Source organism: Streptomyces sp. NBC_00986 (assembly GCF_045162565.1).
GTDB lineage: Bacteria > Actinomycetota > Actinomycetes > Streptomycetales > Streptomycetaceae > Streptomyces.
Genome location: NZ_CP108733.1, coordinates 1,659,814 through 1,775,156, shown reverse-complemented (window position 1 = coordinate 1,775,156; position 115,343 = coordinate 1,659,814). Strand labels below are relative to the sequence as shown.

The following is a 115,343-nucleotide window of genomic DNA, read 5'->3' as shown; positions in this document are numbered from 1 at the left end:
GGTCGACTGGCATTTCTGAAAGGGACACAGTGCGGGACTACAACACGACCAGAGCGAAGACCTCTGGCCGCCGTTGAGGCAACACGACCTGTGCGGGACACGGTCGGTGCCGCGACTATGGGCAACTCGGTGATCTGCTCGAAGAGTTCGCTGCCGTGGGCGTCGTAGAACCACTTCGGCGGGAGGGTCTTCGGGGTACTGGTGAGGCCCTCCAGGACGTCGGCGCGCAGGGCCGCGTCGGTGGCGTCCTCGGGCAGGGTGCGGGTGAGAAGGAACGGGCTCACGTGCGGGGCTCCTTCGAAGGTGCGGGTGCCAGGTCCTTCAAGGGGGTGAGAAGGACTTCCGTGCGGGTCGCGGTGAGCAAGGTGCGGTCGGGGGCCTCCTGCCAGTGCGGGTCGTCGTCGTAGGGCTCGGAGGCGACGACCGTGCGGCGGCCGGGCTCCGAGAGGTACCAGAGGGTGTCGCCCCAGGCCGTCGCGGCGATCGTCTCGCCATTGGTGAGAAGGAGGTTGAGGCGGGAGCCGGGGGCCGCATGGGCGACCTCCGTCACCGTGTCGGCCAGAGCCTGGCCCTCCTCGTCGCCCGCCCGGAGCCGACTGAGGACCAGCGCCCACACGAGCGCCGAGTCGCAGCGGGCATCGAGCGACAACAGGTCCACCGGCGGCAGGCGTTGGGCCAGCGCCGCCATCGTCTGCGGCCAGCCGGTGACGGCGCCGTTGTGGCTGAACAGCCAGGGACCCGCGGCGAACGGCGCCGCCGCGGCCTCCCCGTCGGCACCCGCGAACGTCGCGTTCCGTACGGCGGCCAGCAGTGCCCCCGAGCGGACCACGCGGGCCAGGTCGGCGAAGGACTGGTCGCCCCAGATGGGCACGGCCCGCCGGTAGCGGCCCGGCACCGGGTCGCCCTCGGCGTACCAACCCACCCCGAAACCATCGGCGTTGACCGTGCCGTGCCGCTGCCGCCGAGGTTCCCAGGACTGGCGGTACAGGCTGTGCCCCGGGTCCACGAGGAGCCGGCCGAGCGGCTCCTCGGGTCCCAGGTAGGCCAGATGACGGCACATCAGACGGCCTCCGAGCGGGCGGTGCGGAAGCCGGAGAAGATCTGCCGCCGGATCGGGTAGTCCCAGTTGCGGAACGTGCCCCGGCAGGCCACTTCGTCCACGGCGAACGAACCACCCCGCAGCACCTTGTACTCGGGGCCGAAGAACACCTCCGAGTACTCCTTGTACGGGAACGCCTTGAAGCCCGGGTAGGGCAGGAAGTCGCTCGACGTCCACTCCCACACGTCACCTATCAACTGGCGTACGCCCAGCGGTGATTCGCCTGCGGGATAGCTGCCTGCGGGTGCCGGGCGCAGGTGGCGTTGGCCGAGGTTGGCGTGCTCGGGGGCCGGGTCGGCGTCGCCCCACGGGTAGCGCATCGAGCGGTCGTTCGTCGGGTCGTGGCGGGCCGCCTTCTCCCACTCGGCCTCGGTGGGCAGCCGTCGTCCGGCCCAGCGGGCGTAGGCGTCGGCCTCGTACCAACAGACGTGCACCACCGGCTCGTTCGGCGGTACGGCCTCCGTGACGCCGAACCGGCGGCGCAGCCACTGGCCCGCCTCCCGACGCCAGAACTCCGGCGCCGCAATGGAGTTGCGGCGGACGTGCGCCCAGCCCTCCTTCGTCCACCAGCGCGGGTCGTCGTAGCCGCCGTCCTCGATGAACGCCAGATACGCGCCGTTCGTGACCGGTGTGGTGTCGATGTAGAAGGGCGCCACCTCCCGCCGGTGCGCGGGCCGTTCGTTGTCCAGCGCCCACGGTTCGGTGGAGGTGCCCATCGTGAACGGGCCGCCGGGGACCAGGACTTCGGACGGACCGGTGAACAGCGGGACCGGCTCCGGGTCCGGGGCCGTCAACGCCTGCGGGCCCGTGCGGAGCTGATGGGTGATCAACATCGTTTCGTCGTGCTGCTGTTCGTGCTGGGCGACCATCCCGAAGGCGAAGCCCAGGTCGGTGAGCCGCGTCCCGCGGAAGGCGTGGCTCTCCAGGATGTCCGTCACCCGGCCGCGCACCTCGGCCGCGTACTGCCGGGCCTCCGCGGGCGGCAGCAGCGGCAGTGAGGGGCGTTCGGAACGCGGGTGCTCGAACGCGTCGTACAGGCCGTCGATGTCGGGCCGCATCGCGTCCCGACCGCCGACGGCCCGCAGCAGCCACAGTTCTTCCTGGTTGCCGATGTGTGCGAGGTCCCAGACCAGCGGGGACATCAACGGCGATACCTGGGCGGTGAGTTCGGGCTCGTCCACACAGCTCGTGAGGAGCGTGGTGCGGTCCCGGGCCGTGGTCAGGGTGGTCAACGCCCGTTGCCTGAGCGCCTCGATATCGATGTCAGCGGAGGTGTCAACAGACGTGTCGGCGGCGGTGTCGGCGTCGGTCATGTGCGGATGTCCTTCCCGTGCGGGCGGCTGTCCGTGCCACGCACGCGGTCGAGCAGGTCGTCGGCGGGGCAGCGGCCCCGGACGACATAGCGGTCGAAGTACGCGCGGACGGCGTCCGTGACCCCGGCGGTGGCGCCAAGCCGGGGCAGGGCCTCCAGGGCCGCCGCGAAGCAGACGAGGGCGACCTCGTGCAGCTCCGGGTCGGACAGCCCGTAGCGGGCCGCGTCGATCCACAGCGGATTGTGCGGCGCGGGCAGCCCCTGGGTCCGTTCGGCCAGCGGCTTCACGGCCCGGTAGGCGGTCTCGGCGGCCTCGGGGTCGTCGAACAGCGCGGTCGTCACGGCCAGCGGCACGATCCAGCCGTCGTCCCCGGGCTGCGCGTCGATCATGCGCAGTTCGAGATGGCCACGCGGTCTGACCGGCGGGAACAGCGTCGAGACGTGGTAGTCGAGATCCTCACGGGTCGGCGGCCTGGGCGACCCCGACCTGATCCACTCCCGGAACGTCAGCTCCTCCGGGACCTCCCACGGGCCGCTGTCCTGCCGTATGCACATCACCGGCGAGTCCAGGACATGGTCGGTCCAGGCGTCGCGCGGCAGGGCGTCCAGGGTCGGACCGCCCGCGCGGCCGGGGCCGATCTCCATCCAGATCAGCTGCCGGGTGGAGCGCCAGCCGGTGGGGCTGCGGCCGACCAGCGGGGAGTTGGCGAACGCGGCCACCAGGACCGCGCCCAGCTGGTGCGCCAGCCACCAGCGCCGCCCGAGACCGAGCGGACCCGGCTCCTCGTAGCCGGCATCCAGACACACCTGCACGGACGCCGAGGTGCACATCATGCGGCGGCCCGCGGGCCCGGTGCGGTCGAGGCAGCGCTCCATGGCGTCGTAGCGCGGCTCGTGCAGGAACCGGCGCGGCGGATGCCAGGGATCGTGGCCGACACCGACCAGCCCCAGGCCGTCGCGGCGCAGCACCGCGCGGACGGCGTCCAGGTCTTCGGAGACGGAACCGATGCACTCCATCAGGGAGGCGGCGGGCGACGAGCTGAGTTCCAGCTGGCCGCCGGGCTCGACAGTGAGCGCCGACCTCAGAGGCACGGTCTTCAAGGCGGCGTAGGCCGCTTCGAGTCGTTCAGTTGTCACGGGGAGCTGCGGCAGCCGCAGCTCGTGGACGAGCCATTCCACTTCGACCCCGAGCGTTCGGGGCGGACCGGTCTTGAAGCAGATGCCCCTGACCAGGGCCTCCACCTCGGGTTCGGTGACCGCGGTACGGGGCTCCGTACAGTCGCTACAGTCACTTGCCGTATCGGACATGTCGGGATCCTCCTGAGATTCCACCATGCCACCGGCCCGGTTTCTGTTGGGCCCGGGTCGGCACACTCGTACCACCCAAGACCCTCGCGGCTGGTCGCACAAGGGTGCGTATTGCCACGTTCGGGATCGGTAATCTCCGGTTCGCCGGCCGTTCGCGGAGCCCCGGAAACTCCGTTGCACCGCACGACCAGCATCGCTCAGGATGTGCGTATGAGCACGACGGGGGAGATCGCGGGGCGCGCGCTCATGGCGTACACGGGGGTTATGCCATGAGCGCGCGCCTTCGCGGCATCGCGCAGCAGACCGAGCAGATCGTCACGGCCGGGGGCTACCGCGCGGCGGACGGGCGCGAGGTGTCCATCGCCGCGGAGACCGAGGCGGCCCGCGCGAGTACGAGCCTTCACGGGCCGGAACCGGTACAGATACCGCCGTTCCCGCCGATGGAGACGGTCTTCGAGGTGACCGGCGAGAGCAGCCTGGAGGCCGCCCGCCGACTGACCGGCCCGGTCGCCGTCCTGAACTTCGCCTCCGCCCGCAATCCGGGCGGCGGTTTCCTCAAGGGCGCACAGGCCCAGGAGGAGGCCGTGTGCCGCGCCTCCGCGCTGTACACCTGCCTGCTCGAAGCCCGCGGTTTCTACGACCATCACCGCGCCCACCGCGACCCGTTCTACACGGACCGGGTCATCCACTCACCGGCCGTCCCCGTCTTCCGCGACGACAAGGGCCGGCTCCTGGACGAGCCGTACACCGCCGGTTTCCTGACCGCCGCCGCGCCGAACGCCGGGGTCGTCCTGCGCACGGCACCCGAGCGCGCGGCCGAGCTGCCGCACCGCATCGCCGTACGGGCGGAGCGGGTGCTGGAGACGGCCGTCGCGCACGGGTACCGGCGTCTGGTGCTGGGCGCCTGGGGCTGCGGGGTGTTCCAGAACGACCCGGCGCAGGTCGCGGGCGCCTTCCACACGCTGCTCGGGCCGGGCGGACGGTTCGCCGCGGCCTTCGAGCACGTGGTGTTCGGCGTCCTGGACCGCACACCGGGTGCGACGGTCCGGGACGCGTTCGTACGGGCCTTTCCGGAGCGCCAGCTCCAGAGCTAGCCCCTCGGCTCAGGCAGCGCCGGCCGCTCAGGTCCAGCCGTAGCGCTCGTGCAGCCGGTGCCGGACGAGGTTGAAGCGCATCTGGTCGATCGCGCAGGCCTCCCGGCGCATGCCGTCCTCGTGCAGGCGCAGGACGCGGTCCACGTCGACCCACGAGTCGCGGCCGGACTTGTCCCACGGGCCGCTGCCGATCGCCACCCACTCGCGGTCGCCGTCGTGGCGCTTGCTGGACAGCTGGACGGCGAGCAGGGTCCCGCCGGGCTCGCGGGCCACGACGAGGACCGGGCGGTCCTTGCCCCGGCCGTCGTTCTCCTCGAACGGCACCCAGGTCCAGACGATCTCGCCGGGGTCCGGGTCGCCGTCGTGCGCGGGGGAGTACTCGGTACGGACCTTGCCGACCTCGCGCGGGTCGGCCTCGGTGGTGGCGGAGGGGCCGAAGCGGCCCGGAACGTTCTCATCGGTAAAGGCGGTCACGGAGGCACCTTAGAACGTGCCTCCGTGACCTCGGACGCCGGGCGTCCGTCAGACGATCACCGCTACTCCTTCTCCACCGGCACCTTCTGCGACGGCGGAGCCGTGACTCCGTTCAGGGCCGAAGTCCCGCTCGGCGTCGGCCCGTTCTGGTTCATCGAGGAGAGCAGCTGGCGGGCCAGACCGAGACCCGTACCGCCCATCGTGAGCGCCTTGGCGAGCATCTCCGCCATGCCGTCGGCCCCGTTGAGGACCACCATGTTGTCGACGCTGCCGAACGCGGACGCGCCCGCCTTCACGATCTCCGGCCAGTTCTCGGCCAGTTGCTGCGCGACCACGGCCTCCTGGTTCTCGGCGAGAGCCGCGGCCCGCGCCTTGATGGCCTCCGCCTCGGCGAGACCCTGGGCCCGGGTCGCCTCGGCGGCGGCGAGCCCCTTCGCCTGGGCGGCGGCGGCCTCGGCCTCACCGGTCGCCCTGGTGGCCGTCGCGGCCGCGGCACCTCGTGCCTGGGTCGCCTCGGCCTCGGCGTTCGCGGCCGTCTTGATCCGGCTCGCCTCGGCCAGGGCCGCCAACTCGGTCTCCTTGGCCTTGGCTTGAGCCGCGGAGATCCGTGCGTCGCGCTCGGCCTCGGCGCGGGCCCGGGTCTCGTACGCCTGGGCGTCCGCGGGCTTGCGGACGTCCGCCTGGAGCTGCTGTTCCCGGCGCAGGGCGTCGAGTTCGGCGATCCGGGTCTCCTGGACGACGACGTCCTGCCGGGCCGCGGCGTCCGCGAGCGGTCCGGCCTGCCGGGCCTTCGCCGCCGCCTTGTCGCGCTCGGCCTGGTAGCCGGCCTGGAGGATCTCGCTGTCCCGGGTGGCCTCCGACATCCGTGCCGCGGCCTTCTGTTCGGCCTCGGTGGCCAGACGGTTGGCCTCGGCCTGCGCGATGCGCGCGTCCCGCTGCACGGCGGCGGCGTGCGGCATCGCGAGGTTCTTGATGTACCCGGTCGGGTCCTCGATCTCGTGGATCTGCAGCGAGTCCACGATCAGACCCAGTTTCTCCATCTCCGTACCGCACGCGGCACGGGTCTGCCCCGTCAGCTTCTCCCGGTCGCGGATCATGTCCTCGACCGTCAACCCGCCCACGATGGACCGGAGATGACCGGCGAACACGTTGTGCACCCGCTCCGACATCATCTTCTGCTGGTCGAGGAAACGCCGTCCCGCGTTGGCGATCGACACGAAGTCGTCGCCGACCTTGAAGATGACCACGCCCCGCACCTTCAGCGGAATGCCCTGCGTGGTCACACAATCCACGTGCAGCTCGGTCTCGTTGAGGTCCAGCGAGATCTTGCGCACCGCCTGCACCCCGGGCAGCACCAGCGTGCCGCGCCCCGTGACGATGCGGAACCCCATGCCCTCTTCAAGGCCTTCGGTGCGGTGCTTGGAGCCCGAGATGATGAGTGCCTCGTTGGGCTCCGCGACCCGCCACATCGACTTGAACAGACCGATCAGTACGAGAACGGCGAGAACCGCCACCCCCGCTACGACGCCGATGACCATCGGCATACGCCCCCTTTTGATGGTGCCCTTTCGGCACCGAACGAAGGGAGTGTGCGCCTGCGCGACACCGGGGTACAGACGCTGACGGATCCTTGTTGCAATCTTGACGCATACGCCCCTGGACAGCTCTCACCTGCGACGGAGGTGGCTCAACTGTCGTATGCCTGCGTGACGTAGACCGTCCTCGGCGGCAGGTACTCCACCACCATCACCACGGTCCCCATCTCGATCCGGTCCGTGCCCGTGGCGGCGTACGCGAGGAAGTGCTCCGCGCCCCCGCGCACCCGGACGATCACCTCGCCGACGAGCCCGGGCCCGACCGTCCCGGTGACCCGCCCCATCAGCCCGACCATCGACGCATCCTGCATGGTCACAGGGTACGGGCCCAACCCGCCTATGCCGCCGGGGAATCAGCGGTGACCGGCTCCGGCCACCGCTCGTGCCAGCGCAGGTCCGCCTCCAACTGTGCGGCGAGCGACAGCAGAAGAGGCTCGCTGTTCGACGGGCCCAACAGCTGGGCACCGACCGGGAGTCCGCCCGCCACGAAGCCGGCGGGGACGTTCACGCCGGGCCAGCCGAGGATGTTCCACGGCCAGGCGTAGGGGCAGGCGGCGACCATCGCCCGGTCGGTGGCCAGACCGCCCAGGTCGAGCATCGCGCCAACAAGGGGCGGGGGAGCGGCGGTTGTCGGCGCGAGGACCAGGTCGTACCTCCCGAAGAACGCCCCGAACCGGTCGTGCAGGACCGCCTCCGCGCGCCGGGCCGCCCGCAGCGCGGCCCCGCCGAGCCGTCGACCCAGGCGCGCGGCCTCCAGGGTGCGCCGGTCGAGGAGTTCGGGGTGCGGCGCCTCGCGGACCCGCTCGGCGATACCGGCGGTGGCGCGGGGGAGGAAACCCAACCCGATCTGCCCGTACGGCGGATCGTCCTCCACGACCGTGTGGCCCAACTGGGCGAGTTTCTCGGCGAGTTCGAGGACCCGGGCCCGGACCTCCGGCTGCAGTCGGGCGGGCAGTCCGCTGAACGGCGGCTTCAGGGAGAGCGCGATGCGCAGTCGGCCGGGGTCGCGGCCCACCGCCTCCGACAGAGTGAGCGCGGGCGGGCGGTGCAGGTCCCCCGCGTGGTTGCCGCTCGCCGCGTCCAGGAGCAGGGCCGCGTCCGCGACCGTACGGGCGAGGGTGCCGTTGACCGTGATGCCCTGGAAGGACTCGCCGCGCGGCCAGGTCGAGATGCGGCCGCGCTGGGGCTTGACGCCGATGAGGTGGGTCCAGGAGGCGGGGATGCGCACCGAACCGGCGCCGTCCGAGCCGAGCGCGGCCGGGACCAGCCCCGCGGCGACCGCCGCCGCCGAACCGCCCGACGAACCCCCGGGCGTGTGACGGGAGTTCCACGGATTGCGGGTCGCGCCGAACGCGGGCCCCTCGGTGAACGGCCACTGACCGAGCTCGCAGGTGTTGGTCTTCCCGACGATGACGGCCCCGGCCGCCCGCAGCCGCCGTACCGCCTCGCCGTCCTCGGTCACCGGCGGGAACTCGCCGCGGCAGCCGAACGCGGTCGGTTCGCCCGCCACGTCCATGTCGTCCTTGACGGCGACCGGCACGCCGAGGAGCGGTGTGCGTACTCCGGCGGCCAGTTCCTTGTCCGCCGCCTCGGCCTCGGCGAGTGCCGCTTCCCGCCGTACGATCCGAAAGGCGTTCAGGGAGGCCTGAGTCGACTCGATCCGGGCCAGGGCCTCCTCGGTCAACGCCCGTGCGGTCACCTCCCCGGCGGCCAGCGCGCGGGCGGACTCGGCCAGGCCTGCGGAACGGTCGGGCGTCATGCGGCACCTCCGGAAGCGCGTGGTCTACCGAACGGTAACGTCCGGGTGGCCGGTGTGGTGCGGATGCGGCAACTTCCCCCGGGGCGCGGGTGGTTCGGCCTTCGCCACAGGCGTCCCACAGAGATCATCCAGCATTGCGCAAACCATTGACGTGCTCCTGACCCACCCCTACCTTCTGACCGAATTCACGAACTGTGTTCGACATGACGAACATCCGAGTCTCCGGGAGAGCCGCCCGTGACCACACGTCCACCCACGCCGTCCCGCCGTACCCTGCTGCGCGCGCTGGCCGTGCTGCCCGCCTCGGCGCTCGTCCTGGGCGAGGCCCCCGGACTGCTCGGCACGGCCCTGGCCGCCGCCCCGTCGAGCGGCTACGCCACTCGCTACACGATCGTCCCGTTCCTCAACAGCGACGACGGCACCGTCAACGTCTACGAGTCCGACGACGCCACCGACTTCCGCCTCGTCCAGGCCTCCGCGTACACCCCGCCGAGCAACCGCATCCGCGACGCCAGCGTGTTCAAGCACGCCGACGGCTACTACTACCTGACGTACACCACCCACACGTGGGAGGACGTCAGCACCACCATCGGCTTCGCGCGCAGCGCCGACCGGGTCGACTGGACGTTCCTGTACGACTACACGGTCCCGATCACCAACCTGTCCCGCGCTTGGGCGCCCGAGTGGTTCGTCGACAGCGACGGCAGTGTCAACGTCATCGTGTCCTGCTCCACCACCGACGACGAGTGGATCTTCACGCCCTACCGGCTGAAAGCGACCAACTCGGCGCTGACGGCGTGGAGTTCACCGGTCGCCCTCTCGGGCATCGGCTCCAACCACATCGACACGTACATCGTGCGGATCGGCTCGACCTACCACGCCTTCACCAAGAACGAGACGGCGAAGTACATCGAGTACGGCACCGCCACCAGCCTCACCGGCCCCTACACGATCTCGAAGACCGGCGACTGGGCCGGCTGGGGCAGTTACCGCGAGGGCCCCTCGGTCGTACAGCTGGACAACGGCGGCTGGCGGATCTTCTTCGACGGCTACGGCGACGGGAACTACTACTACAGCGACAGCTACGACACCTTCGCCACCTGGTCCGCGCCCACCGCGCTGACCGCGCTCTCCGGCACGGCACGCCACTTCACGGTCATCAAGGAGACGGTGACCGGCGGCCCGAGCCTCGCGACCGGCGTCAGCCGCTCCTTCCGGTCCGCCAACTACACGACCCGCTACTGGCAGGAGGTGTCCTCGCTGCTCAACCTGCCGGTGGTGACCAGCTCCAGCACCACCGCGCTGAAGCAGGCGTCCACGTTCACCGTCGTCGCGGGCCTCGCCGACGCGACCGGCTTCTCCTTCCGGGACCCGGCGGGCAACTACCTGCGCCACTACGACTTCCGGGGCCGTTTCGACGCGAACGACGGCACGGCGACCTTCGCCGGGGACGCCACGTTCTACGCCCGGACCGGCGCCACCACGGGTGCGCTGCGCTTCGAGTCGTACAACTACCCCGGCTACTACCTGCGCCACTACAACTACCAACTGCGGGTGGATCCGACGGACGGCACGGACCTCTTCCGGACGGACAGTTCGTTCGTGCCCGTGACGGCCTGGGCCTGAGCACATGACTGTGATCCACCGGAACGGGGCAGTATGCGAACGACATTGATCAGCCATGGCCTGGAGGCGCTGGGCGCATGAGCAGTACGGCAGCGACACGGATCCGCGAGCTGATCGTCACCCCGATCGCCTTCCGCGATCCGCCGCTCCTCAACTCGAACGGCGTCCACGAGCCACTGGCCCTCCGATGCGTTCTCCAACTCCTGCTGGAGGACGGCACCGTGGGCCTTGGCGAGTCCACGGGCGGCACGGTCCGGCTGGAGCGACTTGAGGCGGCGGCGAAGGTCGTCGTAGGGATGGACGTCTTCGACACGACGGCTGTCGTCGCCGCGATCGACGCCGCCCTGCTGCCGACCGTGTCCAGCTCCCACGAACGCGGCTGGACCAGCTCGGCGGTGGAGGTGGCCTGCCTCGACGCCCAGGGCAAGCTGCTCGGACGCCCGGTCAGCGATCTGCTCGGCGGCAAGGTCCGCGACGCCGTGCCCTTCGCCGCGTACCTCTTCTACAAGTGGGCCGAGCATCCCGCCCTGGACGGCAGGCCCGCGGTTGGTGACGACTGGGGCGAGGCGCTGGACCCGGCCGGGATCGTCGAGCAGGCCCGGCAGATGCAACAGCGGTACGGCTTCCGGTCGTTCAAGCTCAAGGGCGGTGTCTTCCCGCCCGACGAGGAGATCGCCGCGATCAGGGCACTGGCCGAGGCCTTCCCGGGGCAGCCGCTGCGGCTGGACCCCAACACTGCCTGGACGCCGGAGACCTCGACCTACGTCGCCCGTCAACTCGACGGTGTACTGGAGTACTTGGAGGACCCGACCGCCACCATCCCCGGGATGGCGCGGGTCGCGAAGGAGTCACCGGTCCCGCTGGCCACCAACATGTGCGTGATCGCCTGGGAGCATCTGCGGCCCGCGATCGAGCAGCGCGCGATCCAGGTCCTCCTCACCGACCACCACTACTGGGGCGGGCTGCGCCGGACCCGCGAACTGGCCGTCGTCTGCGAGGTGTTCGGGCTCGGGCTGTCCATGCACTCCAACTCGCACCTGGGCATCAGCCTCGCCGCCATGACCCACGTCGCGGCGGCCGTCCCCAACCTCGACCACTCCTGCGACACGCACTACCCGTGGAACTCGGCCGACGACGTCATCGTCCCCGGGGTGCTGGAGCTGCGCGACGGCGCGGTCAGGGTTCCGACCGGCCCCGGCCTCGGCGTGGAGCTCGACCACGACGCCCTCGACCGGCTGCACCGGCTCTACGTCGAGTCGGGCGTGGGTGGCCGGGACGACACCGGCTACCTGCGGCGGGTCCGGCCCGACTACGAACTGAGACGCCCGCGCTGGTGAACTCGCCGTGTTCAGACGGTAATCGAGGCGGCGCGGCGCCGGGTCTCCGTGAGGTGGGTGTCGACGTACCGGCACATGACCATCCCGCTCTGCGGGTCGTCGGCCGCGTGGCTGATACGGCGGAGGAGGGTGACCGAGTCCAGGGCGACGCCCTCGCGGGCCAGCACGAAGACGAGGGCGAGGAAGGCGGAGCGGGCGTTGCCGTCGTCGAAGGGATGGAAGAAGCACACGTCGAGACAGACGCGGGCGGCCCGGGCGGTCAGCGGGAGGGGCCGGTCGGCGTCCCGCGTACTGTCGGCCAGGCACGCGTCGAGACGTTCACGGGTGTCGGGGCCGATGCCGTAGCGCTCCCTGCCCTTCTTGGCGAAGGCCGGCAGGGTGCGGAACGACGGTGGTTCGGATGTGCCGAGGACGTGCTGCTGCCAGCAGCGCAGCAGGTCGAAGTCGAGCGTGGCGCCGCGCGCCGCGTCGGCCCGCACCAGGTCCAGGGCGGTGAGCAGGCCCTCGCCGCGAGCGGTCGACAGGGTGCGGTCGAAGGCGCGCATGTCCTCCGCCGCGCCGTCGCGCAGCGGAACGACCGGCTCGTCCCCGCCGCCGTCCGGCGCGTCCTCCCACGCCACGGTCTCGCGCATCGCGAGCCAGCTCCGCAGATGGTCCGGCAGGGGGCCGGGGGCGGGCGGCCGTACGGTGTCGTCGGGCCGTAGCGAGAGTGCGAGGCGCTCCGCGACGTCGTCGAGCAGGACCCGGTCGGGGCCGGTCCAGCTCTTGAACCGGCCGTCGATCGCCTCGTCGACCAACTCCCGTGCCACATCGGGGTCCACGTGCCAGCGGCTGAGGAACCAGGCGAGCACCTGACAGCAGTGCCCGTACCAGGCACTGCCGGAGCCGGTGCGGTCGACCACCTGCACGATGAGGTTCCGGGCGGCGCACTCCCACAGGATCCGCTGGTCCGCCACGTCGGTCAGGTCCAGCGGGTACGCCTCGAAGAGATCGGCGAGCCGCTCCAGCCAGTCGCGCCACTCGCACAGCCCGGAGACCACCCGGTCGAGGGTCTCCTCCGATGTGGTGAGCGAGTACCTCGCACGGGACCAGCTGCCGACCGGCCCGCCGTCGAAGTCCCCTTCGTCGTGCGCCCAGCGCCAGCCCACGGCCCAGTCGCCGTAGTGCTCGGCGAGGGCGTACGACATGGCCTCGGCCCAGGGCGTCGCCACGTGCGAACTCCAGTCGCCCAGCACGGGATCGCCGTGGCCGACGTCGGGGCGGGTCGGTATCCGGCGGGCCGGTCCGAGTGAACGCACCACCTCCGCCGCCGAATCGGGGTCGAAGGGATGACGCGCGGGGTCCACCTCGTCCCAGTCCAGATCACGCGGGTTCAGTTCCATGTGCACCGCGCAAGCCTGCACACCCACCCGGGGTGCGTTCAACCGAATTGCCGTGAGGTCAACGCGGCGTCGTGGACGGCTCGTTGGGGAGCATGGCGTGGGGTGGAGGGGCGGCGGACGCGCGTAGCGTCGGCTCGTGGCGCAGCCGTACGAAGGTGATGGCCAGGGCGATCGCCTGGACGAGGGCGCAGCACAGGACGACCGTGTCGAGGTGGGTCGGCGGGGTGACGGCCACGAGGATGCCCGCCACCGGGAAGGGCAGCAGCAGGAGCAGCATGGTCAGGGAGAGCGTGGTGCCGAAGGCCGTCGCCGGGATGACCAGCGAGCGCAGGGTGCGCAGGACGACGGTGAGGCCGCCGTCACCCGCCATGAACAGCGCGATGAGGACCATGTAGGCGGCGTAGGACGGGGCTTGGGGGAGGGCGAGGCAGGCCGCGGAGGCGAACGTCGCGCAGACGACCCCTACGCCCCACAGGTCGATGCGGCTCAGGGCGAGCCGGCAGCAGGTGACCGCGAGGAGGGTCGCGGCCGCCGCGGCGGACCACAGGGTGCCGACGTCGGCGGAGGAGCGGCCGAAGTTCTCGACCACGATGATGGGGCTCGCGGACTGGAGCAGGCCGAGGGCGAGATTGGAACAGGCCAGGCCCGCCACCAGCCAGCGCAGGGCGGGCAGTTTGCGCAGCATGCGCAGCCCGGTCCGCAGACTGCCGGGGGTGCGCTCGCCGACCGGTCGTCCGGCGCGCAGCGGGGTGGGCGGGGTCTGGAGCCCGAGGACGGCCGCGAGCAGGGACAGCCCGGTGAGGCAGCCGAGCATCCAGCCCGGGCCGACCAGCAGCAGGAAACCCGCGAGCAGGGGGCCGACCAGCATGGCGGTCTGGTCGATGCCGATGAGGACCGACTGCACTCCGTGGGGCCGGTTCTCCGCCCGCCGGGTGACGATCGCGCCCACGGCCTCGTTGGCGACGAAGCTGAACTGGGTGAGGGTGCCGGTCACCGCGGCCAGCACCAGTACGGTCACCGTCTCCGCGGTGCCGCGCGGCAGCATCACCAGCGCCACGGCCGCCCCCGCAAGGACCAGGGACCGCAGCAGCGAGGCGAGGAAACACACGATCGCCGCGCCGCGCCGGTCCACCACATTGCCCGCCAGCACGAACGCGGCGATCCGCGGCGTCCACTCCAGGGCGAACGCCAGGCCCGTCAGCGACGAGGACCGGGTGATCGCCAGGACCAGCAGCGGCATGGCGTACGTCGACATGGAGAACGCCAGGGCGTCGCTGGTGCGCGGTGCGTAGATCCGTCGGAACAGGCTGCCGGACGGAACGGCTGCATGGCGACCGGCGGGCGGCCGGTCCTCGTGCAGGGTGATGGCCACGGAATGGAAAGCTTTCAGTGAGGCGTATCACGGAGGGGGAAACGATGGGTACCGACCAGGGGCGAAAAGAATTCGCGGGGGCGGGGAGAAGGGAAAGCGCCTATGGGCGACGGGAGTTGAGGCTGGAAATATAGCGCAGTCAAATGGGATTCGGCATATCCCGAGCGGACATCTCCGCACGGCGTGCGCCTCACCTCCCCGTACCTGGAAGGAGGAAGGCGAAAAGAAAGCCGCTTTGTCGCAAATAGGGTGCGGTGATGTTAGGCATTCACGGCATTTCCAGCGCCACCTGCCGTTACGGGCGGAAGAAACCGGCTCCGTCGAATCGTCCGGCGTTCAGGAGTTCGTCGGGCCGTAAGTTCTGGGCATGCTGCCGCAACTCCTGCCCGGCCAAGGCGAACGTGGCAAAGGACTGGCGGTCGTCGAAGGCGCCAGTCTGCTCATCGCGCTCGACGCGAATGCCGAAGCGGCGGCCACCGACACGACGTCGGTGGCCGCCGCTCCGCGTCCCTAGTGACCGTGCCCGGCCTTCTTGACCTTGCGGGACACCGTGAACCGGTCGACCTCCGCGCCGGTCGCGGCCAGCGCCCGTACCGTCAGGGTCGTCGTACGGCCCGGCGTGGCCGGTTCGACGTCGACGCGGATGAACGAGTAGCCGGTGTAACGGACCCGGGACCAGTCGACGTTCTCGGTGACCTGGCCGTCCTTGCCCGTCCAGTACGTCGGCACCGAGTCGATCGCGTCCTCGTGGCCCTCGTAGCTGTCGGCGACGGGGAAGCTGTACACGCTCTCGCCGCCCGCGCCCGCCGTCACGTAGACGACACCGCCCCGGGTCGGCTCGTGGGTGCCGCCGATGGGCAGGCTGCGTACGGCCTTGTCCTGGACGACCGGGTCGGTGCGCTCGTAGACGTGGTTGTGGCCGTTGACCACCAGGTCCACCTGGTGCTTCTCGTACAACGGCACCCACTGCTCGCGCACCCCGCCCTCGGAGGCGTGCGAGCTGGTGGTCGAGAAGGCGCAGTGGTGGTGGAAGACGACGATGAAGTCGACGTCCGTACGGGCCCGGAGTTCGGTGAGCCGCTTGTCGAGCCAGGCGGTCTGCTTGCCGCCGGTGTAGCCCTTGTTGGCCGGGATCTCGTACGACACGTCGTTCGCGTCGACCGAGACCACACCCACGTTGCCGTGGACGAAGGAGTAGACGCCGGGAGCTGACGTGACGTCAAAACCGTTGGTGGGCAGGGTGAAACGGGCCTCGTTGCCGCCGTAGCCGTTGGGGGAGTACCAGGACTCCATGTCGTGGTTGCCGAACGCCACCATCCACGGCACCCGGCTCGACAGCGGTTCGATCTGCGCGAGGAACGAATCCCATTGGCGGGCATCGTAGTTGCTCGCGTCCCCGGGCAGCCCGTGGCCGGTCTCCTCGGCGTAGCAGATGTCGCCCGCGTGCAGATGGAACGCCGGATTCTGTGCCTGGACAAGGGCGTTGAGGCCGATCGAGGTGTAACTCGGGTTCTGGTCACCGAAGGCGGTGAACGTGAACGGCCGGGTGCTGTGCGTGCGGGGCGCGGTCCGGAAGGAGTAGACGGTGTGCGCGGCGCCCGCGTCGGCCGGGTCGAAGCCGTCGTGACCGACGCCGTAGTAATAGGTCGTGTCGGGGCTCAGGTTGTCCAACGCGGCGTGCACGTAGTACTGGTCGATGTCGGCGCTCTTGCCGATCCCGGCCGGCGTGAACAGGTCGCGCACCTCCGCCGGTATGCGGTGGCTCAGGTCGAGGGGGCTGCGGCCGATGCGGAGGAAGGGGTTCTTCACCGGCAGCGGCACCTGCCACGACACTCGCATCTGCGTCCGCGGATCGGCGCCGTAGGCGATGTGTCTGCCGAACGGCGCGACCAGCGAACCGTGCACGTTCGCGGTGGCGGAACCCGGCACCAGCGTGGGCGTCGCCGCCGCCGCGGCACCGGCCGTGCCGCCCGCGAGGGCGACTCCGGTCGCGGCGACCGCGCCACCGCGCAGCAGACCGCGCCGGGAGAACGCGCGTCTGAGGTATTCGTGTTGCTCGGGCATGCTCAGGGTGTCGGCGAGCCGGTCGGGAAGGCCCATGCGAGGAGTGTTCATGGGCGCGACGCTGGCAGCGCCGGTTGAACGACCGATTGCCGCATGCCCATGAACTGGCCATATCCCGCCCATTGCCTGGCTCGTTTCCTATGCCCCGGATGTCCCCGGCGGCCGCGTGAAGTGGCGGGCAGCGCTCAGGACGAGCACCGCCAGCGCCGCCGGTGCCGCGTACGCGAGCCGGAACTCCCCGGTGGACCCGAGGAGCCCGCTCACCGCACCGCCGGTGACGACACCCGCGTAGTTGAAGAGGTTCAGCCGGGCCAGCACCGTCTCCGACGCGGCGGGCCGCAACCGCGCGGCGGAGGCCAGACACAGCGGCGCAAGCACCGACGCCCCCAGTCCCACAACTCCCGCCGCCGGCACGGCGAACGGCCAGCTCGGAGCCGTGGCCACACCCACCAGGCCACCCGCCACCACCAGAGCGGCCGTGCGGACGACGGCGCCGGTACCGACCCGCTGCACCAGCCGGTCCACGGTCGCGCGGCCGACGACCGTGCCCGCCTGGTACGCCGCGTACGCCATCGGCGCCACCGCGAGGGACGCGCCGAGGGTCTGCCGCAGATACACCGCCGACCAGGCGGACACGGTCGAGTCCACGACGTAGACGACGAGCAGAACCAGCCCGAAAGGGAGGAGTCGCAGCCACAACCGACGCCCCAACGGCGGTTGCGCGGACGGCACTTGGGCGGAGGGAAGGGTGTGCGTGCGGAGACAGACAGCGACGACCAACAGCAAGCCTGCCTGCACGGCCAGGCCGTCGCCGACGGGCCGGTCCAACCGGGCCACCCCGGCGGTGAGCAGCGCCGCGAGCACGCCACCCACGCTCCACGCCGTGTAGAACGACCCGAAGACGCTACGGCCGTAGGCGCGTTCGATCGTGGCGGCACGGGTGTTGATGCCGACGTCGAGGACGCCGAGCGCGAGGCCGAACAGGACGTACGCGCAGATGACGGACTGCGGGCCGGGAGCCCATCCGATCAGCGGGAGCGCGATCGCGGCCGTCAGCAGAGCGCCGCGCACCGTGGCGACGGGACCGGCGACGCGGACCGCGGCCAGCCCCAGGAAGCTGCCGACCCCGGCGGTCAGGGCCACCCCGACCAGCGTGGCGGTGGTCAGGAGCGGAGACAGCTTCAGGTGTTCGGTGACGGCGGGGACGGTCGTGTACACGGCGGCGACGGACATGCCCTGCGCGGCGAACGCGAGGGTCGTCGCCCGTCGGGCACCGGCCCGGTCGGCGGTGCGCCCGACCCGGGCCCGGCCCGGAGTGCTGACTGACATGCGCAGACCGTAGTCAGCCGTAGCGGGGCGGACGCAGGACGCCGGGGGCCGTTGAGGGGACTTCGGCGGCCAGCGCACGCGACCGGTGCTGTCCGGATGCTTACGGTGGTCGCCCACGAGGAGGTGAGTGCGATGTTCCCAGCCCCGGCCCCGGCGGACCCGCACGGGACCAGCCGCAGCACGTCGGCGACGATCCAGCCGAACATCCTGCGCTATCTCGTCATCGTCGCCGACGCACGCGGAGTCGATCTACGGCCCCTGCTGAGCGAGGTCGGCCTGGACGAGACCCTCATGCGCTCGGCCGCGCTACGGGTGTCGTACCGGCAGGGCAGCGCGGTGATCCGGCGCGCGGTGGAACTCACCGGGGACGAGCGGCTGGGTCTGAGGGTCGGCGCGGCCCAACACCTCACCGCCTGGGGGCTGCTCGGCTTCGCGCTGATGGCCGCCGGCACACTGCGGCACGCCATCGAGACCGGCGTGAACTACCAGAACCTCTCCGGCGCAATGACCGTGTGGTCGACCGGAGTTGGCGAGGACGGCGCCTTCGTCCTGCGCGCCGACCTCCCCGACCCCGCGATCGACCCGAGCGTGGCGTCCTTCCTGATCGAGGAGGGGTTCGCCTCCGTCGTCACCCTCTCCCGGCTCGCCGTCGGCCCGGACTTCGCGCCGCGCGTGGTCGAGTTCTCCGCGCCGCCACCCCGCCGACACGAGCTCTACGGCGCCCTGTTCGGCTGTCCGGTCCGGTTCCGCGCCCCGGCCGACCGCATCGTCGTCGACCCCGCCTGGGCCGCTGCCCGGATGCCCGGCCGGGACCCGGTGACGTATGCCTCGACCCTGGAGACCCTCGACGCCCAACTCGCCTCCCGCACCGACCAGCAGGACCTCCTCGAAGTCCTGGAGGTGTCCGTCGCGCAGAGCCTCCCGGTGATCCCGTCCTTCGGCGAACAGGCACGACGGCACGCGACGAGCGAACGGACGTTGCGCCGCAGACTCGCCGACTGCGGCACGACGTACGAGGCACTGGCGGAGGGCGTACGCAGGGAGCGGGTCGAACAGCTGCTGCTGCGGCCGGAGTTGACGCTGCGCGAGATCGCCAGGCGGGCGGGATTCTCCGACGAGCGTGCCCTTCGTCGCGCGGTACGCCGCTGGCACGGCACCTCCCCGGTCCAGCTGCGGGAGCAACTGCTCCGGGCGGCGGCGCACCGCGAGTGACCCGTCAGCGGGTGGTCAACGGGTGCGTATCCAGACCGTCTTCTCCCGCGTCCACTGGTCGAAGGCGTTCGTCGACTTCTCCACGCCACCGAACCCGGACTGCTTCCAGCCGCCGAACGGAGTGGTGATGTCGCCCTCGCTGTACGCGTTCACGGAGACCACGCCCGCCTCGATGCCCCGGGCCAGCCGCAGCGCGGTGTCGAGGTCGCGGGTCCAGACGGAGGCGGCGAGCCCGTACTCGGTGGCGTTGGCCATCCGCACGGCCTCTTCCTCCGAGGCGAAGGTCTCGACGGTGACCACGGGACCGAACAACTCCCTTGTGAGCACGGCGCTTTCGGCGGGGGCGCGAGTGACGACCGTGGGCGGGTAGTAGGCGCCGCGCGCGGGCAGCCCGTGGGGGAGTCCCGCGGTGTGGATCTGGGCGCCGGCCGCCCGGGCGGCATCCACGGCACCGGCGACCCGGTCGAAGGCGGAGCGGTTGATGAGCGGTCCCTGCTGGGTGCGCGGGTCGGACGGATCGCCGATGACGAGGTCCCTCGCGGCGGCTGTGAACCTCTCCACGACCTCCTCGGCGATGCTGTGGTGCACCAACACCCGCGAGCCAGCAGTGCAGTTCTGGCCCATCGTCAGGAACGCGGCCTCGACCATGTCACCGATGAGCTCGTCGCCGTAGGAGAGCGCGTCGGCCATCAGGACCTGCGGGCTCTTGCCGCCCATCTCCAGGGAGACGCGCTTGAAGTTGCTGTCGGCGGCGGCCTTGAGGATGTGGCGGCCGGTGGTGGTGGAGCCGGTGAAGGAGAGGGCTCGGACGAGGGGGTCGCGGGCGAGGGCCGCTCCGGCTTCGTCGCCGTAGCCGGGGAGGACTGTGAGTACCCCCTCGGGTAGTCCGGCCTCGGTGGCGAGGGAGGCCAGGTGGAGGGCCGAACGCGGGGTTGCCTCGGCGGGTTTGAGCAGGAGGCAGTTGCCTGCGGCCAGGGCCGGGCCGATCTTCCAACTCGCCATCGCCAGGGGGTAGTTCCACGGGAGGATCGCCGCGCCCACGCCTACCGGTTCGCGGGTGATGAGGCCGAGGCCGTCGGGTCCGCTCGGCGCGATCCGGCCGAAGACCTTGTCCGCCGCCTCGGCGAACCAGCGGATCGACTCGATCGCGCCCGGCACGTCCCCCGTACGGCACTCCGTGATGGGCTTGCCCGCGTCCTCGCTGTCCAGCCGGGCGAGGAGTTCGGCGTCCCGTTGCATCAGGTCGGCCAGGCGCAGCAGTACGGCGCCGCGTTCCCGGACCGGAGAGCGCGACCAGACCCCGGAGTCGTGGACGTGGCGGGCCTGTTCGGCGGCCTTGGTGACGTCGTCGGCGCTTGCGGCGGGGAGGGTCGTGATCGGTACGCCGGTGGCGGGGTTGACGACGGTCAGTGTCTCGTTCCTGGTCATGCCTCCTCCACCAACTCCCAGCGCCCGTCGGTCTGTCGGGCCAGTCCGCGGCGGCGGAGTTCCTCCAGATAGCGGGCCATGCCGCGGTCGCCGCGCTTGCGGAAGAGAGGGAAGATTCTGGGCAGCAGGTTCGGTGCGAGCATCGCGCAGCGCACCAGACGGGACTCGCCGGACCGGGGGTAGGCCTCCAGGCGGGGCCGGTTCAGCAGGCTCACGACGGCCGCGACGACGTTCGCGGGCTGTTGCGGCTGGTCCTGGAACTGCATGGAGTTGCCGCCGTCCACGGCCTCCTGGCGCAGCATGCGGGTGTCGGTCGCCGAGGGCAGCACCGACCCGGCCAGGATGCCCTTGCTCCGCAGGTCGAGCCCGATGGCGAGCATCGCGCCGCGCAGCCCGAACTTGGACGCCGTGTAGATCGGGGTCTCGCCCAGCGGGAAGATTCCGCCGAGGGAGACCGTGGTGACCACCCGGGCGTCCCGGGAGGCCTTCAGCAGGGGGATCGCGATCCGGGTCGCGACCAGCGGGGAGGTCAGGTTGAGGGTGATCTCCCGCTCGATGCTCTCGACGCTGCGGACGTCGAAGCGCTCCGAACTGGTCATGCCCACGTTGTTCACCAGCACGTCGATGCGGCCGTAGACATCGGCGACCTGCTCGAACAGCCGCTCCAGATCGGTGCGTCGGAGCAGATCGCAGCCGATGCCGGTGTGTCCGGTGCCGGGCAGTTCGGCGGCCACCTTCTCCGCGCGGACCCCGTCGATGTCGACGACGACACAGCGGGCGCCGGCCGCGGCGAAGCGATGGCACAGTGCGCTGCCGATGCCGCCCGCGCCGCCGGTGACCAGCATGACCTTGTCGGTGAAGTCGAACCTCCCGCTCATGCCGTCGCCTCCACGCGGCGGGCGGCGGACCGCACCGGCGGAGCCTGGCCCTCGGTGCGCCAGCCCATCTGGCGGGCGACCTTGCCGAGGTACTTCACGAACGCCCCGCTGTCGACGTAGCCGGTGTGACGCGGCGAGGCGACGAACTTCAGGCCGCCGGACAGGTCGGGCCGGTCGGCGCGGATCATCTGGGCGAACCGCTCGGCGTTGGGCAGACCGTGACGCGTGTCGTTGAGATACCCGGCGATCAACTGTGCCTGGCTGTCGAAGAGTTGGTAAGCACCGGAGTTGGTCTCCACGAACCCTATCCCGAACAGGCCCCGGTGCTCACGCGAGAACGACGACAGATACAGGTCGGGATGCTGCTCGTCCCCGAAGTACCGCTGGGCGACCGGGACTTTGTGGACGTAGCCCGTGGCCAACAGGACCAGATCGAAGTCGTCGCTCGTGCCGTCCGTGAAGTGCACGGTGCTGCCCTCGGCGCGGGCGATGCCGGGCCTGGCGGTGATGTCGCCGTGCCGGAGGTGGTGGATCAGCATCGAGTTGATGGCCGGGTGGGTCTCGAAGAGCCTGTGGTCCGGCTTCTGCAGGCCCAGGCGCGTCGGATCGCCGTTGACGATCCGCAGGAGTCCGCCGAAGACGCGCTGCGCCAGCCACATCGGCAGATGCGGACCGCTGTTGGCGATGGTGTCCACCGGCCGCCCGAACAGGTGCTTCGGGATGAACCAGTACCCGCGCCGCATGCTGATGACCGCATGGTCCGCCGTGCGGGCCGCGTCGCACGCGATGTCGCAGCCGGAGTTCCCCGCACCCACGACCAGCACACGCTTGCCCCGCAGCTCCTCCGCGCTGCGATAACCGGCGGTGTGCCGGACCTCGCCGCTGAACTGCCCAGGAATCTCAGGGGTGTTGGGGTGCCACTGCGAGCCCGTGCACACCACGACCTGCCCGTGCAGGCTCTCCTGTCCGTCGACCCGGACGACCGTCCAGGTACCGTCCGCGTTCTTCTCGACGCTCTCCACCCCGACGCCGAACCCGATCCGGTCCGTCAGGCCGTAGGCGTCGGCGAAGGAGCGCAGGTACGACAGGATCTGTCGGTGCGGCGGATAGTCCGCGAAGTGGTCCGGCATCGGGAAACCGCCGAAGCCCGACAGGGTCCTGCTGGAGATGAAGTGGGCCGACTCGTACATCGGGCCGCCCAGGTTCTCGATGTCCCAGATACCGCCGAGCCCGGTGTGCCGCTCCAGATGCGTGTACGGCAGGTTCCGCTCGGCCAGGGCCCGGGCGACGGCCAGCCCGGCAGGCCCCGCCCCGATCACACACGTGTCCAACTGGCTTTCCGTCACGAGCCTGCCTCCTCTGTCGTCCCGGCTCTCGTCCCGTCCGCCGGGCGTTGGAGGAAACGTATGCACCCGCCGTCGGGCGCGAACTGACCCGCGCGGCCAGGGACCGGACCTCAGCGGCCGTGGCGCGGTCACGGGCGTCAGGCTGCGCGGATACCGACTTGTTCGGATGACTTGTTCGTGAGACTCAGTCGATATGATGAGGGTATGGCTCACGTTTCCGCGGCCGAGCGCCGCCCCCAGCTCATCAAAGCGGCCATCGACTTCATGACGAGGGAGGGGGTCGCGGCCGGCAGTACGCGTGCCATCGCCGCCGAGCTGGGGGTCGCCCAGGCCACGGTGCACTACACCTTCGGCACGAAGGAAGGGCTGTACCTCGCGGTCATGGAGCAGCTCACGGAGGATCTGGTGGCGCAGGTCGAACGGGCCGCGCCGGCCGACGGGGGGTTCGAGGAGACGGCGAGCGCGTTGGTGGCCGCACTGTGGCGGACGGTGCGTGAGCAGCCCGAGAGCCATCAACTCCTCACGGAACTGACCATGTTCGCGCTCCGCTCGCCCGCTCTGAGCGAGGCCCTCAATGCCCACTACCGGGGGGTGACCGAGGTGACCGCGAAGCTGATCACGCAGGCGGCCGAACGCACCGGCCAACCTCTCGCCCAGCCCGTCGACGCGATCGCGCGGTTCTTCCTCGGCGGATTCGACGGGCTCATGCTGCAACACCTCGCGCTGCCCGACGAGGAGGCCGAGCGCATCTGTCTCCAGGCCTTCGTGTCCGCCGTGGTGGGGATGGCCGGGGGACGGCTGGAGCTGGTGGCGGTACCGGTGAGCTGACGCGCCGCCTCAGGGGGACCACTCAACTTACAAGCGACCTTGTCATTCGACAAGGTCGCTTGTTTTTGTCGCCTGAATATCGCCTCTGAGCTGGTCTTTTGGCGAGGGGGGACATGCGTCACGGTTGATCGACTGGGTCGGTCGACTTGAGCGACTGATAAAGTCGGCTCATCGATCCCCTTCCCCGCCCCCTTCCAGGGAGTTAGTCATGGCTGTCCTGCTTCACCGGCTGGGTCACAGCGCCTACCGGCACCGCAAACTCGTCCTGGGTATATGGCTCTTCGTCCTGGCCGCGCTCATCACGTGCGTCGGCGTCTTCGGCGGCAAGCTCGACGACCGCTTCTCGGTGCCGGGCACCGAGTCGCAGCGGGCGTTGGACAGCCTGAGCAAGACCCTTCCGGAGGCCTCGGGCGCGAGCGCTCAGATCGTCTTCACGGCGCCTTCGGGGCACCGGATCACGGAAGCGCCGTACACGGCGGTCATCACCCGGACCGTGGCGCAGGCCGAGCAGGCACCCCAGGTCAGTGCGGTCGTCGACCCTCAGAGTGCCGGGGCTGTCTCGGCCGACCGGACGACGGCGATCGTCCAGGTCCACTACCGCGTGCAGACCGCCGAGGTCCGTACCTCGTCCGTGGACGCGATCAAGAACACGGCCCGCGCGGCGGAGAAGGACGGGCTACGGACCTCGGTCGGCGGCTCTGTCTTCAACAGCAACGGAGTGCACATCGGGCCGTCGGAGATCATCGGTGTGGCCGTGGCGCTGCTCGTGCTCGTCGTCACGTTCGGTTCGCTGCTCGCCGCCGGCATGGCGCTGCTGCCCGCGCTGATCGGGGTGGCGGCCGGACTCACCGGACTGCTCGCTCTCGCGCCCGCGGTCAGCATCTCCTCCACGGCCGTCACGCTCGCCCTGATGCTGGGCCTGGCCGTCGGCATCGACTACGTCCTGTTCATCCTCTCCCGCCACCGACAGCAACTCGCCCGCGGCGCCGAGCCGAAGGAATCCGTCGCGCTGGCCGTCGGCACGGCCGGCAGTGCCGTGGTCTTCGCCGGTACCACCGTGATCATCGCGCTCGCAGCGCTGAGCGTCATCGGCATCCCGTTCCTGACCACGATGGGTCTCGGGGCGGCTGGGGCGGTCCTCGTCGCGGTGCTGGCCGCGATCACTCTCGTCCCGGCGATCGCCGGTTTCGCCGGTACGCGACTCGCCCCCAAGCACGGGAGCCGTGCCGCGCGGCGGGCCGCCGATGCCGAAGGGGCCACCGGCCGCACCCCGTTGGGTACCCGGTGGACGAAGTGGGTCATCGCAAAGCCACTGCTGACCGTGCTCGCCGTCACGGGCATCCTGGTCACCCTCATGCTGCCCGCCGCCGACCTGCGCCTGGCGCTCCCCGACAACGGTTCCGCCCCGCACGCCTCCACCCAGCGCACGGCCTACGACACGATCGACGCGAAGTTCGGGCCCGGATTCAACGGCCCGCTGCTCGTCCTGGCCGAGACCAACGACCTCACGGGTGCGGCGAGTTCGGATGCGGGCGCCCAAGTGGCCGAGAAACTGCGGACCTTGAAGGACGTCAAGGCCGTCCTGCCCCCCGAGCCCACCACCGACCCGACGCAGCGCGTCATCACCGTGCTGCCCGACTCCGGTCCCGACAGCGCCCGTACGGACCGGCTCGTCCGGGACATCCGCGCGGTCGCGTCCGACGTCCGGGCCACCACCGGCGCCTCGATCGCGGTCACCGGCACCACCGCCGTCAACATCGACGTCTCCAACCGGCTCAGCGACTCCCTGCTGCCCTTCGTCGCCATCGTCGTCGGCCTCAGCCTGCTCCTGCTGATGATGGTCTTCCGGTCCCTGGTGATACCCGTCAAGGCGGCCGTCGGCTTCCTGCTCTCGGTGGGTGCCTCGCTCGGGTTGGTCGTGGCTGTCTTCCAGTGGGGCCGGCTGGCCGACGTGCTCGGTGTGCCGCACAGCGGTCCCGTCGTCAGCTTCCTGCCGATCATCCTGATCGGCGTGCTGTTCGGACTGGCCATGGACTACGAGGTGTTCCTCGTGTCCGGGATGCGCGAGGAGTGGGCCCACACCGGCCGGGCCCGTCAGTCGGTCGTCGACGGCGCCCGGCACAGTGTGCGGGTCGTCACCGCCGCCGCGCTCATCATGTTCACCGTCTTCGCCGGGTTCTTCCCGCTGGACGACTCCCTCATCAAGCCGATCGCGTTCGCGCTGGCGGTCGGCGTGGCCATCGACGCCTTCGCCGTCCGCATGACGCTCGTACCGGCGGTGCTTGCCCTCGCGGGGCGGGGCGCCTGGTGGTTGCCGGGCTGGCTGGACCGGCTCCTGCCCGACCTGGACGTCGAGGGAAGCAGCCTTCAGAAGGTCGTACCGGAGAAGGGCGTACCGGCGGAGCGTGGGGAATCCGAGGCTGAGCCTGCGGGTGCGGGCGGGGCGCGTGGGAACTCCGGGGAGTGATGGGCCGTTACGCAAATACCGGGCCTTGGGGCGGAGTTGAAGAAGATTTCACCCGAGCCCTGAGTCCGGAGCCCCCACCCCCGAATCCGGAGGCCCGAACGATGACCCGGATCCACCCTCACGCACACCCCCGGCCCACCCGGCGCGCCCTGCTCGGCGGCGCCGCCCTGACCGCCTTCACCGTGGCGACCGGCACCGGCACGGCGAGCGCCAACTCGTCCACTGCCCCCGCCGGTTGGCCGACGGAGTTCTCGCTGCCCAACGGCTTCCTTCCCGAGGGCATAGCCATCGGCAGCAGGCCGTACGCCTACCTGGGCTCCCGTGCCGACGGCGCCGTCCACCGCTTCGACCTGCGCACCGGCGAGGGCGAGGTCCTGTCCGAGGGTGCCACCGGCCTGGTGTCGGTCGGCCTGAAGCTGGATCACGACGGCCTGTTGTACGTCGCCGGCAGCACCGGGGGCGCGCGAGTCCTCGACTCCCGCACCGGTGAGGTACTGACGACCTATCAACTCACCCCCTCCACCGGCCACTTCATCAACGACGTCACCCTGCTCGGCGACCGCGCCTGGTTCACCGACTCGCTCGACGCCGTGCTCTACGGCGTGCCCCGCGGCCGTGCGGGCGGGGTCACCGCCCTGCCGCTCACCGGCGACTGGGTACAGACGCCCGGCGTGAACAACGCGAACGGCATCGTCGGCACCCCCGACGGGCACGGCCTGATCGTCGTCAGCAGCACACCCGGCAAGCTCTACAACGTGTCCCTCAAGACCGGCCGCGCCACCGAGATCACCCTGAGCGGCGCGGCCGATGTGGCCAACGGGGACGGGCTGTTCAGGATCGGCCGGACGCTGTACGTCGTCCAGAACCGGCTGAACCGGATCAGCGTGTTCGACCTCGACGCCAAGGTCAGCACCGCGACCCTGCGCCGTACGATCACCGACCCGCGTTTCGACGTCCCGACGACCGCCGCCCGCTTCGGCAACCGGCTCTATCTCGTCAACGCCCGTTTCACCAGCCCGCAGACGCCGGACACGACGTTCACCGCTGTCGCCGTATCGATCTGAGGTGACAGCGGGCGGGGCCCCGAAGCCGCGCAACGGGGTCCCGCCCATGGGTGGTTCGTGCCTCAGCGGTTCGGTGCCGGGTCAACTGCCGCTACCACGGCTGCTGTTGGCGCCCCAGCTGTGGCCTTGCTCGCGCCGGCCACCGGAGCCGCCGTAGACGCAGAAGCCTGTCGCGGGCGGCGCAGCAACAGCACGCACACCAGGGCCGCGAGGAGAGTCAGCGAGCCGGCCACCACCAGGCACAGCCGCATGCCGTCCAGGAAGGAGTCGCTCAGTGCTGCGAGGGCCCGGCCGGTGTTCGGGCCGAGATTCATGTGGGCGACGGCGCCGAGGCCGTCCGCGTCGGCGGTCGCGACGATGTTCTGCCGCGTTGCGCCCGTCACCCCGGCGTCGGCGAGGTGGCCGGGCAGGGTGTCGAGCGCCTTGGTGGAGAGCAGTGCGCCCAGGACGGCCGGGCCGAGCGCGCCACCGACCTGGCGGAACGCGTTGTTGCCGGCCGCGGCCATCCCCGCCTGCTGATACGGCACGGAGGCCACGGCGGTCGCGGTCATCGGCGTCAGGACCGTGCCGATGCCCAGGCCCAGCAGCGCCAGCCGCCAGGCGATGGACGCGAACGAGGTGCCGGCCTCGACGCCGGTCAGCGCGAACAGCGCGCCGGAGATGACCAGCAGACCCCCGGTGATCAGGACGCGCGGCGCGACCCGGTGCATCAGCCGCCCGACCGGTTGGCCGACCACGATCGCCGCCGCGGTGACCATGAGCAGCCGCAACGCCGCCTGAAGCGTGTCGAGTTGCTGCACCATGCCGAAGTAGAGGCTGAGCAGGAAGAAGAAGCCGATGAGCGCGAGGAAGGTGATCATCGCGACCAGCGTGGTGGCGGTGAACGCCGGGCTGCGGAACAGCGTCAGGTCCAGCATCGGGCTGTCGCTGCGCCGCTCGACGAGCACGAACGCGACCCCGCCGACCACCGCGGTGAACAGCGCCACCATGACCTTGACGTCCGTGAAGGAACCGGCGCCGCCCTCGATCACGCCGTAGACCAGCGCGGTGATGGCGAGGGCGGCGGTGAGCTGGCCGGACCAGTCGAGCTTGCGGCCGTGCGGGGCCCGGGAGTCGGGCAGCAGGCGGGCGGCGAAGCCCAGCGCGATCAGCGGGACGGGGACGGAGATGAGGTAGATCCAGCGCCAGGCGGCGTGGTCGAGGATGACTCCGGCGATCAGCGGGCCCACTGCCAGCGCCGCCATCAGCGCGGTCGCCCACAGGCCGATGAACTTGCCGCGTTCCCGGTGGTCGGGCACCGCGTGGCTGATCAGCGCCAGCGTGGTCGGCAGCAGGGTCGCCGCGCCGAGACCGGCGAACGCCTGGCCGATCCACAGCACGTGCACCGACTGCGCGGACAGGGCCACGGCGGCCCCGACGGCGGAGAACAACAGGCCCGCCTGGAACACCTTCTTGCGTCCGTGCACATCGCCGAAGACTCCGGCGGTGAGGATGAACGCGGCCATGGGCAGGACGAACGCGTCCTGGACCCACGACAGTTGGGCGGTCGACGCGTTCAGCGCCGACTGGATGGCGGGCAGGCTCACGGCGACCGTGGTCACCGGCAAGTAGGCGACGAAGACGCCGAGGCAGGCCATGACGAGGGTGGCCGCCCGCCGGTCGGGCCGCCCGCTCGCCGGGGTCGTGACGTTCACGGGGAACTCTCCTTCTCGAATGCGGTGCCCTCGAACTCGAACAGGCACGCGCCTCAGGATCAGCTCCGTCATGGACAATCACCAACGTACGACCGAGAAGCGGACCAAAACCTCTATCCCGCGCCTCTTTGGTGTCACACTTCCCTCATGATTGACGAAGTCGACGGGAAAATCCTCCGTGCGCTGCAGTGTGCGCCGCGCGCCTCGTTCCGGCTGATCGGCGAGGTGGCCGGGGTGTCGGAGCAGACCGCCGCCCGTCGTTTCCACGCCCTGCGCCGTTCCGGGGTGATGCGGGTGGTCGGTCTGGTCGACCCCGCCGTCCACGGTGACGCGCGCTGGGTGGCCCGGATCCGCTGCCGCCCCGACCGGGTCGGCCCGCTCGCCGACGCGCTCGCCCGACGGCCCGACATCGCCTACGCGGGCCTCGCGTCCGGCGGTTCGGAGATCATCTGCGTCATGAGCGCGCCGGTGCACGTGACGCGCGACGACGTCCTGTTGCGTCAACTGCCCAGGTCCGCATCGGTCCTCGACGTGAGCATCGACCTGCTCATCCACCCCTTCGGCACGTCAGGACCGAGCGACTGGACGGGCTACGGCGGCCGGCTCACGCCCGAGCAGATCCGTCAACTCGTGGGCGAGCGACCCGACTTCCCCACCGGACCACCCGTACGCCTCACCGATGAGGACACCCCGCTGCTCGACGCCCTCGCGGAGGACGGCCGTGCCACCCACACCCAACTCGCCGACGCCACCGGCTGGTCCACGGCTCGCGTCGCCCGCCGACTGGACGCCCTGGAGAACTCGGGAGCCCTCGCCTACGACGTCGAACTGCTCTCCGCACGCCTCGGGTTCGCGCTCAACGCCACCCTGTGGCTGCGCGTCGCCCCCGCCCGCCTCGAACGCGTCGGCGAGGAACTAGCGGACCACGACGAGGTGGCCTTCGTCGCCGCCATCAGTGGCGACTCCAATGTCATGGTCGTCGTCATCTGCCGTGACACAGAGGACCTTTACCGGTATCTGACCACCAAGGTCGCCGCCGTCGCGGGCATCGACGGCTACGGCGTGAGCGTCCACGTCCACCGCCTGAAGCAGGCCACCTCGCTCATCTCGCGCGGGCGACTGGTGCCCCCGGCGTTCGCGTGACGCGGCCGGGACGCACGGCGCCGGATCACCCGCGGTGGCGGATGACCCGGCGCCCAACTGCCGTACGGTGCTTGCCGTTTCGGCGTCCGGTCAGCGCTTCGTGTAGATGAAGCCGACCTTGTCCAGCTCGTCGCCGGAGCGCCCGTGGAAGCCGGCGATCTGCCAGCCGGACGGGGCGGTGCGGGTCACGCAGTCCGAGGTGGTGGTGCCACCGGCCAGGGTGTTGCCCAGGTTGGTGGTGAACTTGGCGTAGAAGATCCGCGTGGTGTCGCTGTACTTGCCCTCGCACAGGTACGCCGACGTCACGTACTCCCCGCTCCCCAGCGTCAGCGAGGACGCGGTGCCGCCCGTGCCGCCGTGGGTGAGGGTGGTGCCGTTGGCGAGGGTGATGCCGACCTGGTCGACGCGGGAGCCGGAGCGCAGCGAGATGGTGGTGGCGCGGGCGGCCGCCGGGACACTGTTGATGTCCTGGTAGTAGTCGCCGTGCGGGCCGCCGAACTGGTCGCTGAGCTGGTAGTCCGCGTTCTGCGACCAGGTGAAGCCGACCGTGATCGGGTCGTGGTCGGAGAGCATCAGCCCGTCCGAGGTCAGGAACTTGGCGTGCTCGTTGTTGTACGACGTCGCGTTGAGCGTGACCAGCTTGCTGCTGCGGTAGAGGACCTTGTCCACGACCTCGCAGGTGTTGGGCACGGTGGCCCCGGTCTGGTCGCACAGCAGCGTGTCGCTGCCCTTGGCCGGCGCCACGCCGCCGCGGACCACCTTGACCCAGGCGTCGGTGAGCCCGTTGGCCGCGCCGAACTCCGCGATGGTGTCGGCGGTGCGGGTGTAACGGGTGTTCGTGTCACCCATGACGACGACCGCGTTGCCCGCCGAGTGGGTGCCGATGAACGAGGTCAACTGGCTGAGGTTGTCCGCGCGGGAGGCCTCGTCGCCGTCGTTCGTACCGGCGTTGGTGTGCAGGTTGTAGAAGTCGACGTACACCCCCTCGGACAGCCGCTCGCGCATGAAGGTGAAGCCCTTGGGGGTCAGGCAGTCGCCCGAGTCGATCTGGCAGGAGTTCCAGCCGACCCGCTCGAAGTCGTCGCCGTCCCAGGCGTAGTCGGCGACGGTGTTGAGCCCGCTGCCGATACCGGCGCCGCCGCTGGTCGCGGTGCGGTACGGGTGGGTGTCGGTGGAGTACAGGTAGGCGTGGTAGTTGAAGTCCTCCTGCACGTTCACGATGTCGTACGGGGCGATGCGCGTGCCAATCGCGGTGGTGCTCGTGTCCCGCGGCGTCGAGGCGCTGGACAACGACTCCGGGAGCCCGGCGACGTTGTAGGTGAGCACGCTGAAGCTGCCCGACGTTGCGGCGGCGGCCGGTGTAGCTGCGGCCACCGTGATCCCGCCCAGGGCCGCGGCTGCGGCCGCCAGACAGGCGAGAAGTCTGCGCATGGGGAAGTGCCTCCTGCGGAGTGACAGAGGGGGAGGGTGTTGCGGCGCTCATGTCAAAATGTAGCGACAAGCGCTTGCTATGACTCCCCTTCAGCCGCACCGAATCAGGAATTCCGCGTGGCGCGGAGATGGCCAAGTCCCCCCGCCTGCCCGTTTGTTGTCAGTGCGGGGGGATACGGTCCACAGATACGGGACAGGGCATCCACATCACCGGAGACGACTGCCGGAGCTGGAGGACGGGCGGCAGTTGAGGCGGCCGACGCCGAACTGCCCATGATCCCGGCACCGTTGAACCGCACCGGCCCCGCAGGTGGTCCATGGCCGCTGAACACGCGCCCCGGCGAGAGCCGGCTCTGGACGGCGTTGCGCTGGAGTGAGCGCGGAATCATCGCCAAGATGCGCGAGGTGGGGAGCGCGGTCTCTTCCGACCCCCGTACGACCTGACTGCTACGGCCGCGCCAAGTGCCGCATCGTCAGCGCCAGTTGGAGTCGTAGTCGCCCCTGTGGAGTACGTACGGGCCAGCCCAGCAGGGCCTCCGCGTGGGTCAACCGGTCCTGGAGCGTGGAGTGGTGGACGTTGATCTCGGTGGCCGCCGCGCGGAGGCTGGTCGTGCTGGCGACGGCGTTCAGAGTGGCCAGCAGCCAGGGCGCGTTGACCGCCGCTGCTTCCACGTCGCGGACATCGGGCGGCGGTTCGGCACCGGGTGCGACCAGTTCGGCGAGGAGGGCGACGCCGCCGAGCTCGTCGGCGTGCACGATGCGGTGGCCCGGGTCCTGTGCGGTGCCGTCGGCGGTGAAGCGGAGGGCGGTGCGGGCGGCAGCCCAGGAGCGGGGGAGGTCCAGTACGGGGACGGCGGGGCCGATGCCGACTCGGCCGACGGGCAACTCGCCGTCCGAGTGCGGTGGTTGGGGGCCGGAACCGTCCGGGGCTGCCTGCGGATCGCTGTCCGACACGGGTCGCGGACCGGACGTACCCGTCGTCTCCCGGGGCGCGGCGACGACCCGGGGCGGTCCGTCGAGCGGGGCGAGAACCCGGGCCCGGGTCGCGGGGTCGGCCGGGTCGAGGCCGAGGCGACGGGCCGCGTGCAGCCGGGCCGGCTCGGGAGCCGTTGCGTCGAGCAGGGTCTCGACCAACTCCGGGTCGTCGGCGGGCACCCGGCCCCGAGTGCGATCGAGCACGAGCCGTACGGCACCGGCCGCCCGCTCCAGGATCACCGCGTCGACGACACTGGGCGCCGCCTGAGCCGCACGCTCCAGCCAGAGCGCGGAAACCCCGCCCGGCGTCAGCGCGGCGGACGGCCAGGCGGGATCCGGCGGCGACGCGCTGTCCCGGCGCGTACCGTCCGCCTCGACCCGCACCCGGACCCGCCGCTCGGCGTCGACCAGCCGCGCGGCACACCCGGCCAGCACCGCCGCCCCACGCACCAGCGCCTCGAGCCCGGCCCGCGACTCGGCAAGGCGATCGAAGTACCCGATGACCCGCACGGCGGCACCGGCGTCCGGATCCAGCGCGGTCAGGCGCCCGGCCAGCTCTTTCATATGCCCATGGTGCGGCATGCCCCCGGCGGAGAGGAGGGATGGGACGTGGGTATCCCGCACGGTCCGTCCCTGGAGGGCGCTGACGGGGGAGCTTCCCTGGTGTGCCGCTTGCGCGCGGCGCGCGGGTATCGCGCACAGGCTGTCCCCGGAGGGCGCCGACTGAGGAGCTTCCCTGGTGCGCCGCTCGCGCACGGCGCGCGGGTATCGCGCGCAGGCCGTCCCCGGAGGGCGCCGACTGAGGAGCTTCCCTGGTGCGCCGCTCGCGCACGGCGCGCCGGTGTCGCCGCGGTCGCAGGTCCAAGCCGCCGGCGGCCTCTGCTGCATCTGGTGTGCCGTGCCTCCGGTGGAGAGGCGCCCGGTCGAGTGGCGGCGGCGCCAACACACCGACGTCACCGCGGCCGCGCACCCACGCCCCCTAAGCCGCCGCCTACCGCCTCCGCTGCCCGAGCCGTCCGCGAGACCACCGCCCGCGGAGCGAACCCGTCGGACCCGGGAAAGCCTCCCGGCGATGGCGGAGGCGCCACGTCGCGCCGCGATCACGGCAGCTGTATCCCCTCGCTCCCCATGCCGTCGCTAGCAGCTTCCTCGGCCGGCTCATGTGCGCGGCCCGGGCCGCCCGGGAGCGAATCCGTCCAACCCGTGGAAGCCCCCGTCCAAGGCCGAGGCGCCACGTCGCGCCGCCCTCGCCGCGGCCGTATCCCCTCGCCCCTCAAGCCGCCGCCGGCAGCCTCGTCGGCCGGCTCACGTGCACGGCCCGAGCCGCCCGGAAGCGAACCCGTCGAACCCGTGGAAGCCCCCCGTCCAAGGCCGAGGCGCCGTGGCACGCCCCTCTCACCGCGGCCGTACCCCCACGCCCCTCAGCTCGCCCCCAACAACCTCCGCAGCCAACTCACATGCGCCGCCCGTGCCGCCTGCGACACCGCCGCCTGCGGCGCGAAGCCGTCGAAGCCGTGGAAACCGCCCGGCCAGACGTGGAGTTCCGCGACGCCGCCTGCCTGCCAGAGGCGGGACGCGTACGTGACCACTTCGTCGCGGAAGGTTTCCGCCGAGCCGACGTCCAAGAAGGCCGGGGGGAGACCCGTGAGGTCTTCCGCCCTCGCCGGGGCCGCGTACGGCGACACGTCGGGGGTGCCGCGGCGGTCGCCGAGGAGAGCCGTCCAGCCGGTTTCGTTGGCCGTGCGGTCCCAGACGCCGACACCGGTCATCTGGTGGGCGGACGGGGTGTCGTTGCGGTCGTCGAGCATCGGGCACAGCAGGAGCTGGCCGATGGGGCGCGGGCCGCCGCGGTCGCGGGTGAGGAGGGCCAGCGCCGCGGACAGGCCGCCGCCCGCGCTCGCGCCCATGATGACGATCCGCTCGGGATCGCCGCCGAGCTCCTTCGCGTGCTCCGCCGTCCACAGCAGACCGGCGTACACGTCCTCGATCGGCGCGGGGTGCGGGTGTTCGGGCGCCAGCCGGTACTCCACCGACACCACCACCGCGTCCAGCTCCCGCGCGTACTCCAGCGCCCCGGTCACCCCGACCCGCCGGTCGCCGAGCACCATCCCGCCGCCGTGCACGTGATAGATGACGGGCAGTGCGCCCGCCGTCGCCGGTGCGGTCGGGCGGCCGATCAGCAGCGTGATGTCGGGCTCGCCGACCGGGCCCGCCACCTCCCTGTCCTCGATGGCGAAGGCTCCGTCGAGCGTCAGGTCCATCTCCATCGACTGCATGATCGCCGGGCCCCGGCGGATCTCGTCGATGTCCGCCAGCGTCATCCCGGGCGAGATGAACTCCTTGATCAGCTCCAGCGCCGCGGCGAGTTCGGGGTCGAACGGGGGCGGGGGCGGGGTGGACGTCATGGGCTTCTCCTGACGCTGGGTGCGGCGGCTCGTACGGCCATACTCCGCGCTCGTACCCCCGTTCCGTGCTCCGCCGTCCGGCGGAACCTTCCCGCCGGACGGCGGGTGTGCCTTGCCAGGACGTGATCTGTTGTTCACCTGCGGGACGTGGAAGGGATCCCTCGCACAGACAACGATGTCGAAACCGCTGTGGCCGCCTGTATCCCCGCATCTGCTGATTCATGTACCAGGAGCACCACCCGTGAACATCTCCCTGACCGTCTGGCTGCTGACGATCGCCGCCCTGTGCGCCCTCGTCGGCGTCGACTTCCTCATCGGCCGCAAACCCCACGACGTCTCCGTCAAGGAAGCCGGCGTCTGGACCGTGGTCTGGGTCGTCCTGGCCTGCCTGTTCGGGCTCGGACTGCTCGTCTACGGCGGGAGCGGGCCCACCGGGGAGTTCTTCGCCGGGTACATCACCGAGAAGTCGCTGAGCGTCGACAACCTCTTCGTGTTCGTGCTGATCATGGGCAAGTTCGCGGTGCCGTCCCAGTACCAGCAACGGGTGCTCATGGTCGGGGTCCTCGTCGCCCTGGTGCTGCGCGCCGGCTTCATCGCGGCCGGTGCCGCGATCATCTCCACGTTCTCCTGGGTCTTCTACCTCTTCGGCGCGTTCCTCATCTGGACCGCCTGGAAGCTCGTCCAGGACGCCCGCAAGGGCCACGAGAACGAGGAGTACGAGGAGAACAAGCTCCTCAAGATCGCCGAACGCCGCTTCGGAGTCGCCGACCGCTACCACGGCACCAAGCTGTTCATCACGGAGAACGGCAAGCGCATCATGACCCCGATGCTGGTCGTGATGCTCGCCATCGGCTCCACCGACGTCCTCTTCGCGCTCGACTCCATCCCCGCGATCTACGGCCTCACCCAGGACCCGTACATCGTCTTCACCGCCAACGCCTTCGCCCTGATGGGGCTGCGCCAGCTGTACTTCCTCATCGGCGGCCTGCTGAAGAAACTCGTCCACCTCAGCTACGGCCTGTCGATCATCCTCGGCTTCATCGGCGTCAAACTGGTGCTGCACGCCCTGCACGAGTCCGGCGTGCACGTCCCGGAGATCTCCATCCCCTTCTCCCTCGGCTTCATCGTGCTCGTGCTCGCGGTGACGACGTTCACCAGCCTGCGCGCCACGAGGACGCAGAGCGCTTGACTTCGAGAGCGCTCGAAGACCTACCGTCGCGAAGGACGGTGAAGGTCCGGGTGGGCTGTGAGAGGGAGTCGGGCATGCGGGTCGGCGTACACATCAACCGGTTCAACCATCCCGGAGGGCCGACGGCGATCGGGCCCGAGCTGGCCGCGGCGGGTGCCGCGGCCGAGGCGGCGGGCGTCAGCTGGCTCTCGGTGATGGACCACTACTTCCAGATGGAGTTCAACGGCGGCGCCGAGGACGCCATGCTGGAGGCCTACACGACCCTGGGCTATCTCGCGGGCCGCACGTCCACGGTCCAACTGGGCGCGCTGGTCACGGGAGTGACGTACCGTCAGCCCGGACTCCTCGCGAAGATCGCCGCCACGCTCGACGTTCTGTCCGGTGGCCGGGCCACGCTCGGCATCGGGGCGGCCTGGTACGACCGTGAGCACCACGGTCTCGGCGTGCCGTACCCGCCGGTCGCGGAGCGGTTCGAGCGGCTGGAGGAGGCCCTGCGGATCTGTCTGCAGATGTGGGACCCGGAGACGAACGGCCCCTTCGAGGGCAAGCACTACCGGCTCGCCGAGACCCTCTGCGTGCCCGCGCCGACCAGCGGCCCGCACCCCGAGATCATGATCGGCGGCGGCGGGGAGAAGAAGACCCTGCGGCTGGTCGCCCAGTACGCCGACGCCTGCAACCTGATCGTGTCGACCCCCGACGAGCTGCGGCACAAGCTCGACGTGCTGCGCGGGCACTGCGACAACCTGGGGCGCGACTACGACCGTATCCGCAAGACGATCGTCTACGGCGGCGAGTCGGTCACCGCGGGCGATGTCGATGCGTTCCTCGGGGAGATCAACGGCTTCACGAAGCTTGGCGTCGACACGGTCATTCTGGGCCCGCGCACGGGTGAACCGGCCGAGTGGATCGAGCGGTTCGTGGCGCCGGCGGTGCCGCGCCTGGCCGAACTGGACTGACCGGAGCGGCCGTTGGGACACGAAGGGGCCGGAGTCCGTGTGGACTCCGGCCCCTTCGGCTGTGCGGTGGGTGCCCGGATCAGGCGGCGACGGTCTCGCCCGCGAGGCCGTGCAGCTGCGCGATGACCTCGGTCAGCTGGGCGGCGACCTCGGCGTCGTCGGCCGGGTGGGTCTCGGCGAAGCGGGTCACGGAACCGGGGATCGAGAGCTTGATCTCCTCGACGACCTTGCCGCCGGCGATGCCGACAGCCTTGCGGGTCTCGTCCTGCGCCCACACGCCGCCGAACTGGCCGTACGCGGTGCCGACCACGACGACCGGCTTTCCGCCGAAGCCGCTGGCGCCGTAGGGGCGGGACAGCCAGTCGATGGCGTTCTTCAGGACGGCCGGGATGGTGCCGTTGTACTCGGGGGAGAAGAAGAGGAACGCGTCGGCGGAGCCGGCGGCCGCGCGGAGCTTGGCGGCGGGGGCCGGAACATTGCCCTCGACGTCGATGTCCTCGTTGTAGAACGGGATCTCGGCGAGACCCTCGAAGATCTCGATGTCGGCGCCCTCGGGCGCGAACTTCACGGCGGCCTCGGCGAGCTGGCGGTTGTGCGAGCCGGCACGCAGGCTGCCGACGAGCGCGAGGATACGAACAGACATGGGGACTCCAAGAGGGGGCTGAAACACTGCCGTTACGATCCGGACCGAGGTCCGTTTAAAAGTTGTACCAGGCTAAGCGGACCGCGGTCCAGTTTTGTTCCCGGTGCTTTACGCTGTCTTCATGTCCAGCGCCCTGCCGCCCTTTCCGAAGCCCGAGGAGTCCATAAGCGAACCCCGGTTGCTGGAGGTCCGCTCGTACGCCGACGAGCCCTGCCTGCGCGCCGACGCGGCCCGTAATCGCGCCAAGCTGCTGGAGGCCGCCGCCCGGCTGATCGCCGAGCACGGAGTGGCCGGCGTCACCATGGAGGCCGTGGCCGCCGCGGCCCAGGTCGGCAAGGGAACCGTCTTCCGCCGCTTCGGCGACCGCACCGGCCTGCTGATGGCGCTGCTGGACCACTCCGCGCAGACACTCCAGGCCGACTTCCTCGGCGGGCCGCCCCCGCTGGGCCCCGGAGCCCCGCCGGTCGAGCGGCTGCGGGCGTTCGGCGTGGCAGTGCTGTACCGCCATGCCGAGCAGCTGGACCTGCAGATGGCCGCGCAGCCGGAAGCCACCCGCCGGTTCGCCCACTCCGCGCTCCAGGCGCTGCGCACCCACGTCACGATGCTGCTGCGGCAGATCCTCCCGGCCGCCGACTGCGAGTTGCTCTCCCAGACGCTGATGGCATATCTCGACCCCGCCCTGATCCACCACCTGACCAGGCAGTGCGGGATGCCCATGGAGCGGCTGGAGGAGGGCTGGATCGACCTCGTCGACCGCATCACCCGTACGCAGCAGCCCAGTTGAGCCCGCCCCGCTGAACGGCCCGGCTCAGCCCATGCTCGCGAAGAAGTCGAGCATGCCCTGCGGTGCGTCCTCGCCGAACATCAGGATGCCGTTCGCCGCGGATTCCTCCGCCGCCTCCTCGCTGCGCGGGAACAGCTTCTCCTCGTAGGCGGCCAGCGCGGCCTCGGTGTCGCCCGGGTGCGCGGCCAGCGCCTCGCCCAGTTCGGCCCCGTCGAACATGGCCAGGTTGGCGCCCACGCCCGCGAACGGCGACATCAGATGGGCCGCGTCGCCCAGCAGCGTGACCCCGGGCACCCGCTCCCACCGGTGCCCGATCGGCAGGGCGTGGATCTGGCGCGGGGTCAGCGGCCCGTCCGCGTCGGCGAGCAGCGCCCGCAGGCTCTTGTCCCAGTCCGCGAAGTGCTCCAAGGTGTACGCCTTCCCCGCCGCGATGTCGGTGAAGTCGACGCCGTCGAACGCGTCCTCGGGGACGGCCAGCGCGACGTAGATGTGCAGGCTGCCGTCGGTCTCGCGGTGGGCCAGGAAGCCCTTGCCCGCGCCGAGCGCCATCATCATGCCGCCGCCGACGACCTCGGCGCTCACGGGATGCCGTACGTCGGCGTCCGGCAGGTCCACCTCGACGAACGAGATGCCGACGTACGCGGGCTTCGCGTCCGAGAGCAGGGGGCGGATCCTGGACCAGGCGCCGTCCGCGCCGATCAGGAGATCGGTGGTGAACGAGGTGCCGTCCGCGAGTGTCACCTCGTGCCGCCCGCCGTCGAGCGGGCGGGCACCGGTGACCTTCGCGCCCCAGCGGACGGTTCCCTCGGGGAGCGAGCCGAGCAGCAGATCACGCAGCTGGCCGCGGTCCACCTCGGGCCGCCCGCCGGTGCCGTCGTCGGGGTCGTCCAGGAGGACCGTGCCGGTCTTGTCGAGGACGCGGGTGCTCTCGCCGCCCGGGTTGACCAGCGCGCGGAACTCCTCGTACAGGCCCGCCGCGCGCAGCGCCGGCTGGCCCGAGTCGTCGTGGATGTCGAGCATGCCGCCCTGGGTGCGCGCGGCGGGGGAGGCGTCCAGGTCGAGGACGGCGGCCTCGACGCCGTTGACGTGCAGGACCCGGGCGAGCGTGAGCCCGCCGAGTCCGCCGCCGACGATCGCGACGGGGTGATGGGGGGTGGTCATGATGGCCTCCTGGAAGCTTGAAGTGGGCGGTGAACAGGGTCAGTTGGGTACGGCGGTCCGCTCGATCCCGTTGATCAGCGCCTGGAGTCGCCAGGACAGGCGGGCCGGAGGCGCCCCGGCGAGCAGGTCGCCGGAGCGGGCGGCGATGTGCGGGTGGGTCCGGTCGGACGCATTGCGCACGGCGTCGGTCAGGGCGTCCCAGTCGTCCCGGGAGGTGTCGTCGCCCGAGTGCTCGGCGGCCGTCGCGGTGGCCTGCTGGAGCAGCAGGTCCACGCCCCACGCGGCCTGCGCCGGCGGGACACCGCCCTCGTCGAGCAGGGCCAGCAGGGTCTCGATCAGGTTCAGGTAGTGCGGGCCGCTGGGCCAGGCCGTCAGCGCCGAACGGGCGAGACTCGGGTGCTCGAAGAGCATCGCGGTGTACGCGGTGAGCACCTGCTCGATCCGCTCGCGCCAGGAACCCTCGGTGGGCGCCGGTCCGATCGTGCCGAGCAGTTCGTCCAGGACGGCCGCGTGCAGCTCCGCGGTGTTGCGGACGTACACGTACAACGAGGCCGGACCGGTGTCGAGTTCCTGGGCCAGGCGCCGCATGGTGACCTTCCTCAGGCCCTCGGCGCGAAGGACCTTCACCGCGGCGGCGACTATGCCCTCCCTGCTCAGGGCGGGTTTCGCCGGCCGGTCACGGCGGCTGCGCGGGGTATCGGGGCGAGCTGTCATGCCTCCACGGTAACGAACATGTTCGCTCCGAACAAGTTCGTGACGAACGTGTTCGTAAAATACCGGACCATGTTGCCCTCGTGACGACCGTTCCCCCGCCGCACTCCAAGGCCCCGGCTTCTGCCAAGATGCCGTACGTCATGGTGCAGATACCGAAAACGCCCGCAGCCCCGTCGCCCGCACCGCGCTCCGTGCCCACGAGCGCCGATGTGGCCCGCCTGGCCGGCGTCTCACGCGCGACCGTCTCCTACGTCCTCAACAACACCAGTGCCGTACGGATCAGCGAACCCACCCGCCGCCGCGTCCACGAGGCCGCCAAGGAACTCGGGTACGTCCCGCACGCGGCGGCCCGCAGCCTGCGCGCCGGGCACAGCCGGATGGTGCTGATGCCGGCGCCGACCGTGCCGGTGGGACTCCTCTACAGCCAGTTCATCAACGAACTCCAGTGGGCGCTCAGCCGCCTCGACTACACGGTCGTGCAGCACGGGTCCGTCGGTCTGCGCGGCGACGAGGCCGCCCGCGCCTGGGCCGAACTGCGCCCGGTCGCCGTCCTGGTGCCCGGTGCGGGGCTCGGCCCGCAGGGTGTCGAGATCCTCAAGCGCTCCGGTGCGCGGGCCGTCCTCACGCTCGGCCCCGAGAAGGTCGAGGGGGCTCACGCCCTGCTCCTGGACCACGAAGGTGTCGGCCACTGCGCCGGCGCGCATCTGTACGGACGCGGCCGGCGCCGGATCGGTGTGGTCGTGCCCGAGGAGCCCGGCATGGGGGTGTTCTCCCGGCCCCGCCTCGACGGTGTGCGCCGCGCCCTGCTCGGCACGGACGCCACGGCGACCGAACTCCCGCTCGCCTACAGCGAGGAGAGCGCCGCCCGGACCGCCGCCCGCTGGCGTGACCTCGGCCTCGACGCGGTGTTCGCGTACAACGACGAGTACGCGATGCTGCTGATGCGCGCCCTCCAGGACGAGGGCATCCGCATCCCCGAGGACACGGCCGTGATCGGCGCCGACGACCTCATGATCGGCCGGCTGCTGCGCCCGCGCCTGAGCACCGTCCACATCCAACTGCCCTCCGGCCACGACCTGGCCGAACTGGTCGACACCGCGGTACGCGAACCGGGCGGGGTACCGGGCATCCACGAACTGCTCGGCGCGTCGGTGGTGCACCGCGACTCCAGCTGACCGGGGTGTGGTGCGTGCGGCTGCGATTCGGGGGAGGGAGTCGACGCGACGGGGGTCCTCCCACTCGGGCGAAGCCGGGCGTAGGGGAGTCGGTGACCGCGCCGGCTTCGAGCCGACGACCGCGTCTCGCCTCGCCTGGGCCTGGAGCCCGCGCGCACCGCGGCCCGGCGACCGCGTCCACCCAGACCCCGCGACCGCGCCCAGGGCGATCCGGCCGTACGCGACTAGGATGTTGCGTGCTCAACCAGACGGGGATGCGGGCGACCACCGGACGCTGCTCGCGCGTCTGTGCCGGATCACCGCATCCCGTCGCGCGGCCGCCCAACGGGCCGTGAGGACACGGGACTTGCGCTGCCCGGGTGGGTCCCGCCGGTGACGGATCGGAGAACCACGATGCCTCTGCTCGACGCCAAGACCTGGCAGCCCCGCCCCCTCTCGGGCCCCGAGTACCCGGTAACCGAGCCAGCCACGGGTGACACGCTCGGCACCGTCACGCTCGCCGCCGCCGAGGACGTACGGCCGGCCGTCCGGGCGGCCCGTGCCGCGCAGGCCGAGTGGGCGCGCGTCCCGCACTTCGTCCGCGCCGGTGTGCTGCGCAAGGCCGGTGACCTGTTCGCCGCGCACGCCGAGGAACTGCGCGAGTGGATCGTGCGGGAGTCCGGGTCGATCCCCGGCAAGGCGGACTTCGAACTGCACGTCGCCGCCCAGGAGTGCTACGAGGCCGCCGCCCTCGCCTCCCGCCCCGCCGGGCAGGTCCTCCCCACCGAGGTGCCCCGGCTGTCGTACACCCGGCGCATCCCGGTCGGGGTCGTCGGCGTGATCGCGCCGTTCAACGCCCCGCTTATCCTCTCCATCCGCTCGGTCGCCCCGGCGCTCGCGCTCGGCAACGGGGTCGTCCTCAAGCCGGACCCGCGCACGGCGGTCTGCGGGGGACTGTCGCTCGCGGCGGTCTTCGCGGAGGCGGGCCTGCCCGAGGAGCTGTTCCACGTCCTGCCGGGCGGTGCCGACGTGGGTGCGGCACTCGTCGCCGACCCGCAGGTGCCCGTGATCTCCTTCACCGGCTCAACTGCCGCCGGTCGCGCGGTCGGTGAGGCGGCGGGGCGTCATCTCAAGCGCGCGCACCTGGAGTTGGGCGGGAACTCGGCTCTGATCGTGCTGGCGGACGCGGACCTGGACGCGGTGATCTCGACGGCGGCCTGGGGTTCGTTCTTCCATCAGGGCCAGATCTGCATGACGACGGGCCGCCATCTCGTCCACGAGTCGCTCTACGAGGAGTACGTCGAACGCCTCGCGGCCAAGGCCGACTTGCTCGCCGTGGGCGACCCGCACCGCGCGCAGGTGCACCTCGGCCCGATCATCGACGCGGCCCAACTGGCCAAGATCCACGGCCTGGTCGAGGCCAGCGCGTCAACTGGCGCCAGGCTGGCGGCCGGTGGGACCCACGAGGACCTCTTCTACCGGCCGACCGTCCTCGCCGACGTGGACGACAACACCCCCGCCTACGCGGAGGAGGTCTTCGGCCCGGTCGCGCCGGTACGGTCCTTCGCCACCGTCGACGAGGCGGCGGCGCTGGCCGCGACGGGACCGTACGGCCTGTCGCTCGGCATCGTCACGCGCGACAGCGCCCGCGGCCTGGACCTGGCGGAACGCATCCCCACCGGGATCGTCCACATCAACGACCAGACCGTGAACGACGAGGCCGTGGCCCCCTTCGGCGGGGTCGCCGCGTCCGGCACCGGCGCCCGCTTCGGCGGCGAGGCCAACCTGGAGGCCTTCACCGACGTGCGCTGGACGACGGTGCGCGGGGACGTGGCGTCGTACCCGTTCTGAAACGAGGGTCTGAAAACCCGGAGGAAAAATCCCCGAGGGCTTACTGACCGTTCTGCTCGGCCTGCTCCTGCTGCTCGGCGACGGACTTGCGGACCTCGTCCATGTCGAGCTTGCGGGCCTGGCCGATGACGTCCGTCAGGGCGGCCTCCGGCAGGGCGCCGGGCTGGGCGAACACGGCGACGCGGTCACGGACGATCATCAGCGTGGGAATCGACTGGATGCCGAAGGCCTGCGCCAGCTCGGGCTGGGCCTCGGTGTCGATCTTGCCGAAGACGAGGTCCGGGTTCTCGTCGGCCGCCTTCTCGTAGACCGGGGCGAACTGACGGCACGGCCCGCACCAGGACGCCCAGAAGTCGATCAGGACGAAGTCGTTGTCCGTGACCGTCTGGTCGAAGTTCTCCTTGGTGAGCTCCACGGTGCTGCTCATGACGTGATTCCCTCTTCCTCGATGTGGGGGGCGAAGCCGTCCCGGACAACACGGTCGTCCGGTCCCGTATTCCGCGCCCCTACCCGTGTGGCCACAGCGCACACCACCCAGCAGACTGGCCCCATGACGGAAACGGAATCCATCGCGTACGACGTCGTGGTGCTCGGGGCCGGGCCCGTGGGGGAGAACGTCGCCGACCGCACCCGTGCGGCCGGTCTCTCCACCGCGATCGTGGAGAGCGAACTGGTCGGCGGCGAGTGCTCGTACTGGGCGTGCATGCCCAGCAAGGCCCTGCTGCGCCCGGTCATCGCCCGCGCCGACGCCCGCCGCGTGCCCGGCCTCGGCCACCTCGTCCAAGGACCCCTCGACACCGCCGCGGTCCTCGCCCACCGCGACTACGAGGCCTCGGGCTGGAAGGACGACGGCCAGGTCCAGTGGCTCGACGGCATCGCCGCCGACCTCTACCGCGGCCAGGGCCGCCTCGACGGCCCCCGCAAGGTGACGGTGACGGGCCCCGACGGCGTACGGCACGTCCTCACCGCCCGGCACGCCGTCGCGGTCTGCACCGGCACCCGCGCCCTGCTGCCGGACATGCCCGGACTCGACGAGATCAAGCCCTGGACAAGCCGCGAGGCCACCAGCGCCAAGGCCGCGCCCGGCCGGCTCATCGTGGTCGGCGGCGGGGTCGTCGCCGTCGAGATGGCGACCGCCTGGCAGGCCCTCGGCTCCCGCGTCACCCTCCTCGTCCGCGGCAAGGGCCTGCTGCCCCGCATGGAGCCCTTCGCCGGCGAACTGGTCGCCGACGCGCTCACCGAGGCCGGCGTCGACCTGCGCACGGGTACGTCCGTTGCGGCGGTGACCCGCGAGAACGGCACCGTCGCGGCCCTGCTCGAGGGCGGCGACCGCATCGAGGCCGACGAGATCCTCTTCGCCACCGGACGCGCCCCGCAGACCGACGACATCGGCCTCGACACGATCGGCCTGGCACCGGGCTCCTGGCTCACGGTGGACGACAGCCTGCGTGTCCCGGACAGCGACTGGCTGTACGCGGTCGGCGACGTCAACCACCGCGCCCTCCTCACCCACCAGGGCAAGTACCAGGCCCGTATCGCGGGCGCCGCGATCGCCGCCCGCGCCGAGGGCGTCCCGCTGCTGGAGACCGACCCGTGGGGCGCCCACGCGGCCACCGCCGACCACGACGCGGTCCCCCAGGTCGTCTTCACCGACCCGGAGGCCGCGTCCGTCGGCCTCTCCCTCGCCGAGGCCGAACAGGCCGGCCACCGAGTCCGCGCGGTCGACGTCGAGTTCTCCTCGGTCGCCGGCGCGGGCCTCTACGCCGACGGCTACCGGGGCCGCGCCCGCATGATCGTCGACCTCGACGAGGAGATCCTGCGCGGCGTGACGTTCGTGGGCCCCGGTGTAGGCGAACTGATCCACTCGGCCACGATCGCCGTCGCCGGCCAGGTCCCGATCAACCGCCTGTGGCACGCGGTCCCGTCCTACCCGACGATCAGCGAGGTGTGGCTGCGCCTGCTGGAGGCCTACCGAGGCTGAACACGCCTGATGGCTATGGGTAGTTGAGTTGATTCCCTACGGCAGTTCGAAGCCGAGCGCAGCCGATGCCTGGTCCGGTGTCGGCTGCGCCCAGCGCTCCGCCATCGCCTCGTTCGAGGACAGCGAGCGCAGTTCGGCCCGGTCCAGGTAGAGCAGGCCGTCGAGGTGGTCCGTCTCGTGCTGGACGATCCGTGCGGGCCACCCCGTGAAGACCTCGTCCACCGGCCGCCCGTGCTCGTCCTGCCCGGTCAGCCGCACCGAGGCGTGCCTCGCGACCACGGCCTGCCAGCCCGGCACGCTCAGGCACCCCTCGAAGAACGCGGCCCGCCCGTCACCGACTGGCTCGTACGCCGGATTGACCAGCACCCGGAACGGCTGCGGCACCCGCCCCCGCGCCTCCCGCACCTCGTCCGGCACCGGCGCCGGGTCCTCGATCACCGCGATCCGCAGCCCCACTCCGACCTGCGGCGCCGCGACCCCCACCCCCGGTGCGGCATGCATGGTCACGCGCAACGCCTCGACGAACCGGGCCAGCAGCGCGGGCTCCAACTGTCCGTCGAACGGCTCGATACCGCGCCTGAGCACCGGGTCACCGGCCGAGACGATGGGCAACGGGCCGCCACCGGCGAGGAGTTCCTCGATCCGCTCGGCCAGGGGTACGTGATCACTGGGAAGTGCCATCGCGCCAGGATGCCACGACCTCCGGCGCGTTCCGATGTGACCCACGCCATACACATCCCCGGGAACTCACGCCCTTCACGCCCCGACTACTGGACCACTACGGCTACGACACATCGCCACCAGCCCGATCCCATGCCTTCGTCCCCCTCCTCCTCGCCCCCGGAGAAGCCAGCCCATGTCCACCGCTCCCTCGACGACCACGGCCGAGGCCCCGCAAGACGCCCCGGCACCGTCCCCCAGCCGCTGGGCCCCGCTGCGCCCCCTGGTCCTGCGGCTGCACTTCTACGCCGGAGTGCTCGTCGCCCCGTTCCTGCTCGTCGCCGCCACCACCGGCTTCCTGTACGCCGGTGCCTTCCAGGCCGAACGGATCGTGTACGCCCATGAGTTGACCGTGTCCGTGGGGGACCGTGAGCTGCCGATCTCGCAGCAGGTGACCGCCGCCCGCACGGCGCACCCCGAGGGCACGGTCTCGGCGGTACGACCCTCACCGGAGGCCGGTGCCACCACCCGCGTCATGCTTTCCGGCGTCAAGGGCATCGCCGCCGACCACACCCTCGCGGTGTTCGTCGACCCGTACACCGGAAAGGTCCGCGGCGCGCTCGAGCAGTACGGCTCGACCGGCGCGCTCCCGCTGCGCACCTGGATCGACGAACTCCACCGCGATCTCCACCTCGGTCAAACCGGCCGTCTCTACAGCGAGTTCGCCGCGAGCTGGCTGTGGGTCATCGCGGGCGGTGGCCTGGTGCTGTGGTTCTCCCGGCGTCGCGCCCTGCGCAAGGTGCGCGGCACGAGCGGCCGGCGCCGCACCCTCGGCCTGCACGGCACGGTGGGTGTCTGGACCGCCGTGGGCTTCATCTTCCTGTCGGCGACCGGACTGACCTGGTCGACCTACGCCGGCGCCAACATCGACCAACTCCGCACGTCCCTGGGCCAGTCGACGCCCTCGGTGTCGGCCGCGGCGAGCGGTGAGCACGCGGGCCACGGCGGCTCCGCCGCGACCGGCGACGCCCAACACGGCGTAGGACTCGACAGGATCCTCGCCGCCGCGCGTGCCAAGGGGCTGGGCAACCCGGTCGAGATCGTTCCGCCCGCCGACGCGAACTCGGCGTACGTCGTCCGGCAGGTACAGCGCAGCTGGCCCGAGAAACAGGACGCCGTCGCCGTCGACCCCGCCACCGGCAAGGTCACCGACGAACTCCGGTTCGCGGACTACCCGTTGCTCGCCAAACTGACCCGCTGGGGCATCGACCTGCACACCGGCGTCCTCTTCGGCCTCGTCAACCAGATAGCCCTGATGCTGCTCGCCGGGTCCCTGGTCCTGCTGATCGTGTGGGGCTACCGCATGTGGTGGCAGCGCGGCCGGGGTTCGTCCTTCGGCCGTCCGATACCGCGCGGCGCCTGGGCGCAGATGTCGCCGTTGCTCCTCGTCCCGTGCCTGGCCGTGATCGCCGTACTCGGCTATTTCGTACCGCTGTTGGGGATTCCGCTCGCCGCGTTCATCGCCGTGGACGTGGTGCTGGGCGAGATCGCGCACCGGCGCGGGCAGCGGACGTACGCGAAGTAGCGACGCACGCGAAGGGGCCCGGTTCCGTGCCGGAACCGGGCCCCTTCGCTGCTTGAACTCCGCCGCGTCTCAGACCCGCTCGAAGTCACCCGCGAGTGCCGAGGCGATCCGCAGATGCGGGCCTGCCTCCTCGTGCCGCCCCTGGCGCTCGAGCGTGCGGCCCAGCATCAGCCGCGCGTAGTGCTCCACCGGGTCGCGCTCCACCAGGACGCGCAACTCGGCCTCGGCGCGCCGGAGTTGGGCCGAGTGGTAGTAGGAACGCGCCAGCAGCAGGCGCGGCCCGGTCTGCTCGGGCACCTCCTCGACCAGCCCGCCCAACACCCGCGCCGCCGCGGCGTAGTCCTTGGCGTCGAAGAACATCTGCGCGCGCTCCCAGCGCTCCGCCGGTGTTCCGTGGTCGTAGTAAGTCATGTCCACTTGACCTCCTTCGACCTGCTCAACGGACCGGGTTGGTTGAATATTCCACTACCTATCCGGCCGTCTTTCTCACCCTGCCGCGGCGGCCAGTTCGGCGTTGGCCCGCTCGGCGACCAGGGTCAGCACGCGGCCGGTGGCCAGGAGGTCCTCCTCGGGGATGTCGCCCCAGATCCTGGCGCTCGCCGCGCTCGTCTCCTGCGTGATCCGTTCGTACAGGGCCCGGCCCGCGTCCGTGATCCGCACTTCGGACGCGTCCGTCGCGACGAGCCCGGCCGCGATCAGTTCGTCGATGGTGCCCTGAACGGAGTCCTCGTCGGCCTTCAGGGCCGCGACGGTGTCCGCGGCGAGCTGTCCGCGGTCGACCGGCCCGGCGGCGAGAGCGACCGGCCGCAGGACTATCTGCTGCTGGAAGACGAGGTCGTGACGGGTGAGGACGCTCTCCAGGACGGCGCGGGCGGCGTAGTGGGCCAGGCCGAGCATGCGGGCGTCCGCGGGAGTCGTGGTGGTTGTGGTCATGGCTGCTCCTTCTCGTGCTCACTCGTGTGGTCAAGAGGTGTGTCGAGCAGGGTCGTCAGATCCCGGCTGAACTCCCGGGCCCGTGCGCTGCCGAGACCGCCGAGTGGTTCCAGCAACTGCTCCAGGAGTCCGTGGACGACCTTGATGGCCTCCCGGGTCACCTCGCGGCCCTGCTCGGTGAGGGCCAGTTGGATCGCGCGGGGGTCGTGGGGGTCCCGGGTGCGCTCGACGAGGCCGGCCGTCTCCAGGGCGCGGGCCAGCTTCGAGACGTAGAGCGCTTCGAGGCCGGTGTGGTCGGCGAGGTGACGCTGGCTGGGGCGCAGCCCGGAACGCTGCATGCCGTACAGCGACGCCACCAGGGAGTACTGCGCATGGGTCAGTCCCAGGGGTGCCACCGCGCGGTCGACCGCCACGCGCCACTTCATCGACAGTCGCCAGACCAGGAAACCGGGTGTCGCGCCCTCGGATGCCGTACTCATGCCCGATACAGTACATGGCTACTATATCCATGGCTACTATTTTCGGACGGAGGAACGGCGTCCGAGAGCGCGGGGCATGGGAACCGGCGAGGGGCTTACGGACTGACGGAACGGCCTCGGCGGGACTAGGTTGTCGCCATGAGCAATCTTGATCGCGAAGCGGTTCCGGCCCTGTGCGGCGGCCGCGGTTTCGTGGTGGCGGAGCCCGTCCGTGAACTCCTCAGCCCGCGCCGGGTCCAGCTCGGCGAGTCCACCGAAGTCCGCCGACTGCTGCCCAACCTGGGCCGCCGCATGGTCGGCGCCTGGTGCTTCGTGGATCACTACGGCCCCGACGACATCGCCGACGAGCCCGGCATGCAGGTGCCCCCGCACCCCCACATGGGCCTGCAGACGGTGAGCTGGCTGCACGAGGGCGAGGTGCTGCACCGCGACTCGACCGGCAGCGTCGCGACGATCCGCCCGCGCGAACTCGGCCTCATGACCTCCGGCCGCGCGATCAGCCACGCCGAGCAGAGCCCCAAGGCGCACGCCCGCTTCCTGCACGGCGCGCAGCTCTGGGTCGCCCTCCCCGACAGCGACCGCCATGTCGAGCCGCACTTCGAGCATCACGCCGAACTGCCCGTCGTCACCGCGCCGGGCCTGCGCGCCACGATCGTCCTCGGCGACGTCGACGGCGCGACCTCGCCCGGCACGACGTACACCCCGATCGTCGGCGCGGACCTGGCCCTCGCCGCCGGTGCGGACGTACGCCTGCCGCTGGAACCGGACTTCGAGTACGCCGTCCTCGCCATGTCCGGCGAGGCCCACGTCGACGGCGTCCCGGTCCTCCCGGGCTCGATGCTCTACCTCGGCTGCGGCCGCACCGAACTCCCGCTGCGCGCCGCGTCTGACGCGGGGCTGATGCTGCTGGGGGGCGAGCCGTTCGACGAGGAGCTGATCATGTTCTGGAACTGGATCGGACGGTCCCAGGAGGAGATCGTACAGGCGCGTGAGGACTGGATGACAGGGTCTCGGTTCGGTGAGGTGAAGGGGTACGACGGGGCACCGCTGCCGGCTCCTGAGCTGCCTCCGCTGGCGCTGAAGCCGCGGGGGAGAGTGCGCTGACCTGCTGGAATGCGCCGCTGGGCTGCCTGTGGTGGGGATCTGTGTACTTCCGCCCACGGCGCCTGGGCGGTGCCCGAGGTTGTGCGTGGGCCGAGGCTTGAGGGGCTCGATGCGGACGAGGTGTCGATTCCAAGGTGTGGCTGCGTGTGGGTGTCTGTGGCAGACCTCTTGCTGACTTTTGCTGACTTTTCTGACGCCGCGTCAGTTGGTGCTGGAGTTTGAGGGCGGGCTCCGGTGGCGGCGTGCTTGGCGAGTCGTTCTCCTGGCGTCAGGTAGCGCGAGGGTGCCTTCGGGGAGGTCATGTCCCGCGGGGTGGTGTAGTCACGGCAGCTGTTTCGGTTCCGGTTGTGTGGTGATCTGCGGTTCGGGTTCGGTTGGCTTGGTGGTGAGGAGTTCGGCCATGGAGGCTTCGGAGAGGTAGCGGCGGTCGAAGACCTGCCATTCGTCGTGGAGTTCGGCCAGCACTGCGGCGGCGAGCCGGTCCAGGGCGGCGGGGTTGGGGAAGACCTGGACGACGTCGGCCCGCCGTTTGATCTCCCGGTTCAGCCGCTCCAGCGGGTTGGTCGACCAGATCTTCTTCCAGTGCGCCGACGGGAAGTCGGCGAACGCGGTGATGTCGGTTGCGGCGTCCAGCAGCATCGTCTTGACCCTTGGGAACTGCCGTCCGAGCATGTCGGCGACCACGTTCAGCTGGGTGCGCACCTGCTCGCCGGTGGTCTGCGCGAAGATCGTGCGGATGGTGGCGGCGACCATCTCTCCGGAACCCCTCTCGATCACCGAGAACACGTCCCGGACGAAGTGAACCCGGCAGCGTTGCCAGGCCGCGCCGAGGAAAACGGTGCGGATCGCGGCCACCAGACCACTGTGGCTGTCGGAGATGACCAGCTGGACGTTGTCCAGGCCTCGGGCCCGAAGCGAGCGCAGGAACTTCGTCCAGAACGGCTTCGACTCGCTGTCGCCGACCATCAGGCCGAGGATCTCGCGGTGCCCGGTGGCGGAAATGCCGGTCGCGATGACCACGGCCTGCGAGGCGATCCGGTGATTCACCCTCGCCTTGCAGTAGGTGGCATCCAAGAAGACGTAGGGGAAGACGGTGTGATCCAGTGGCCGTTCCTTGAACGCGGTCAGTTCCTCGTCCAGTTCGCCGCAGATCCGCGAGACCTCGGACTTGGAGATCCCGCTGTCCGCACCCAGTGCTTTGACCAGGTCATCGACCGAGCGGGTCGAGACCCCGTGCACGTATGCCTCCATCACCACGGCGAACAACGCCCGGTCGATCCGCCGCCGGCGTTCCAGCAGAGACGGGAAGAACGACCCGCTCCGCACCTTCGGGATCTTCAGATCCAGGTCACCGGCCTGCGTGGTCAGCAGCCTCTCCCGGTGTCCGTTGCGCCAGGTCGTGCGCGTCTCGGTGTGCTCACGCGGCGCGGCACCGATCACATCGGTGGCCTCGGCCTCGATCAGCTCCTGCAGGATGCGCTCGCACACCACCCTGATTGCTTCAACTCCCTCGGCCCGACGTAGTGACTCCAGCAGCCGCATCAGCTCAGACTGGGACAAGGCCATCGCGTGCTCCTCCGGTTGAACCGCCCGTTCACCAGGGAGACTTGCGCGATGGCCTGCCCTTGTTCAGGGAGCATGCACCGCCAGCGGATGCACGCCCCGGGCAGACACCCGCGCGTTCCGGGACCGTGCCCGACTACACCACCTCATGGGACGCGATCTTCGGGGACGGTGAAGGTTGGGTCCGTCGGCGTTTGAGCCCGGCTGTCCAGCGATTGGTGGGTACCAACAAAATTGCGCGAACCGCGATCCTTTGGTCCGTACGAGGAGCACACCGTGTGGGGGCGACGGTCTCCTTCGGCTGGGCGTCATCTCCGCAAGCGTGAAGCGCAGTCGACGCGGCCAGTGGGAAGGGCGTCCCCATGATGGGGCTCATCCTGGGGGGCTACGCATGACATCTGGCCCGAGTTCAGAGGCAGTGCGTTGCAGTAGTTTTCCCCGTAGCTGTGGGGAACGCTGTGCCTGTTGTGTTCCGTTGTTCTGGTCTTCGCGGCGATCCCCGTCGGTGCACAGGTATTTAACGCGGGCGGTGGTGTAGGTGGACACCAACATTGACAATGCCAACCGTCGCATGGGGTTGAGCTTCCTGGGCTGAGCCAGATCGTCCTGGGTGTGGTCGTCGATTCTCCGTACGCTCCATGCGTTACAGGAGACGACGATGCCCAGTACGCGATGGGACAAGATCGAGCGACCGTACGACGGATGCTGAAAGTGCCTGTTGGGAGTACGTCGACTGTCTCGCATGAAGGCGGCAACGTCCTCCCCCGAACGCCAGCGTGACGACGTTCTCACGGCGACAGAAGCGGTCGGTGGCCACATCTTCGGCTGGGCGGATGACTGGGAGGTCTCCGGAGCCACCGATCCCGTGACGCGACCCAGACTTGGCCCTTGGCTTCGAGACGAGCGTGGTTCGTACGACGGACTTGTCGCGGCCGCCGTGGATCGGTTGGGCCGCAACGTCGTGGACTGTCTGAACACGGGCTACAAGATGCGTGATGAGGGGAAGCTGCCCATCACCTATGGCCATGACGGTCCGTGGGATCTGGACGATCAGGTTGACGAGAACCGCTTCACTGTAGAGGCGTGGGGCGCCCAGATGGAACTGCGCGCGATCCAGCGCCGGAATCGCCACATCACGGTCAAGATGCGGGCTGCGGGCCGGCCGAAGAGCAAGCCGTGATGGTCACCGAGGCGTCATGCCTGACCACCTCTGTCCACGATCGACCGAGCAGGTCCTCGTTGGTCGAGGTGGGCGCGATGGTTCCGTGAGCCATGGCCGCCGGGCCGGCGTGGATGGATTGCTCACCCCGGCGGGGCCGCCGACCGCCACCTGTCCCGCGTTGGTGCGAGCCACCGCGAACATCGCGATGACGAACGTTCGGGTGGACGGACGAGCCGCTCATGGCCAGGTCACACTTAGCGGCATGTAGATATATGCCACGCATGTTCGACTTTCGCAAATGCTCTGCATCACCCTTGATCTTCCGGTACGTTCTCGCGAGCCGGAGTGATCATTCGTGCGCCTCGGCAGTCCAACTCGCTAGTGATGAGGAATACGTTGAAGATCCTTCCGAGACTCATTGTCGCCTCGTTCCATGTCATGAACGCCACCTTCGTGGCAGTGGTGGTACTCCGCTGGATGTGGTGACACAGGGCATGACCGGCTCCTGGGTAGGGGGTCAGGAGCCGGTCGACGCGTGCCTCGCCAGTAGTTGGAGCAATTGCTCGGCCTTCTCGTCGGCGCCGATGCGGCGATAGATGGCCACGGCCTGTTCGCCGTACCGCCGGGCCTGCTCGATCCCATGGAGACGCAGGACGGCGGTACGCGCGAGCCCTGCCAGTGCCTGCGCGGTACCCAAGGGGAAATCGACGCTACGAGCCACCAAGAGAGCCTCCTCGTAGCCTTTGAACGCGATGTCGAGCCGCCCCGAATCACGTTGGACGTCCGCCGCTCCGATCGCTGCGCGCAGTCGTTCGTACGGGTTGTCGATGCGAATAGCGACCTGCTCCGCCATGGTGAAGTGCAACAGCGCCTCACCTCTTCGCCCCGATGCGGCGTACGCCGTACCCATGCTGATCAGAACATCGGCCTCGCCCAGTACATCACCACTATCACGGTGAGCTTCGAGGGCCCTGCGGAAACTGACCAGGGCCTGGTCAGTCCGTCCCGCTGCCTGGTGCACCGCGCCGAGATTGGTGTCGAGGATCGCGAGCTCCAACGGACCGCCGTGCTCCCGCATCAGGAGCAGCGACCGTTCGTAGCAGTCGCGGGCCTCGCCGTACTGCCCCTGGAGGTAGTGGAGCTCGCCGCGATTGTTCAGCGCCTGGGCCACCCCGTAGAAGTCGGGAAGCGTTTCGTAGATGGCCTGCATGAGTTCCACGCTGTGGAGAGCCTCGTCGTACTGGCTGGCGTAGTAGAGCGTCACGCCTTCCACGTTGAGGCACTCGGCTTCCCCTGGCCTGTCGCCGACCTCGCGATACAACGCCAGTGACTCTTTCAGGACGTTCATGGCTGTGTCCCCGTGGCCGGCTGCGAGGTGGGCACGCCCCGTCTGGAGTAGCGCGTCAGCGCGGCCGTTGCCGTCCTGCAGATCGTCGTAGATTGACAGGGCCTCGTGCGCGCAACGTAAGGCTTCGCCATGGTTTCGCTGCGCGAGTAGATCGGCGCGGTCTGTCAGGGCGCGGCCGAGCATGAGTCGGTCGCCCGAAGTGCGGAGGATCGGTACGGCCACGGCGAAGAGGTCTGCGGCGGTGTCTTGCATGCCCCACAGTTTCAGGGGACGAGCCAGGATGCTCGGGAAGGGCCCGGCGTATTCCGGGTAGTGCCGTGCGGCCGTGCGCGCCGCCGCCAGAAGATTGGCGCGTTCCACTGTGAGCCACACGGAGGCTTCGTCAATGCTCGAGAAATCCAGGGCATAGCGTGATTCCGTATCAGTGCTCAGCGGAACCGCTCTGCGATGTGGATGGATGATCCGGTCTGCTCGCCGCGCGGTGGTGAGGTGGAAGGAGACGAGGCGGCCGACCGATGTGTTCCGGCCAGGGGCATACGGTTCTTGGGCGCCGACGTGTAGGCCGAAAGCACGAGTCAGATCGTGCAGTCGGTATCGACCGTGCACTGGCTCCTCAAGGAGGCTGGAGTCGAGTAGTTCTTCAATGGATTTCTTCAACAGCGCTGGCGTACCGTCGAATTCTGTCCCGACCAGGGCCGCTGCTGCATCCAAGGTGATGTCGGGTCCGGTTGGCAAGGAAAGGCGGCATAACAGCTGTTGGGCAGGACCACTGAGTTCGGCATAGGAAATCTGGAAGACCGCGGTGATCAGGTCGTCGAATTCCTCAAGCGGATTGCTTGAGTGCGTCAGATGATCGAGAAGGTCCTGAACGGTCCATGAGTCCCGATGGCGGAAACGGCTCGCGATCAACTGGATGGCCAATGGATGACCCTCGCATACCTCCACGACCCTCTCCACTGCCTGCGGTTCGGCGGACGATCTTGAAGAGCCTACGATCCGAGTGAAAAGGGTGACCGCCTCCGACTTGGAGAGTGCGTCCACGGGCAAAGCCGTGGCGCTGTCGAGTCCTGCCAGCCGGCTCCGGGTTGTCACGATGGCGTGACAAGTGGCGCTACCAGGCAGGAGTGGGCGTACCTGGTCTTTGTCCCTGGCGTTGTCGATCACCACGAGTACGCGCCGTCGCGCCGTCCACTCGCGCCATCGGACGATCATTTCCTCCAGAGTGTCCGGAAGTTCGCCGGACCAACCTGTCGAGTGTAAGAGGATGCCCATCGCCTCCGCCGGGGAAAGAGGCTGCTGACTGCTGTACCCCAGCAGATCCACGTAGAACTGGCCATCTGGATAGGCTGCGGACAGGCGGTGCGCGGCGTGCACTGCCAGTGCTGTCTTTCCGATGCCGGGCATGCCGTACACGACGGTGACCGGAAGGGCTGCGGATGCGTCACTTTCGGCAGCCGAGGAATTCAACAGGATGCGCAGTTCGGCGACCCTCCCGGTGAAGTCCCGAGTACTTCGGGGCAGGGAGTTCCGGGATTCCTGTGTGAGCGTCAGAGCGGGCGACTCGGCCTCTGTGCGCATGAGGTCGCGATCCTGTTCGAGCATACGGATATGGAGATCTTGGAGTTCTCTGTCCGGCTCTATCCCTTGGCTTTCGTGCAGCCTTCCCCGCGTGTCCCGGTAGACGGCGAGAGCCTCGTCGTGGCGTCCGGAACGGTACAGAGCAAGCATCAAGGACCCGATCGCTCTCTGTGCGAACGGATTCTGTGACGCGATTTCCTGGAGTTCACCGATCAGGTCCGCATGCCGCCCCAACTGCATTTCCAGGCCGATCCGTTCCTCGCGAACCCTTCGATGCTCCTCTGTCCACCGGGAACGCACGGACAAGGCCCAGGTGTTGTCGGCGAACTCGGCCAACGGTTCCCCACGCCACAGGGTTTCGGTAGTGCGCAACAACCCGATGGCCAACTCACGATCACCCCGTGCCGCCGCGTCCGCCGCGTCCGCCCGTAGGCGCTGTTGCCGGAGCAGATCGATGTCTTCCGGATCGGCCCGCAGCTGGTACAGACGAGGCGAGGGCCGCTCCACCCACGCCAGTTCGTCGCCTACGGCCTTCCGTAGCCGCCTCCGGATCCGTGACAGGTAACTGTGCAGTGTCTCCGTGGCTGTTGGAGGCGGATCCCCGTTCCAGAGGCGATCCATCAATGTGCCCACAGAGATCGGTTCGCCCCGAGCGTGGACGAGTGCGGCGAGGACGCATCTCTCCTTCAGCGATCCCAGTTCGTACTGCCGCTGCTCGTGCCACAGCTCAAGAGGTCCCAGAGCAAGAAGTTCCACCATCACCCCCGACGGGTGTGCTTCTTCCTGTCGCCTTCGGTAGAGACCGCACACTTGTGCGGGCACTCGTTCCACTGTTCTGCCGGGAGGTGGGGTGAGGGCAGGGGCGCATAGAAGCGCGACCGGCGCACAGGGGTAGTGAGCGACGATTGCACTGGAGTGCAGGGTTCCTGCAAGCCCGCCATCCTCCCCGCGGGGCATCCCCTGGGCATGGGCCGTCGATGGCCCATCAGGGACTGCGTATGAGCCGCGGTCGCGGAGACAGAAGGAGAAGCGGGGGAATTCGACGATGAGCGTCACAGTGTCCGAGTCGTACCAGCGTCATGTGCCGGTGCGTCTGGACGTCGAGCGATGGGCCACTCTCCGAACTCGCAGGCGAGTTCTCGTCGTGGTGCACACGGTGATCGCGGGGCAGCGGCTGCTCGACACGATCCGCCTGCTCGAAGGCGACGTCAGGGTGCAGATTGTTTTCACCCAAGCACCGGATGTGTTCAGCAATGGTGTGGCGGAATATCTGGAACAACTGGGTGGCCTCGTGCTGCCGTGGAGTCAGGCGGTGCAGACGCATTTCCACCTGGCGTTGGCCGCTGCCCACGGCGGGCTCCACGAGCTTCAGACACCGGTGATCGTGCTTCCGCACGGAGCCGGGCACAACAAGATCCCCGCTGCCGGACGAAACGGTACTCCGGCAGCGCAGCGCGGTGTCTACGGTCTCAGCCGGCAGCGTCTGGTGCGAGACGGCACACTCGTGCCGGAGGTCGTGGTGCTGGCCCACCACGAGGAGTTGGCGAGGCTCGGCCGTGAATGCCCCGAAGCCCTGCCCGTCGCGGAAGTGGTGGGTGATCCGTGCTTCGACCGCATCGCCGTCAGCCTCCCCTCCCGCGCGTTGTACCGGGAAGCCCTTGGCATCAAAGCCGGACAGCGTATGGTCCTCGCCTGCTCGACCTGGGGTCCCGACTCGCTTCTCGGGCAGGGGTGGGACCTTCTGGAGCGACTGGCCACCGAACTGCCTCGGGACGAGTTCCGGATCGTGGCGCTCCTGCATCCCCACGTCTGGAACGCGCATGGCGACTGGCAGGTACGAGCCTGGCTCGCCGGGCTGGCTCGCTCCGGGCTCACCCTGATCAGCCCACACGGGGATTGGGCGGGGGCGGTTGTCGCCGCTGACTACATCGTCGGGGACCACGGGTCCGTCTCCCTCTACGCCGCGATGACAGGGGTTCCCGTTCTCATGGGGGGCCGGCTCGACGCCGACGTGGATCCGGGCTCGCCGCTCGCCGAGCTCATGTCCTTCGCGCCACGCCTGCGCGGAGACCGTCCCCTGCGTCCGCAGCTCAGGCGAAGTGCCGCGACCTGCCGCTCCCACCGATACGAGCGTGTGGCGGCCCGCATCTCGTCGGAACCCGGCCGGTTCTCACACAAGATGCGGGCACTGCTCTACCGAAAACTGCGATTACGGCCCCTCGGCGCGCGAGTGGCCACAGCACCGGCACGCCTCCCGCTCACGATTCGATACGACGAACCGGGAAGCGTGACGGTGCCGTGACGACAATGTTCATCGCCCTGGTCTCCGAGACGGCGGAGTCGAAGAGCGCCGGGGCGTCCGGCCCGGTGCGCCGTGTCCGCAGCGTGCTGCTGGATCCGGGGTCCGAGAGCCTGACCGTGGACGAACACACCAGGACCCGCCTTCCCGCACCGGATCGTTGGTCACAACTCGGCGATGTCCTGGTCGAGCGCGGCACGGGAGCGTCGACGGCCGCTTCAACAGCCGCCTCTCATCCGGGTGTTCTGGTGGTCGCCGTCCACCGTGGCCGTCGGTGCTGGCTCCGGCTTGGCGCGGTCGGCACCATGTGCGAATTCCAAGCCGGAGGACCAGAGTTCCCGGACGATGCGTGGGAAACGCTCGCGTCGTTGGCTCATGCATGGCTGGTGGCCGGGAGACCTGCATCTGAGTTCGGATCGGTGCCGTTGTATGTGCTCCGAGTTCAGCCCTCCTGCTCGCCATTCTCCAGACGCTGGAGCCGACGCTGCGCGACGACCGCTTCGTCCGATCGCGAACGACCCACGGAGGAGTAGAGGTTGAGCGCCTCCCGGTAGTACTCGCGGGAGGCGCGAGCGTTCCCGCGCCGCTCGGCGACTTCAGCCAGGCCGCCGACGGCGTGGGCCATCTCGTAGTTCGCGGTCATGCCGCGCAGTGTCGCCAACGCGGCGGAGAACTGTTCTTCCGCCTGGTCGAGATGGTGCAGGGCGAGATGGGCGCGCCCCAGGACCGTGCTCGCCCGCGCCGCGTTGTACGTGTCACCCGCGTCCTGAAGAGTGCGGCGGGCGACACCACCCTGCTGAATCGTCTCTTCAGGGTCGCCCACGGCAAGAGCCACGTCGGCGAGGTTCAGCCGGGCGAGTGCCCCGGCCCGTTCATCTCCGCTGGCCGGTAGTTCCGCGGTGGCGCGCCGAAAGAGTTCGACCGCCTCACTCAGCTGTCCGAGACGCTGCAGGGCGAGCCCTCGATAGTTGAGCGTACGGGCCACGCCGAGCCGGTTGCCGCGGTGTGTGAAGAGTCCTGCGGCGCGCTCGAACATCTCCAAGGCGACCTCATGGTTTCCGGAGCCGAGTTGCCCCACTCCGCCAGACGTGAGCATCCGGCATTCGGCCGCCGTGTCACCCAGCTCGGCTGCGGCTTCCAGCCCTACTTCGTGTGCGGTGCGCCAGTCGTCGTAGAACTTCCGTCGCAGGAAGAGGGGCCACAAGGCATCGGCGAGCTGCCATCCGACGGTCGGAATGCCGGCGGAACGGGATTGGCGGATCACGGCCATCAGGTTGGGCAGTTCGCGCTCCAGCCAGTCCAGGGCGGCTTCGGCGTCGTGTCCGACATTCGCGGTGACCACGGGATCGGCACCGTAGTTCCGGGGCATCGTGCGGTGTTGGGGGTCGATGATCTCCTCGGCGCAGGTGGCGCTGGCGAGGTAGTGGTCGGCGATACGGCGGACGACTCGCGAGCGTTCCTCCGGCGACTCTTCCGCCTGCGCCTTCGTCGCAGCGTGCAAGCGCACGAGATCGTGAAAGCGGTGACGGTCATCTCCAGTTTCGAGGAGCAGGCTCGCGTTGTGCAGCGTCTCCAGGAGCTCCTCAGTGTTGCCTTCACCGGCGAGCACCGCCGTCGCGACCGTGCTCCCGAATTCCGAACCGAAGTGCAGTCCCAACAGCCGATAGAGCCGGGCGGCCGGAGGCGACAGAGCCCGGTACGACAGGTCCAGCGCCGCTCGCACATTGTGGTCGCCGTCTATGGCCAGCGCCTCCAACCGGTCGTGCTCCTCCGTAAGTGCTCGGACCATCGTGGTGATAGGCCGTTTCGGTCGCGCCACTAGCCGGGCACCTGCGACTCGTACGGCCAGCGGCAGTCCGGCGCACAACTCGACCAGGATGCGTGCGTCATCGGGCTGGGCCGCCACGCGGCCGTCGGACAAGGTATCGGCGAGGAGTTCCACGGCGGCTTCAGGAGCGAGCGATTCCAGATGCACGGGATAGCAGCCGTCCAGGGTCAGTCCTGGCAGTCGGCTGCGGCTGGTAACTGCGGTGACATTTCCGCCCGCAGGCAGCAGCGGCCGCACCTGGGCCGCCGTCGCGGCGTCGTCGAGCAGTACGGCAAGATGTCGACCGTCAGTCAACGACCTGTATAAAACGGTCCGTTCAGCCAGTGTCGCGGGAACCTGCTGTCCCTGAACGCCCAACGCCCGCACGAAGCGTCCGAGTATCTCCTCCGGGGCAACCGGTCCACCAGCCGACTGAGCACCAAGGTCTGCGTACAACTGTCCGTCCGGAAAGTAGGGACGCAGGGTATGCAGCCATCGGAGCGCGAAGGCAGTTTTTCCGACGCCGCCCAAGCCGCTCACCAGAGTCGACATCGGCCGCTCCTCCCGCCTGACACGGGCTCGATGCTGCTCCAGTTCCTCGAGTTCCAGTGACCGATCGACGAGGTGCCCGGACGGTGGAAGCTGCCAGGGAGTCTGTCGGAGGGGGCCTGCCGCGGTGCTGATGTGGACGCCGCCGTACACCACATGGGCCTGGACGGACGAGCCGTGCACTGTGCCGCTCAACTCGTTGTGTGAACTGAGCTCATGGCCCTGCACTCACGCCCCCAATCCCCGTGCGGGTACTGATTCCTTGAGCAGATCCTTTCCGTACGTGTGCTCGATATCCATCGAAGTGCATGAGGCGTCTGCCATATGCGGTGGTTCTCAGCCGGTCCGGCTGGGAGGGTTGTCACCGGAACTGTTGAATGTCAGGTTCGTGAAGGTGTGGCCCTGGATCACCGGACCGTGTTGGGTGCCGCCCGTGATGCTGTTGTGCACTGTGCCGGACGGCGCAGTAGAGGCGAACTGGTCGACGAGGCGGCGAAGTTCCGCGGCGGCGTCGGGGTTCTGCTCCAGCAGGCTGCGGAGTCTGAGTCGCACCAACGCCGTCAGATCGGAGGTGAGATCCTCCTGGCCGGGGCCGCCTGCGGCTGCGATCAGCGCCGCACGGGTTTCCTCCAACTCGCGTGCCACGGCGCTGGGTTCGTTGTCGCGCGAGAAGATCCGCACCACGCGCTGCTTCGTCTGCTCCCACGCGTCGGTGACCATGAGGCCGACAAGAGTCGTCGTTCCCGTCCCGACCAGTGTGACCAGTTCCGCGTCCAATGATCTTCCTCGATTCCTCTGCATCCCGACACTGGGTTCAGAACCTTCACGGTATGCCGTAGGTCGTGGTGGTGCCATCGCGGAGCCGCTTCGGGTCGGTCAACCAGGGGTAGTACGTTGAGGTTTCTCGTAGGTGGCGGTCGAGCGGAGGGCGACGGAGTGGACGAGCGCAAGGTCGGAGCGGCGACAGCTACGCACAATTCCGTGTCGGGCAATGCCGTGATCACCGGCCCGGTGGTCATGGCAGGGCGGGTGGAGTCTCTATTCATGGCGCCGGCTCCGCCCAGTGTGACGCCTCGTCAGATTCCTCCGGCCACCGCGCTGTTCGTCAACCGTACGGCGGAACTCGACCGTCTCCAGTCCGTCGCGGCGGCACTGCGGCTCTCGCACGCGCCCGGCATCGTCGTTCTTTCCGGGCTCGGGGGAGTGGGCAAGACCCAGTTGGTGGCGCAGTGGGCCGCGAGGGTGCTCGAGCCGTCGTATCCCGGAGGCCACCTCTACGCGGATCTGGGGGAGAGCAGGCGGGACGGCGCGGCAGATGTGAGTGGAGTGCTGGCCGGCTTCTTGGGCTCTCTCGGGGTGCACCCCGACTTCGTCCCGGCCGGATTGGGCGAGCGCACCGCGCTGTTCCGCAGTGTCACGGCCGGTCGGCACACGCTCGTCGTCGTGGACAACGCCCGCCAGGCGGCGGAAATCCGTCCCTTGGTGCCGACCACCGGTCTGCTCGTGGCTACCAGCCGCACCGGCCTACCCGGTCTTGCCATGGACGGTGCGGTGGCGATCGCCGTTGAACCACTGGACGAGCGGGCCGGGGTCGAGCTCGTGCGCAGTTGGCATGGTGTCACCGATTCGGACGGTGCTGCCGAGACCCTCGTCCGGCTCTGCAGCGGTCTGCCGCTGGCCCTTCGCGCCGTCGGAGAATGGCTTGCCAGGCGACCCCAGTTGGGGCTGAAGGACGCGGTCCGAGCACTCGGCGTCAACGGTTTACCACGCTCGGAGGACGGGGCCACTTCCTTGGACACGGTGCTCGACATGGCGTACGAAGGTCTCTCCGACCGGGCCAGACAGCTCTATCGACTGTTCGGCTGTCTGCCGGGTACGACGGCTACCGTGGACCTCGCGGCCGCCGCGGGCGTACCGGCCGCGGAAGAAGCGGTGGGCGAGTTGCTCACGGCGCATCTGGCGGTCGTCGTCGGTTTCCCGGACGGGCCACGTCGTTTCCGCCCGCACGACGTGGTACGCGAGCACACCCGAAGTGTGGTCGGCGCTCTCCCGGAGGCGGACCGCCGCGCCGTGCTGCGGGCGGTGGCCGACTTCTACACGACCGCTGTCGCGCATGCCGACGTCTTGGTACTCGGCGCGGGACGCTTCAGGCTCCAGGAGCCGCCCACGCGCTCCGTCGAGGAACTCTCTGTGGGGGAGAGCATGTTCACCGACGGGGCGGAAGCCCTGGACTGGCTCGACGCGGAGCGGGGCAATCTGCTGGCCCTGTTGCGGGTCGCGGCGGACGAACGGTGGGACGAGACGGTATGGCGCCTGTGCGAGTCATTGTGGGCTCTGTACGACGGACGAAAGCATCATCTGGACTCTGTGGAGGCGCATGGCCTCGGGATCGATGCCGCCAGAAGGTGCGGTCGCGCAGATGTCGAAGTGCGGATGCGTAACCAACTGGCCCGAGCGCACTACGGTTTGGGCTCCTTCGAGGAAGCCGCCACCGCGCTCGCGTTGGCCGAGCCCCTGCTGGACGAGGTCGCCGACGCGCGGCTGAAGGGCATGATCCGGGAGACACAGGGGCTTGTAGCGCTGGCCTCGGGAGCACCCGGGGACGCCTACACGCTGTTCGCCCTGGCCCTCGAGGCGAACACGGTCACCGGGGACACCCACGGCACAGTCGTGCAGTCGTACAACATCGCGCAGTCACTGCTCGCCGCCGGGCGCGCACAGGGTGCTCTCGACGTGCTGGCCGAGGCGAGGGTGACGGCTGTCGACAGCGGTGACGACGGAATGCTGCCCCGTATCGACGTGGTTCAGGCGCGCGCTCTGCAGCGGCTGAACAGACTGGGCGCCGCGAGTGAGGCGGCGGTCCGCGCTGCGGAGCAGGCACTCAAGCGGAAGCAGTACGTGCGCCTCGACCAGGCGTTGAGCATTCTCTCCGAACTGGCCACGAGCACCAGCGACGTCACACTGCGTGAGGCCTGCGAGGCGAAACTGCGGGAACTTCACAGAGGCGTCGGAGTGACACCCGAAGGCGGTTGAGGCGATCGAGCGGTTTGAATCGACCGAAGACAGTTACCGCTCCCGCGTTCTGCCCCGCCCCTTTCCCTGCTGCCCGGAGAGACCCTTGCCCCTGTTGCCTCGCTCGCGCCTGCCGCGCGCTCGGTCCCGCTGGGACACATGGCCGCCGCCCAAGGCAGCGGTGCTCGGCGTCGCCCGTACCCTCACCTCCGCGACGCGGGTCCTCGACGTCATGGACCTGCTGCGTACCGAGGACGGCATCGCCAAGTACTACACGGTCAATCCCGGCTCGGCCTTCGCTGACGGCCTGCACGAGTACTTGGCCTCGATCGCGGGGCGCAACGTGCTGACGTGGAAGGAGGCCACCCGCCGCTCCTTCCACCTGGCCGTCTCCTGCGCCGTGCACCCGTCGATGCGCCGCTTGGACGCTCCCTTGATGGTGATGCCGCATGGTGCCGGCTACAACCGCCTGGTCAGCGAATCGACGGGGGACGCCGTCTCGCCCGCGGGGTTGTCCCGGAGAGAGCTGGTGCACCGCGGCAAGGTGGTACCGGCCACCATCGGTCTGTCCCACCACGACCAGTTCGCCACCCTGTTCAGGACGTGCCCCGAGGCCGTGCCGCGTGCACAGGTGATCGGCGACTGGTGCTGTCAGCGCATCAAGGACAGTGAGGGACAACGCGACTGGTACCGGGAACGGCTCGGGGTCACCGACGGACGACGGTTGGTGGTCATCCACTCCACCTGGAGCGAGCACTCGCTGCTCGGACGGTATCCGGGACTGCCGCTCGACCTGGTCACCGCCCTGCCCGCCGACGAGTTCGCGGTGGCGGCCGTCTTCCACCCCAATGTCTGGGCCAGACATTCCTGGCCCACCGTGCTGGAGCGCCTGCGCAAACCCATGGAGGCGGGGCTGATGGTGATCCCTCCTCAGGAAGGTTGGCGCGCAGCCGTCGTCGCCAGTGACTGGGTTGTCGGCGATCACGGCAGCACCACGTTCTATTCCGCCGCCGCCGAGCGCCTCACCCTCCTTGCCACGACCGGCATGGAGGAGCTCGACCCCGACTCGCCCGCCGCTGTGTTCGGGCGCACCGTTCCGGGACTCGATCCCCAGGGCGACCTGCACGCGCAGCTACTGCGGGCCGAGCGAGAACACGATCCGGCCGTACTGCGGCCCGTCATCGACAGCCAGCTGGCGGATATTGACAAGTCCGGCGAACTCACCCAACGCCGCCTCTACGAGTTCCTGAGCCACCGCGGGGTTCATCTGCCCCCGCAGCCGCCCGCCCCGGCTCCGGTCCCGGACCCGAAGCCGGAGCGCAGACGTCCGCCAACCGCGTACGACGTGAGCGGAACCGTCCGGGCGGACGGCTCGGTCGAAGTTCGGCGCTGGCCGATGGTCACGGGGCGACAGGAACAGACACGCGGGTTCTATGCCGTTGCCGCCGAGTCGCCGCACGCGTTGTGGTCCCAGAGCGCGGATGTCGTCGCCCGTACCGTCGCCGTTGCGGAACCCGCTCCGCCCGAATGGTGCCTGAGCCAGGTACCGAAGTGGCCCGGCGCGGCCGTGTTGGTCGCCCGTATCGACGAGGCGTCCGTCGTTGTCTGGCTTCGCGGCATCCTGTTCGAAGCCAGCACGGTACGTCCATGGGGTGGACGCCAACCCGATCTCGACCCGCTGCTGCTCGGCGCGGCCGTCAATCTTTGGCTCATGCACGGCAGAAGCGGCGCGGAACTCGCCAAGGGACTGGTGCTGCACACCGGGCAACGCACTACGCGTGTGGTGTTTACGAGAGCCGCCGATGACCGGGCTCCTGCGGTGGTCCGTGACGGGGCCTGACCAAGTCTCCTCCTCGACGCGTTTGTTGGTGCCTCGATCGACGGCGGCATCAGGAAGTCCCCAGCAACGCGATGCAGTTCTGGGCTTCCGCCAGTTCCTCGGCCAGGCCGAACTCCCTGCAGACGTCGACCGCTTCGCGCAGGTTCGATGCTGCTTCGTTCGGGCGGTCGAGTTGGTGCAGGGTCAGGCCAAGGAGCATCAGCACCTGGACCCGCAGAGTCCCCTCGTTTGCCTGTTCCAGGGCTTCGGCTCCTTTGGTCCAGCAGGAGGCAGCATCCTCCGGACGGTGCAAGGAGAAAGCCAGAATGTGGCCCTTGCCGGCCAGAGCGACGCCCTCTTGGTGGCTATCACGCTGCTCGCGAAGCAGGTCAAGGGCACGGTCGTAGAACCGGAGGGCCTCGTGTGGTTGCCCTGATTCCGACAGTGCCTCTGCCTTGGTGCACAGGGCTTTACCTTCGTTTCTTCGGTCGGCGAGCTGTTCGTAGAGTCGTGCTGCCTCGTCGGAGTGCTGCAGCGCCTGAGCGTGCTGACCGAGGGCTTGGTGGGCGAGGGAGAGGTTGTTGAGTGTCGCCGCTTGTTCGGAGAGGCTGCCGACCTCCTGCTGGATGCGAAGGGCCTCCTGGTGCAGAGGCACCGCGTTCTGCGGGTGTCCACTGACGCGGAGTGCGGTGCCCCACCCGTTGAGCGTCTTGCCCCGCTCGAAGTGATCCCCCAGTTCGGCGAATCCTTGCTCGGCTTGAGTGAAGGCGGCGATGGCGTCTTCGTAGCGATTCACTTCGGTGTACGCGATCCCGAGGTTGTTGAGGGACTTTGCTTGTCCTTCGAGGCTGCCGAGGCGTACGGCGCAGGCGAACGATGCCTCGTGGACGGTGGCGGCCAGCGGGAAGGCAAGGCGCCAGCGCAGGTATCCGTCCAGTGCCATGGCCAACCTGATACCCGCGCTGTACTGGCCGCTGTCAACCGCTCCGGTGGCGGCCGTGCTCAGATTGAGCGTCTCGTCGTCGAACCAGGCCAGGGCTGCGTCACGATCGGTGAATCTCGGCGAGGCGTGCGCCACTTGAGGACGGCGGCCAAGAAGCGAGTCGGCCTGCTCCGCCGTGGTCAGGTAGCAGCGGTACAGCCGCTCCACACCCGCTGTTCGTTCGGCGCGGTGGGTTGCGCCGAGGCTGTGGTCCTTTGCGTAGAGCCGGATCAGATCGTGCATCCGCCAGCGCCCATAACGGACTCCGGATGGTTCGATCAGGTGGGCTCGGTTCAGGTCCTGGAGGATTTCTTCGGCATCGTGAGCATCCAAGTCTGCGAGCGCGGCCGTAGTCGCCAGCGACAGGTCTGGGCCGACGTTGACGGAGAAGAGACGGAAGAGTCGCGCTGACGCGGAAGGCAGGTGCTGATAAGAGAGATCGAACGCGGCGCGTACCGCGCGGTCCTCGCGACGTAGACGGTCCAGCCGGGAGTGTTCCGCCTGGAGGGCATCGGCGAGTGAGGCGAGGGGGCGGGTGGGAGCGTCGGCGAGCAGCGCGGCGGCGATGCGCAGGGCCAGGGGCAGTCCCGCGCACAGGCAGGCGATGGACGCGGCTGCTTCCGGAGCGTCACTGACGCGAGTGTCGCTGCTGCCGCGGGCCCGCAGTAGTACCTGGTGAAGCAATTCGATGGATGATTCACCGTCGAGGACGTTCAGGTCGTGCAAGCGGGCGTCGATGTCGAGAGTGTGACGCGATGTGACCAGACATGCGGTCTCTCCGTCGCTGGGCATCAACGGAATTGCCTGCTCGGCACTCGACACGTTGTCGAGGATGACCAGGATCCGCTGCCCCTGTTCGGAGAATGTGGCCAGCACACTTCGATAGAGGCGTTGCAAATCCTGCAGTTCTTGAGGGATGTGAACAGCAGGAATGCCCAGGGAACGCAGCAGCCCGTCGAGTACCCGTTCAGGAGAGAGACGCCGTTCAGTGTCGTAACCGAGCAGGTCCACGAACAACACGCCACCGGGAAACCAGCCGGGCCTGCGCAAGGCGCGGGTGGCGACCTGAACGGCCAGCTCTGTCTTGCCGACACCTGCCAGACCGGCTACTGCCACGCGAGGGGCTGTCGGCGCCGTCCGGGGCGGTTCATGACGCGGGGTCAGTCCGTCCAGCAAATCCAACATGATGGCCTCGCGACCGGTGAACGTGGAAGAGACGGTGGGAAGGCCGGACAGCGCCGGCGTGATCGTCGGGGGCAGCGTCACGGTGATGTCGCGTCCTTGGATCACTGCGTGAAAATAGACACCATCGTTGATTGTGTTGGACACGCTTGTGTCTTCGTCAGTCATTCTGCCAAGCCTTCGTAGCGGCCTCCGACTTGGTCGGAGCTGGGGAGAGCCGGGGGAGCGGCCATGAGCGACAAACTGGATAAGTCACGACGTTGGATCTGACGGACGAGCTGCCGAGGACACCGACGCCAGCGCCTCTTGACGACTGGTCGGCGGGAGGGCCCGTCGCTCCAGACGTCACGCCGACCGTCTGGGACCAGCGCGGCGCCTGGCGTGTGCCATCTCTCCAGGTGTGAGGAGCAGTTGAAGCGGGTGGTGAGAACCGTGTCCTCGTGGTGAGGCTCGTTCTGCGAGGGCGTGCGTGGCATCTTGCCCTGCTTCAGAGCCGGTAAGTTGCAAAGGGGGTCCCGTGGACGTGGGGAACGCCGTGTCTGTCTGTCGTGTTCCGTTGTCCTGGTCTTCGGGGCGATCTCTGTCGGTGCGCAGGTAGTTCACGCTGGCGATGGTGAAGGGGGAGGGGGGTGTGGCTGAACGGTGTGGACATCGGCCATGTATCTGGCCTATCCCTGCGGATGCGGGGAGCAGCTGCTCCCCGACCCAGGCGTTGGCTTCGTCGCGGGAACAACCCCGCGACTGCGGGGAGCAGCCATGAGCCGGGCCCACGGTCAAGCGACCGCAGGGACCAACCCCCGCAGGTGCGGGGAGCAGTCGCGGACGACGACGGTACCGGGCCTCGAGCAGTCGGTGGTGACGCCGAGGCCCGGGAGGGCCGGGGGGCCAACCGCGCGGCTGCGGGGAGCAGTTCGCGTCCATCGTGAACAGGTCCGACTCGGCGGGACCAACCCCGCAGGTGAAGGCGCTTGCCCTGTCCGTTGAGTGGTGTATCTGGGCAATGAGATCTCGGTCTGCCAGCGGTGTCTGTTGCTGTGGGGGCCCACGAGGAGAGACCCCCCACCAACATCGTGTGTCCCTTCGGCGGCCTGCAGCTGCACGACGCGCGGATCAGCCGTGGGTGTTTTGGCGAGTGCCGGTGTCGATGAGAAGGCATGCGGCGCCGAATTGGCCGCACCAGGGAAGCCACAGTGCCCGAAACCGGCAACTGCACGCAAATTGTGCCCGTGACTGACGGCTCGGATGCTGACTTTTGCTGACTTTGAGGGACTCGAACGGCTCTGACCTGCGGAAACGCTCGATGATGCAATGGTTCTGGAACTGGATCGGACGGTCTCAGGAGGAGATCGTACAGGCGCGTGAGGACTGGATGACAGGGTCTCGGTTCGGTGAGGTGACGGGGTACGACGGGGCACCGCTGCCGGCTCCTGAACTGCCTCCGCTGGCGCTGAAGCCGCGGGGGAGAGTGCGCTGACCTGCTGAGATGTGCCATCGGGCCCGTCTGGGGTGAGAGTGGGGCGACTTCCGTCTGCGGGCCTTGGCGGCTAAAGGGGTCGTGTGAGCGCTGGAGCTCGGGAGGGTCGATACAGGCGCGGCGTCGATTCCAAGGTGTGGCTGTGTGTGGGCGGCTGTGGCAGTCCGCTTGCTGACTTCTGCTGACTTTCTGATGGTGCGTCAGTCGTTGGCCGCAGCCTGTGGGCGAACTCTATGGCGCCTTGGCGTGGTAGTCCTTGGTGCCCGCTTCGGATGCTGTGCAGCCAGGGTCTTCGTTTGTTGGTGGTACGCCATGCATGGCGTTGTGGCCAGTGAAACGAAGGCGGGGGTTCGCCATGGGTGGAGTGTTCGTCTGTGAGCCACTTTCAAGCTGCCGGTGCCGACCGGGAGTTGGACTGTCCTGCGCAACGACGAAGCTCCTGGTGGCGGCGCCTTCCTGCTGGCCCCGGCTCACCTGCGGTGCGGTGACACTTTCGCCCAACTCGTCGCCGGGTTCGGCATCGCGACCGTCCACCGCTGCATACGTGAAGCCGTCGAGGTCCTGACCGCCCCCGCCCCGTCCCTGGTCGAGGCGAAGACGACGGTCCGGGCGAAGGTGTTCGTCATCCTCGACGGCATCCTGCTGCCGATCGACCGCATCGCCGCCGACACCCCGTACTGCTCCGGGAAACACAAACGCCACGGCATGAACGGCCAGGTCCTCACCGATCCGTCCGGACGGCTGCTCCGGGCCTCGCCGACTCTGCTCAAATGCTGGGCGGACAGTGATGATGGGTGATGGCGTCACCGATAGATCTGTCCCTTGGGCTGACTGACCGGAATCTCGTGTCCTTGCCTTGATCCGTCGGTCTGTCGGTGACGCCGTCGCACGTGGCCGGCCAGGGGCATCGTGACTTCATAGGGGCTTGTGCGAGAAGACCCGTCACTGTCGTGTCCGCCTGCCTCGACCGGCGCGTGTTGCCCTGTCAGCACGATGAGAAGGCAGCAGCTCCAGCATGATCGACCAGCAGCCCGAGAACGAAGTCTTCGCCGGAGTCGACACCCACACCGATACCCACCACGCCGCCGTCGTGGACCCGCTGGGACGTCCCCTCGCCGACCGAGAATTTCCCACGACCACCCAGGGATACCGCGCCCTGTTGATGTGACTCATCACGTTCGGCCACGTACAAACGGTGGGTGTGGAGTGCACAGGCTCCTACGGTGCCGGACTGACTACGGTGCTGAGCGCGGCCGACCTGACGGTGGTCGAGGTCAACGTCCCCGACCGGGGTACCCGACACGCCCGCGGCAAATCCGACCCGATCGACGCCTATGCCGCCGCCCGCGCAGCAGCCTCAGGACGAGCGACGGCCATCCCCAAGTCCCACACCGGCACGGTGGAAGCCCTTCGCCAGCTGCGCGTGGCCCGCGCGTCTGCGATCAAGGCCAGAACCCAGGCGATCAACCAACTCATAGGCCTGCGGGTAACCGCTCCCGAACCTCTGCGTGCATCGCTCACAGGACTCACCCGTACCGCCCTGGTCAACTGCTGCCTCCGGCTCCGGCCGGCAGCTGATCTCACCTCTCCCGCCGACGCCGCTCGGTATGCGCTGCGGCAACTGGCACGCCGCATCCGCATGCTCACCGAGGAGATCGACGAGGTCACCGAACGCCTGGCGACGCTCACCACGTCCGCCGGGCCTGAGCTCGTCGCACTGTTCGGCGTGGGCACCGAGACCGCCGGCCAGCTCTTGGTCACGGCCGGCGACAACCCCGAACGCCTGCGCACAGAGGCCGCGTTCGCCGCTCTGTGCGGCGCCGCTCCAGTTCCGGCTTCCTCCGGACGCACCGACCGACACCGACTCAGCCGAGGCGGGGACCGCCAGGCCAACCGCGCCCTCCACATGATCGCGGTGGTCCGGATGCGTTATTGCCCGCGCACGCGCGCCTACGTTGCACGCCGCACCCAACAGGGACTGACCAAGAAGGACATCATCCGTTGCCTCAAGCGCTTCATCGCCCGCGAGGTCTACCACGCCCTCACTCGCACACACCCCGGCAGCACTACCTCAGCGACTTGACTTCTATAGGAGCATCAAGGCGTATCAAGGAGCCGGTGAATCCGTCCGGGTACCGTTTCGAGGCCGCCGCCTCAAGCGATGGAAGCACCGCCACAACACCACCCACGCCAAGATCCGCTGCCTCGGCGAGCGGGCCATGGCCAGCCTCAAGGGCTGGTGCCGCAGGACCAACCGAATCCCCAACCTGGTGAGAGCCGTCCTCGTCCTTCACCACGCTTCAGCGTGGGGTCGGGAAAGGCCCACTGGCTGTTGGAGAGGCGCCGACGGGCCGAGCAGGCCCTCATCAGCGTGGTCGCCATTGCCCACCTGCTCGGTGTCAGCACGCGCCCGGTCGAGGAGCCGGCCGAGTCACTCGGCGTCGCCCAGCTGTCGGAGCCGCAGCTCTCGGCGATGGCCAAGCACCTGGGCAAGCAGGTCGCCGCGTGCCGCAACCGGTCCCTGGACGCCGGCGCCTACGCGTTCGTCCGGGTGGGCGCATCAACGTCCATGCGCTGAGGGAAGGGTTTCGAGATCGCGATGGACCATCCGCGACATCCCACCGGGAACCGGTTCACCGGCGAACACTTCGGGAGGGCCCTGAACGTCACCCCCGACTCGTCGGCCTTCCGCTCTGCCGCCAGGGCCCGACCTCCGCCCGCTCCCACAGTCGTGAGGTGTGTTCCGGCCGAGCCACTATATCCGCTAACATAGAACAATTAGATAGATGAATAGCCTAGCGCTGTCGAGGAGTGGCCGTGGACTTCGGGCTGACCGACGAGCAGGACCTGTTGCGCGCGACGGCACGGCAGTTCGTCGCCGACGTGTGCCCGGCCGAGAAGGCCAAGCGGTGGGACGAGGAGGGCATCGTGCCGCCCGAACTGTTCCGCGGCATGGCGGATCTGGGGTGGTTCTCCCTCCCGTTCAGTGAGGAGGAGGGCGGCGACGGTGGCGGCCCGCTCGAACTCGTCCTGATCGCCGAGGAGTTGGGGCGGGCCAGTTTCGATGTCGCCATGTGCTACATCGGCGTACTCATCCCGGGGATCACCGTGTTCCGGTGGGGCGACGAGGCCCAGCGGACCTTCATCCGCGAGCAGGTGATGACGGGGCGCCACAGGCTCGCCGTCGGCCTCAGCGAGCCGGACAGCGGGTCCGACGCGGCGGCCCTGCGTACCACCGCCGAGGATCACGGCGACCAGTTCCTCGTCCGCGGGCAGAAGGCGTGGTGCACGGGCGGCGGCCTGCCCGACACGACCATCGCGACCTACGTGCGGACCGGGCCCCGCGAGCCCAAGCACGGCGGTATCAGCCTGCTGCTCGTCGACCCCGCGACGGACGGCGTCGAGGTGCGCCGGACGCCGACGCTGGCCCGGCACATCCTCGGCACCAACGAGGTCTTCTTCAACGACGCCCTGGTCCCGAAGGAGAACCTCGTCGGCCCGCGCGACGAGGGCTGGAAGGTCATGCTCTCCAACATCGAACTGGAGAAGGTGATCATCACCGGGGGGTATCTCGGTGCCGCGCAGGCCACGCTGGACGAGATGCTGGAGTACTCCCGCACCCGGCACGCCTTCGGCCGTCCGATCGGGAACTTCCAGGCCCTCGCCCACGACATGGCCGATCTGCAGACCGAGATCGACTCCGCCCGGCTGCTCGCGTACCGCGCGGCCTGGCTGCTCGCCCAGGGCAAGCCGTGCACGCGGGAGGGCTCGATGGCCAAGCTGAAGGGGTCGGAGACGTATGTGGCGGCCGCCCGGCTCGGGATGCAGGTGTGTGCCGGGCACGGCTTCTCGACCGAGAGCGTGATGAGCTTCCGTTACCGGGAGTCGATCGTGGCCACGATCTCCGGGGGAACCAGCCAGATCCAGCGCAACGGGATCGCCCGCAGCATGGGGCTGCGGTCCTACTGACCCTCGACCCCGCCCGCTGACTCCTGGTCGGCCAGCCATGCCTCGTGCCGTGCGAAGTGGCCCTGGTCCCGGGTCACCCAGATCCCGGAGGCCCGGGCCAGCACGGCGCGGGTCGGCAGCAGCACCATCTCGCCCGCGATGTACCAGCGCCGGCCCTCCCGCCGCTCGACCCACGCCCGGACCTCCAGCGGCCGTTCCACCGGCACGGGCTTCACGAAGCTCACGCTCAGCTCCGCCGTGACGCTCAACACCCGGTGCAGCAGCGGGAGATGACCGAGGCAGTCGTCCAGCACGGCCGCTGTCCAGCCGCCGTGCGCGACATTCGGGCCGCCCTCCTGAGAGCGCGGGCAGACGAGTCCGAAGCACGCCACGCCGTCCTCGTCGAGCCGCTCGCGCTCCACGCCCAGGCGGCAGGAACCGGTGACACGGCAGGCACCGCACAGCGCCACCCCGCCCTGGGTGCGCGGCGGTTCCTGAAAGTCCGACCCGGCCCACACTCCGGTCTCACCGGTTCCCATCGACATGCTGCGACTCCTCGGGTCGGACATCGGCAAGCAGCGGGCGCAACTTCCCGGCGATCAGCTGGACTTGGCGGGAGACCATCTCCTCGGGCATCCCGGCCAGCGAGGCCCACAGGAACACCCCTTCGACCGGCAACCCCGCCACGTACGCCTTGATGGCCTCGGCGACGTCCTGCGGGGTGCCGTAGAGGAACTGACCGACACCGGACGCCCGCAGCCCCGTCTCCCGCCACTTCTCGGGGTCGATGGGACGGGGCGCCGGCTGGTCGGTGCCCTCGACCATGTACCGGCGATAGCTGTCCCACTGGTACGCCAGGTGCTTGCGCACCACCGGCCAGTCGCCGTCGGGGTCCTCGGTGACGAACGTGGTGAACGAGCCCTGCATCCGGGCCGCCGACATGTCGTAGCCGCTCTCGGCGAGGCCTTCCCGGTACGGCTCCAGCAGGGCCGGGTTGAGTGACAGCAACCCGGTGCCCAGCCGCCCCGCCCGCCGTGCGCCCTGCGGGCCCTGGTAGCCGAGCCAGATCGGCAGCGGGTCCTGGACAGGGCCGGGGACGACCAGGGACTCCGACCACAGGCCGCGGATCTCCCGCACCCGCCGGTCCGTCGTGGAGTAGCGCTTGGCGAGATCGGCGCCGTACAGCCGGTACTCGGGTACGCGGTAACCGGTGCCGAGCCCGAGGTCCAGGCGGCCGTCGCTGATGATGTCGACGAGCGCGGCCTGTTCGGCGATCTCAGGAGCCGCGTGCAGGGGTGCGGGGATGACCGCGGTGCCCAGGCGGACCCGCCGCGTGCGTGCGGCGGCCGCGGCGGCCATGGTGAGCGGCTGCGGGAGGTACCCGTCCTCGAAGCCGTGGTGCTCGGAGAACCAGACCGAGTCGAGGCCGAGCCGGTCCGCCTCCTCGCACATCTCCAGGGCGAATCCGTAGACGCGTGACCAACTCCACTGCCAGGGCGGGGGGTTGCGCATGTCGAAGTAGATGCCGACCTTCATGAGAGGCCACCTCTCCTTGTGTCGTTGGCGAGTTGGATCGTGGCGCGGGCGACGGCGACTCCGTCCCCTGGCGGCAGCAGTCGAACGGGACGCAGTTCCATCGACTCGATCTCGGGCAGGTCCTCGACCATCGCGGAGATCCGCAGGACGGTTTCTTCGAGAGCCGTCAGGTCCACACCCCGGCCGCCCACCCGGCCGTCCAACAGTGGGGCCGCCCGCAGCGAGCGGATCATCTCGCGGGCGTCGCGGTTGCTGAGCGGGGTGATCCGATGGGCGACGTCGGCCATGAGGTCGGCGTAGTCGCCGGTGAGACCGAACGCGATCACCGGCCCGAAGACGGGGTCCGCGCGGACGGAGAGGAACGCGTCCGGTCCATGGGAGACCGCATCTCGTACGGGGATACCGTACGAGTCCAGCAGGTCCGCGGCTGTCCGTGCCGGCATGGTGCCGGGCGCGCACTCGGCGATCAGCGCGCGGGCCCGGTCCGGGTCGACTCCGGCGAGGTCCGGTATGACGCCCGCAGGGGTGCTGCGCCACGCCTGGTACGCCGCCGCGTGACCGAGCGAGGCGGCCGCGGACTCGGGGAACGCGTAGGTCGGTACGACGAGTCCGCCCCGGTGCAGGAGGTCGGCGACGCCCGCGCCACCGAGGAAACTCGCCACCACCGGCTTCTCGGGCGCGGCTTCGGCCGCGTCGAGGATCGCGGCCGCCACCTCGTCGGGCTTGTCCGCGAGCGGGGGCATGAAGAGGACCACGGCGGCGTCGATGTCGTCGTCGGCCAGTACCGCGTCCAGCGCCTGCCGGTAGTGCGCGGCGGTGGCCATGGGCGTGAGGTCGATCGGGTTGGTGACGTCCGCGCGGGGCGAAAGGGCCGTACGGAGTGACTGCCGCGTGCGCTCGCCGAGTTCGGGCACCCGCAGTCCGCTCGCCGCGCACGCTCCGACGGTCAGCGCGGCCGGCCCGCCCGCGTTGGTGATCACGGCGACCCGGTTGCCCGGCGGAGGCGGCTGGTGCGCGAGCAGGAGCGCGACGTCGAAGAGTTCCTGGAGGCTGCGGGTACGGATGACGCCGGACTGGGCGAAGAGCGAGTCGACCGCCGTGTCCGCGTGCCCCGGGTGCACCGCGACGATCGGCTTTCGCGGTGCGACCCGGCGCGCGATCCGGGCGAACCGGCGCGGATTGCCGAAGGTCTCGACGTGCAGGAGGACCACGGAGGTCTCGGGGTCCTCCTCCCACCACTGGAGCAGGTCGTTGGTGGAGACGTCCACGGCGTGGCCCACGGACACGAATCCGGAGAAGCCGAGCCGCAGCCGCCGGGCGAAGTCGAGCACCGCGAGCCCGAGCGGTCCGGACTGGCTGGACATCGCGACCCGGCCCGGCGTCGGCAGTGCGGGGGAGAAGGTCGCGGCCAGCCGGGCCGCGGGCGTCGTGTTCACCACGCCCATGCAGTTCGGGCCCACCAGCCGCATCCCGGAGGCACGGGCGAAGCGCGCCAGCTCCAGCTCGGTCGCCCGGCCTTCGACTCCCGTCTCCCCGAAGCCCGTCGATACGACGACCACCGCCTTGACGCCGGCCTCCGCACACTCTCGTACGACATCGGGTACTGCCTCGGCCCGTACGGCGACCAGCGCCAGGTCGGGTACCTCGGGAAGCCCCCTGACGTCCGGATACGCCTGTGCGCCCGCGATCCGCTCGGCCCTCGGATTGACCGGGAACACGGAGCCGTGGAAACCGCCGCGCAGCAGGTTGGCGACGATCTCGTGGCCGATCGTCAGGGGGCTGCGGTTCGCGCCGATGACCGCGACCGAGCGGGGTTCGAGCAGCGGTCGCAGGGAGCGTCGTACGGCTGTGTGTTCGCGGCGTTCGGCCCGGGCGACGGCCTGGGCCTGCGGGTCGACGGCGACCTCGAAGTGGACGATCTGGCCGGGCGGCCCGGACTCGACCCGGTAGCCGGAGCCGAGGAACACGTTGATCATGCGGGTGTTGTCGGCGAGGACGTCGGCCTCCAGGACCCGGATGCCCCGGGCGCGGGCGGCGCCTGCGATGTGCTCCAGGAGCAGCCTGCCGAACCCCTCGCTCTGGTGGTCGTCGCGGATGGTGAAGGTGACCTCAGCGTGTTCCGGTTCCTCGGGGTCGCGGACGTAGCGCACCAGGCCGGCGATCTCGTCCCCGGCCAGGGCGACCAGCGCCAGTTCGTTGAGGTAGTCCACGTGGGCGCCGCGCCGGATGACGTCGTCGCGGGCGCGGACCACCGGGCCGAGAGACCGATACGCCAGGGTCGCCCGGGACAGGCCGCCGACGAACGCGACCAGACGGTCGGCGTCCTCCGGCCGGACGGGCCGGACGAACGTCGACCGGCCGGTGCGCACGAGGTCCGGTCGTTCGAGGTCCTCGGGATACGGCGGACTGCTCATCGGGGTGTCGCCGCTCAGACGGCCGCCTCCTGGGGAGTCTGCTCGGGCAGGCTGAACAGCTCGTCGAAGGTGCCCCGGGTGACGCGCTCGCGGACGTCCGCGGGCACGCCGTCGAACAGGTCGTGCAGGGTGGACTGGGTGTGACCGTAGGTGCCTTCGAGGTGGGGGTAGTCGTCGCCCCACATCACGTTGCGGTAGCCCGTCGACTCGACGATCTCCACCGAGCTCTTGTCGTGCTGGAAGGAGGCGTACACCTGCTGCCTGATGATCTCGCTGGGCAGCCGGCTGAGCTTCGGCCGGACGAACATGCCGTGCTGGCGGTAGGCCTCGTCCATCCGGTCGCCGATGGCCGGCACCCAGCCCGCGCCGCCCTCCGCGATCAGGATCTTCAGGTCGGGGTGCCGGTCCAGGGCGCCGCCCGCGACCATGTGGGACACGACACGCATGCCCGGGTAGGTCGTCTCCATGTAGTTGACGACCGCGCCGCCGGGTCCGCGGAAGACGACGTTCTCGCCGCCGGTGCCGATGTGGAAGCCCAGCACCAGACCGGCCCGCTCGGCCGCCGTCCACAGTGGCTCCCAGCGGTCCAGGGCGTACTCCTCGCCGGGCCGCGTCTGGCACGGCAGGAACACCGACTGGAAGCCCATCTCCGCCACCCGCTCCACCTCCGCGACCGCGTCGTCGACGTCGGCGGTCGACACACAGGCGGGGGTGATGATGCGCTTCTGCGTGCCGAGCACCTCGGAGTGCGCCCAGTCGTTCCAGGCCCGTACGGTCTCCCGGGCCAGCTCCCGGTCGGTGATCGACACCAGCCAGAACCCCATGGAGGGGAAGGCCAGTTGACCCCACACACCCTCCTGGTCGAGGTCGGTGAGCCGGACCTGGAGGTCCCGGGCGCCCGGCGGTCGCATGGCGTCCATGAAGTCGTTGAGCTGGCGGTCGATGCGCTCGCCGTCGATGTACAGCACCTCGTACTTGTCACCGCGCTCACTGCGCGGCGCCCGGTCGGCGAGGCGCGGCGGCAGCGCCTGGACCCACAGGTCGTCGGGCTCCATCACATGGGAGTCCCCGGAGTTGACCCAGATCTTCGTCATGGCGCTCCTTCGGGTCAATGGATGTAATCAGTTAGCGATTTTAGTGGTATCGGTCGTCAGGTGGAAGGCCGGGCAGGAACGGAGATCAGCTCCGGCGCCGCTCGATCTCCTCCACCAGCTGCGGGAGTACCTGGAAGAGATCCCCTACGACGCCGTAGTCGGCGAGTTCGAAGATCGGGGCGTCCGCGTCCTTGTTGACGGCGACGATGGTCTTGGAGGTCTGCATGCCCGCGCGGTGCTGGATCGCCCCGGAGATGCCGGCCGCGAGATAGAGCTGTGGGGAGACCTGGGTGCCGGTCTGGCCGACCTGGTGGCTGTGCGGGTACCAGCCCGCGTCGACGGCGGCCCGGGACGCGCCGACCGCCGCGCCCAGGACGTCGGCGACGCGCTCGATCACGGCGAAGTTCTCGGCGCCGTTCACGCCGCGGCCGCCGGAGACGACGATGTCGGCCTCGGCCAGTTCGGGCCGGTCACCGCGCTCGCGGGGTGCGTGGGACAGGACCTGGACGGCGGCGGAGGCCGGGCCGAAAGCCACGTCCCACTTCTCCAACTCGGCTGTGACGGGGGCCGGTTCGGGCGCGGTGGCGTTTGGCTTCACCGTGATCACCGGTATGCCCTGGCTGACGTGCGCCGTCACCTGGTACGTCGCCGCGAACGCGGACTGCTCGGTCACCGGGCGCCCGTCCGCGCCCGCCGTGATGTCGACGGCGTCCGTGATCAGCCCCGACCCCAGCCGGAGCGCGACCCGGGCGGCGGTCTCCTTGCCGTCCGGGCTGGACGGCAGCAGGATCGCCGCCGGGGCCGTGCTGTCGGCGATCTGGGTGAGAGCGTCGACAGCCGGGGTGACGAGGAGTTCCCCGACCTCGGGTGCGTCCGCGACGTAGACCTTGTGTGCGCCGTACCGGCCGAGGGTCTCGGCCGCGGCGTCCGCGCCCGGGCCGAGGAAGACGGCCGACGGTTCGCCCAACCGGCGTGCCAGGGTGAGGAGTTCGAGGGTCGGCTTGCGGACGGTGCCGTCCAGGTGATCGACGAGTACGAGGATCTCGGCCACGGTGCTGGGCTCCTTGGGGCGGTCGGACGAACGTGTCGGTCGGACGAACGTGTCGGTCGGACGAACGTGCCGGTCAGGCGAACTTCTTGGCGGTGAGGAACGCGGCCAGCCCGATGCCGCCCGTCCCGTCGTCGGAGACGAGTTCTCCCTTGGTGCGCGGCGGACGCCTGGTCGCGGTGCCCACCGCCGACCGCGCGGCCGTACGGCCGACCTGCCCGGCGTCGATCCCGAGGTCGGCGAGGCCGAGGGTCTCCAGGGGCTTCTTCTTCGCGGCCATGATCCCCTTGAAGGAGGGGTAACGGGCGTCGCCGGAGCGGTCGGTGACCGACACGACGGCCGGCAGGCTGCCCCGGACCCGCTCGGTCGCGGTGTCGCCCTCGCGCCGGCCGGTCACCGTGCCGTCCTCGACGGTCAGTTCCTCGACGTGGGTGACGGCCGGGGCGCCGAGCCGTTCCGCGAGCAGCGCCGGTACGACGCCCGCGCCGCCGTCCGTCGAGGCCATCCCGCACAGCACGAGATCGAAGCCGTGCCGTTGGATCGCCCCGGCCAGCACGAGCGAGGTGGCGAACACGTCACTGCCCTCGATGTCCTCGTCGGCCACGTGCACCGCCGAGTCGCCGCCCATGGCGAGCGCCTTGCGCAGGGCGTCCTTCGCGTCGTCCGGGCCGACGGTGAGGTAGCAGATCTCCACGTCCGGGCCCGACTCCGCGATCCGCAGGGCCTGTTCGACCGCGTACTCGTCGAGTTCGGACAGCAGTGAGTCGACCGACGCCCGGTCGGTGGTGCCGTCCTCGGTGAAGGTGCGGTCCGCCGTGGCGTCGGGCACGTGCTTCACGCAGACAACGATCTTCACATCGCCCTCCCGAGGGTCTAATGAGTGCTAATAGTTAACTATATGAATCGAGCGAGCGCGAGAGTTCTCCGAGATTCAGTCGAATTAGTTGACTGATTGCGCTGATAGCTGGAAGATCTGGGCAGCTGAGCCGCGAGGAGGCGTCATGGCCGGGGACAGGGACACCGCTGACAGGTACTTCGAGCCACAGGTGGAGACCATGGCCCGGGATCTGCTGCGGGCACGGCAGGAAGAGCGGGTGGTGGAACTCGTCGAGTACGCCTACGCCAACTCGGCCTTCTACCGGCAACTCTGGGACGAACACGAGGTCCACCCGCGCGACGTCCGTTCCCTGGACGACTTCCGGGCACGTATCCCGTTCATCACCAAGGACATGGTGCGCGCCCACCGGGCCCGTACCGGCGACCCCTTCGGCGGGCTGCTCTGCGTCCCGACCGAGGAGCTGACCTCCGTCTCCTCCAGTTCGGGCACCACCGGCGACCCGGAGTTCTTCGCCGAGATCTGGGAGGGCGCGCCGCCCCTGGTCACCGCGCAGGTGCGTGACCTGTGGGAACTCGGACTCAGGCCCGGGGACCGGGTACTGAGCCCACCCGGCACCTTCCGCAACCTCATGGACGCCGGCTTCCAGGCGCTGGGTGCGGTGGTCATCGAGGTGGACACCTGGATGGGGAACATGCCCGAGGTCGTCGAGGCCCTGCGCACCTACCGGCCGGCCTATCTCCAGATGATGTATCCGCAGATGGTGGAGCTGGAGCACCTGGCCGACACGACGGATCTCAGGGAGGCCTTCTCCTCCCTCAAGGGCGCCTCCTGCGCCGGACAGCCCCTCAGCCGGAAGATGCGCGAGCGGATCCGCGAGGACTGGGGCATCGACGTCTACGAGTACACCAGCGCCGCCGACACCGGCACCGCCTGGGAGTGCCGCGAACACGACGGCTTCCACCTCTGGGAGGACACCGTCTTCGCGGAGTGCGTCGAGGTCGACGAGCACGGCTGGCGCGACGCGGCGGAGGGCGACCTCGGCGAACTCGTCGCCACCGACCTCGACAACCGGGCCGCGCCGCTGATCCGTTACCGCAGCGAGGACCTCGTCCGCCTCTCCCGCGACCGCTGCGGCTGCGGGCGCACCCACGCCCGGATGTGGGTGGCCGGCCGGCGCGGCGACGAGACGCTGGTCCAGGGGCGTTCCGTGGTCCTGCGGGACATCTGGCAGGCGGTCGAGGACCAGCCGGAGACCGTGGCGGGCGTCTTCCAGATCGTCCGTGCCGGGCGCGAGGTCGACGAACTGCGGCTGCGCGTCGGCTACGACCCTCGTCTCACCGGCGACGTCGACGTCCTGGCCGGACGTCTGGGCGAGGCCGTGCGGGAGCGGACGGGCGTCAAGCCGGTGCTCGACATGCGCACCGAGGAGGACCTGTTGAAGACCATGACCAGCGTCGCCAAGTTCCCCCGGGTGGTGAAGAGTTGATGGCCCGCGCCGACACCCTCGCCCGGGCCCGCACCCTCGACCGGCCCGAACTCGCCTACCTCGTGCGCTTCCCCACCTCCGAGGGCATCCGGGACGTGGAACTGACCTGGGCGGAACTCGCCCGCGACACCGACTGGGTGACCGCCCGGTTCCGGGACCACGGCCTCGCCGCTGGGCAGCGGGCGCTGCTGACCACCTCGGGTTTCGAGGGATTCTGGGGCCACGCCGTGATCGGCGCGCTGCGCGCGCTGAAGGTGCCGTACGGCATCGCCGAGGCGATGGGCTGGGACCACCGCAGGACCGCGGTCTTCCACCGTGAACTCGACCCCCACGCGGTCATCGGCCTGTCGGCCGAGACCCTGGAGGGGCTGGCCGGTGCGGCCGACGTCGGTGAGATGTTCCGGACGACGCCGGTCGTGCTGGCCCGGCCCGCCGCCGTACCGGTGCTGCGCGGAGTCGGCGTGTCCGCCGCCCTGATCGCGACCGTGGGACCGGCCCTCGCGCTGGAGTGCCCCGAGCGCGGCGGTGCACACGTCAACGCGGCCGAGTGGCGGGTCGGCGCGCGGGACGGACAGCTGTCCGTGGCTGCGGGGGACGAGCGCACCTCGGAGCTTCCCGAGACCCCGCTCGGCATGTCCGGCCGGGTGATCACCGGCCGCTGTGCCTGCGGCAGCGAGGACCCGCGGGTCCTCTTCGCCGAGGCCAACCAGTCACCGTCATCGAGGAGTTGAGGATGTCCGAAGGAGTGGTCGACGGCCGGGTCGTGGTCGTCACCGGAGCAGGCAACGGGATCGGCCGGGCACACGCCCTGGCGTTCGCCGCGCACGGCGCGAAGGTCGTCGTCAACGACCTGGGCGGCGCGCGTGACGGCGGAGGCGCCTCGGCCGGGCCCGCCCAGACCGTGGTCGACGAGATCGTCGCGGCCGGCGGCGAGGCGGTGGCCAACACGGACGACATCTCGGCCTGGGACGGCGCCGGCCGGCTCGTCCGGCAGGCCGTCGACACCTACGGCGGCCTGGACGTGCTGGTCAACAACGCCGGCATCCTGCGGGACCGGATGATCGTGTCGATGACCGAGCGGGACTGGGACAGTGTGATCGCCGTCCACCTCAAGGGCAGCTTCGCCACCCTGCACCACGCCGCCGCGTACTGGCGCGAGCGCGCCAAGTCCGGTCACGACAACGACGCCCGGGTGATCAACACGACCTCCCCGTCCGGCATCTTCGGCAACCCCGGCCAGTCGAACTACGGCTCCGCCAAGGCCGGCATCGCGAGCCTCACCGTCATCGCCGCCGCCGAACTCGCCCGCTACGGCGTGACGGTGAACGCCATCGCGCCCACCGCGCTCACAAGGCTGACCGAGGACATCGAGATGATGAAACAGGCCGCCGAGGCCCAGGACCTCACCCCCGAAGCCATCTCACCGCTGGTCGTGTGGCTCGGCTCGGCCGCCTCCCGCGAGGTCACCGGCCGGGTCTTCGGCGTCGTCGGCAACCGCATCACGGTCCTGGAGGGCTGGGCCAACGGACCCGGCGCGGGCGCGGAGTCGCGCTGGACACCGGAGGAACTGACCTCGGTAGTCCCCAACTTGGTGGCCAAGGCGGCCCCGAACGCCGACGCCCTGGGCAACCGGAACGGGGCCTGAGGACATGACGACCACTCAAATACCGGTCGCCGAGGGCCTGTTCACCTGGCCGCCCGACGAAAGCACGCCCCTGCGGCTCATCGGCTCCGAGTGCGCGGCCTGCGGGCTGGTGAGCTTCCCCGCCGCCCCGGACTGCGTCCGCTGCGCGAGCACCGACTCCAAGGAACGGCTCCTGGCGGACCGCGGGACGCTCTGGACGTACACCACCCAGGACTTCCGCCCGCCGTCCCCGCCGTACGACGGCCCCGAGGCCTTCGAGCCGTACGCGGTCGGCTATATCGAACTCCCCGGCGAGCTGCTGGTCGAGGCCCGCCTCACCGAACCCGACCCGGACAGGCTGCGGATCGGGCAGGAGATGTGGCTGACGCTCGTGCCCTACCGCGTGCAGGACGACGGAACCGAGGTCATGACGTTCGCGTTCGCCCCGGTCGAGGAGGAGACACCGTGACCGAGGCCGTCATCATCGGCGTGGGGCTCCACCCCTTCGGCCGGTTCCCCGGAAAGCCCGCACTGGACATGGGCGCGGACGCGGTACGGCTCGCGCTCGCCGACGCGGGCGTCAACTGGCCGCAGATCCAGGGCGGTTACATCGGCAGCTACGAGGTCGCCAACCCGGACGCGATCGTCGCCCGGCTCGGCCTGACCGGCGTACCCCTGCGCGGGGTGTTCAACGGCTGCGCCACGGCCGGTACTTCGGTGGCGCTGGCCGCCCGCGCGATCGAGACCGGCGAGCACGACCTGACCATCGCGATCGGCCTGGACAAGCACCCGCGCGGGGCGTTCGCCGCCGACCCGTCCGTGGCCGGCATCCCCTCCTGGTACGGACAGACCGGCCTCTTCCTCACCACCCACTTCTTCGGCATGAAGATCAACCGCTATATGCACGACCACGGAATCTCGCACGAGACGCTCGCACGCGTCGCGTCCAAGAACTTCGGCAACGCGGCCCGGAACGAGAAGGCCTGGCGCCGAACTCCCCTGTCTGTGGAGGAGATCCTGGCCTCGCCCGTGCTCAACCACCCCCTTCGCCAGTACATGTACTGCGGCCCGGACGAAGGAGCGGCGGCCCTCGTGCTGTGCCGGGCCGACCAGGCCCACAAGTACACCGGCAAGCCGGTACGGATCCGGTCCACCGCCCTGCGCAGCCGCCGGCTCGGCGCCTTCGAGGTGCAGAGCCCGTCCTTCCCCGTCGGTGAGGTCGTCGGGAGCCCGACCGTGGACGCCTCGCGGGAGGCCTACGAGCGCGCGGGCATCGGCCCCGAGGACGTCGACGTCGCCCAACTCCAGGACACCGACGCCGGATCCGAGGTCATCCACATGGCCGAGAACGGCCTCTGCAAGGACGGCGAACAGGAACGCCTCATCGCCGAGGGCGCCACCGAGATAGGCGGCAGACTCCCGGTCAACACCGACGGCGGACTCCTCGGCAACGGCGAACCGATCGGCGCGTCCGGACTGCGTCAGATCCACGAGATCGTCCTCCAGCTGCGCGGCACGGCGGGAGACCGACAGATCCCCGGCACACCGCGCGTCGGCTACACCCACCTGTACGGCGCGCCGGGTGTGTCGGCGGTCACGATCCTGAGCACCTGAGGGCAGAGCGGACATGGCAGACGACATGCAGGACTTCGCGACCGAGGCCCGCGCCTTCCTCGACGCCCACGCGCCGAAGGCCCCCGACCGCACCGCCCCCGTCTGGGGCGAGGGCGACGACTCGATGGCCTACTTCAGCAGCCTCCCGCCCGAGGCGGAACGGGAGCACGTACAGCGGGCGCGCGACTGGCAGCGCGTCCGGCACGAGAACGGCTTCGGCTGGATCACCGGCCCGGTGGAATACGGCGGCCGGGGCCTGCCCCCCGTCCACGACCTGCTCTACGACGCCGTCGAGTCCGAGTACGACGTCGCCGACACCGGAGTGCTCGGTGTGATCGGCCTCGGCATGATCGGGCCGACGATCCTCGCGCACGCCCAACCGGCCGTCAAAGACCGGTGGTTGCCCGCGATGTACCGCGGGGACGCCATCGCCTGCCAGCTGTTCAGCGAACCCGGTGCGGGATCCGACCTGGCGAGCGTCGCCACCAAGGCGGTGCGCGAGGGCGACCACTGGGTGCTGAACGGCCAGAAGGTGTGGACCTCGGTCGCCCAGCACAGCCAGATCGGGCTCGCCCTCACCCGCACGAACCCGGACGCGCCCAAACACCGGGGGATCACGGCCTTCCTGGTCCCCATGGACGCCCCCGGCGTCGAGGTCAGGCCGCTGCGGCAGATGACCGGCGGCGCGGACTTCAACGAGGTCTTCCTCACCGACGTCCGCATCCCCGACGACCACCGGCTCGGCGAGGTCGACGGCGGCTGGACGGTCGCCCTGACCACCCTGATGAACGAGCGCGCGACCGTCGGCAGCGAGGGCGTGGGCCCGGTGGCCGCCGCGCTGTCCCCGGACCACCTCTCGGCCCTGATGCGCGCCACCTGGACCTGGGACGACCGCGCCCTGCGCGCCCGGCTGGCGGAACTCCTCGTGGACGCCCTCGCCACCCGGCACCTCAACACCCGCGCCCTGCGCACGCTGCGCGCCGGCGGCACACCGGGCCCCGAGATGTCCGTCTCGAAGCTGATGTACGGCCAGAACCTCACCCGCGCCGCACACTTCGTGTCCGACGCGCTCGGACCCCGGATCATCGCCGACACCGGACAGTGGGGCACCTACGCCTGGTCCGAACTCCTCCTCGCCACACCGGCGTTGCGCATCCTCGGCGGCACCGAGGAGATCATGAAGAACATCCTCGCGGAACGCGTCCTCGGACTGCCCAAGGAGGTGCGGTCATGACCGCCGACGAGACCGGACTGCGCGAACTGCGTTCCGCCGTAAGGGAGTTCCTCGAAGCCAAGTCACCCGAGGAAGCCGTCCGCAAGCTCATGGAGAGCGAGCCGCGCTTCGACCCGGCGGTGTGGGCGCAGGCGGCCGAACAACTGCGGTTGCCGGGCCTGGTGATCCCCGAGGAGTACGGCGGTGACGGCTTCGGCCTCGTCGAACTAGGCGTCGTACTGGAGGAGATGGGCCGTGCCCTGCTGTGCGCACCCTTCTTCGCGACGGTCGTGCTCGCGACCCAGGCCCTGCTCGCCTCCGGCGACCGGGAGGCCTGCGCACGTCACCTCCCCGGCATCGCGGCCGGCCGGACGACGGCCGCCCTCGCGGTGGTCGAGGACAGCGGATCCTGGGACCCCGCGCTGATCTCCGCACGGGCCGTGCCGGACGGGGACGGCGGCTGGAAGCTGAGCGGCCGTAAGTCCTTCGTCATCGACGGGACGACCGCCGACCTGCTCCTGGTCGTCGCCCGCACCGTCGCCGGCCCCTCGCTCTTCGCGGTGGACCGGGACGCCTCGGGACTGGCGGCCGTATCGATGGAGACTCTGGACGCCACCCGGGCCATGGCCCGGCTGACGTTCGACGTGGCGCCCGCCACTCTCGTGGGCGCGGACGGGGCGGCCGGGCGCACCATGGCCAAGGTGCTGGACATCGCGTCGGTCGCCCTCGCCGCCGAACAGTCGGGCGGAGCCCGCAGGTGCCTTGAGGCGAGCGCCGAACACGCCCGCACCCGGCACCAGTTCGGCCGGCCGATCGGCTCCTTCCAGGCGGTCAAGCACAAGTGCGCGGACATGCTCGTCCAGGTTGAACTGGCCGAGGCCGCCTCGCGGGAGGCGGCGCGACTGGCCGACGAGGGTTCCGCGGAGTTCCCGGTCGCCGCGGCGGTGGCACACGCCTGCTGCTCGCGGGCGTACATGTTCGCGGCGATGGAGAACATCCAGGTTCACGGCGGCATCGGCTTCACCTGGGAGCACCCGGCGCATCTGTACTTCCGGCGGGCCAAGTCCTCGCAGCTGCTGTTCGGCGGGCCTGCCGTGTACCACGAGCGGCTGTTGGACCGGCTCGGGATCTGAGGAGACCACGAAGACGAGGAAGGCCCCGGGGCGGTGACCCCGGGGCCTTCCTCGTCTTCGGTGCCGGTCAGCCCCGGGCCGCCTCGCCCAGCAGCGCCTTCGCGATGATGACCTGCTGGATCTGGCTCGTCCCCTCGTAGATACGGAAGAGGCGGGCGTCGCGGTAGAAGCGTTCGACGGCGACCCCGCGCATGTAGCCCGCGCCGCCGTGGACCTGGACGGCGCGGTCGGCGACCCGCCACACCATCTCGCTGGCGAAGTACTTCGTGCAGGACGGGCCGATCTTGGTGTCCGTTCCCGCGTCGAACGCGCGGGCCGCCTCCAGGACCGTGGCACGCCCGGCGTAGTAGTCGGTCATGGAGTCGGCGATCAGGCCCTGTACGAGTTGGAAGGAGCCGATGAGCTTCCCGGACTGGCGGCGGGTGCGGGCGTATTCCACGGACTCGTCGACGAGCCGTTCGGCCATGCCCACGCACAGGGACGAGATGTGCACCCGGCCGTGTGCGATGCAGCCCATCGCCGTGCCGAAGCCCCGGTTCAGGCCGGCCGCGCCGCCGACCAGGGCGGACGCCGGTACGCGTACGTCGTCGAAGTACACGTCCGCCGTCCAGGCGCCGAACTGGCCCATCTTGTGGTCCTTGGGAGCCACGGTGAGGCCCGGGGTGCCGGCCGGGACCAGGAAGGTCGAGATGCCCCGGGTGCGAGGCGCGTCGGGGTCCGTGCGGGCGAAGACCATGAAGACGTCGGCGAGCGGGGCGTTGGTGATGTACCGCTTCGCGCCGTTGATCACCCAGTCGTCGCCGTCGAGATGAGCCCTGGTGGTCAGGGTCGACGGATCGGAACCCGCCTCCGCCTCGGTGAGCGCGAACGACGCCAACACTTCACCCGAGGCGATCCTCGGCAGCCAGTCCGCCTTCTGCTCTTCCGTTCCCCCGACCATCAGGACGTGCCCGGCGATGCCGTTGTTGGTCCCGAACATCGAGCGCAGGGACGGGGTGGTGTACCCCAGCTCGAACATCAACTGGGCCTCCTCGTACATCGACAGCCCCAGCCCGCCGTACTCCTCGGGCAGCGCGAAGCCGAACAGGCCCATCTTCTTGGCCGCCTCGCGGATCTCCGCGGGCATCTCGTCCTTCTCGTCGATCTCCGCTTCGAGCGGGACGACGCGCTCGCGCACGAAGCGCCGGACCTCGGACAGCACCGCGCTGAAGTCAGCCGCGTCCATGTCGACTCCCTTGTTGCCCTAAGTGATCTCAGTCAGCTGTTTCTGTCTCGTCCGGCTTCCGCTCCGGCCGGTAGCACACGGCCAGCAGCGCGGCGGCGCTCACCGTGCCGACCCCCAGGGCCAGCAACGCGGGCCCCGCGCCCGTGCGTTGGCGGCGCAGCACTTCGTCCAGCGAGTACCTGCCGGGGCCCAGCGCGGCCAGTGCGACGGCCGCGCCGCCCACGACACCGACGTACTCCCAGCCGCCCTTGAAGACGAAGAAACCCTTGCCGCGATGGTCGGTCCGGGCCGCCACGGTCATCAGTCCGACGGCCGCCGCTGCCGGGAGGGGGCTGGCCGCGCCCAGGGTGATCCCCACGCCGGCCGCCATCTCCGTTCCGGCCGCCATGCGCGCGTGCACCTCGGCGGGACGCAGTCCGAGCGCCTCGAACCAGCCCGTCGTGCCCGTGAGCCCGCCCGGCCCGGCGACCTTGTTCCAGCCGTGTGCGAAGAGCATCGGGCCGAGCGTCGCGCGCAGGACGAGCGCGGCGACGTCATGGCCCCGCGCCCTCACTGGCCGACTCCGGTGGCCCGTCCCGCAGGGACGACGCCGTACAACTGCGGTACGGCGTCGACGAGTTCGTCGTAGGTGAGCGCCTGCCCCGACTCGCTGGGGTGGACGCCGGCGACGGTCCAGCCCTGGAGCCGGTTCAGCCGGTTGCCCTCGATGCGCAGGACCTGGCCGGTCAGCCAGGCCGCGCTGTCGGAGGCCAGGTAGACGACGACGCCCGAGGCGTTGGCGGGGTCGCGCGGATCGAAGCCGTCGACGGCCCGCAGAGATTCACCGACGGACAGGCCGTCCGTCATCCGCGTGGCCGCGATCGGCGAGATGGCGTTCGCAGTGACGCCGTACTTGCGCATCTCCAGGGCGGTGAGGACCGTGAGACCGGCTATCCCGGCCTTCGCGGCACCGTAGTTGGACTGCCCCTGGTTGCCGAACAGGCCCGTCCCGGACGTGGTGTTGATGATCCGGCCGGTGACGCGCTCCCTCCGCTTCGACGCCTCGCGCCAGTACGCGCACGCGTGCCGGGTCAGCGCGAAGGTGCCCTTGAGATGGACCGCGATCACGGTGTCGAACTCGGCCTCGGTCATCGAGAACAGCATGCGGTCGCGCACGATCCCCGCGTTGTTCACGACGATGTCGAGGTGCCCGAACTCCGCGACCGTGTCCGCGACCAAGGTCTCGGTCGCCGCCCAGTCCGTCACGGACGCGTGGTTGGCGACCGCCTGCCCGCCCAGCTTGGTGATCTCGGCGACCACCTCGTCGGCGGGGGAGTCGCCGGTGCTCTCGCCGTGCACGCCGGAGCCGAGGTCGTTCACCACCACGGTCGCGCCGGCCTCGGCCAGCGCCAGACAGTGCGCCCGGCCAAGACCCCGGCCACCGCCGGTCACCACGGCGACCTTGTCGTCGAGGATGCCCACCTGCTACCTCCCGGTTGTGTCGAGTTCGCGGAGTACGTCGTCGGTGTGTTCGCCGAGCGTCGGCGCACCGCCGCGTGGTTTGTCGTCAACACCCCAGAAACTGACGGGTGTTGCCACGGTCCGCAGCGGCGGGGCGTCACCCATGCCGGGCTGTTCGACGAACGCGCCGACCGCCTCCGCCTGCGGATCGGCCGACACCTCGGCCAGGGTCTGCACGGGCGCCCACCACACACCTTCGGCGTCGAACCGCTCCGCCCATTCACCGAGTGGCCGGCTCGCGAACTCCTCGTCGAACACGGCGATCAACTCGCGTACGTGTGCCCGCCGTTGCTTGCCGGTCGCGAACCGTTCGTCCGTCTCCAGGTCCGCCCGGCCGAGTGCCTTGACGACGCCGGGCCAGTGCCGGTTGCCCTCCAGGCCGACCAGCCAGAACCAGCGGTCGTCGGCGGCCCGGTAGGAGTTGTAGAGCGGGGACTCGTGCTCGGTGCGGTGCCGGGTGCGGCCGCGCCTGCCGAAGAAGTTCTGCAGGGCCAGGTCGTTCCCGTTGGCGTAGGTGCCGGAGCGGAGCAGCGAGACGTCCACGACGCCGCCCTCGCCGGTGCGTTCGCGGCGCAGCAGCGCGGCGAGCACGCCCGCCACCAGGTTCGACGCGGCCGTACGGTCACCAAGTCCCGGGCGGATGCCGGGTGGTGGCTCGCCGGCCGGGTTGAGCATGGCGGCGATACCGGGTCGCGCCCAGAAGGCGGAGACGTCGTACCCGGCACGGTCGCGCTCCGCGCCCGTCCAGCCGTAACCGGTCAACGTGCCGACGACCAGGCGGGGATGGCGGGCACGCAGCTCGTCCGGGGCCAGGCCCAGGCGTTCCAGCGCGCCGGGGCGGAGGTTGGTGACGAAGACGTCGGCGCGTTCCAGCAGCCGTTCCAGTACGCCCTTGCCCTCCTCCGAGCGCAGGTCGAGGACGATCCCGCGCTTGCCGCGGTTGTCGGTCTCGAACGGTGGCGCGCTGTCGATGTCCTGGCCGACATGGCGGAGCGTGTAGCGGTTGGGATCGCCGGTCGGCGCCTCCACCTTCACCACGTCCGCGCCCCAGTCCGCGAGCATGGTGGCCGCGGCCGGTGCCGCCACCCACATGCCCAGTTCGACGACCGAAATGCCCTCCAGTGGCCGCACGGCCCACCTCCCTGCTTGTTGGTGTCTCGTCGGTCCGCCCGCTACTTGCCCTGGAAGTCGCCGGGTCGGCGCTCCCGGAAGGCCTTCAGTCCCTCGGCCCTGTCCTCGGTGGAGAACAGCACCGCGACGGTCTCGCGCTCGTACGAGATCGCGGCCTCCAGGTCCATCCCGAGGCCGTAGTCGATCAGCCGCTTGCCCGCCGCGAGTGCCAGCGGGGCGCCGGCCGTCAGCGTGGCGGCGAGTGCCTCGGCCACGCTCAACACCGCGCCGGGCTCGGCGAGTTCGTTGACCAGCCCGAGCGCGTGCGCCCGCTCGGCGTCGATCGGTTCGCCGGTGAGGATCATCTGCTTGGCGATCGCGGGCGGGATCAGACGCGGCAGCCGCTGTGTACCGCCCGCGCCGGGGAGGACGCCGAGCTTCATCTCGGGCAGGCCGAGCCGGGCGCCGCGTTCGGCCACCAACAGGTCGCAGGCGAGAGCCAGTTCCAGACCGCCCCCGAAGGCGAACCCGTGGACGGCCGCGACCGAGGGCTTGGGGAAGTCCTCCAACAGCGCGTACGCGTCGGTCAGTCGCTGGACGAAGGAACGGAACTGCCCGGGCGTCGTGAACGACTCGATCTCACCGATGTCGGCCCCGGCCGAGAAGGCCCGGCCCGCCCCGGCCACGACCAGGGCGCGTACCTCGTCGTTGTCGCGCAGCTCGCCCAGCGCCCGGGTGAGCCGGTCCACGGTCCCGGAGCCGATCGCGTTGAGCTGTCCCGGCCGGTCGAGGGTCAACACGGCGATCCGGTCCCGGAGTTCGACACGCAGCACGGTGTCCACCTCAGACCATCGTGAGTCCGCCGCTGACCGAGAGCGTCTGCCCGGTCATGTAGGCGGCGTCGTCGGACGCGAGGAAGGCCACCACACCGGCGATGTCGGCGGGCTGGGCGACGCGGCGCAGCGGGATCGCCCGCACGGTCGCGTCGTACATCTTCTGGCTGTACTCGGCGACCTGCCCGAGCAGCGCGGTGTCGGTGGGCCCCGGGCAGACGCTGTTCACGGTGATGCCGTGCCGGGCCACCTCGCGGGCCAGGGCCTTGCCGAAGGCGATGACACCGCCCTTCGTCGCGGAGTACACGACCTCGCCGGACGAGCCGACCCGGCCGGCGTCCGAGGCGATGTGGACGATCCGGCCGCCGCCCCGCTCGATCATCGGGTCGAGGACGGCGCGGGTCATCGTGATCGTCCCGCGCAGATTGACGGCGATGATCCGGTCCCAGGTCTCCTCGTCGCTGTCGACGAACCGGCCGATGACGTCGACGGCCGCGTTGTTCACCAGGACGTCCACCGGGCCGAGTTCGGCGGCCACCCGGTCCACGGCCGTGCGTACGGCCGCGCTGTCGGAGATGTCCGCGCCGACGCCCGTGGCCCGCACGCCGTACCGCTCCGCGAGCAGGCCCGCGACCTTCCCGGCCGCCTCCGGGTCCAGGTCGCAGACGGCGACCGCGGCTCCCTGGGCGGCGAGTCGGTCGGCGATCGACTCGCCGATGCCGCGGCCCGCTCCGGTGACGAGTGCCACCTTGTCCCGTACGCTCACGCGCCCTCCCTCGCCCGGCTGTCGATACAGCGCTATCGTATAACTACTTCAGCTAAATAAGCGAGATGCCTGAGCGGAGTCGAGCATGCGCCGAACGATCTTCACCGAGGAGCACGAGCTGTTCCGGGAGACCGCCCGCTCCTACTACCTGCGGGAATGCGCCCCGTACACGGAGCAGTGGGAGCGGGACGGGCAGGTGAGCCGGGCCGCGTGGGCGGCGGCGGGCAAGGCCGGGCTCATCGGCTGGCAGTTCCCGGAGGAGTACGGCGGCCAGGGAATCCGGGACTTCCGCTACAACGCCATCATGGCCGAGGAGATGGCGGCCACCGGCTCGGTCGGCATCGGGCTCGGGCTGCAGAACGACGTCATCCCGCCCTACCTGACGCACCTCACCACCCCTGAGCAGAAGGCCCGTTGGCTGCCCGGAGTGACCAGTGGCGAGACGATCTGCGCGCTCGCGCTGTCCGAGCCGGCCGCCGGATCCGACCTCAAGGCCATCCGCACGACGGCCCGCCGGGACGGCGACGAGTGGGTGATCGACGGCTCCAAGACCTTCATCACCAACGGCATCCTGGCCGACCTGGTCATCGTCGCCTGCAAGACCGATCCCGACGCCGGGCACAAGGGCATCAGCCTGATCGTCGTCGAGCGGGACGCGGAGGGCTTCGAGCGCGGGCGCAAGCTGGACAAGGTCGGGATGAAGGCGCAGGACACCGCCGAACTCTTCTTTCACGAGGTCCGCGTCCCCGCCGAGAACCTCATCGGGCAGGAGGACCGCGGTTTCTACCACATGATGGGCAACCTCCCCACCGAGCGCCTCGCCATCGCCGTCTCCTCGCTGGCGGCCGCCGAGCGGGCGTACGAACTGGCGCTGGACTATGCCAAGACGCGCACCGCGTTCGGGCAGCCGATCGGGGAGTTCCAGGCGAACCGGTTCGCGCTCGCCGACATCAAGGCCAAGTTGGGCGCCGCCCGTGTCTATGTCGACGGCTGCATCATGGCGCTGTTCCAGGGCGAGTTGACGCCGGAGGAGGCCGCGGCGGCCAAGTACTGGACCTCGGAGACCGGCTGGCAGATCATCGACCGCTGCATGCAGCTGTTCGGCGGTTACGGCTACGTCAACGAGTACGAGATCGCCCGGATCTGGCGCGACAGCCGGGTGCAGCGGGTGTTCGGCGGGACCTCGGAGATCATGCAGGAGATCATCGGGCGCTCGCTGGGGCTCTGACACCGGGTGTACTCATTGACTACCTTGGATAAATAGGTTAGCTATTTAATCCGGATGAGTGCACGGCCGCTTCCGACTTCCGCCTCCTTCCGAAAGCCCTTGGAGTCAAGAGCATGCATTCCGCCCGCCGCCTGACGTTCGGCGACATCATCCGTGAGCATCGCAGGTCCTTCCCGGACGGCATCGCCCTCGTCGACGGCGAAGTCCGCCTGACCTGGCCGCAGTTGGACGAGCGCACCAACCGCCTCGCCCACGCCCTCACGGTCGCGGGGGTCGGCCCCGGTGACCGCATCCTCTGGCTCGGGCAGAACTCCTTCCGCATCTGGGAGCTGCTCGGTGCCGCCGCGAAGATCGGCGCCATGGTCTGTCCCGGCTACTGGCGCTGGGCCGCCCCCGAAATGGCGTTCGCCGTCGAGGACTTCGACCCCGAGGTCGTGGTCTGGCAGGACGAGGAGATCGGCGACACGGTCGGCAAGGCGCGGGCCGAACTGGGCAGTGACCACCGGGCGTTGTGGCTGCGGCACGACACCGAGGGACCCGGTTCCTACGAGTCCTTCCTGGCCTCGGGCTCGGCCGAGGACCCGGACGTCGACGTCGACCCGGACTCCGCGCTCCTGGTCATCTACACCGCGGCGATCTCCGGCCGCCAGTCCGGCTCGATGCTCTCGCACCGCAACCTCCTCGCCATGGGCGCGAGTTCCGCCTGGATGGGGGACATCGGCACCGAGACCGCCTTCCTGGGCGCCGGACCGATGTTCCACATCGGCAATTACCAGTTCTGGGGCGTCCCGGCCTTCGTGCACGGCGGCAAGAACGTCGTCGTCCGCCGGGTCGTCGCCGAGGAACTGCTTCCGCTACTGGCGGCCGAGCACTGCACGCACGCGTACCTGATGCCGCCGACGATCGCCCGACTCGTCGCCCTCAACAGGGAGGCGGGCCACGACCTCTCGCATCTGCGGGCCAGCGTCGCCGCCCCCCTGTGGCAGGGCACGGTCCCCACCGACACCAGCCGCTTCACCCGCAACGGCGGTGGCGAGGGCCGCGGTTACGGCCAGACCGAGGTGACCGGCTTCGCCGTGACCGGCGCCCACGGCGGCTCGGGCACCGGCAACGCGGGACGGCCCGGCCCCTTCGCCGCCGTACGCATCCTCGACAGCACAGGCGGGGAGCGGGCGGTCGGTGAGGCGGGCGAGATCTGTGTCCGCGGCGACCTCGTGCACCTCGGCTACTGGAACCGGCCCGAGATCAACGAGGAGCGTTTCCGCTTCGGTTGGTGGCACACCACCGACCTGGGCCGACGCGAGAGCGACGGCACGATCAGCTTCCTCGGCACCACGACCCGCATGCTCAAGTCGGCGGCGGAGAACATCTTCCCGGCCGAGGTGGAGAACTGCGTCGAGTCGCACCCGGCGGTGAAGGAAGCCGCCGTGATCGGCGTCCCGAACGAGCGCTGGGCGCAGGACGTCAAAGCGGTCGTCGTCCTCCATCCGGACGCCGAACCGGTCACGGCCGCGGAGGTCATCGAGCACTGCCGGGCCCGGATCGCCTCGTACAAGAAGCCGAAGACGGTGGAGTTCGTCGAGGCGCTGCCGCGCACGAAGGACTTCGGCAAGGACTACGACGTGCTCGACGAGCGCTTCGGCGGGGGCGGTTACCCCGGCGGAGACCAGCTCGGCGCGGGACGGTGACGCGATGAGCGACCGCCAACCCGTCGTCGTCGGCGTACACGCCACCGAGCAGGGCCTGTCCCTCCCGCACCGTGACGCGATGGGCCTCGCACTCGAAGCGGTGCGCGGCGCGATCGAGGACGCCGGACTGACTCCGGCGGACGTCGACGGCGCCCAGGTCGACTGGCCGGGCCCGGGCGGGGTGCCCGGCGAGGGCAGTTCCTGGGCGCGGATGCTCGGCCGGGACCTGCGCTGGACCAGCGACTCGATGCTCGACAACGCCGGTTCGCGGGGCCTGTTGAAGGCGGCCTCGGCCGTACGGTCCGGGCTCGCCGACACCGTCGTGGTCGGCGGCTGCAAGCTGGTCTCGCGTGGTGGGGGTCCCGTCGGCGCCGGGGTCCCGCTGGAGTTCGCCGACGTCTGGGGCAGTTACGTCGTCGCCCAGTTCGCACTGGTGGCGGCCCGGCACATGCACCAGTACGGGACGACCTCCCAACAACTCGCCGAGGTCGCCGCCACCATCCGCAACAACGGGACCACCAACCCGGAGGCGATGATGTACGGCCGTGGCCCATACACCGCCGACGAGGTGCTCGCCTCCCGCATGGTGGCCACACCGTTCCACCTGCTGGACTGCTGCATCGTCGGCGAGGGCGGCGCCGCCCTCGTGGTGACCACCGCCGAACGGGCCCGTGACCTGCCCCACCCGCCCGTCGCCGTGCTCGGCGGCGGCATGGAGTACCACCAGGCCGCGTACGCCAACCCCGCCCTGTACCGGGAGGTCGGACAGCTCGGCCGGGACGCGGCCACCCGTGCCTACGCCATGGCGGGCATCGGCCCGCAGGACGTGGACGTCTTCTCCCTCTACGACCCCAACTCCTTCGAGATCATCCGCCAGTTGGAGATCCTCGGACTGTGCGGCGAGGGCGAGGGAGGGCCCCTGGCCGCCAGTGGCGCCATCGCCGTCGGTGGCAAGCACCCCGTCAATCCCGACGGCGGCTGCCTGGCCTACGCGTGGAACGGAACCCAGCAGATGACCCTCAAAGTCGTCGAGGCCGTACGGCAGTTGCGCGGCACCGCCGTCCACCAGGTCGAGGGCGCGGAGCTGGCGGTCGTCGGAAACGCCGGCTCCGGCGCGCAGCACTACGAGATGAGCGTGCTCGGGAGGAGCCGATGAGCCGGCCCGTACCCGTCCCCACTCCGCTGTCCCAGCCGTTCTGGGACGCGGCCCGGCGCGGTGACCTGGTCGTCCCGCACTGCCCGGCCTGTGGACTGCGTTTCCTCGTGCCCGAACCCGCCTGCCCCGGCTGCATGTCGGCGGACTGGCGGTACGTGCCCAGCGCCGGCCGGGGCACCGTCTATTCGGTGACGGTGGTCCACCGCGCACCCGGCCCCGGCTTCGAGACACCGTTCGCGCTGGCCGTGATCGACCTGGACGAGGGCGGCACCCTGCTGTCCCACGTCGACGCGGGCGACCCGGACGACGTGACCATCGGCATGCGGGTGCGGGTGGACTTCCGGCCCCTCACCGACGAGATCACCCTGCCGTACTTCGTGCCGCTCCCAGCCGACTGAAGGAGTTGGATGCCGTGACGAACACGCCGGTGCGGGTCCCCAAGATGGCCGAGCTGGTGGCGGCACAGCTGCGCCGCAAGATCGTGCGCGGGGAACTGGCCGAGGGGGAGGCGCTGCCCGCCGAGACGGCCCTGATGGCGGAGTTCGCCGTCTCCCGCCCGACCCTGCGCGAGGCGTTCCGGGTCCTGGAGTCGGAGTCGCTGATCAGCGTCCGCCGCGGTGCCCGGGGCGGGGCGCGGGTGCAGGTCCCGGAGGGCACGGTCGCCGCCCGCTACGCGGGAGTCGTCCTTGAGTACCGCGGTACGACTCTCAAGGACGTCTACGACGCCCGTACGGTCATCGAGGCGCCGTGCGCCGCTCTGCTGGCCCAGCGCCGCACCGACCGGGACCTGGAGAGGCTGCGGGCCTCCGTCGCCGAGGCCGAGGGGCTCATGGACGATCCCTCCGCCTTCATCCGCGCCCATATGGAGTTCCACGCCCTCGTCGTCGAACTCGCCGGCAACGAGACGCTGAGCGTTCTCAACGGCATGGTCCGGCACATCATCGACCAGGCGAACTGGTCCCACGTCGACCTCGACGCAGGCAGCCCCGAGAACATCCGCGCCAACCGCCGGGGCTTCCGCGCCCACGGCGCCCTCGTCGAACTCGTCGCCGGGCGCCGCACCGAGGCCGCCGAGGAGCTGTGGCGCCTCCATCTCCAGGAGGCCGAGGACTACCTGTTGCAGAGCAGGTCCATGACGACGGTCCTGGACCTGCTCGGCTGACGCACCCTCAACTCCCGTGCAGCTCCTGCACGATCGGCTCCCACACCTCGGCGTCGATCTCGTACGCGGTGTAGAAGGACACCCGGTCGACCAGACTCCCGTACCGGCGCCTGATCTCGCCCGCCACCCGCTCCGGCTCCGCGACGACCGCGAAGGTGTGCAGGACCTCGTCGTCGACGAGGCCGCCCATCGCCTCCCACCTGTCCTCGCGGGACGACTTCGACAGCGCGTTCAGCTCGTCGCCGAGTTCGCCCCAGCCGTGCAGCTCCAGGACTCCGCGATACGCGGGTGTGCTGCCGTAGAAGGCGATCTGGCGGCGGGTGCCGTCGATCGCGCGGGCCAGCTCCTCCTCGGTGCGGCCGGTCGCGGTGAGGAGGAGATGGGAGACGGAGAAGTCGCCGCGCGTGCGACCGGACCGTTCCAGGCCCGACTCGACGGTCGGGAGGGTCACTTCCCGCAGGTACCGCTCGGTGGTGAAGCCGTGCGCCAGGAGCCCGTCGGCGACCTCGCCCGCCACCCGGGTCATCGCCTCGCCGACCGCGGCCACGAAGACCTTCGGGGCCCCGCCGGGAGCGGGCGGTGGAGAGAAGAAGGGGGACATGAGCGTGTGCGTGTAGAAGTCGCCGCGGAAGTCGAGCTTCTCGCCCTCGTTCCAGGCGGCCCAGATCGCGCGCAGCGCGCTCACGTACTCCCGCATACGGGCGGCCGGGCGGCTCCACGGCATCGAGAAGCGCCGCTCGATGTGCGGTTTGATCTGACTGCCCAGGCCGAGCGAGAAGCGCCCGCCGGAGTAGGTCTGCAAGTCGTGTGCGGTGTGGGCGAGTTGCATGGGAGAGCGGGCGAACGCCACCGCGATCGCCGTGCCGACCTCCAGCCGGTCGGTGTGCTCGGCCGCGAGCAGCAGCGGCAGGAACGGGTCGTGTTTCGACTCCGAGGCCCACAGGCCGTCGTAGCCCGCCTTCTCGTGGTGCCTGGCCTCCTCCACGACCTCCGCGGTACCCCACACGCTCAGTTTTCCGTCGACCTTCATGCCGTTGCCTCCGCTGTGACCGCGTCCAGCCCGATGTGCCGCGCGAGCAGTTCGCGGTGGAACGCCGGGTCCCCGAACAGGAGTTGTGACGTCTTGGCCCGCTTCAGATACAGGTGGGCCGGGTGCTCCCAGGTGAAGCCGATGCCGCCGTGGACCTGGATGTTCTGTTCCGTCGCCTGCACACAGGCGTCCGAGCAGAACGCCTTGGCCAGACTCGCCACGGCGGGCAGGTCCGGGTCCTCGCTCTCGGCGGCGAGCAGCGCGAAGTGTGCGGCGGCACGCGCCGATTCCACATCGAGGAGGACATCGGCAAGGAGGTGCTTCACGGCTTGGAAGGAGCCGATGGGCCGCCCGAACTGGTGCCGCACCTTGGCGTACTCCACCGCCATGTCCAGCGCGCGGGAGGCCACCCCGACCTGCTCGGCGGCGAGCGCCACCGCGGCCCGGTCGAGCACCTGCGAGACGAGATCCCAGCCGTCGCCGTGCGTACGCAGTCGGGTCGCCGGTACGTCGTCGTAGTCGAGCCGGGCCTGCCGGCGGGTCGGGTCCATCGTGGGCAGGGGGACGCGGGTCAGTCCCGTCGCGTCGCCTTCCACCCAGAACACGCCGATCCCGTCCTCGGTTCTCGCCACGGTGAGGACGACGTCGGCGGTGGCGCCGTCGAGGACGAACGTCTTGTGTCCGGTCAGCAGCCAACGCCCGTCTGATTCACGGGCGTTGAGCCGGACTCCCGTCGCATCCCAGCGGGCGGAGTCCTCGGTCAGGGCCAGCGTTCCGACCAACTCGCCGGAGGCGAGCCCCGGCAACAGACGCTTGCGGGCGTCCTCGTCGTCGCAGCGCAGCAGCGTGGTCGTCGCCAGCACGGCCGAGGCGAGGAAGGGCGCGCACACCAGCGCCCGGCCCAACTCCTCCATGACCACGCCCATTTCGACAGGACCGCACCCGGCGCCGCCGTACTCCTCGGGGACGGCCAGCCCTTGCAGGCCGAGTTCCGTCCCCATCCGGCGCCAGAGCGCCCGGTCGAAGCCCTCGGGCGTCTCCATCAGCCGTCGCGTCTCGGTCTCGGGCGCGGTGTCCGCGAGGAACGCCCGTACCGTGCGCCGCAGTTGGTCCTGTTCGTCGCTGAACGCGAAGTCCATGGTGCTCAGCCCTCCGCACCCGCTCGGCGACGTCCGCGCGAGGCGATGATCTTCTCCACCGCCGCGATGTGGTCCGGGTCGTGCATGCTGTCCCGTTCGGCGATCAGCGCCGGTTCCAGTACGGCGGCCATGGCCTGCTCCAGATGCAGGTTCACCGCCCGCTTGGTGCCGCGCAGCGCCTGCGCGGGCAGGGCGGCCAGCCGTCCCGCCAGGTCCATGGCCTCGTCCAGGAGCTTGTCCTTCGGTACGACACGGTTGGCGATGCCGAGCCGGACCGCCTCCTCGGCGCTCACCCGCTCGCCCAGGAACAGGAGTTCCTTCGCGCGGGTCGGACCGACGAGCAGGGGCAGGACGAGCGCGCCGCCGTCGCCCGCGACGAGGCCGACCTGGACGTGCGGGTCGGCCACATAGGCGTCGTCCGCGATCAGCACCAGGTCGCTCAGCAGGGCCAGGCTGCAACCGAGGCCCACGGCAGGCCCGTTGACCGCCGCGATCACCGGCAGCGGGCAGCGGACCAGGCCGGTGATGATCCGCAGGGCCTCGTCGACGTTCCGCTGCCGGAAGGCGGGGTCGCGCTGGACCCGGGTCATGATGTCGAAGTTGCCGCCCGCGCTGAACGCCCTTCCCCGTCCGGTGAGCACGACCACCCGTGCCTCCGGGTCGTCGGCGACCGTGTCCCAGACCGACGCCAGGCCGGAGTGCAACTCTTCGCTCATCGCGTTGAGCTGGTCCGGCCGGTTCAGCTCGACCAGCCGGACCGGCCCGAGTGCCGTGACCACCAGATCCGTCATCTCCACCGCCATCATCCAGGGACAGTTCAGTAGGTCAGTAGAGTTGAATGCTATAACTAATTGAGCTTTATGAGAACCGGGCCGTGGCGTGACGAACCTGACGGAGGACGCGCATGTCGGAGCAGAGGTACGAGACCGTGCGGGCCGAGGTGGTGGACCGGATCCTCACCGTCACCCTCAACCGGCCCGAGAAGCTGAACGCCTTCAATCCGCAGATGATGAGCGACCTCCTCGACGTCCTCGACGCGGCCGACGTCGACGACGACGTGCGGGTGATCGTCGTGACGGGTGCCGGGCGCGGGTTCTGTGCGGGGGCCGATGTCAGCTCCGGCGGGACGTCGTTCGACCACCGCAAGGCGGGTGCCTGGCACCGGGACACCGGCGGCCGGGTCGCGCTGCGGATCTTCTCCAGCACCAAGCCGGTCATCGCGGCGGTCAACGGCCCCGCGGCCGGCGTCGGGGCCAGCATGACGCTGCCCATGGACATCCGGCTGGCCTCGACCTCGGCGAAGTTCGGCTTCGTGTTCGCGCGCCGGGGCATCGTGCCGGAATCCGCGGCGAGCTGGTTCCTGCCCCGGGCCGTGGGGATGCAACGGGCCATGGAGTGGGTGGCCACCGGCCGCGTCTTCGGCCCCGACGAAGCCCTGTCGGCCGGGCTGGTCCGCTCCGTCCACCCACCGGAGGAACTGCTGCCGGCTGCGTACGAACTCGCCCGTGAGATCGCAGAGAACACCTCGGCGATCTCGGTCGCCCTCTCCCGCCAGATGATGTGGCGGATGCTCGGCGAGCCGCACCCGATGACCGCCCACCGCCTCGACTCGCGGATCATGAGCCAGATCGGCGGCGGCCCGGACCCCGTGGAGGGCGTCGAGTCCTTCCTCGCCAAGCGACCGCCCGAGTTCCCGGGCCGGGTCAGCAAGGACATGCCTGCCGTCTACCCCTGGTGGCAGGAGGAGGAGTTCCGGCCCTTGGGGGAGTAGGCGTCACCGGAGCGGGGGGGCAACGCCCTCGCTTCCGGACTCCGGTGTGTGGGCGGGGCGTTGGGCGTCTCGGCGGGGGGCTCGTCCCTATCCCGCGCCCACGGTCGAGAGCAGCCTCCACATCGGCTCGGCCGCCCCGGAAACGCCCCTCACGACCATGCCGGACCGCCACGGTTCCGAGCTTGTCCGCCGCGTCGGGGCCGCCCTCGTCCGTCGTGGGCGTCAGGACTTCGGGACCACCCCGATCGTCGGCCGGATCATGGCCGAAACCCTCCCCGGCCTCACCGCCCGCGACGGCCAAGCGGTCATCGGCGAGGGCCGTGACCACGGCCGCCGGGGTCACCACGCAGTCGGAACCCGCCCGGCAGGCCTGGCCGGCGACGACCTCGTAAACGTCCGACCGTGCGGCTTCGGTATCGCCGGCCTGCGGATCGTCGACCGCTCGGTCCTGCTCTCCCGCAACCTCGACCGACGATCATGGCCGTGGCCCGGCGGCCCTCCGGCCCCCGCCCTGGACACGGGCCGACCTCGCCCCGACACTTTGACGGACCGACGAGATCTGTCCGAAACATTGTCGTCGTTTCCCTGAAGTGTTAGCGTCCGGACGGCGGGCATTCAGTTGAATGCGTTAGCTATTCCGCCCGGGACGGTGACCATGAGCGATGGTTTCCTGCACGAATCCTTCCGTGGTGTCGACTGGGGAGTCGCCACGGCGGATGCCATCGCGGCCCCTCCGCCGCCCCCGCCGGAGCGCGCGGGGCACTTCCGGCAGTGGACCGAGGACGTCCGGCAACTGGTCGGCGTCACGCCCGACACACACCGGATGGTCGCCGGATGGCCGCTGCTCCAGCCGGACGGCCCCGGCAGCTGGGACCGCGCGGCCCTGGACCGCTGCGACCGCGAACTCGACTCCCTGCTCGCACTCGGCCTGCGCCCCTGCCTCACCTTGTTCGACCGGTCGCTGCCGCCCTGGCTGGAGGACTCCGGGGGCTGGCTGGACCGCGACACCGCCGAGCACTTCGCGGCCTACGCCGCCGAGCTGGGCCGCCGCTTCGGCGACCGCGTCACCCGTTGGATCACCTCCACCGACCTGGCCGGACCCACCCTCGCCGACCACGTGGCCGGGATGTACACGCCGGGCCGGGGCATCGGCCGCGCGGGCCTGCCCGCGGTCCACCACATCCTGCTCGCCAACGGACTCGCGACCCGTGCTCTCCGCGACGCCGGCGTGAGCGGCCGGATCGGGACCACGGTCACCCTCGTCGGCGGCTACGCGGCCACCGAGGACCCCTTCGACCGGCTCGCCCTGGACCGCCTGCTGAGCTGGACCAACCGCCTCTTCCTCGACCCCCTGCTGCTCGCCGAGCACATGGTCACCGAGGACGACGTCTCACCGATCGAGGACTCCGGCTGCGTACGCCCCGGGGACCTGGACGTCATCGCCACCCCGCAGGACCTGCTCGGCATGTCCTGGCACACCCCGTTCCGCGTCACCGCACCGGAGAACCTCGCCCGTGCCCTGCCCGCCGACAAGTGCCAGAGCAGGCTCAACGAGGTCAACCGCCTCCTCGTCGGCCTGGGCTTCGCCGTCGTCCCCTTCGACGACGTGGAGACGACGGCGTACGGCTGGCCCCTCCTCCCCGAGGGCCTGGCCGACGCCGTCGCGGACCTCCACGATCTCTACGGCGACCTGCTGCCGCCGCTGTCCGTCGTCGACAACGGCATGGGCGACCTGGACCTCGTCGACGGGACCGGCCACAGCGACGACGCCCGCCGCCGGTCCCTGCTGCGCGCCAGGCTGTCCTGGCTGGGCCGGGTGATCGAACGCGGTGTGGACGTGTGCGGCTACGAGTACTGGTCGGTGCTCGACAACCTGGAGGCGAAGTTCCGCTACACCCGCCTCTACGCGATGGCCGTGCCCGACCACGAGCCCCCGCCGCGCCCGCCGATGCCCTCGGACTGGCTGCGGGCCGGAGCCTTCGCCGGCCCTGAGGCACCGGGTCCGGCGACCGGGCTGACCCTGGTTCCGCCCGGCCCCCGGGATCAGCGGGTCGGAGCCTCGTAGTCCCGGCCCCGGATCAGCCGTACCGGCGTGTAGACGAGCACGTCCTCGTCCCGCTGGTTGCGTACGGTGATGCGGCTCGTCACCACGCCCCGGCCGGGCTTGCCGGACGGCCGGCAGCCGGTGGTCTCCACGACGGCGTACAGCGTGTCGCCGACGTACACCGGTCCCCGCACGGTCAGTTCCATGTGCAGGAAGGCCAGGCCCGTGCCATGCAGCACGTTCGTCTGCAGCACGAGCCCTTCCGCGATGCAGTACGTCAGCGCGCCCGGGACCAGCCGCCCGGTGTAGCCGCCGTCGGCCGCGTGCGAGGCGTCCCAGAAGAGCGGCTCGTTGAAGCCGCCCCAGGTGACGAAGTTGACCAGATCGGTCTCGGTGACCGTGCGGCGGGCGGTACGGAAGATCTGCCCGACCGGCATCTCCTCGTAGGTCAACCCCCGTACCAGCGGGGGGATTTCGGTGGCGGTGGTGGGCTCTGCCGTCATCGCGCGCTCCTCGTGCGTCCATGGGTCACAGGTCGATCGGGTGCTTGCCGCCCACGCCCTCGAAGTCCGGGGCGCGCTTCTCGCGGTGGGCGGCGAGTCCCTCGACGACCTCGTGCCCGCCGAACCCGAAGAACTCCAGCCCCAGCGAGGCCTCGAAGAGCGGCTGGGCCGTGCGGTACCAGTGGTTGAGGGACCGCTTGGTCCAACTGAGGGCGCTGGCCGGTCCGGCGGCCAGCAGGGTCGCGACCCGCAGCCCCTCGGCGTGCACGTCCTCGTCGTCCACGCACTTCGACACCAGACCGATCCGCTCGGCCTCCTCGCCGGTCAGCGCCTCGCAGGTCAGCAGGTAGTACTTGGCCTTGGCCATCCCGCACAGCAGCGGCCAGCAGATCGCCGCGTGGTCGCCGGCCGCCACCCCGAGCCGGGTGTGCCCGTCGACGATCTTCGCCCTGCGACCGGCGATCGAGATGTCCGCCAGCATGCCGACGACCAGCCCCGCACCGACCGCCGGGCCGTGGATCGCCGAGACCACCGGCTTGGAGCAGTTGATCACCCCGTAAACCATGTCCCGCGCCTCCCGCATCGTCCGGGCGCGCACGGCGTAGTCCTCGGTCATGGCCTCGATGGAGTCGAAGGTCCCGCCGGCCGAGAAGGCCTTGCCGGCCCCCTGGACCAGCACCGCACGGGTCTCCTCGTCCCGGTCGATGACGGGCCAGACATCGGCCAGTTCACCGTGCATGCGCGGATCCACGGCGTTGAGGTTCGGCGCGTCCAGCACGATGCGCAGCACACCGGGCGCGGGCCGCTCGAAGGTCAGGCTCGTGAACGGGGCGTAGGGATCGGTCACGTCGCGCTCCTGGTGTATTCAGTGCGGATACTATAATTATCTAACTGTATCGAGGGGCGGGCGGCAAGCGTCCGGCACACGGGCGCACCGAGGACGGGAAGCTCGGCATGGATCTCACCTTCAGCGAGGAACAGGACGAACTGCGCACGGTCGTACGGTCGTTCCTCACCCGGCACGCCACCGAGGCCGACGTGCGCCGGCTGGCCGCCGACCCGCACGGACACGACCCGTGGATCTGGCAGCGGATGGCCACGGAGATAGGACTGCAGGGACTCGCCGTACCGGAGGAGTACGGCGGCTCCGGCTTCGGCTACGTCGATCTCGGCGTCGTCTTCGAGGAGACGGGCCGCGCCCTGCTGTGCGCCCCGTACTTCGCCACCGTCGCCCTGGCCGCCGAGGCGCTGCTGCGCTGCGACGACGAGGCCGCTCGCGCCGAACTCCTCCCGGGCATCGCCGCCGGCGAGACGGTGGCCACGCTCGCCCTCACCGAGGACAGCGGGCGCTGGGACGAGCCGGGCATCCGGGTCACCGCCCGTGAGGAAGCGGGCAGTTGGCGGCTCACGGGCGTGAAGACCTACGTCCCCGACGGGCACGTCGCCGACCTGCTGCTGGTCGCCGCCCGCACCCCCGCCGGTATCAGCCTCTTCGCGGTCGGGGCCGCCGACGCTTCGGGCCTCACCCGCACCCCCCTGCCCACCCTCGACCAGACGCGCAAGCAGGCCAGGGTGGCCTTCACGGACACCCCGGCGCGCCTGCTGGGCACCGAGGGCGCGGCCTGGCCCGGCCTCGAGCGCGCCCTGGCGACAGCGTCCGTGCTGCTGGCCGCCGAACAGGTCGGCGGAGCCGCCGCCGCCCTGGACGCGTCGGTCGCGTACGCCAAGATCCGCGAGCAGTACGGCCGTCCCATCGGCTCGTTCCAGGGCGTCAAGCACAAGTGCGCCGACATGCTCGTCGAGATCGAGTCCGCCCGCTCGGCCGCGTACGCCGGACTGTGGGCCCTGGACGCCGGTGACGATACGGAGATCGCCGTGGCGGCGGCCCTTGCCCAGACGTTCTGCTCGGAGGCCTTCACCCAGGTCGCCGGCGACACCATCCAGGTCCACGGCGGCATCGGCTTCACCTGGGAACACCCGGCGCACCTCTACCTCAAACGGGCCAAGAGCTCCGAGGTACTGCTCGGCACACCCGCGTACCACCGGGAGCTGCTCGCCGCCCGGCTCGGCATCTGACACCCAGGAGAAGCAGACATGGAAGTGGACTTCGGGCCCGCCGTACGCGACTTCCGCGACGAACTGCGGGACTGGTTCGCGGACCACCTCGTGGGGGAGTTCGCCGCGCACCGGGGCGTGGGCGGCCCCACCGACGGCGCCGCCTGGGAGGTGCGCCTCGCCTGGGACCGCGAGCTGTCGGCCGGGAACTGGCTGGGCGTGGGCTGGCCGAAGGAGTACGGCGGACGCGGCCTCGGACTGATCGAGGAGATCGTCTTCGAGTACGAGTACGCCCGCGCGAACGCCCCCTACCGCGCCACCGTCAACGCCCTCGACCTGCTCGGCCCGCTGCTCCTCGCGAGGGGCGACGAGGCCCAGAAGAAGCGCTTCCTGCCGCCGATCCTCGCCGTCGAGGAGCTGTGGGGGCAGGGCTTCAGCGAACCGGGCGCGGGCTCCGACCTGGCATCCGTCCGCACCCGAGCCGAGCGCGACGGTGACCAGTGGGTGGTCAACGGGCAGAAGGTGTGGACCTCGTTCGGCATCCACGCCGACTGGCTCTACGTCCTCACCCGCACGGACCCCGACTCCCGGCGCCACAAGGGTCTGACACTGCTCCTCCTCCCCACCGACCAGCCCGGCGTGGAGATCCGGCCCATCCGCAACCTCGCCGGCCAGGACGAGTTCGCCGAGGTGTTCCTCTCCGACGCCCGCACCGGCGCGGACATGGCCGTCGGCGAGGTCGGCCAGGGCTGGCGCACCGCGATGGCCACCCTCGGCATCGAACGCGGCACGACCCTGCTGCCCCAGCAACTCGGCTTCGAACGGGAGGCCGAGGCGCTGATCGACCTGGCCCGCGCGCGCGGCGCCCTCGACGACCCCATGCTGCGCCGTCGGATCCTGGACGCCTGGATCTCCGTACGCATCATGCGCACCACCAACCTGCGGACCATCGCCGAACTGACCGCGGGCCGCACCCCGGGTGCCCAGGCCACCACGGCGAAGCTCTACGCCTCGACTCGCCACCAGCAACTCGGCCACCTGGCCATGGAGTTGGCCGGGCCCGCCGGGCAGATCGTGGGCGAGGACTACGAACTCGACACCCGGCAGCGCTCGTTCCTGCTCTCCCTCGCGGAGACGATCTACGGCGGTTCGAGCGAGATCCAGCGCAACATCATCGGGGAGTTGGTCCTCGGTCTGCCGAGGGAGCCGCGGCCATGACCTCGACCGAGGACCGCCTCGACCGCGTCGAGTCCCACCAGGCCATCCAGCAACTGCCCGTCCGCTACGCCCTGGCCGTGGACTCCCGCGACCTCGACGCCTGGGTCGGCTGCTTCCGCCCCGACGTGGACATGGGACGCCACGGCCGGGGACGCCAGGTCCTGCGGCAGCACATCGAGCCCCTCGTACGCGGTTTCCATCGCTCGATCCACCAGATCTGCGGCCACCGCATCGAGTTCACCGGCCGCGACACCGCGACCGGCGCGGTCTACTGCCGCGCCGAGCACGAGGTGGGGGACCGGTGGATCGTGATGGCGATCTGCTACTTCGACGACTACGCGCGCGTGGACGGCGACTGGTACTTCTCCCGGCGCCGCGAACAGCACTGGTACGCGGCCGACGTGACCGACCGCCCCCAGGCGGTGGGCTTCACCGGCTGGGAGGGCGCGGGGGAACCGGCGCTGCCCGACGCCTTCCCCACCTGGACGGCCTTCTGGAAGGAGACGTGATGGCACGGCTGACAGGCAGGACGGCGCTGGTCACAGGCGGGGGACAGGGCGTGGGCCGCGGCATCGCCCTGGCGCTCGCCGCCGAGGGCGCGGCCGTGGTCATCACCGGCCGCACCGAGACCAAGCTGAAGGACACCGCCGGGGAGATCGCCGAGCGCGGCGGGCAGGCGTACACCGTGGTCGGGGATGTGGGGGACCGGGACGACGTCGACCGGATGGTGGCCGAGACGGTACGGCGGTACGGCCGCCTCGATGTGCTCGTGAACAACGCCCAGTCGTCGGTGCAGCGACCGCTGGAGAAGACGTCGTACGACGATGTCGAACTCACCTACCGCAGTGGGCCGTTGGCTGTCTTCCACGCGATGCAGGCCGCCCTGCCCCACCTGAGGGAGAGCCGCGGCAGTGTCGTCAACCTCGGTTCCTCCGCCGCCGTGCAGGGCGAGGCGACCTTCGCGGCGTACGCCATGGCCAAGGAGGCGATCCGAGGCCTGAGCCGGGTCGCCGCGCGGGAGTGGGGGCCGTACGGGATCCGTGTGAACGTCGTCTGTCCGGCCGCGCTCAGTCCGGCGGCGGAGGACTATCTGGCCGCGCATCCGCGGAAGGCGGAGGAACTCGCCCGGGAGATCCCGCTCGGCCGGCTCGGCGCCCCGGAGGCGGACATCGGCCGGGCGGTGGCCGCGCTGGTGAGCGACGACATGGCCTATCTCACGGGCGCGACACTGATGTTGGAGGGCGGCCGGACCCTGATCGGGTGACGTTCCGGACGCACACCAGCCGCAATCACGTCGGGGTTCCCGAGGAGGGGAGGACCGGTCACTGTCCCCGCGTCCTCACGGACGAACGCGGATGATCGTCTTTCCCCTGCGCCGCTCGGTCGGATTGAGAGCGGCGACGGCATCGTCGAGGGGTGAGACGTCGTCGATGTTCGTCCGGAGCCGTCCGTCCCGCACCCGCCGCACGATCTCACCCAGTTGGGCACGATCGGCCTCGACGACGAAGTCCACCGCCAGGCCGGCAGCGGGCCGCGCATCGACCGGGCCGACGACGGACACCAGCGTTCCTCCGGCCTTGACCAGGTCGGCGGACCGCTTCTGAATGTCGCCGCCGATGACGTCGAAGACCAGATCGACGCCGCCGACGTCTTCCAGTGCGTCGTTCTCGAGGTCGACGAACTCGTGCGCGCCGAAGTCGAGTGCCTTCGCACGGTCCGCGGCGCGGCCGGTCCCGATGACGTAGGCGCCGGCCTCACGGGCGAGCTGGGTCACCATCGTCCCGACCGCCCCGGCCGCGCCATGGGCGAGGACGGTCCGGCCGGCCTGGAGGCGGCCGTGCTGGAACAGTCCCTGCCACGCGGTCAGACCTGAGATCGGCAGGGACGCACCCACCGTGAAGTCGACGTCGCCGGGCAGCGGTGCGAGGTTGCGCGCTTCGATCGCCACGTACTCCGCCAGGGTGCCGTCACGGTGCCAGTCGGCGAGGCCGAACACCCGCTGCCCGACCGACAGCCCCGTCGTGCCGTAGCCGAGGGCGGCGACCACTCCGGCCAGCTCGTGGCCGGGGATCGACGGTGTCCTGTCACGGCCGGCACGATCGGTCCAGGTCGACGGCCACTCCATCTCGGTCGGGACGAATCCTGACGCGTGAATCCGAACGACGACGTCGTTGATCGCTGCCTGCGGCTCGGGCCGTTCCACCAACGTCATCCCGGCTGTTCCCGCGGCCTGGTCCGTCACCACGATCGTTTTCATGGAGCCACCTTCTCGATCAGCTGTCTGTTCGGTGGAATTCCCGGAGGGATGGAGAGCCCGTCCGGCTATGGGCACGTCGTCGTGTCTCCGACCTTAGGAGCGAAGCAGCCCAGGAGTGTGGTCCATTTCCTTGGCAAATCCTTGGGCCACTTCAAGGTTCAGCCTGTATGCCGGGCCCTGCACGTCTACATGCGCCGGCGCAACACCAGCGCCCGACCCTCTGACCCAAGCTGCTTGATCGTGGTGGTGGACCCGACCAGGGCCAGTACCGTGCGGATATGGCAGGCAAGCGGCAGCCGTACTGGCGCACCATTGGGACCCCGACGACTCTCGTGCTCTACCGAACCGTCGACGGCTGGCGGTACGCGATCTGCTTCACCCAACCGTCGGGCGTCGCCGACGGTGCTCTCAACGATCCCGCGCCCTCGTCCGAGCCGGGTAACGCGCAGGCTGCCTGTCACAAGAAGGCCGAAGAATTCACGCACAGACGGCTGGAGGTCCTCTGGCGCGAATCCGATCAACCGGACGGGTGGACCGGCACCGTCACCAGTGCCGACCCACGTCCACCTGCCCAACCGAATCAGCGCGTCGTTCAACCCGGCGAACCTTCGCGGTCGGAGCACTAAACGACGCCTCGCGCCCGCAGTCCGTCGAGCTGATCCTCGGTCACCCCGGCCAGCCCGCACAGGACTTCGGCCGTGTGCTCACCCAGCGCGGGCGGCGGGGCGTAGCCCTCGACCGGGGTCACCGAGAGCCGGATGGGGTTGGCGAGCAGCGGCAGCGGGCCCGACACCGGGTCCTCGGCCTCGACCAGCATCCCCCGGTGCCGGATCTGGGGATCGGCGAAGACCTCGGGCATCTCGTTGAACGGGCCCGCCGGCACGTCGTGTTCGTCCAGGAGGGCCAGCCACTCGTCCCGGGGCCGGGTCCGCATGATCGCCGCGAGGACCGGCAGGATCTCCTCCCGGTGGGTGATCCGGGCGGAGGTCGTAGCGAACCGGGGGTCCTGGAGCAGGTCGGTACGGCCGGCCGCCGTGCAGAACGCGGCGAACTGCTTGTCGTTCCCGGCGACGAGGAAGAGCGTCTTGTCCGCGCACTGGAAGGCCTGGGAGGGGATTCCGCCGTAGCCGCCGTTGCCGCGCCTGCGCGGAACCTCCCCGGAGACCAGGTAGTTCATCGCGAAGTGCGACAGCGAGGCCAGCCCGCAGTCCAGCAGGGAGAGGTCGACGAACTGGCCCTCGCCGGTGGCGTCCCGGTGCCGCAGCGCCGCCAGGACGGCCGTGGCGGCGTACAGGCCGGTGAGGATGTCGACCATGCTCACGCCGACCTTCATCGGCTCGTCGGGGTGGCCGGAGACGCTCATCATCCCGGACATGGCCTGGAAGATCCCGTCGTAGCCGGGGCGTCCGGCGTACGGGCCGGTCTGGCCGAAGCCGGTGACCGAGAGGTAGACGAGGCGCGGGTTGAGTGCCAGCAGGCTCTCGTGGTCGAGGCCGTACTTCGCCAGCGTCCCCGCGCGGAAGTTCTCGACCAGGACGTCCGAGCGGGCGGCGAGCGAGCGGATCAACTCCTGACCCTCGGCGGTGGCGTGATTGACCGTCACGGACCGCTTGTTGCGGTTGCAGGAGAGGTAGAAGGCCGCGGTGTCCGTGCCGGGGGCGAACGGCGGACCGTACGTCCGTGAGTCGTCGCCGGTGCCGGGCCGCTCGACCTTGATGACCTCCGCGCCGAGGTCGCCCAGCATCTGGGTGGCCAGGGGTGCCGCGAGGATGCGGGACAGGTCGAGGACGCGGATCCCGGCCAGGGCGGTCGACGGCATCGAGGTCTCCCTCTGTTCACGGACATCGAATGAGTTATATAAATAATACATCTGGCGCTCCGGCTGCGCCCTGTTTGATTGCTTCAACTATCCAATTCATGTAACTATATGGATCGGCTGACCGGCCGAGACCGGAGGGCGTGCGGATGACCGTCGCGGCGAGACCCCTCACCGACCAGGAACAACGCGAACGCCGCGAGTGGTTCCGGGCCCGCTGGGAGCGCGGCGTCGCGTTCAACCGCCTCTGTCGCCTGCGCATGGTCCGCTGGGACCCCGACGGCGTCGAGGTCGTCCTTCCCTACGCCGAGCAACTCACCGCTCACGAAGGCGTCTTCCACGGCGGAGTGCTCTCCGCGCTCATCGACACCGCGGGCGCGGGCGCCGTGATCGCCGGGCACGACTTCCAGAAGGGCAGCCGGCTCAGCACCGTCTCGATGTCGGTGCAGTACCTCGCGCCCGCCCGCGGCCGGGAGGCCGTCGCCTACGCCCGCTGCGTCCGCCGGGGCCGCCGACTGCACTTCGCCGACGTCGACGTGATGACCGACGGGATCGTCTGCGCCCGGGGGCAGGTCGTGGTGACCATCTCCGGCGAGCGACCGGGCGTCGGCGAACCCATCCAATCCAGCGACGCCATCGAACCGCTGACCGAGGAGTGACGCGATGTCCGACGAACCCGACCGGGACCTGGTGCTGTACGAGGTCGACGAGGACGGCGTCGCCACCGTCACCCTCAACCGGCCCGAGCGCAAGAACGCCTGGAGCCTCCCGATGGAGCGGCGTTTCTTCGCCCTCCTGGACGAGGCCGCCCACGACCCTGCCGTCCGCGTCGTGATCGTCACCGGCGCCGGCCGGGCCTTCTGCCCCGGCATGGACGTCCAGCGGCTGGAGCAGAACGCGCAGCCGGGCCAGTCCCTCAACCTCCAGGCCCGCGTGCCCATGTACAGCAGGCGGAACATGCCCAAGCCGCTCATCGCGGCCGTCAACGGGGCCTGCGCGGGCATCGGCCTGGTCCAGGCACTGATCTGCGACGTACGGTTCGCCGCCCGCGGGGCACGCTTCACCACCGCCTTCACCCGCCGCGGCCTCGCCGGCGAGTACAACCTCCCCTACGTGCTGCCGCGCGTCATCGGCCTGGAGAACGCCCTCGACCTCCTCCTGTCCGGCCGGGTCTTCGACGCCGACGAGGCGAAGCAACTCGGCCTTGTCAGCCGGGTCGTGGAGCCCGAGGACCTGCTCGACGCGGCTCGCGCGTACGCCCGCGACATCGCCCGCAACTGCTCACCGCGGGCCATGGCCGTCGTACGCCATCAGGTCTACGGCGATCTCGACCGGCCCTTCACCGAAGCGCTCGCCCGCTCGTACTCCGCCATGGAGTTCTTCGCGGGCTCGCCGGACTTCCGCGAAGGGGTCGCCGGCTTCGTGGAGAAACGGGAGCCCAAGTTCGAGGGCCTGCCCCCGGACTTCGACCCGGACGAGGCCACCCGCGACGCGTTCCTGCCGTACTGACAGACGCGTTCCTGCCGTACTGACAGAGGAGAAGGAAGATGACAGGGCAGCCGTTCCCCGTCGAGGCCGGGCACATCCTGATGTTCGCCCGGGCCATCGGCGACGAGAACCCGGACTACGTCGGCGAGAGCGCGCTCGCGCCGCCCACCTTCACCATGGCGAGCGCCCACCACGACCCCGACTACCGACTGCGGCCCAAACCGGGCGAGGAGTGGTTCGGGTCCGGCGCCGGGTCCGGCGTGATGCCCGAGGGCGGCGGCGGTCTGCACGCCGAGCAGCACTTCGAGTACCACCGGCCGGTGCGCGCGGGGGAGACCCTGTACGCGACCACAGTCGCCGGACGCAGCTGGGAGAAGCAGGGTCGTACCGGCCTGTTGCTGTTCAGTGAGCGCATCACCGAGTACCGGGACGCCGACGGTGAACCGGTCGTCAGCGCCCGCACCGTGGCCGTCGTGCCCGAGGGCCCCGCAACCCGGAAGGACGCCCGATGAGCCTGAGCGTCGACGACGTGAAGGTCGGCGAGACCCGCGAGAGTGTGCCGGTCGACGACCTCAAGCGCACCCGGATCGTCCAATACGCGGGCGCGTCCGGCGACTTCAACCCGCTGCACACCGACGAGCGGTTCGCCACCGAGGTCGCGGGCTATCCCGGCGTCTTCGCCCACGGCATGCTCACGATGGGCATGACGGGACGCGTCCTGACCGACTGGGTCGGCGTCGAGGCGCTGCTGACCTTCGGGGTGCGCTTCAAGGCCCAGGTGTGGCCCGGCGACACCCTGACCGCCACCGCGACCGTCGAGTCGGTCGAGGACACGCCGGACGGCCCGGTCGCCCACTTCTCGCTGCGCACCGTCACCCAGGACGGCGCCGAGGTGGTCACCGGCACCGCGACGGCCCTCCTGGAGCCCTGAACCGGTGGGCGGCGAACAGGAGTTGACCTGGACGGCGACGGTGCTCGCCGCCTACGACCACTCCCGTCCCGCCGTCCGGTTCGGGGACCTCACCCGGACCGGACACGAACTCCTCGACCGGGCGGCAGGCGCCGCCGACTGGCTGGACACCCTCGGCCTCGACCCCGGCGCCCCGGTACCCGCCCTCGCCGCCACCTCCGCCGACGCCCTCGCGCTCGTCATCGGCGGCGCCGGATCCGGTCACCCGCTCGCCCCGCTCGGCGTCCGTATGACGCCGTACGAGATCGCGGCCGTGGTCGAGGCATCCGGAGCCCAACTCCTCGTCATGCAGCCCGAGTTCGCCGAACTCGGCGAGCAGGTCGCCGAGCTGTCCGGCTGCCGCGCCGTCGTCGTCCCCGAACTCCGCCCGAGCACAAGGCCGTTGACCGCTGGGCCGGACGACCTCGCCGCAGTCCTGCACACCTCCGGCACGACGGGCCTCCCCAAACCCGTCCGCATGACCCAACGCCGCCTGGCCGCCCGCGCCCGCGTCAACGGCCGCCTCTGCGCGCTCGATCCCGACAGCTTCTACGGGGGCAGCGCCCCCTTCCATCACATCGCCGGCCTCGGCAACATCGCCGTCGCCCTCGCCGCGGGTGCCCTGATCACCGGTCTGTCCCGCTTCACCGTCGAGGGCTGGGCCCTGCTGCGCGAACTCGGCGCCACCCACACGAGCATGGTTCCGGCGATGCTGGAGACCCTGCTGGCGGCCGGCCAGGCGCACCACGAGACGCTGCGGGTCCTCCAGTACGGCGGCGCGCCCGTCCGCCCCGGCACCCTGCGACGGACGTACGAGGCGATGCCCGGCGTCCGCATGCTCAACATGTTCGGGCAGACCGAGGGTTCGCCCATCAGCGTGCTCACCCCCGAGGACCACCGGGAGGCGGTCGCCGGACGCACCGATCTGCTGCGGTCCGTGGGACGTCCCGCCCCCGGGGTCGAGCTGAGAGTGCGGGACGCCGGACCGGACGGCATCGGCGAGATCCACGCCCGCGCCGACCACTTCTTCCGGATCGACGCCGAAGGCTGGCTGCACAGCGGTGACTTGGGCCGCGTGGCCGAGGACGGCTACCTCTACCTGTACGGCAGGGGCAGCGACATGATCATCCGGGGTGGCGAGAACGTCCATCCGCTGGAGGTCGAGACCGTCCTGGCCGCGCACCCCGGCGTCGCCGACGTGGCGGTCACCGGCGCCACCGACGACCGGCTCGGCCAGACCGTCGTCGCCTTCGTCGTGCCGGCCGACCCCGACGCCCCGCCCGAACCCGTCTCGCTCAGGGCGCACGCCCGCGCCCGGCTGTCGGGATTCAAGGTCCCCGTCCGTTGGTGGTTCGTGGACGACCTGCCGCGCAACGCCAACGGCAAGGTCGTACGGCGCCTGCTGCACGAGCCCGGCCAAGGAGAAGCCCATGACTGACCAGTCCGTCGTCGACCCGGCGAGCGTGGGCGTGGACCCGCACCGGCTGGACGTCCTGCTGCGCCGGATCCGTCTGGAGGTCGAGCACGGACCGTTGCCGTCCGCGCAGGTCGCCGTCGCTCGCGGCGGTCGCCTGGTGGCGTTCGAGACCTGGGGGGATGCCGGCCCGCACACCAGGTACGTCCTACAGTCCGTCGGCCGGTCGATCGTCGCCGGTGTCGTGTGGAAGCTGTTCGGCGAGGGACTCCTGCGGCTGGACGAGCAAGTCGCCGCGATCATCCCGGAGTTCGGGCCGAACGGGAAGGAGACGGTGACCGTCGAGCAGGTGCTCACACACACCGCCGGCTTCCCCTTCGCGCCCCTCGGCTACCCGAAGATGCTGGACCGTGAGCAACGGCTCGCCGCCTTCGGCCGCTGGCGGCTCGACA

Annotated in this window: 99 protein-coding genes and 4 pseudogenes (1 of these 103 running past the window's edge); 52 read left to right on the top strand and 51 right to left on the bottom strand. The window is 70.2% G+C overall.

The features are described from left to right. Positions 1-56: 56 nt before the first annotated feature. The 4 genes and pseudogenes from OG504_RS07890 to egtA form a co-directional block, all read right to left on the bottom strand. Positions 57-284 (bottom strand): annotated as a pseudogene (locus OG504_RS07890) (L-histidine N(alpha)-methyltransferase); the annotation flags it as partial. Further along, positions 281-1,060, bottom strand: coding sequence for an ergothioneine biosynthesis protein EgtC (gene egtC / locus OG504_RS07885; protein ID WP_405989099.1), 780 nt, complete (start codon positions 1,058-1,060; stop codon positions 281-283). The gene egtC and the pseudogene OG504_RS07890, both read right to left, overlap by 4 nt. Next, complete coding sequence (egtB, locus tag OG504_RS07880; RefSeq protein ID WP_405989098.1) at positions 1,060-2,412, bottom strand: ergothioneine biosynthesis protein EgtB; 1,353 nt, start codon at positions 2,410-2,412, stop codon at positions 1,060-1,062. The genes egtC and egtB overlap by 1 nt, the downstream gene beginning before the upstream one ends. Then, positions 2,409-3,719 (bottom strand): ergothioneine biosynthesis glutamate--cysteine ligase EgtA, encoded by a 1,311-nt coding sequence (egtA, locus tag OG504_RS07875; RefSeq protein WP_405989097.1) that lies wholly within the window; start codon positions 3,717-3,719, stop codon positions 2,409-2,411. Before egtA ends, egtB begins: the two co-directional genes overlap by 4 nt. 269 nt (positions 3,720-3,988) lie before the next feature. Here egtA and OG504_RS07870 point away from each other — a divergent pair, with 269 nt between their 5' ends. Then, entirely contained in the window at positions 3,989-4,813 is an 825-nt protein-coding gene (locus tag OG504_RS07870; protein ID WP_405989096.1) for a TIGR02452 family protein, read from the top strand. Positions 4,814-4,840: 27 nt separating this feature from the next. Here OG504_RS07870 and OG504_RS07865 read toward each other — a convergent pair whose 3' ends face one another. From OG504_RS07865 to OG504_RS07850, 4 genes are all read right to left on the bottom strand, one after another. Further along, the gene (locus OG504_RS07865) at positions 4,841-5,287 is read right to left on the bottom strand and encodes a type II toxin-antitoxin system PemK/MazF family toxin (protein WP_019057621.1); all 447 of its coding nucleotides are present in this window, start codon (positions 5,285-5,287) and stop codon (positions 4,841-4,843) included. 62 nt (positions 5,288-5,349) lie between these two features. Continuing rightward, complete coding sequence (locus OG504_RS07860; protein WP_405989095.1) at positions 5,350-6,831, bottom strand: SPFH domain-containing protein; 1,482 nt, start codon at positions 6,829-6,831, stop codon at positions 5,350-5,352. 143 nt (positions 6,832-6,974) lie between these two features. Next, positions 6,975-7,193, bottom strand: coding sequence for a hypothetical protein (locus OG504_RS07855; protein WP_405989094.1), 219 nt, complete (start codon positions 7,191-7,193; stop codon positions 6,975-6,977). A gap of 26 nt (positions 7,194-7,219) precedes the next feature. Further along, positions 7,220-8,641, bottom strand: a complete 1,422-nt coding sequence (locus tag OG504_RS07850) for an amidase (RefSeq protein ID WP_405989093.1) — start codon at positions 8,639-8,641, stop codon at positions 7,220-7,222. Positions 8,642-8,878: 237 nt separating this feature from the next. On the opposite strand from OG504_RS07850, the gene OG504_RS07845 reads away from it, so the two are divergent. Both OG504_RS07845 and OG504_RS07840 read left to right on the top strand, forming a co-directional pair. Then, positions 8,879-10,267 carry a glycoside hydrolase family 43 protein gene (locus OG504_RS07845; protein ID WP_405989092.1) on the top strand — a complete coding sequence of 463 codons (1,389 nt, stop codon included), beginning with the start codon at positions 8,879-8,881 and terminating at the stop codon, positions 10,265-10,267. A gap of 77 nt (positions 10,268-10,344) precedes the next feature. Beyond that, a complete protein-coding gene (locus OG504_RS07840; protein ID WP_405989091.1) occupies positions 10,345-11,604 on the top strand; it encodes a glucarate dehydratase family protein in 1,260 nt (419 codons plus the stop codon). 11 nt (positions 11,605-11,615) lie between these two features. On the opposite strand, the gene OG504_RS07835 is transcribed toward OG504_RS07840, so the two are convergent. Continuing rightward, complete coding sequence (locus OG504_RS07835) at positions 11,616-12,986, bottom strand: Fic family protein (protein WP_405996274.1); 1,371 nt, start codon at positions 12,984-12,986, stop codon at positions 11,616-11,618. Positions 12,987-13,044: 58 nt separating this feature from the next. Continuing rightward, positions 13,045-14,358, bottom strand: a complete 1,314-nt coding sequence (locus OG504_RS07830) for an MFS transporter (RefSeq protein ID WP_405989090.1) — start codon at positions 14,356-14,358, stop codon at positions 13,045-13,047. Between the two features lie 367 nt (positions 14,359-14,725). On the opposite strand from OG504_RS07830, the gene OG504_RS07825 reads away from it, so the two are divergent. Then, positions 14,726-14,872, top strand: coding sequence for a hypothetical protein (locus tag OG504_RS07825; protein ID WP_405989089.1), 147 nt, complete (start codon positions 14,726-14,728; stop codon positions 14,870-14,872). Here OG504_RS07825 and OG504_RS07820 read toward each other — a convergent pair. Beyond that, entirely contained in the window at positions 14,869-16,473 is a 1,605-nt protein-coding gene (locus OG504_RS07820; protein WP_405989088.1) for a purple acid phosphatase family protein, read from the bottom strand. The genes OG504_RS07825 and OG504_RS07820 overlap by 4 nt on opposite strands. An 87-nt stretch (positions 16,474-16,560) precedes the next feature. Beyond that, complete coding sequence (locus OG504_RS07815; protein ID WP_405989087.1) at positions 16,561-17,751, bottom strand: MFS transporter; 1,191 nt, start codon at positions 17,749-17,751, stop codon at positions 16,561-16,563. 132 nt (positions 17,752-17,883) lie between these two features. Here OG504_RS07815 and OG504_RS07810 point away from each other — a divergent pair, with 132 nt between their 5' ends. Further along, the gene (locus OG504_RS07810) at positions 17,884-18,963 is read left to right on the top strand and encodes an AraC family transcriptional regulator (protein ID WP_405989086.1); all 1,080 of its coding nucleotides are present in this window, start codon (positions 17,884-17,886) and stop codon (positions 18,961-18,963) included. 15 nt (positions 18,964-18,978) lie between these two features. Here the strand turns inward: OG504_RS07810 and OG504_RS07805 are convergent, their stop codons facing one another. The 3 genes from OG504_RS07805 to OG504_RS07795 are packed head-to-tail and all read right to left on the bottom strand — an operon-like array spanning position 18,979 to position 22,615. Beyond that, complete coding sequence (locus tag OG504_RS07805; RefSeq protein ID WP_405989085.1) at positions 18,979-20,391, bottom strand: aldehyde dehydrogenase family protein; 1,413 nt, start codon at positions 20,389-20,391, stop codon at positions 18,979-18,981. After that, positions 20,388-21,269, bottom strand: a complete 882-nt coding sequence (locus tag OG504_RS07800) for an SDR family NAD(P)-dependent oxidoreductase (protein WP_405989084.1) — start codon at positions 21,267-21,269, stop codon at positions 20,388-20,390. The genes OG504_RS07805 and OG504_RS07800 overlap by 4 nt, the downstream gene beginning before the upstream one ends. After that, positions 21,266-22,615, bottom strand: coding sequence for a flavin-containing monooxygenase (locus OG504_RS07795; RefSeq protein ID WP_405989083.1), 1,350 nt, complete (start codon positions 22,613-22,615; stop codon positions 21,266-21,268). Before OG504_RS07795 ends, OG504_RS07800 begins: the two co-directional genes overlap by 4 nt. Before the next feature lie 204 nt (positions 22,616-22,819). Here OG504_RS07795 and OG504_RS07790 point away from each other — a divergent pair, with 204 nt between their 5' ends. The 3 genes from OG504_RS07790 (at position 22,820) to OG504_RS07780 (ending at position 26,974) form a co-directional block, all read left to right on the top strand. Continuing rightward, positions 22,820-23,443, top strand: coding sequence for a TetR/AcrR family transcriptional regulator (locus OG504_RS07790; RefSeq protein ID WP_405989082.1), 624 nt, complete (start codon positions 22,820-22,822; stop codon positions 23,441-23,443). A gap of 208 nt (positions 23,444-23,651) precedes the next feature. Next, entirely contained in the window at positions 23,652-25,910 is a 2,259-nt protein-coding gene (locus tag OG504_RS07785) for an MMPL family transporter (RefSeq protein WP_405989081.1), read from the top strand. A 101-nt stretch (positions 25,911-26,011) separates the two neighbouring features. After that, a complete protein-coding gene (locus OG504_RS07780; RefSeq protein WP_405989080.1) occupies positions 26,012-26,974 on the top strand; it encodes an SMP-30/gluconolactonase/LRE family protein in 963 nt (320 codons plus the stop codon). Positions 26,975-27,036: 62 nt separating this feature from the next. Here the strand turns inward: OG504_RS07780 and OG504_RS07775 are convergent, their stop codons facing one another. Then, entirely contained in the window at positions 27,037-28,668 is a 1,632-nt protein-coding gene (locus tag OG504_RS07775; protein WP_405989079.1) for an MFS transporter, read from the bottom strand. 147 nt (positions 28,669-28,815) lie between these two features. On the opposite strand from OG504_RS07775, the gene OG504_RS07770 reads away from it, so the two are divergent. Further along, entirely contained in the window at positions 28,816-29,811 is a 996-nt protein-coding gene (locus OG504_RS07770) for an Lrp/AsnC family transcriptional regulator (RefSeq protein ID WP_405989078.1), read from the top strand. Between the two features lie 90 nt (positions 29,812-29,901). Here the strand turns inward: OG504_RS07770 and OG504_RS07765 are convergent, their stop codons facing one another. From OG504_RS07765 to OG504_RS07755, 3 genes are all read right to left on the bottom strand, one after another. Then, entirely contained in the window at positions 29,902-31,242 is a 1,341-nt protein-coding gene (locus OG504_RS07765) for a jacalin-like lectin (protein WP_405989077.1), read from the bottom strand. 447 nt (positions 31,243-31,689) lie between these two features. After that, positions 31,690-32,781: a helix-turn-helix domain-containing protein gene (locus OG504_RS07760; protein WP_405989076.1), complete on the bottom strand. Its 1,092-nt coding sequence runs from the start codon at positions 32,779-32,781 to the stop codon at positions 31,690-31,692. An 857-nt stretch (positions 32,782-33,638) separates the two neighbouring features. Next, positions 33,639-34,622 (bottom strand): alpha/beta hydrolase, encoded by a 984-nt coding sequence (locus OG504_RS07755; protein WP_405989075.1) that lies wholly within the window; start codon positions 34,620-34,622, stop codon positions 33,639-33,641. A 241-nt stretch (positions 34,623-34,863) separates the two neighbouring features. Here OG504_RS07755 and OG504_RS07750 point away from each other — a divergent pair, with 241 nt between their 5' ends. Next, complete coding sequence (locus tag OG504_RS07750) at positions 34,864-35,811, top strand: TerC family protein (RefSeq protein ID WP_405989074.1); 948 nt, start codon at positions 34,864-34,866, stop codon at positions 35,809-35,811. Positions 35,812-35,885: 74 nt separating this feature from the next. After that, complete coding sequence (locus OG504_RS07745) at positions 35,886-36,767, top strand: LLM class F420-dependent oxidoreductase (protein WP_405989073.1); 882 nt, start codon at positions 35,886-35,888, stop codon at positions 36,765-36,767. A 79-nt stretch (positions 36,768-36,846) separates the two neighbouring features. Here the strand turns inward: OG504_RS07745 and OG504_RS07740 are convergent, their stop codons facing one another. After that, complete coding sequence (locus OG504_RS07740; protein WP_405989072.1) at positions 36,847-37,410, bottom strand: NADPH-dependent FMN reductase; 564 nt, start codon at positions 37,408-37,410, stop codon at positions 36,847-36,849. Between the two features lie 103 nt (positions 37,411-37,513). On the opposite strand from OG504_RS07740, the gene OG504_RS07735 reads away from it, so the two are divergent. Beyond that, positions 37,514-38,194: a TetR/AcrR family transcriptional regulator gene (locus tag OG504_RS07735; RefSeq protein ID WP_405989071.1), complete on the top strand. Its 681-nt coding sequence runs from the start codon at positions 37,514-37,516 to the stop codon at positions 38,192-38,194. A gap of 24 nt (positions 38,195-38,218) precedes the next feature. Here the strand turns inward: OG504_RS07735 and OG504_RS07730 are convergent, their stop codons facing one another. Further along, a complete protein-coding gene (locus tag OG504_RS07730) occupies positions 38,219-39,355 on the bottom strand; it encodes an FAD-dependent oxidoreductase (protein ID WP_405989070.1) in 1,137 nt (378 codons plus the stop codon). 39 nt (positions 39,356-39,394) lie between these two features. Further along, a complete protein-coding gene (locus OG504_RS07725) occupies positions 39,395-40,069 on the bottom strand; it encodes a TetR/AcrR family transcriptional regulator (protein WP_405989069.1) in 675 nt (224 codons plus the stop codon). A 140-nt stretch (positions 40,070-40,209) separates the two neighbouring features. Here OG504_RS07725 and OG504_RS07720 point away from each other — a divergent pair, with 140 nt between their 5' ends. Both OG504_RS07720 and OG504_RS07715 read left to right on the top strand, forming a co-directional pair. After that, positions 40,210-41,244 (top strand): LacI family DNA-binding transcriptional regulator, encoded by a 1,035-nt coding sequence (locus OG504_RS07720; RefSeq protein ID WP_405996273.1) that lies wholly within the window; start codon positions 40,210-40,212, stop codon positions 41,242-41,244. A 393-nt stretch (positions 41,245-41,637) separates the two neighbouring features. Next, entirely contained in the window at positions 41,638-43,074 is a 1,437-nt protein-coding gene (locus tag OG504_RS07715) for a benzaldehyde dehydrogenase (RefSeq protein ID WP_405989068.1), read from the top strand. Positions 43,075-43,114: 40 nt separating this feature from the next. On the opposite strand, the gene trxA is transcribed toward OG504_RS07715, so the two are convergent. Then, on the bottom strand, positions 43,115-43,501 hold the full coding sequence (gene trxA / locus OG504_RS07710; RefSeq protein ID WP_033278987.1) for a thioredoxin: 387 nt from the start codon (positions 43,499-43,501) through the stop codon (positions 43,115-43,117). A 123-nt stretch (positions 43,502-43,624) separates the two neighbouring features. On the opposite strand from trxA, the gene OG504_RS07705 reads away from it, so the two are divergent. Further along, positions 43,625-45,055 (top strand): dihydrolipoyl dehydrogenase family protein, encoded by a 1,431-nt coding sequence (locus OG504_RS07705; protein ID WP_405989067.1) that lies wholly within the window; start codon positions 43,625-43,627, stop codon positions 45,053-45,055. Positions 45,056-45,091: 36 nt separating this feature from the next. On the opposite strand, the gene OG504_RS07700 is transcribed toward OG504_RS07705, so the two are convergent. Further along, the gene (locus tag OG504_RS07700; RefSeq protein ID WP_405989066.1) at positions 45,092-45,736 is read right to left on the bottom strand and encodes a peptide deformylase; all 645 of its coding nucleotides are present in this window, start codon (positions 45,734-45,736) and stop codon (positions 45,092-45,094) included. Positions 45,737-45,911: 175 nt separating this feature from the next. Between OG504_RS07700 and OG504_RS07695 the strand changes: the two genes are divergently transcribed. Continuing rightward, positions 45,912-47,300, top strand: a complete 1,389-nt coding sequence (locus tag OG504_RS07695) for a PepSY-associated TM helix domain-containing protein (RefSeq protein ID WP_405989065.1) — start codon at positions 45,912-45,914, stop codon at positions 47,298-47,300. A gap of 69 nt (positions 47,301-47,369) precedes the next feature. Here the strand turns inward: OG504_RS07695 and OG504_RS07690 are convergent, their stop codons facing one another. From OG504_RS07690 to OG504_RS07680, 3 genes are all read right to left on the bottom strand, one after another. Next, a complete protein-coding gene (locus OG504_RS07690; RefSeq protein WP_405989064.1) occupies positions 47,370-47,717 on the bottom strand; it encodes a tetratricopeptide repeat protein in 348 nt (115 codons plus the stop codon). Positions 47,718-47,786: 69 nt separating this feature from the next. After that, positions 47,787-48,233 (bottom strand): MarR family transcriptional regulator, encoded by a 447-nt coding sequence (locus OG504_RS07685; RefSeq protein ID WP_405989063.1) that lies wholly within the window; start codon positions 48,231-48,233, stop codon positions 47,787-47,789. Continuing rightward, positions 48,230-48,712: a MarR family winged helix-turn-helix transcriptional regulator gene (locus OG504_RS07680; protein ID WP_405989062.1), complete on the bottom strand. Its 483-nt coding sequence runs from the start codon at positions 48,710-48,712 to the stop codon at positions 48,230-48,232. The genes OG504_RS07685 and OG504_RS07680 overlap by 4 nt, the downstream gene beginning before the upstream one ends. Before the next feature lie 138 nt (positions 48,713-48,850). On the opposite strand from OG504_RS07680, the gene OG504_RS07675 reads away from it, so the two are divergent. After that, a complete protein-coding gene (locus tag OG504_RS07675) occupies positions 48,851-49,816 on the top strand; it encodes a pirin family protein (protein ID WP_405989061.1) in 966 nt (321 codons plus the stop codon). A 321-nt stretch (positions 49,817-50,137) separates the two neighbouring features. Here the strand turns inward: OG504_RS07675 and OG504_RS07670 are convergent, their stop codons facing one another. Continuing rightward, a complete protein-coding gene (locus OG504_RS07670; protein WP_405989060.1) occupies positions 50,138-51,382 on the bottom strand; it encodes an IS256 family transposase in 1,245 nt (414 codons plus the stop codon). A 739-nt stretch (positions 51,383-52,121) separates the two neighbouring features. Between OG504_RS07670 and OG504_RS07665 the strand changes: the two genes are divergently transcribed. Next, positions 52,122-52,559 (top strand): recombinase family protein, encoded by a 438-nt coding sequence (locus OG504_RS07665; RefSeq protein ID WP_405989059.1) that lies wholly within the window; start codon positions 52,122-52,124, stop codon positions 52,557-52,559. 499 nt (positions 52,560-53,058) lie between these two features. Here OG504_RS07665 and OG504_RS07660 read toward each other — a convergent pair whose 3' ends face one another. Continuing rightward, positions 53,059-56,289, bottom strand: coding sequence for an AfsR/SARP family transcriptional regulator (locus OG504_RS07660; RefSeq protein ID WP_405989058.1), 3,231 nt, complete (start codon positions 56,287-56,289; stop codon positions 53,059-53,061). 223 nt (positions 56,290-56,512) lie between these two features. Between OG504_RS07660 and OG504_RS07655 the strand changes: the two genes are divergently transcribed. Further along, on the top strand, positions 56,513-57,769 hold the full coding sequence (locus tag OG504_RS07655) for a hypothetical protein (protein ID WP_405989057.1): 1,257 nt from the start codon (positions 56,513-56,515) through the stop codon (positions 57,767-57,769). 439 nt (positions 57,770-58,208) lie between these two features. Here the strand turns inward: OG504_RS07655 and OG504_RS07650 are convergent, their stop codons facing one another. Further along, positions 58,209-60,125, bottom strand: a complete 1,917-nt coding sequence (locus tag OG504_RS07650; RefSeq protein ID WP_405989056.1) for a tetratricopeptide repeat protein — start codon at positions 60,123-60,125, stop codon at positions 58,209-58,211. A gap of 333 nt (positions 60,126-60,458) precedes the next feature. Continuing rightward, positions 60,459-60,899 (bottom strand): hypothetical protein, encoded by a 441-nt coding sequence (locus OG504_RS07645; RefSeq protein ID WP_405989055.1) that lies wholly within the window; start codon positions 60,897-60,899, stop codon positions 60,459-60,461. 204 nt (positions 60,900-61,103) lie between these two features. Between OG504_RS07645 and OG504_RS07640 the strand changes: the two genes are divergently transcribed. Both OG504_RS07640 and OG504_RS07635 read left to right on the top strand, forming a co-directional pair. Continuing rightward, positions 61,104-63,155 (top strand): hypothetical protein, encoded by a 2,052-nt coding sequence (locus tag OG504_RS07640; RefSeq protein ID WP_405989054.1) that lies wholly within the window; start codon positions 61,104-61,106, stop codon positions 63,153-63,155. A gap of 211 nt (positions 63,156-63,366) precedes the next feature. Beyond that, positions 63,367-64,974 carry a hypothetical protein gene (locus tag OG504_RS07635; protein WP_405996272.1) on the top strand — a complete coding sequence of 536 codons (1,608 nt, stop codon included), beginning with the start codon at positions 63,367-63,369 and terminating at the stop codon, positions 64,972-64,974. A gap of 49 nt (positions 64,975-65,023) precedes the next feature. Here the strand turns inward: OG504_RS07635 and OG504_RS07630 are convergent, their stop codons facing one another. Further along, on the bottom strand, positions 65,024-67,285 hold the full coding sequence (locus OG504_RS07630) for a tetratricopeptide repeat protein (protein WP_405989053.1): 2,262 nt from the start codon (positions 67,283-67,285) through the stop codon (positions 65,024-65,026). Positions 67,286-68,429: 1,144 nt separating this feature from the next. On the opposite strand from OG504_RS07630, the pseudogene OG504_RS07625 reads away from it, so the two are divergent. The 5 genes and pseudogenes from OG504_RS07625 to OG504_RS07605 all read left to right on the top strand — a co-directional run. Then, positions 68,430-68,591, top strand: a pseudogene (locus OG504_RS07625) (pirin family protein); the annotation flags it as partial. A 456-nt stretch (positions 68,592-69,047) separates the two neighbouring features. After that, positions 69,048-69,356 (top strand): annotated as a pseudogene (locus tag OG504_RS07620) (IS5/IS1182 family transposase); the annotation flags it as partial. 250 nt (positions 69,357-69,606) lie between these two features. Beyond that, a pseudogene (locus tag OG504_RS07615) lies at positions 69,607-70,674 on the top strand (IS110 family transposase). 222 nt (positions 70,675-70,896) lie between these two features. Continuing rightward, positions 70,897-71,169 carry a transposase gene (locus OG504_RS07610; protein WP_405989052.1) on the top strand — a complete coding sequence of 91 codons (273 nt, stop codon included), beginning with the start codon at positions 70,897-70,899 and terminating at the stop codon, positions 71,167-71,169. Positions 71,170-71,408: 239 nt separating this feature from the next. Next, complete coding sequence (locus OG504_RS07605; protein ID WP_329347744.1) at positions 71,409-72,560, top strand: acyl-CoA dehydrogenase family protein; 1,152 nt, start codon at positions 71,409-71,411, stop codon at positions 72,558-72,560. Here OG504_RS07605 and OG504_RS07600 read toward each other — a convergent pair. From OG504_RS07600 to OG504_RS07575, 6 genes are all read right to left on the bottom strand, one after another. Beyond that, the gene (locus OG504_RS07600) at positions 72,554-73,084 is read right to left on the bottom strand and encodes a PaaI family thioesterase (RefSeq protein WP_405989051.1); all 531 of its coding nucleotides are present in this window, start codon (positions 73,082-73,084) and stop codon (positions 72,554-72,556) included. The two genes, OG504_RS07605 and OG504_RS07600, sit on opposite strands and share 7 nt — an antisense overlap. Continuing rightward, complete coding sequence (locus tag OG504_RS07595) at positions 73,065-74,075, bottom strand: LLM class flavin-dependent oxidoreductase (protein ID WP_405989050.1); 1,011 nt, start codon at positions 74,073-74,075, stop codon at positions 73,065-73,067. Before OG504_RS07595 ends, OG504_RS07600 begins: the two co-directional genes overlap by 20 nt. Next, on the bottom strand, positions 74,072-76,489 hold the full coding sequence (locus OG504_RS07590; RefSeq protein ID WP_405989049.1) for a GNAT family N-acetyltransferase: 2,418 nt from the start codon (positions 76,487-76,489) through the stop codon (positions 74,072-74,074). Before OG504_RS07590 ends, OG504_RS07595 begins: the two co-directional genes overlap by 4 nt. Before the next feature lie 14 nt (positions 76,490-76,503). Next, positions 76,504-77,583, bottom strand: coding sequence for an amidohydrolase family protein (locus tag OG504_RS07585; protein ID WP_405989048.1), 1,080 nt, complete (start codon positions 77,581-77,583; stop codon positions 76,504-76,506). An 85-nt stretch (positions 77,584-77,668) separates the two neighbouring features. Then, positions 77,669-78,634, bottom strand: coding sequence for an electron transfer flavoprotein subunit alpha/FixB family protein (locus OG504_RS07580; RefSeq protein ID WP_405989047.1), 966 nt, complete (start codon positions 78,632-78,634; stop codon positions 77,669-77,671). A gap of 73 nt (positions 78,635-78,707) precedes the next feature. Then, positions 78,708-79,469, bottom strand: coding sequence for an electron transfer flavoprotein subunit beta/FixA family protein (locus OG504_RS07575; protein WP_405989046.1), 762 nt, complete (start codon positions 79,467-79,469; stop codon positions 78,708-78,710). 163 nt (positions 79,470-79,632) lie between these two features. Between OG504_RS07575 and OG504_RS07570 the strand changes: the two genes are divergently transcribed. From OG504_RS07570 to OG504_RS07540, 7 genes are read left to right on the top strand one after another with little or no spacing between them, the layout of a single operon-like run. Further along, positions 79,633-80,955 carry a phenylacetate--CoA ligase family protein gene (locus tag OG504_RS07570; protein ID WP_405989045.1) on the top strand — a complete coding sequence of 441 codons (1,323 nt, stop codon included), beginning with the start codon at positions 79,633-79,635 and terminating at the stop codon, positions 80,953-80,955. After that, positions 80,955-81,686 carry a hypothetical protein gene (locus OG504_RS07565; protein WP_405989044.1) on the top strand — a complete coding sequence of 244 codons (732 nt, stop codon included), beginning with the start codon at positions 80,955-80,957 and terminating at the stop codon, positions 81,684-81,686. The genes OG504_RS07570 and OG504_RS07565 overlap by 1 nt, the downstream gene beginning before the upstream one ends. Positions 81,687-81,688: 2 nt before the next feature. After that, a complete protein-coding gene (locus OG504_RS07560; protein ID WP_405989043.1) occupies positions 81,689-82,600 on the top strand; it encodes an SDR family oxidoreductase in 912 nt (303 codons plus the stop codon). A 4-nt stretch (positions 82,601-82,604) separates the two neighbouring features. Then, a complete protein-coding gene (locus tag OG504_RS07555) occupies positions 82,605-83,048 on the top strand; it encodes a Zn-ribbon domain-containing OB-fold protein (RefSeq protein ID WP_405989042.1) in 444 nt (147 codons plus the stop codon). Then, positions 83,045-84,193 carry a thiolase family protein gene (locus tag OG504_RS07550; protein ID WP_405989041.1) on the top strand — a complete coding sequence of 383 codons (1,149 nt, stop codon included), beginning with the start codon at positions 83,045-83,047 and terminating at the stop codon, positions 84,191-84,193. Before OG504_RS07555 ends, OG504_RS07550 begins: the two co-directional genes overlap by 4 nt. 13 nt (positions 84,194-84,206) lie before the next feature. Further along, complete coding sequence (locus OG504_RS07545) at positions 84,207-85,427, top strand: acyl-CoA dehydrogenase family protein (RefSeq protein WP_405989040.1); 1,221 nt, start codon at positions 84,207-84,209, stop codon at positions 85,425-85,427. Further along, the gene (locus OG504_RS07540; RefSeq protein ID WP_405989039.1) at positions 85,424-86,539 is read left to right on the top strand and encodes an acyl-CoA dehydrogenase family protein; all 1,116 of its coding nucleotides are present in this window, start codon (positions 85,424-85,426) and stop codon (positions 86,537-86,539) included. The genes OG504_RS07545 and OG504_RS07540 overlap by 4 nt, the downstream gene beginning before the upstream one ends. A 67-nt stretch (positions 86,540-86,606) precedes the next feature. Here the strand turns inward: OG504_RS07540 and OG504_RS07535 are convergent, their stop codons facing one another. Genes OG504_RS07535 through OG504_RS07510 form a run of 6 tightly spaced genes read right to left on the bottom strand, consistent with a single transcriptional unit; the run spans position 86,607 to position 91,973 of the window. Continuing rightward, a complete protein-coding gene (locus tag OG504_RS07535) occupies positions 86,607-87,764 on the bottom strand; it encodes an acyl-CoA dehydrogenase family protein (RefSeq protein ID WP_405989038.1) in 1,158 nt (385 codons plus the stop codon). A 28-nt stretch (positions 87,765-87,792) separates the two neighbouring features. Then, the gene (locus tag OG504_RS07530; RefSeq protein WP_405989037.1) at positions 87,793-88,317 is read right to left on the bottom strand and encodes a DoxX family protein; all 525 of its coding nucleotides are present in this window, start codon (positions 88,315-88,317) and stop codon (positions 87,793-87,795) included. After that, positions 88,314-89,225 carry an SDR family NAD(P)-dependent oxidoreductase gene (locus OG504_RS07525; protein WP_405989036.1) on the bottom strand — a complete coding sequence of 304 codons (912 nt, stop codon included), beginning with the start codon at positions 89,223-89,225 and terminating at the stop codon, positions 88,314-88,316. The genes OG504_RS07530 and OG504_RS07525 overlap by 4 nt, the downstream gene beginning before the upstream one ends. A gap of 3 nt (positions 89,226-89,228) precedes the next feature. Next, positions 89,229-90,395 carry a CaiB/BaiF CoA transferase family protein gene (locus OG504_RS07520; protein WP_405989035.1) on the bottom strand — a complete coding sequence of 389 codons (1,167 nt, stop codon included), beginning with the start codon at positions 90,393-90,395 and terminating at the stop codon, positions 89,229-89,231. A 41-nt stretch (positions 90,396-90,436) separates the two neighbouring features. Next, entirely contained in the window at positions 90,437-91,216 is a 780-nt protein-coding gene (locus OG504_RS07515; protein WP_405989034.1) for an enoyl-CoA hydratase/isomerase family protein, read from the bottom strand. Position 91,217: 1 nt separating this feature from the next. Continuing rightward, positions 91,218-91,973, bottom strand: a complete 756-nt coding sequence (locus OG504_RS07510) for an SDR family NAD(P)-dependent oxidoreductase (protein WP_405989033.1) — start codon at positions 91,971-91,973, stop codon at positions 91,218-91,220. Between the two features lie 85 nt (positions 91,974-92,058). Here OG504_RS07510 and OG504_RS07505 point away from each other — a divergent pair, with 85 nt between their 5' ends. From OG504_RS07505 to OG504_RS07485, 5 genes are all read left to right on the top strand, one after another. Further along, positions 92,059-93,201, top strand: coding sequence for an acyl-CoA dehydrogenase family protein (locus OG504_RS07505; protein ID WP_405989032.1), 1,143 nt, complete (start codon positions 92,059-92,061; stop codon positions 93,199-93,201). A 113-nt stretch (positions 93,202-93,314) separates the two neighbouring features. Next, on the top strand, positions 93,315-94,889 hold the full coding sequence (locus OG504_RS07500) for an AMP-binding protein (protein WP_405989031.1): 1,575 nt from the start codon (positions 93,315-93,317) through the stop codon (positions 94,887-94,889). A gap of 4 nt (positions 94,890-94,893) precedes the next feature. Beyond that, positions 94,894-96,045 (top strand): thiolase family protein, encoded by a 1,152-nt coding sequence (locus OG504_RS07495; protein ID WP_405989030.1) that lies wholly within the window; start codon positions 94,894-94,896, stop codon positions 96,043-96,045. Then, positions 96,042-96,443, top strand: coding sequence for a Zn-ribbon domain-containing OB-fold protein (locus OG504_RS07490; RefSeq protein ID WP_405989029.1), 402 nt, complete (start codon positions 96,042-96,044; stop codon positions 96,441-96,443). The genes OG504_RS07495 and OG504_RS07490 overlap by 4 nt, the downstream gene beginning before the upstream one ends. A 14-nt stretch (positions 96,444-96,457) precedes the next feature. Continuing rightward, positions 96,458-97,207: a FadR/GntR family transcriptional regulator gene (locus tag OG504_RS07485; protein ID WP_405989028.1), complete on the top strand. Its 750-nt coding sequence runs from the start codon at positions 96,458-96,460 to the stop codon at positions 97,205-97,207. Between the two features lie 7 nt (positions 97,208-97,214). Here the strand turns inward: OG504_RS07485 and OG504_RS07480 are convergent, their stop codons facing one another. From OG504_RS07480 to OG504_RS07470, 3 genes are read right to left on the bottom strand one after another with little or no spacing between them, the layout of a single operon-like run. After that, a complete protein-coding gene (locus OG504_RS07480; protein WP_405989027.1) occupies positions 97,215-98,237 on the bottom strand; it encodes an LLM class F420-dependent oxidoreductase in 1,023 nt (340 codons plus the stop codon). Beyond that, complete coding sequence (locus tag OG504_RS07475) at positions 98,234-99,376, bottom strand: acyl-CoA dehydrogenase family protein (protein ID WP_405989026.1); 1,143 nt, start codon at positions 99,374-99,376, stop codon at positions 98,234-98,236. Before OG504_RS07475 ends, OG504_RS07480 begins: the two co-directional genes overlap by 4 nt. A gap of 5 nt (positions 99,377-99,381) precedes the next feature. Further along, complete coding sequence (locus tag OG504_RS07470; RefSeq protein WP_405989025.1) at positions 99,382-100,182, bottom strand: enoyl-CoA hydratase/isomerase family protein; 801 nt, start codon at positions 100,180-100,182, stop codon at positions 99,382-99,384. 98 nt (positions 100,183-100,280) lie between these two features. Here OG504_RS07470 and OG504_RS07465 point away from each other — a divergent pair, with 98 nt between their 5' ends. The 3 genes from OG504_RS07465 to OG504_RS07455 all read left to right on the top strand — a co-directional run bounded on the left by OG504_RS07465 (position 100,281) and on the right by OG504_RS07455 (position 103,212). Then, on the top strand, positions 100,281-101,147 hold the full coding sequence (locus OG504_RS07465) for a crotonase/enoyl-CoA hydratase family protein (protein WP_405989024.1): 867 nt from the start codon (positions 100,281-100,283) through the stop codon (positions 101,145-101,147). 157 nt (positions 101,148-101,304) lie between these two features. Then, a complete protein-coding gene (locus OG504_RS07460) occupies positions 101,305-101,736 on the top strand; it encodes a hypothetical protein (protein ID WP_405989023.1) in 432 nt (143 codons plus the stop codon). A 66-nt stretch (positions 101,737-101,802) separates the two neighbouring features. After that, positions 101,803-103,212 (top strand): family 1 glycosylhydrolase, encoded by a 1,410-nt coding sequence (locus tag OG504_RS07455; RefSeq protein ID WP_405989022.1) that lies wholly within the window; start codon positions 101,803-101,805, stop codon positions 103,210-103,212. Here OG504_RS07455 and OG504_RS07450 read toward each other — a convergent pair. Then, positions 103,191-103,694 (bottom strand): MaoC family dehydratase, encoded by a 504-nt coding sequence (locus tag OG504_RS07450; protein ID WP_405989021.1) that lies wholly within the window; start codon positions 103,692-103,694, stop codon positions 103,191-103,193. The two genes, OG504_RS07455 and OG504_RS07450, sit on opposite strands and share 22 nt — an antisense overlap. A gap of 25 nt (positions 103,695-103,719) precedes the next feature. Continuing rightward, the gene (locus OG504_RS07445; RefSeq protein ID WP_033278467.1) at positions 103,720-104,541 is read right to left on the bottom strand and encodes an enoyl-CoA hydratase/isomerase family protein; all 822 of its coding nucleotides are present in this window, start codon (positions 104,539-104,541) and stop codon (positions 103,720-103,722) included. Between the two features lie 107 nt (positions 104,542-104,648). On the opposite strand from OG504_RS07445, the gene OG504_RS07440 reads away from it, so the two are divergent. The 4 genes from OG504_RS07440 to OG504_RS07425 are packed head-to-tail and all read left to right on the top strand — an operon-like array spanning position 104,649 to position 108,231. After that, positions 104,649-105,770, top strand: coding sequence for an acyl-CoA dehydrogenase family protein (locus OG504_RS07440; RefSeq protein ID WP_405989020.1), 1,122 nt, complete (start codon positions 104,649-104,651; stop codon positions 105,768-105,770). Positions 105,771-105,788: 18 nt separating this feature from the next. Further along, entirely contained in the window at positions 105,789-106,967 is a 1,179-nt protein-coding gene (locus tag OG504_RS07435; protein WP_405989019.1) for an acyl-CoA dehydrogenase family protein, read from the top strand. After that, positions 106,964-107,476 (top strand): nuclear transport factor 2 family protein, encoded by a 513-nt coding sequence (locus tag OG504_RS07430; RefSeq protein WP_405989018.1) that lies wholly within the window; start codon positions 106,964-106,966, stop codon positions 107,474-107,476. Before OG504_RS07435 ends, OG504_RS07430 begins: the two co-directional genes overlap by 4 nt. Continuing rightward, complete coding sequence (locus OG504_RS07425) at positions 107,476-108,231, top strand: SDR family NAD(P)-dependent oxidoreductase (protein ID WP_405989017.1); 756 nt, start codon at positions 107,476-107,478, stop codon at positions 108,229-108,231. Before OG504_RS07430 ends, OG504_RS07425 begins: the two co-directional genes overlap by 1 nt. Positions 108,232-108,306: 75 nt before the next feature. Here OG504_RS07425 and OG504_RS07420 read toward each other — a convergent pair whose 3' ends face one another. Further along, positions 108,307-109,224, bottom strand: a complete 918-nt coding sequence (locus OG504_RS07420) for an NADP-dependent oxidoreductase (protein WP_405989016.1) — start codon at positions 109,222-109,224, stop codon at positions 108,307-108,309. A 278-nt stretch (positions 109,225-109,502) separates the two neighbouring features. Here OG504_RS07420 and OG504_RS07415 point away from each other — a divergent pair, with 278 nt between their 5' ends. Then, a complete protein-coding gene (locus OG504_RS07415) occupies positions 109,503-109,850 on the top strand; it encodes a hypothetical protein (protein WP_405989015.1) in 348 nt (115 codons plus the stop codon). Here OG504_RS07415 and OG504_RS07410 read toward each other — a convergent pair. Continuing rightward, the gene (locus OG504_RS07410; RefSeq protein ID WP_405989014.1) at positions 109,847-111,043 is read right to left on the bottom strand and encodes a CaiB/BaiF CoA transferase family protein; all 1,197 of its coding nucleotides are present in this window, start codon (positions 111,041-111,043) and stop codon (positions 109,847-109,849) included. The genes OG504_RS07415 and OG504_RS07410 overlap by 4 nt on opposite strands. Before the next feature lie 146 nt (positions 111,044-111,189). On the opposite strand from OG504_RS07410, the gene OG504_RS07405 reads away from it, so the two are divergent. The 6 genes in view from OG504_RS07405 to OG504_RS07380 are tightly spaced (at most 38 nt apart) and all read left to right on the top strand, a layout consistent with a single transcriptional unit that may run on beyond the window. Further along, positions 111,190-111,699 (top strand): PaaI family thioesterase, encoded by a 510-nt coding sequence (locus OG504_RS07405; protein WP_405989013.1) that lies wholly within the window; start codon positions 111,190-111,192, stop codon positions 111,697-111,699. 4 nt (positions 111,700-111,703) lie between these two features. After that, positions 111,704-112,549 carry an enoyl-CoA hydratase-related protein gene (locus tag OG504_RS07400; protein WP_405989012.1) on the top strand — a complete coding sequence of 282 codons (846 nt, stop codon included), beginning with the start codon at positions 111,704-111,706 and terminating at the stop codon, positions 112,547-112,549. A 38-nt stretch (positions 112,550-112,587) separates the two neighbouring features. Continuing rightward, positions 112,588-113,040 carry a MaoC family dehydratase N-terminal domain-containing protein gene (locus OG504_RS07395; RefSeq protein WP_405989011.1) on the top strand — a complete coding sequence of 151 codons (453 nt, stop codon included), beginning with the start codon at positions 112,588-112,590 and terminating at the stop codon, positions 113,038-113,040. Then, a complete protein-coding gene (locus tag OG504_RS07390) occupies positions 113,037-113,459 on the top strand; it encodes a MaoC family dehydratase (RefSeq protein WP_405989010.1) in 423 nt (140 codons plus the stop codon). The genes OG504_RS07395 and OG504_RS07390 overlap by 4 nt, the downstream gene beginning before the upstream one ends. A gap of 4 nt (positions 113,460-113,463) precedes the next feature. After that, the gene (locus OG504_RS07385; protein WP_405989009.1) at positions 113,464-114,915 is read left to right on the top strand and encodes a class I adenylate-forming enzyme family protein; all 1,452 of its coding nucleotides are present in this window, start codon (positions 113,464-113,466) and stop codon (positions 114,913-114,915) included. Then, positions 114,908-115,343, top strand: the 5' end (the start) of a protein-coding gene (locus OG504_RS07380; RefSeq protein ID WP_405989008.1) for a serine hydrolase domain-containing protein. 689 nt of this gene lie beyond the right edge of the window; 436 of the gene's 1,125 nt are visible here — the first part of the coding sequence; its start codon is at positions 114,908-114,910; the stop codon falls past the right edge of the window. Before OG504_RS07385 ends, OG504_RS07380 begins: the two co-directional genes overlap by 8 nt.

Coding starts and splice junctions, on each gene's coding strand:
- egtC (WP_405989099.1), bottom strand. CDS start 1,060: ATGTGCCGTCATCTGGCCTACCTGGGACCCGAGGAGCCGCTCGGCCGG.
- egtB (WP_405989098.1), bottom strand. CDS start 2,412: ATGACCGACGCCGACACCGCCGCCGACACGTCTGTTGACACCTCCGCT.
- egtA (WP_405989097.1), bottom strand. CDS start 3,719: ATGTCCGATACGGCAAGTGACTGTAGCGACTGTACGGAGCCCCGTACC.
- OG504_RS07870 (WP_405989096.1), top strand. CDS start 3,989: ATGAGCGCGCGCCTTCGCGGCATCGCGCAGCAGACCGAGCAGATCGTC.
- OG504_RS07860 (WP_405989095.1), bottom strand. CDS start 6,831: ATGCCGATGGTCATCGGCGTCGTAGCGGGGGTGGCGGTTCTCGCCGTT.
- OG504_RS07855 (WP_405989094.1), bottom strand. CDS start 7,193: ATGCAGGATGCGTCGATGGTCGGGCTGATGGGGCGGGTCACCGGGACG.
- OG504_RS07850 (WP_405989093.1), bottom strand. CDS start 8,641: ATGACGCCCGACCGTTCCGCAGGCCTGGCCGAGTCCGCCCGCGCGCTG.
- OG504_RS07840 (WP_405989091.1), top strand. CDS start 10,345: ATGAGCAGTACGGCAGCGACACGGATCCGCGAGCTGATCGTCACCCCG.
- OG504_RS07835 (WP_405996274.1), bottom strand. CDS start 12,986: ATGGAACTGAACCCGCGTGATCTGGACTGGGACGAGGTGGACCCCGCG.
- OG504_RS07825 (WP_405989089.1), top strand. CDS start 14,726: ATGCTGCCGCAACTCCTGCCCGGCCAAGGCGAACGTGGCAAAGGACTG.
- OG504_RS07820 (WP_405989088.1), bottom strand. CDS start 16,473: ATGAACACTCCTCGCATGGGCCTTCCCGACCGGCTCGCCGACACCCTG.
- OG504_RS07815 (WP_405989087.1), bottom strand. CDS start 17,751: ATGTCAGTCAGCACTCCGGGCCGGGCCCGGGTCGGGCGCACCGCCGAC.
- OG504_RS07810 (WP_405989086.1), top strand. CDS start 17,884: ATGTTCCCAGCCCCGGCCCCGGCGGACCCGCACGGGACCAGCCGCAGC.
- OG504_RS07805 (WP_405989085.1), bottom strand. CDS start 20,391: ATGACCAGGAACGAGACACTGACCGTCGTCAACCCCGCCACCGGCGTA.
- OG504_RS07800 (WP_405989084.1), bottom strand. CDS start 21,269: ATGAGCGGGAGGTTCGACTTCACCGACAAGGTCATGCTGGTCACCGGC.
- OG504_RS07790 (WP_405989082.1), top strand. CDS start 22,820: ATGGCTCACGTTTCCGCGGCCGAGCGCCGCCCCCAGCTCATCAAAGCG.
- OG504_RS07785 (WP_405989081.1), top strand. CDS start 23,652: ATGGCTGTCCTGCTTCACCGGCTGGGTCACAGCGCCTACCGGCACCGC.
- OG504_RS07780 (WP_405989080.1), top strand. CDS start 26,012: ATGACCCGGATCCACCCTCACGCACACCCCCGGCCCACCCGGCGCGCC.
- OG504_RS07770 (WP_405989078.1), top strand. CDS start 28,816: ATGATTGACGAAGTCGACGGGAAAATCCTCCGTGCGCTGCAGTGTGCG.
- OG504_RS07765 (WP_405989077.1), bottom strand. CDS start 31,242: ATGCGCAGACTTCTCGCCTGTCTGGCGGCCGCAGCCGCGGCCCTGGGC.
- OG504_RS07760 (WP_405989076.1), bottom strand. CDS start 32,781: ATGAAAGAGCTGGCCGGGCGCCTGACCGCGCTGGATCCGGACGCCGGT.
- OG504_RS07755 (WP_405989075.1), bottom strand. CDS start 34,622: ATGACGTCCACCCCGCCCCCGCCCCCGTTCGACCCCGAACTCGCCGCG.
- OG504_RS07745 (WP_405989073.1), top strand. CDS start 35,886: ATGCGGGTCGGCGTACACATCAACCGGTTCAACCATCCCGGAGGGCCG.
- OG504_RS07740 (WP_405989072.1), bottom strand. CDS start 37,410: ATGTCTGTTCGTATCCTCGCGCTCGTCGGCAGCCTGCGTGCCGGCTCG.
- OG504_RS07730 (WP_405989070.1), bottom strand. CDS start 39,355: ATGACCACCCCCCATCACCCCGTCGCGATCGTCGGCGGCGGACTCGGC.
- OG504_RS07725 (WP_405989069.1), bottom strand. CDS start 40,069: ATGACAGCTCGCCCCGATACCCCGCGCAGCCGCCGTGACCGGCCGGCG.
- OG504_RS07720 (WP_405996273.1), top strand. CDS start 40,210: ATGGTGCAGATACCGAAAACGCCCGCAGCCCCGTCGCCCGCACCGCGC.
- OG504_RS07715 (WP_405989068.1), top strand. CDS start 41,638: ATGCCTCTGCTCGACGCCAAGACCTGGCAGCCCCGCCCCCTCTCGGGC.
- trxA (WP_033278987.1), bottom strand. CDS start 43,501: ATGAGCAGCACCGTGGAGCTCACCAAGGAGAACTTCGACCAGACGGTC.
- OG504_RS07705 (WP_405989067.1), top strand. CDS start 43,625: ATGACGGAAACGGAATCCATCGCGTACGACGTCGTGGTGCTCGGGGCC.
- OG504_RS07700 (WP_405989066.1), bottom strand. CDS start 45,736: ATGGCACTTCCCAGTGATCACGTACCCCTGGCCGAGCGGATCGAGGAA.
- OG504_RS07695 (WP_405989065.1), top strand. CDS start 45,912: ATGTCCACCGCTCCCTCGACGACCACGGCCGAGGCCCCGCAAGACGCC.
- OG504_RS07685 (WP_405989063.1), bottom strand. CDS start 48,233: ATGACCACAACCACCACGACTCCCGCGGACGCCCGCATGCTCGGCCTG.
- OG504_RS07680 (WP_405989062.1), bottom strand. CDS start 48,712: ATGAGTACGGCATCCGAGGGCGCGACACCCGGTTTCCTGGTCTGGCGA.
- OG504_RS07675 (WP_405989061.1), top strand. CDS start 48,851: ATGAGCAATCTTGATCGCGAAGCGGTTCCGGCCCTGTGCGGCGGCCGC.
- OG504_RS07670 (WP_405989060.1), bottom strand. CDS start 51,382: ATGGCCTTGTCCCAGTCTGAGCTGATGCGGCTGCTGGAGTCACTACGT.
- OG504_RS07665 (WP_405989059.1), top strand. CDS start 52,122: ATGAAGGCGGCAACGTCCTCCCCCGAACGCCAGCGTGACGACGTTCTC.
- OG504_RS07655 (WP_405989057.1), top strand. CDS start 56,513: ATGAGCGTCACAGTGTCCGAGTCGTACCAGCGTCATGTGCCGGTGCGT.
- OG504_RS07650 (WP_405989056.1), bottom strand. CDS start 60,125: ATGTCGACTCTGGTGAGCGGCTTGGGCGGCGTCGGAAAAACTGCCTTC.
- OG504_RS07635 (WP_405996272.1), top strand. CDS start 63,367: ATGGACCTGCTGCGTACCGAGGACGGCATCGCCAAGTACTACACGGTC.
- OG504_RS07630 (WP_405989053.1), bottom strand. CDS start 67,285: ATGACTGACGAAGACACAAGCGTGTCCAACACAATCAACGATGGTGTC.
- OG504_RS07600 (WP_405989051.1), bottom strand. CDS start 73,084: ATGTCGATGGGAACCGGTGAGACCGGAGTGTGGGCCGGGTCGGACTTT.
- OG504_RS07595 (WP_405989050.1), bottom strand. CDS start 74,075: ATGAAGGTCGGCATCTACTTCGACATGCGCAACCCCCCGCCCTGGCAG.
- OG504_RS07590 (WP_405989049.1), bottom strand. CDS start 76,489: ATGAGCAGTCCGCCGTATCCCGAGGACCTCGAACGACCGGACCTCGTG.
- OG504_RS07585 (WP_405989048.1), bottom strand. CDS start 77,583: ATGACGAAGATCTGGGTCAACTCCGGGGACTCCCATGTGATGGAGCCC.
- OG504_RS07570 (WP_405989045.1), top strand. CDS start 79,633: ATGGCCGGGGACAGGGACACCGCTGACAGGTACTTCGAGCCACAGGTG.
- OG504_RS07565 (WP_405989044.1), top strand. CDS start 80,955: ATGGCCCGCGCCGACACCCTCGCCCGGGCCCGCACCCTCGACCGGCCC.
- OG504_RS07560 (WP_405989043.1), top strand. CDS start 81,689: ATGTCCGAAGGAGTGGTCGACGGCCGGGTCGTGGTCGTCACCGGAGCA.
- OG504_RS07555 (WP_405989042.1), top strand. CDS start 82,605: ATGACGACCACTCAAATACCGGTCGCCGAGGGCCTGTTCACCTGGCCG.
- OG504_RS07545 (WP_405989040.1), top strand. CDS start 84,207: ATGGCAGACGACATGCAGGACTTCGCGACCGAGGCCCGCGCCTTCCTC.
- OG504_RS07540 (WP_405989039.1), top strand. CDS start 85,424: ATGACCGCCGACGAGACCGGACTGCGCGAACTGCGTTCCGCCGTAAGG.
- OG504_RS07535 (WP_405989038.1), bottom strand. CDS start 87,764: ATGGACGCGGCTGACTTCAGCGCGGTGCTGTCCGAGGTCCGGCGCTTC.
- OG504_RS07505 (WP_405989032.1), top strand. CDS start 92,059: ATGCGCCGAACGATCTTCACCGAGGAGCACGAGCTGTTCCGGGAGACC.
- OG504_RS07500 (WP_405989031.1), top strand. CDS start 93,315: ATGCATTCCGCCCGCCGCCTGACGTTCGGCGACATCATCCGTGAGCAT.
- OG504_RS07495 (WP_405989030.1), top strand. CDS start 94,894: ATGAGCGACCGCCAACCCGTCGTCGTCGGCGTACACGCCACCGAGCAG.
- OG504_RS07490 (WP_405989029.1), top strand. CDS start 96,042: ATGAGCCGGCCCGTACCCGTCCCCACTCCGCTGTCCCAGCCGTTCTGG.
- OG504_RS07480 (WP_405989027.1), bottom strand. CDS start 98,237: ATGAAGGTCGACGGAAAACTGAGCGTGTGGGGTACCGCGGAGGTCGTG.
- OG504_RS07475 (WP_405989026.1), bottom strand. CDS start 99,376: ATGGACTTCGCGTTCAGCGACGAACAGGACCAACTGCGGCGCACGGTA.
- OG504_RS07470 (WP_405989025.1), bottom strand. CDS start 100,182: ATGATGGCGGTGGAGATGACGGATCTGGTGGTCACGGCACTCGGGCCG.
- OG504_RS07465 (WP_405989024.1), top strand. CDS start 100,281: ATGTCGGAGCAGAGGTACGAGACCGTGCGGGCCGAGGTGGTGGACCGG.
- OG504_RS07460 (WP_405989023.1), top strand. CDS start 101,305: ATGCCGGACCGCCACGGTTCCGAGCTTGTCCGCCGCGTCGGGGCCGCC.
- OG504_RS07455 (WP_405989022.1), top strand. CDS start 101,803: ATGAGCGATGGTTTCCTGCACGAATCCTTCCGTGGTGTCGACTGGGGA.
- OG504_RS07450 (WP_405989021.1), bottom strand. CDS start 103,694: ATGACGGCAGAGCCCACCACCGCCACCGAAATCCCCCCGCTGGTACGG.
- OG504_RS07440 (WP_405989020.1), top strand. CDS start 104,649: ATGGATCTCACCTTCAGCGAGGAACAGGACGAACTGCGCACGGTCGTA.
- OG504_RS07435 (WP_405989019.1), top strand. CDS start 105,789: ATGGAAGTGGACTTCGGGCCCGCCGTACGCGACTTCCGCGACGAACTG.
- OG504_RS07430 (WP_405989018.1), top strand. CDS start 106,964: ATGACCTCGACCGAGGACCGCCTCGACCGCGTCGAGTCCCACCAGGCC.
- OG504_RS07425 (WP_405989017.1), top strand. CDS start 107,476: ATGGCACGGCTGACAGGCAGGACGGCGCTGGTCACAGGCGGGGGACAG.
- OG504_RS07420 (WP_405989016.1), bottom strand. CDS start 109,224: ATGAAAACGATCGTGGTGACGGACCAGGCCGCGGGAACAGCCGGGATG.
- OG504_RS07415 (WP_405989015.1), top strand. CDS start 109,503: ATGGCAGGCAAGCGGCAGCCGTACTGGCGCACCATTGGGACCCCGACG.
- OG504_RS07410 (WP_405989014.1), bottom strand. CDS start 111,043: ATGCCGTCGACCGCCCTGGCCGGGATCCGCGTCCTCGACCTGTCCCGC.
- OG504_RS07405 (WP_405989013.1), top strand. CDS start 111,190: ATGACCGTCGCGGCGAGACCCCTCACCGACCAGGAACAACGCGAACGC.
- OG504_RS07400 (WP_405989012.1), top strand. CDS start 111,704: ATGTCCGACGAACCCGACCGGGACCTGGTGCTGTACGAGGTCGACGAG.
- OG504_RS07395 (WP_405989011.1), top strand. CDS start 112,588: ATGACAGGGCAGCCGTTCCCCGTCGAGGCCGGGCACATCCTGATGTTC.
- OG504_RS07390 (WP_405989010.1), top strand. CDS start 113,037: ATGAGCCTGAGCGTCGACGACGTGAAGGTCGGCGAGACCCGCGAGAGT.